This is a genomic window from Peribacillus sp. NPDC056705, from assembly GCF_043656335.1.
Genome location: NZ_JBHTYI010000007.1, coordinates 115,050 through 230,392, shown reverse-complemented (window position 1 = coordinate 230,392; position 115,343 = coordinate 115,050). Strand labels below are relative to the sequence as shown.

The window sequence follows — 115,343 nt, the reverse complement described above, 5'->3', positions numbered from 1 at the left end:
ATCGTAAGACCCATTATATACAGCCTCCTTCACTGTCTTATAAAGAGTCAAATTCTCTTTTTCACCTGCCGATTCCTCCTTACTAGCAAAACTAGTGGAGTTTCGCCTAAATTAGTACGATTAACAGGCAATGCGACAATTTATTCTATTTCGCGTGGGTAAACATGCCGAAAGCCCTTTTATACAATTGCCACCAGCTCGCATTTTCAATAGTTTCCTTCGCGACGATCGGAGATTCGACATACACCTTACCGTTTTTCTTCAATTCAAGCGTACCAATTTCATCCCCTTTTTTAATCGGGGCAGCCAAATCTTTATCAAGCGTGATTTTTTTTGTAAAGTCCTTTGCCGTTCCGTTTTTGGCTGTCAAAACTGAAATAGGTTCACTTGTGACCCCCACCACGGATTTTTTGTGTCCTTTACTTACCTTGGCTTCACCTAACACCTCGCCGCGTTTATAAATCGGGTATGTGATGTATTGTGAAAATGCATAATCTAACATCTTGGTGACCTGAGCATTTCGTTCTTTTGGAGAAACAGCTCCGAAAACGACGGCAATGACACGCATATTCCCTTTTTTAGCAGTCGCTGTCAAACAATACTTCGCTTCATTTGTGAATCCTGTCTTCAATCCATCGACCCCAGGGTAAAATTTCACTAATCTGTTCGTGTTGACAAGCCAGAACTTCTTTTCGGTATTTTCACGGAGATAATCTTCATATGTACCCGTGAACCTTGTTATCGTATCGTATTTCAATAACTCCTTTGCCATTATCGACATATCATGTGCCGAACTGTAATGATCTTTAACAGGAAGGCCTGTTGCGTTTTGGAACTTTGTATTTTTCAACCCGAGATCTTTCGCCTTTTTGTTCATTTTCCTAACAAACTCTTCTTCCGAACCAGCTAGACGTTCAGCCATCGCCACCGATGCATCATTCGCCGAACCAATCGAGATGCCCTTGAGCATTTGTTCTGTGGTCATTTCTTCACCTGGCTCGAGAAAGATCTGGGAACCGCCCATCGATGCTGCATACTCACTAGTCCTGATTTTCTCCTTCATGCTAAGTTCGCCTTTATCGATCGCTTCCATGATCAACAGCATCGTCATGATTTTCGTCATACTTGCCGGTGAAAGACGAGCGTCTGCATTTTTATCATAGAGAACAGTACCTGTATCCCGTTCAATCAAAATAGCGGATTTAGCATTTGCCGCTAATTCGACTCCTTTTTCTTCAGCTGCTTTTGTATGTGGGATGCTAAAACCCAATGCTACCAAAACGGTTAAAAATAGAGAAAGAATCCGCTTCATCTCCATACCCTCCAATCTTTATAGGTTTTATTTTTTCCATTAAACCCATTTTTATACAAATAAAGATGAATTTTGAAACATATACTGGATATAGGGCAACAAAGTGAACCAAATTAAAAGAGGATGCGCATGGGCATCCTCTTTTAACATTCAATGGAATAAACGTAAAAAGGCCGCTCAATAGCGGCCTTTTTACGTTTATTCCATGATCTCTTTATAGATCAATGTAGGTTTTTCTATTTTCTCTTTTGAAATCGCAATGCTTTCATACAATTTTTCTTTTACCTTTGAAACATCTTCAAAATTGCTGTAAATCGTCACTAGGGATTCACCTTTTGCCACGGTTTCCCCGATTTTTTTACGAAGTACCAGTCCGACTGCCAAATCAATCTCTGATTCCTTTGTTGCCCGCCCGGCGCCTAACAGCATGGCTGCCGTTCCTACCTCATCAGCGATGATTTCCGATACATAGCCGTCCTCTTTCGCTTCCAGCTCGAAAGTATGAGCAGCCTGCGGTAGTTTTTCCGGCTGATCCACAACCGAACCATCGCCTCCCTGCGCTTCTAGGAAAACCTTGAATGAGTTAAGTGCAGAACCATCCTTGATCGCATTTTCCAGCAATGTTCTTGCTTCTTCCAGCGAGCTTGCCTTTTTGGAAAGGTATACCATATGGCTTCCTAGTGTTAAAGAAAGTTCCGTTAAATCTTCCGGTCCCTCTCCTTTAAGCGTATCGATGGCTTCCTTCACTTCTAAAGCATTTCCGATTGCGTAACCCAACGGTTGGCTCATATCGGAAATGACGGCCATCGTGTTTCGTCCCACATTGTTTCCAATGCTAACCATTGCATGCGCCAACTCTTCGGAATCTTCGAGAGTTTTCATGAAAGCGCCCGCTCCCGTTTTAACATCAAGTACAATTGCATCAGCACCAGCGGCGATTTTCTTACTCATGATCGAGCCAGCAATCAAACCAATACTGTTAACGGTAGCCGTAACATCACGCAATGCATATAACTTTTTGTCGGCTGGAGTCAGGTTACCACTTTGTCCAATGACAGCTATCTTATTTTTATTAACAAGTCGAATGAACTCGTCATTTTCTATTTCGACATGAAATCCTTTTACAGACTCCAACTTATCGATCGTTCCGCCTGTATGACCAAGACCGCGTCCTGACATCTTTGCCACTGGAACACCTACAGCAGCAACCAATGGTCCAAGCACTAGAGTTGTGGTATCACCAACACCGCCTGTTGAATGTTTATCGACTTTAATTCCTTCAATCATAGATAAATCAATTTGATCTCCTGATTCGACCATCGCCATGGTTAGATCAGCACGTTCCTGCTCATTCATGCCTTTGAAATAAACTGCCATTGACCAAGCGCTCATTTGGTAATCCGGAATCGTGCCATCGGTAAACCCTTTGATGATGAACTGTATTTCTTCCGTAGTAAGAGCCTTTCCATCACGCTTTTTCTCGATTAAATCTACCATTCTCATATTAGAATCCCCACTTTTTCAAAGACACCGGATCTCTTTAGGTGTACTTGTATTTTTGTTCGTTTTATATGTCCTTAACGATATGCTTAACAAATTCAAGAAAACTGCTTTTCACTTTTTCAGTCGTTTCAATTACCTCTTCATGCGACAAAGGCTGATCAAGAATGCCTGCGGCCATATTTGTAAGGCATGAAATTCCAAGCACCTTCATACCACTATGCCTAGCCACGATAACTTCCGGAACTGTCGACATACCAACTGCATCCCCGCCAAGGATCCTTGCCATTTTCACTTCTGCCGGCGTCTCATATGTCGGTCCTGTATTTCCGATATAGACACCTTCTTTAATATCCAATCCTAGTGAAGCTGCTATTTTTTTTGCTTGCGTCCGAAGGCCTTTATTATAAGCCTCCGACATATCAGGGAATCTAGGGCCGAAGCGCTCTTCATTAGGACCAATCAATGGATTTGCCCCCATTAAATTAATATGATCCGTAATGAGCATCAAGTCACCTGGTTCATAGCTTTCATTTACGCTTCCGGCAGCATTCGTTACAATTAACTGCTCAACACCAAGTAGTTTCATTACACGTACAGGAAAAGTGACCTTCTCCATCGAATAGCCCTCATAAAAGTGGAAACGTCCTTGCATGGCTACAACTTTTTTGCCACTTAAATGTCCAATGACAAGCTGTCCAGCGTGTCCCTCCACAGTCGATACCGGGAATTCCGGAATTTCGTGGTATGGAATAGTTATCGGATTTTCAATTTCATCCGCCAATACTCCAAGCCCGGAACCAAGAATCAGTCCTATCTCCGGAGAGCCTTCAATTTTACTTTTTATAAATGAAGCAGCAATCTCTATTTTATTAAACATCTATTTACTCTCCCCTAAATTTAGATCGCCTAATATATTTTTTCCAAAGGCAGGCATTTTTACATCAAAATTAGCAGCGACCGTCGCCCCAATATCAGCAAATGTATCTCTTATCGGTAGTTCGGCACCTTCTGTAAATCGTTTGGAATAAACTAATAATGGGACATATTCACGTGTGTGATCGGTTCCTTCATGGACCGGATCATTCCCGTGATCGGCAGTGATGATCAATAGATCATCCTCTTTCAGTTTATCAAGGACTTCCGGCATCCGGGCATCGAATTCTTCCAATGCCTTTCCGTATCCCTCTGGATCGCGGCGGTGACCGTATAAAGCATCGAAGTCGACTAGATTAAGGAAACTTAACCCTTTGAAATCCTGTTCTACCGTTTGGATTAATTTATCCATTCCATCCATATTGGATACGGTCCTCAATGATTCAGTGACACCTTCCCCATCAAAGATATCAGAGATCTTCCCGATTGCGAGCACATCATATCCAGAATCTTTCAATTCATCCATTACAGTCCGGTTAAAAGGCTTCAACGCATAATCATGACGGTTAGGCGTTCTTTTGAAGTTGCCTGGTTCACCTGTGAACGGTCTGGCAATTACGCGTCCAACCTTGAACTCATCAGCCATTGTCATTTCACGGGCAATTTCACATATCTTGTATAATTCGTCTATTGGGACGATATCTTCATGTGCAGCAATCTGTAATACGGAATCAGCTGATGTATAAACGATCAGCGCACCCGTTTTCATATGTTCCTCGCCAAGCCTTTCAATGATTTCCGTGCCGCTTGCCGGGACGTTCCCAATAATTCCCCGACCCACCTTCGCCTCGAGTTCATTGACTAATAGTTCCGGGAAGCCATCTGGAAATACACGGAATGGAGTCGATATATTTAACCCCATGATTTCCCAATGTCCAGTCATCGTATCTTTTCCTGTAGAGGCTTCCTTCATTTTCGTATAGTATGCGAGAGGTTGCTGAGCTTTATCAATCCCCTTGATTTCACGGATATTGCCTAAACCCAATTTTGCGAGAGTCGGCATGTTCAATCCATTCATTCTTTCTGCGATATGGCCAAGTGTATCCGCCCCTTTATCGCCGAATAAATCTGCATCAGGCGCTTCGCCAATCCCAACTGAATCCATAACTACTACAAATATACGTTTAAATGCTGAATTTCCTTTCATGAGTCATTCCTCCTAAAATAGTAAATCACTTTTTATACTCTCTATAATACCCTTACTCTGCTCAGTTACTCTTCATTTAAATGAAATCGCGAGAACGTCAGAAGTCTGACCTCTCTACATTGTAAACGATTACCATGATGTAGACAAATAATATATTTCGGAATGAAACAAAGTGCCCCAAGATGCACATTGGAATTATTTGCAGCCCCTATAGCAGTCCGTACAAACGGAGAATAAGGCTGCTCCTTCAACTGCCCCGCAGTTAAATTCACAACCTTTTCTATCATTCTACTATTCTTTTAAGCTCGCGGATGGAATTTTGAATATACATCCTTGATCCGTACGTTCGTAATATGTGTATAAATTTGAGTTGTCGAAATATCCGCATGACCAAGCATTTCTTGGACGGCACGTAAATCAGCCCCGTTCATCAATAGATGTGTCGCGAACGAATGTCTTAGTGTATGCGGTGTAATTTCTTTTTCAATTTGTGCTGATTTTACAAGTTTTTTTAGAATCTTCCAAAATCCCTGCCTTGTCAGCCTGTTTCCATGATGATTCAAAAAAAGTGAATCTGTCCTGTGCTTGGGACTGGCCATTTTCCCCCGGGAACTTTCCATATAATGTTCTATCGCACCCAATGCAGTTTGTCCAATCGGAATGATCCTCTCTTTATTTCCTTTCCCTACGCAACGGACAAAACCCATCGATGCATGGACATCACTCACATCCATGGATATCAACTCACTGACACGCATACCCGTCGCATACATCAGTTCTAGCATCGCCTTATCACGTAAACCGAATTCATCCATTTTCTTCGGGGCATCCAATAGTGCTTCAACCTCTTCCATGCTTAATACCTTTGGAAGGCTTCGTTCCGGTTTTGGCGTTTCTATATGTATGGACGGATCCTGCCCGGTTACTTTTTCCCTTAGAAGAAATTGATGAAAAGACCGAATGGAAGCTATATGACGCGCCACCGTCTTCGACGATTTCCCTTGATCCTTCAAATGCACGAGAAAATGCAGGATGTTCACCCGCCGTGAATCATTCCAGGCTTCAATGGTTTCAACATCTTTCAGATAGCTCCAATATGATCTTAAGTCACGCTCATACGAGACGAGCGTATTTTTGGCAAGTCCCTTTTCAATGGTTAAAAAATGAATGAAATCCCTAATTTGATTCTCCATATTCATTACTCCCCGTTTAAATAAAACAACATTAAGCGTTCAAGCCATGCATCATCACCCGTATCAACAGCTTTCGATACTTTTACGGCCATGCCTTTCGGTTCATCATAACGATGATAACTTTGATATTCCTGATTTAACCATACCATTCCTATATAAAAAAGAACAGTGAAGCTAACAAAGAGAACCATCACTTTAGCCGTGTGCAAAACAAGCGATAATGATGTTTTCATCATCTTTCCCCTCCCATTCGATCCTTTGTATCAATCTATGCCCAACAGGACAAGTTTTATACGTGTTTCGGAAAGGAGAAAACAAAAACAGCTCTTCCTTGAGAAAATAGGTTTTTAAAATGCAGAAAACCTTCTCCATTAAATGGAAAAGGTCCGACTTCATTCACCTTAATTTTCTTCTTTGTCATGACATCGATGACAAATGCCATGAAAGGTTAATCTATGGTCTTTAATCTTGAAGTTCCAGTCGCGTTCCACGATGTCTTCTACGTCTTCAAGTAGGTCTTCCTGGATCTCATCTACCGCACCACATTCCACACAAACAAGATGATGATGGAAATGCGCAGCTCCTTCTTGTCTTAAATCATAACGGGAAACCCCGTCTCCAAAGTTAATTTTATCTACTATCTTCAATTCAGTCAGCAACTCTAGCGTACGGTAAACTGTTGCCAATCCAATTTCCGGCGACTTTTCTTTGACAAGGAGGTAAACGTCTTCTGCGCTTAAATGATCCTCTTCATGCTCAAGTAAAACGCGGACGGTCGCTTCTCGCTGAGGCGTTAATTTGTAGCTGGACGAGTGTAACTGCTTTTTTATCCTATCAATTCTGTTTTCTATTTCCATACCTAATATTCCCTCCCGCGCCGCTATCTTATCCATTATATCAAAAGAGGGAAAACTGTCAAAATAGATTTCTTGTTAATGATAAAAAAATTTGCGGGAACGGTAAATTTTCATTAATGACCCAATAAACTTACGACATTTTTCATTAAAGAAGGGGATAGGTACGCTTCAAACGCAGCAGCCGTAATCAAAAATAACCCCGACAAAACCAATGAGAAAATATACCGCGAAATTATCGGCTTCAGCGGTTCACGAACCTGCTTTAGGAAAATCCGGCTGATCATTTTCATTGATAGTGCGACGGCAAGGACGGTTATTACGATGAATATCGGTACGATGAATATATTTTGGGGCAGAATGGCGACAAACGATAATAAGAATCCGCTCCATCCCATTTGATTTACTAAAAAGCCGACTGTGAATCCAACAACCATCCCTTTTATAAATAACAAAACCAGGATGACAGGCAAACCGATGACCGATATTCCCAGAATCCAGATGACCCCGATATATTTTATATTATGCATAATACTTTGACTGAACATATCATGCGAAGATGCAAATTCACCCTTGGATACTTGTCCGAAAAATTGCGATAAATAATAGAACAAGTCTTCCTTTTGGGTAAAGCTCAAACTATTCACCAATATTGCCCCAAAAATGACACCCATCAAAAAAAGCACAGTGATAAAGACATATAATGAGGAATGTTCGTTAATATGTTTCATTACGGCATTTTGTACGACAGATTTTTTTTTCATCTTTCATCCTCCCAACTCCGCTTACTAGAATCTATGTTTTCACTCTCTCATTTATGCTAAGAAAACTTTCCCCATCAGCCAAACACTTTGAATCCAATTCGTGTTATAATTTTCCATATCAATAATATGGAGGCAGGATATGAAAGCTATATTAATGGATTTTCCCGAAAAAATTGAAACCCCGCGATTATATCTAAGACCTTGTCAACCTGGTGATGGCCTGGACCTTTACGAAGCCATTGTCCATTCTAAACCTGAATTGAAACAGTGGCTGCCGTTTGCACATCAAGATTTTTCGTTGGAAACTTCTGAACAGAACGTCCTTAAGTCCTTTGCGGACTTTATTTTAAAAGAGGATATCAGGCTCCATATTTATAGGAAAGAAGACGATCAATTCATTGGCTCCACTGGTCTGCACCGAATTAATTGGGATATCCCTAAATTCGAAATTGGCTATTGGATTGATACAAGATACAGTAAACTAGGCTACATAACGGAGGCAGTGGAAAGGTTAACCAAATTTGCCTTTTACCATTATGGGGCAAAACGAGTTGAAATCCGCTGTGACCCTAATAATATAGCCAGCAAACGGATTCCTGAGAGGCTGGGATATACCCTTGAAGGTATTTTGCGTAATGACTGCCTCAGTGCAGACGGCAAGGAAGTGCGGGACACCTCCATTTATGCAAAAACAACAACCTAAAAAAGTCCTGACAGATCTCATCTGTCAGGACTTTTTTAGGTTAATTCCTTTTTGACCTTTCCGTACTTTCCTCCGCCCCCCACTTCAAAAGAAAGCGTCCCTTTCCTGGCAGAATCGATGTAGCACGCCAATTTTTCAGGAACGATTTCCATGAGCTGTTCAAGCGTAACACCATGAAGGATATTCATCTCTGTTCCAAATGCCGCCAGCAGTTTTTCCATGGATTTAGGTCCGAGTCCTGGGATGAAATCGAGTGGCACTTGATGGATATACGGCGGCCTTTCCCTTCGGTTTCTTCCGTCCAGCCCGGAAATGGAGAGTTCTTTAATCCTGGACGATACCCCTTTAATAATGGATTTATTACCACACTCGGGACATTGTTCATCATCCCTCAATACCTGGTGTAAACACCCTGAACATACCGTTTGATGATACTTTCCCAATAAGGGGTTCAATCCATAATTAACGGCCACCTTACGATTCCCTTTTTCTTTAAGGGCTTTTGCCAGCTCATTGAAACTTGGTTCTTCAAGCAGGACTTTCTGATATTCACGGGCGATTTTCCCAAGCGAATGCGCATCGGAATTTGTCACGAATACATAGGAATCCAACTCCTCGATATCCTTGACCATTTCTGTATCTGAACTTAAACCAAGTTCGATGGCATCAATTAGCTTCGGATCGAATACTTCTGTCAGACTGGATCGCACCCCTTTTCCATATAAGCTTTTAAATGGGGTAAAAACATGTGCCGGAATAAACAGGCCGCCCAGTGACTTCACGATCTTTTGCAGCGTTCTTCCATCACAATAAATCCTTTGGGAGCTCAAGGTGATATTTTTAACATGTCCGCCCATCCATGAAGAGAATTCCTTCATCGCTTTTAAAGTGGGAAAATAGGCGAGGACATGGATCGGTCCATTACAATTCTGATCATAAATTTCAATCTCCGAGCCTGGAATGATGGTTGTATTCTTGTATTGAAGTCCGCCTTCAATCTTTTCCGTGATTTCGCCATCAAGAATCCCCGCTTCGATTTCTTCGATAATTTCAGGAGAATGGCAATCGATTATTCCGATTAGATCAAGGCCCTTCCTTTCACTTGCCACTTGCAGCACATTGCTGAAGGTTAACGTTTTAGCACCTGTTATTTTTACGGCCCTTCCGCTTCTCGTTCTGCCTATATGGATATGCAGGTCAGCGTAAAATTCTTTCATTTATGATGTCATCGCCCTTTTCAACTGCAGATACTGAACTGCATATGCCGTTTTGGCATCCTGGATTTTCCCTTCATCCATATAAGTTTGAGCTTCTTCCAACGTGAGTTCAAGCATCTCGACAAATTCATCTTCATCCAGCGGGGCCGCATTTTCCTTCTTTTTCAAATTGTGGGCCATATAAAGGTGGACCAATTCATCGGCGAAACCTGGGGATGTATAGAAGGATATGATGTGCTCCATTTTTTCGCATTCATAGCCTGTCTCCTCCTCCAGTTCCCGTTTAGCCGACAGAACCGGCTCTTCGCCTTTTTCCAGCTTTCCTGCAGGAATTTCCACCAAGCTCCTTTCCAGCGCTTTACGGTACTGCTCAACCATGATGATTTTATTGTCTGCCGTGAGAGCTATGATGGCAACCGCCCCCGGATGTTTGATTATTTCACGTTTACCCGTTTTCCCATCTGGAAGCTCTACATCATCCACTTGCAGGCTGATTACCTTTCCCGTAAAGACTTTTTTCGAAGACAGCGTTTTTTCTTCAAACTTTTTCATCCTGACCACTCCTTTGTTCTAATTGCAGCATGATTCCTCATACATTTTACCATAATAGAGATGGAGGGCGATTTAATGAAAGTTTACGTATTGGAAAAAAGCGTTACTTTATCTGGAAAGAGTTGGGAAATCCTTCAAAAACTAAAGCAATTACAAAATCAATATGTCTATATCAATGATTGGATTACCGACATACATGATCAGGAGCCGCCCACTCCTTTAAAACGGATCAAGTGAATTCTTTGAGTGAAATGGATTTCTCCTTTACAATGAAGTAAAGGGAGTGGATAACATGAAAAAACGCAGACTAGGAAATTCTGACTTGCTAGTTTCTGAAATCGGGCTTGGATGCATGTCATTGGGGACTGTTGAAAATCAGGCATCCGAAATCATACAGTCCGCTTTAGATGAAGGAATCAATTATTTTGATACGGCTGACTTATATGATTTCGGAATGAATGAAGAAATCGTCGGAAAGAATTTAAAATCAGTCCGCGATAAAGTATACATAGCCACCAAGGTCGGAAACCGCTGGAATGAAAATAAAGATTCCTGGAGCTGGGATCCATCTGGCGCCTATATTAAAACGGCAGTAAAAGATAGCCTAAAGCGATTGGGTACAGATTATATTGATCTTTATCAGTTACATGGCGGCACCATTTCAGACAATATCGGAGAAACGGTAGAAGCATTTGAAGATTTGAAAAAAGAAGGCTATATCCGACATTATGGCATTTCTTCGATTCGTCCGAATGTAATCAAGGAATTCACTGAAAAGTCTGAGCTTGATTCCGTGATGATGCAGTTTAATCTACTTGACCGCCGCCCAGAAGAGTGGCTGTCCCTTTTGGCCAACAAACAGATCAGCATTATCGCCCGTGGCCCCCTTGCCAAAGGGCTGCTCAGTGAAAAAATGCTTGAAAAGGCAAATGAGGATGGATACCTTGACTATAGCTATCACGAACTTAAAGATTTGCTTCCGCAAATAAAGGACAAACTTTCTGATAGGAAGTTGAATGAAACCGCACTTCAATATGTATTGTCACACCAAAGCGTCGCTACCGTTGTACCAGGAGCAAGTTCAGTACAGCAGCTCCGCGAGAACTGCCAGGCCGCTAACAGCCCTTCACTGTCCAAAACCGAGTTGGATATCTTGAAGCAGTTGACCAAAGCGAACAAATATGAAAGTCACCGGGAGTAAAAGAATAAAACTAAACTAAATGTTTCAAAGGAACGTCAGAACATCCTTTAGGCTGCACTATCTCCGTTTAACCAACGTGATAGACAGCCTTTTTCCGTTCCTTCATTTATTCGCCTTACTGCTTCTGTACCGCTTTCAAGTTCCTCTTCATTCCAATCCTTCCAAACCAATTTAACTTCATACCAACATTTTTAATTTTTTCATTGGACATCCCAAATTTAATGCTGTACAATTTAGTTGTGCACAACTAAAAATAAGAAGATAATGGAGAAAAAATGATGACAAAAACATTATTTACAACGTCTGTAACAGTTGATGGCGGAAGAGAAGGAACGGCAATTTCTGCTGACGGCAACTTCACGGTTGATATTGCGATGCCTGGTACACCTAGGGCTAAACAGATGCCTGAAGCATCTAATCCAGAACAGCTTTTTGCAGCTGGATATGCTGCATGTTTTGATAGTGCTTTGCAATCAGTTGGTAAAATTGAACGCGTTTCTTTCGATTCCAAAGTCACCGCAAACGTCAGTCTTTTGATGGGTGAGATGCATCAGTACAGCTTGGCTGTAACTTTGGCCGTGAAGGGATCCGGGGTCGACAAGGAGACATTCGAAACCCTTGTTCATAAAGCGCATCAAATGTGTCCTTATTCTAAAGCGATCAATGGCAATGTGGACGTCGCCTTTGAAATAAATGTAGATTGAAATCCACAAAAAGACGCTTGGGATCACCAAGCGTCTTTTCTTTGCTAAAATTCCTGTAATGTTTTCAATAATTGGAGCAGCGAAACTTTTAAATCCTCAACCACCTTCTTATCATCACCCGACATTGCCGAAATGCGATCTGGAATGAAACAGGCCTCTTCCTGTAAACCAAGTCCCTTTTCCGTCAACTTAATCATGACAGACCGTTCATCCTCAGACGAACGTTCACGGACAATCAAGCCATTCTGCTCCATTCGTTTCAACATGGGGGTAAGCGTTCCTGAGTCGAGGGCAAGGAGCTCCCCTAGTTTTTTTACTGTAAGTGTATCCTGTTCCCATAATAGAAGAAGAACAAGGTATTGAGGATATGTCACTTTGAGTTTATCAAGCAGCGGTTTATATTTCTTCGTCATTTCCCTTGAACTTGCATAAAGCAGGAAACATAATTGGTCTTCCAGTACTTTCTCTATTTTACTTTGCATCATATCACCAGCTAATTGTAGTCCATCCGATATGAAAGCATATCGAACTTATCTTTAATATAATCGTTATACATTATAAAATAAAGGAATATCAGCAAGGAATGGTCTTCCTGAACGGAAAAAGGGAGCCAGCTCTCTTAATAAACCGCTCCCTGTCCTTCATTTATAGTTCTTCCAGTTCAGATTGCTTTCACCCAATAGTTCTTCGAATGATTTATTCTTCTCCCGACGCTTTCTTTCTTCGCGTTTTTTTTCTTCTTCCGCTGCCCGTTTTTCTTGTTCAGCCTCATTAAGTTCCTTTTGCTTTTGACGAAGCTGGGACATGATATCTTGATTGATCATATCACCGAGTTTCAATGAAGATGATTCTTTATCTTGGTTTTTGCTTTGATTTTGATTTCGCTGCTGTTTCTTTTTCACCCTTAAAACCTCCTGGCCATTTATGAAATTATTATATCACGACTGCCGTTTTCCTCGTCATGGTTTTCAAACAGTGTTTTCCCATTTCCCACATGGTAAAATAAAGAAAATCAACTGAGGAGGACCTCCCATGAAGAAATGGTGGTTTACACTGGCTGGAATCCTATCGTATATCATCGGCGTCGGCATTTATTTTTCCAATCGGATCATGTACATGAAAAAGAAGGAAGATGATTTTATCCAGAATCGTGAAATCATGGCTAAACGCCTGATCACGGAGGATTTTGATAATCTGCCTAAAACGGAAATTTGGGTATCGTCACCATCCGGATATTCCTTGAAATGCTTGTTTATCGAACCGCATGATACTAATAAGTGGGTGGTCATTTCCCATGGTGTGACGGAGAACAAAGTCAATTCGATTAAGTACATGAATATTTTTCTTAAGCGGGGCTTCAATGCCATCATTTATGACCACCGCCGGCATGGGGATTCGGGGGGCAAGACGAGCAGTTATGGACATTATGAAAAATTCGACCTGAAGGCTGTAATCGATGAATTGAAAAGACGTAAAGGTCCTGACCTTCATATTGGCATTCATGGAGAATCCATGGGGGCTGTAACCCTGCTTTTATATGCCGGAATGCTTGAAGATGGTGCTGATTTTTACATTGCCGACTGTCCATTTTCAAATTTCGAGGATCAGATCAAACACCAGCTTAAACTTGTAGTCCCACTTCCCTCCTGGACCGTGTTTCCGCTTGGGCGTACGTTCATCAAACTCCGTGATGGATATTGGACCAATGAAGTGTCACCAATCGATTATATGAAAAATATCCGAAACCCCGTGCTCTTCATCCATAGTGAAAATGACAGTTTCATTCCCGCTTCCATGACAGCGGAATTATATGCAGCAAAAGAGGGCCCAAAGCAGCTGTACATCGCTAAAAAAGGGGCCCACGCTCAATCTTACAATGAAAATCCAAGAGAATATGAAGATCAAATCGATCAGTTTCTAAAACTTGTCTGAGAAGAAAAGAGAGGGAATCAAGATTCCCTCTTTGCTTCATTTAGATTTTATAAAAAAAGCTCATCCTCGGATTTAAGATTTGATTCGGACTTTTTAATTGAAAGCTGTTCGCTTCCGGAACAAAGTCTATTTTCATGACTTCATCAAGGAAAATCATTTTTGATTTCTCCACATATAGAGGAATCCCGTTCGTTTCCACTTTTTCGGTACCTTCTTCAGGTTCGTTTACCCACCATAGCGCGGTCACACCACTCACCACGCAGCCACAGCCATCAGTATCATATTTCAACTGTAAATATCCTTCTTGTTCCTGTACCTTATCGACTATTTTCTCAGCCGCTGTTTCCGTCCATTCAATATACATGATTGCACGCCTCCTGATGTCTTTCCTTTCCCCCATTATAAACGATAAAAACGCTTCTGTTAAAGAAACTGCCTGCTTCCTTTTGCAAGATCAGCCACACGAACACCGTGCTAGCAAATGCCGATTCTCTTACGCATCACGATGAAAATGAAAGGCTGTCCCTTGGAACGGCCTTTCCGCTCATCATTCCGTTATCCTTACATCCGCTATATCGGAGAGCCTGATATAGTGAACCTGCTGAAACCGATCAACGATATGAAGCTTTTGGGTGGGCTCATTATAATAATGGATCCTGCCGATTAACAGCTGATACCGGTTTCCTTCATAATGTGCAATCGTAACATCCTTTCTTTCCTCCATCGCTTCCCCCATTACAGCATTCATTTCTTCCAGTTGCTGCTCATCCAGGATGCGCTTCGTTTCATAGCCATCCTCCACCGCCCAATCCCGCAGCATCTTCACATGCTCCGGTAACATCATCGATGTCCATTTGATACGGCCGCGATCACGAATCATTCTTTTCCCTCCCTTCAAAAAGTCACCCCTACGCCTTATGCCCACCAAGCAGCCTGCTTCGGTAAACGGCTGTACCGGCTTCCGTATACGAAACCGCACGCAATAACGATTTGGCTCCATATTTATGGCGAATTCGATCAACTGTGTAACTCAATTCCCGCTTCTTCCAGCGCGAAGCATCGAATAAAGTCAACTGCATTTCGTTATCATCCACAATATTCGAGAGTCTGACCTCTATGCTCCGAACCGTTTTTTGCTTATAGTTCTCATGAAAAAGCTCCAGGCAAACTTTATATAACTCCATCGTGATGTTGGTCGGTTCGCTAATCGAACGCGAACGATGGAAACCCCCGCCAAACTCATCCTTGCTGTAACCAATGCTTAGGCTCACCGTTCTTCCTGCCTTGCGATGGGTGCGTGCCCTTCTTCCAACTTCTTCGCAAATTTCCAGCATGACCTGCTTCACCTCATGCTCCTCCTTATAATCCCGCAGCAGGATTTGGCTTTTGCCGAAGCTTACCTGCCCTTCGATGATCGCTGCCCCCATATCGGATAAATCTATTCCCCACGCATGGTGGTAAAGCTGATTGCCCATAATCCCAAACTTCGCTTCAAGTAATTCAAGATCATAATTGGCAAGCTGCCCAACCGTAAATATCCCCATTCCATGAAGGGTTTTTTCAACGCGCCTGCCGATCCCCCACATTTCACGAAGCGGGGAAATCGGCCAAAGTTTGCTTGGCACATCCTCATACTTCCATTCGGCAATCCCTTTATGTTTGGCATCCAAATCAAGGCAAAGCTTTGCCATAAGCATGTTCGGCCCAATTCCAATTGCACAAGGGAGCTGTAATTCGCGTTCGATTTCATCCTTTATCTTTTCAGCTATCATCCGGGCATCTCCCCATAAAGAAGCGGCACCATCGACTTTCACAAAACTTTCGTCCACACTATATACGTGAATCGCTTCTTTGGGCACATAACGGTTGAACAAGCGGGTAATTTCCGTCGAAACCCTTAAATAGGTCGCCATTTTAGGTTCAACGACGACAATCCTCGGATCATTCGGGATCTCAAACATCCGCGACCCTGTCTTGATGCCAAATTCCTTCTTCATTTTTGGAGAAGCCGCGAGCACAATGCTCCCTGTCCTCTTCAAATCACCAACCACCGCCAGATAACAATCAAGCGGGTCCAGACCAAGCATGACTGCTGAACAGCTTGCATAAAAACTTTTTATATCGATACACATAATTGATTGTTTCGGCATCGTCCCATAATCCATCATTTCTTCACCCTAATAAGAATATATGTTCGCTTTTATTATATTCATAACTTTAACCGAATATACGTTCTTATTCAATGGAAGTTTTCATACAAATTTCTACTTTTTATTGTAATTTCCTTGAAAAATATAAAAGACACTAAAAATGGATAAAATACCAAATTTAAACTCCATATCCAAATTGTTTTTTTTAAAGAGAATCAATTAGTAGCTTGAATATTTTTTAATGAATCCATATACTCAGTTTTTTGAAATTCGCACACCCTTTTCAACAGACTTTCGTCCATTTATCATTCAGTCTTACTACTCATTTTTTGTAATGAAACTGTAACCAAAAATATGTCTAATTGTCACAATGGTATTGTAGGATAATATTGTTAAGAATTATAGAGAGATAGATAGAGAGGAAATGAAAATTATGAAGAAATGGATCGCTTCAGCTGCTGTTGCATCTGCCATGATGCTAACCCCACTGCAAGCCTCTGCAAATATTGGAGATCAAACCCTCAGACCCGGAATGACACACAGCGATGTCAAACAACTACAACAACTTTTAAAAACCAAAGGATATTTCACATATACAGGTTCACTGACTACATATTACGGCACCTATTCTGAATCCGCAGTAAAAAAATTCCAAAAAGCCAAAGGGTTAACTGCCGATGGAATTGCCGGCCGAGGCACATTTAATGCGCTTGGTGTTTATAATGTCAATAATACAAGCCTGATAAGCTATTCAAAAACTTTAATAGGCAAACCTTACAAATGGGGCGGGACGACACCGACTGGATTCGACTGCTCAGGGTTCGTCTATTATGTATTCCAGAAATCACAAGGAATTACCTTACCGCGTACAACATCATTGCTCTATTCCAATACAGGTTTAAAAGTATCTTCACCAGCTAAGGGCGACCTTGTATTCTTTGATACTTCTTCTGGAAGAACAGGAGTATCCCATGTTGGAATCTATATCGGAAATGGTCAATTCATTAGTGCAACGTCTTCTAAAGGAATAGCCATCGCGGATATGGATAATTCTTATTGGAAACCAAAATATTTAGGTGCGAAAACTTTATAAGATCAGGACAAAATCTTATTCTTGTGAGCGAATCCCCATAAAACAACCGGACAGAATTCCAAAGTGATTCAGTCCGGTTGTTTTATTTTATATATAATATTTCATCCGTCAAATCTTCTACTGTCACCATGAATGAAGAGTCTAAGTTTGAACGATTCATCATTTCGATATTATAAACATGCTCTGATGGTAAATGGACGACTTCGAGAACCATGAATCGCTGACTTTCCGCTTTGCTGACATGATTGAGGGCAGCAGTGACCGCCCTTTGTTCGGCTAAGCTTTTTTCATCCGTCAAAACAAGAATCAGTTTCGCTTCCGCTTTCCCAGGGAATGATTTCTCCACCCCGCCCCGGTGCCACGGCTTCACTTTCATGCCGATTTCCAGGTCGGAATAATCGAGGTAATTACCATGTTGATCTTGAATATATGTATCATTGGTCACCCTATAATACGTCCCTTTAATCAAAATCCTTTTATCGTCAAGATCCGTAACGAAACCTTCTTCCCCCTTATCAATGACTTCATCCATGTTCCAATCAGGGGATTGGCAGCTGCCCAGAATAAAAGCAACGAATATAGAGATATAAAGGTTCACTATCATCTTCATACAAATCCCTCCTAATAGAAATAGACGGCTTCTCCCTGAAATAGTTACCAATTATTTATTTAATATAGACAACTTCGGTCATTTCCAAAAGGGGAATGTCATCGACATTCCCCTTTGCCTATTATTAGACCAACTTTCGCCTTTTCCGGTATCGAAAGTTTAGCCTACTTTTTAAAAAATGCTTTTTTCCCTAATGTTTCGGTGATCTTTGGAAACATGTTATACCATTTCCCAGCTAAATTCATCCAGCCAGGGAGATTGATTTCCCTCTTATTGGTCAGCATCGCCGCTACGATTTTGGCAGCGACATCTCCAGGCTTAAGCATGAATTTTTCAACATTCTTTAAGTATGTACCTGATTCATCCGCAATGTTAAAGAAATTCGTTTCTATGGGTCCAGGATTGACGGTGGTCACAAAAACATGATCGTCCATCAGCTCGAGCCGAAGTGCGTTTGAATAGCCAAGAACCGCGAACTTGGTCGAAGAGTACAATGTTGATTTAGGTGTGGCGATTTTACCGGCCTGAGAAGCTATGTTGATGATATGCCCCGCTTTTCTTAGCTTCATATACGGAAGAACCAGCTTTGTGCAGGCCATCAATCCAATGACGTTGACAGCAAACATTGCTTTCGTTTCATTTAACTCCGTATCCTGTGCTTCTTTAAACGTGCCGAAACCAGCATTGTTGACCAACACATCCACTTCTCCTATTTGCGCATGGATGTCATTAAATACATTTGTCACCTGATCAGTATCTGCAACATCAAGCTTATAGGCATATGCATCAATCCCATATTGGGTGATCAGTTCATTCTTTAGCTGCAGTAATTTATCCAGGCTTCTGGCCAAGAGGACGAGACGGGCCCCCTGCTTTGCACTTTGAATGGCAACTTCCTTGCCAATCCCTCCGGAAGCACCGGTAATAACAATGACTTTGCCTTGCAACTTATTCAAAAAAATGAGCCTCCTTGCGAACATTAAGCGATTGAATACAGAATGACCCCTGATTGGATTTCTGTTTCGACTTCACCCAAGTCTTCTAAATAATCCAACTGACCGACCGTTTCCGAAAGTGTCAGGCCCACTTCCTGAAGGTATACTTTCGGGAAAAGCTGCTGACAAACTTCAAAGGCCGATAAAGGCCGATCTTGAAGCATGTTTTTCACCTGCATGGCACGGTTATGCTGCCGCTCGAATCGATATTGAATCAAGTCGGCAACCGCATCTCCTTCCACTTCAGATCCATGTCCGGAGTAAACAGTGGAAATGGAAAGATCCAATAATTTCTGAAGTGATGCATTATATTGCAGTAAAGGACGAGGCCTCATGCCTCCGGGAAGTAAAGGTGGTTCCATTAATGGATTAGGTGAGATCTTGGCAAGCAAGTGATCGCCTGCAATCATGACACCGTCACTTTCCCGGTAAAAGGATAAATGGCTTTGAGCATGCCCAGGAGTCTCGATCACTTTCCAGCCTGGAAGACCAGGGAGCTCATCTCCCTCAGCCAAATATCCATGAAGCTTCCGTTCACTAAGGAAACTGATTTCGTTGCGGTTATGGGTCAGTTCATTTTTCAGCTCTTCTGCCACTCCGAACTTAGTGGCATAATCAAGGAAAAAACGATTATGGGTTTCAAGGAATTCATCACTGATAGTCAACCAGCGCTGATTATTTTTGTGTCCATAAACCGGGATTTCCTTTTCAAAGAAATCGAGTGCACCAGCATGATCAGGATGATGATGGGTTAAAATGATTTGTTCGATATCAGTCAGTTTCAGACCCAAATCCCCAAGCCCTTTAGTCAGGGCTTCCTTTGATCGTTTTGTTTTCACTCCCGTATCGATTAATGTTAAAGCATCCCCTTTAACTACATAAACATTCACATCACCCACTGCAAACGGCGTGGGCAAAGCAAGTTTTGCAATATCTCCATTCCAATTCGCCATTATCTTATCCACCTTAGAAAATTATATTTATATAAATCTTTTTATACGCTAAACAGGATTCCTAGTATACTTATCATGTATAATTACCATTTTACATGTATTTTAAATCACTGTCATTATTTTCACATAATTCATGTCTACTTTTTGTCGTCCTTGCATATATTATCATTGACAGAGTACTGATATATCCTTCATAATCACAAGTAATTAAAGACGGCGTGGCATTGATTAAGGCCAAGTAAATTTATGATGGCGTAAAGAGAGTGAAGCTCGGAATGTGCTGAAAGGCTTCACCGCCCCCTCATTATTGAACCTACCTTATGAGCCTTCAGGAAAACCTGACGTAATTCCCGCGTTAGAGGATTCAAGTGCAGCTTTTCTGGTTATTCGTTATGGAAAAGTTGAACAAAGGTGGTACCACGGAAGCTAGACCTTTCGTCCTTTATTGGATGAGGGGTCTTTTTGTTTTTCAAAAAAAGGCCGAAAATACAAAAGAAAAAGGAGCGGGAAATATGGAAAAAATCGCGTTTATCGGAGCTGGATCGATGGCAGAAGCAATCATTTCAGGGCTGGTGACCCAACAGGTGATCGAACCAGCAAATATTTTTGTAACAAATAAATCAAATGATGATCGGTTCGATTATTTAAAGAACCAATATGGTGTTACTGCCACAAGATCGCTGCAGCAATTAGTCCAGGATGCAAGCCTTGTCGTCCTGGCGGTGAAACCGAAAGATATTTTAGAAACGATGCAATCAATAAAAGAATACATCCGTGAAGAAATGCTGTTCATTTCCGTTGTTGCCGGGGTTCATACAACAAGCTTGGAAGGAATCGCCAACAAGCGGTTCTCGATCGTCCGTGCCATGCCTAATACATCGGCAGCTGTAGGAAAATCAGCAACCGCCCTTGCGGCTAACGGTCATACGAAGGACTCGCAATTACAAACGGCGATTACCCTTTTTGAAACGGTAGGTACGGTGGCAGTCGTAGACGAAACCCAGCTAGATGCGGTAACAGGCTTATCAGGCAGCGGCCCGGCTTATATTTATTACTTGGTAGAGGCATTGGAAAAATCGGCAGAAAAAATAGGTCTCGATTCCGAAACCGCCAAGCAATTGATTCTGCAGACACTGATGGGTGCGGCCGATATGTTACAGAAATCACCAAAAACGCCTGCCGTACTAAGAAAGGAAGTAACTTCACCAGGAGGAACGACTGAAGCAGGTCTGAAAGCACTTCAAGCACATCAAGTGGAAGAAGCATTCATTGCCTGTGTACAAGAAGCGACAGAGCAATCGAAGCGAATGGGCAATCAAATAAGTAAAGAACTAGCCAAATATGTAGTTTCGCAGTAAGACGCATGATGGTGATCAGCTGTTGCCTGGCCACTCCTACAGCAGTGGCCAGGCAACAGCCCTTCATAAAAGATCGGCACATCTTATGAAGGGTAACAGCGTTACTTTATAATCAGCATATCATTTTCATCGAAACTCCAATCCTTCGAATACGCAACCTCCCAATAGTAACCGTCGGGGTCTGAAAAATATCCGCTGTATCCTCCCCAAACAACATCCTGAGGTGATTTTTCAATTGTTCCCCCAGCCTTTCCAGCCTTCTTGATCACATCATCCACTTCTTCAACTGATTTAGCATTATAAGCTAGCGTAAGACCCGGGAACCCCTTTTTCTTAGGCGGTTCTTTCTCATTGATGTCTTTTACTAGCTCCTCTAAAGGATACAAAGCAAGTTTCGTTCCGGCATTATTAAAAAAAACGATTGCGGGTTCGTCCTCTTTAATCGATGTACGGAATCCCAATCCGTCCTGGTAAAACCTCAATGATTCAGTAATATCCCCGACACCTAAAGTGATAATGTTGATCCTGTTCATGCTAGTCCTCCTTTTTCCATGTTTTAAGGGTAAATTCGACATCTGGATCACTTTTCCCTTTATATCTTGATTGATTATCAGCCACACCATCACAAATGCTTCTTAAAGTTCCTAAAAATGCTCAACAATTGCATAAGGATCAATCCAAGGGGATTCCATCTTGAATTGCTCCTTATGCAAATTACGTAGGAATTTCACTTTCTTTGCCGAATGAATACATGTTTTGTCATCTGTAAAGGAATTCCCTAATACTTATCGAATTCAACAACCAAAAGGGGGAATCTCGATGAATACAAGTGCAGTTGCCCGGTTACTGAATGTTTCCCATAGTACGATTCAACGCTGGGTCACCCAATTGAACATGGAAGTAGAACGGAATCAGCTTGGCCACTACCAGTTTTCGGATGAAGACATTGCATTATTGAGAAAAATCCAAGATCAGCTGAACGAAGGCATCATTCTCCAAAAGGTCAGCATCTCAGAGAAAAAAATTAGAAAAGCAACCATCCAGAAACACTCCGAATCGGATAAAGAACATGATCAACTGCTAGAACGGGTCACCCGGCTTGAAAATGGGCTGAAAACAAAAGCGGACGATGTTGTATCCTATCAGCTTTTACAGCACAGAAGTGAAATGGAAGACATGCACAAACTCGTTAAGAAACTCGAAGCCCGTATCGAAGCGTTAGAAACACCAATGGGCCAGCCGTTTGATTATTTACTCGCGGCTGAAGAGGCTGCTGCCACTAAAAAGACAAAGAAAAGACCATTTATAAAAATGATTTTTGGAAACAGAAAGAATGATAGTTCATCATGGAGCACAGCCGACAGCGATTAACATCGATTATCATTCAAGATGGATCATGAGCACCCCACGATAGCCATTTTTCTCATGCCAGGCATTTCTTCAGTAATAGGACCTGATCTAATTAATCACCCCAAAAATAAATAAGGCCCGGCCAAGGTTTAAGTCTCACCTGGGTCGGGCCTTTTCTCAGCTTAAATCAACACTGCACGGTCATTGAGCATTTTTTCGCCTTTGATGCGCTGGAATTCGTTAAGCAGTTTTTCAACGGTAAGCTTCTGCTTTTCAGCACCTCTTGCTTCAAAAATGATTTGTCCTTTATCCATCATGATCAAGGAATTTCCAAGATCGATTGCCTGCTGCATATTGTGAGTCACCATCAATGTCGTTAGCTTGTTCTTTTCGACGATTTCCTTCGTCAGATTTGTAACAAGCTCTGCCCTGGAAGGATCGAGAGCGGCTGTATGTTCATCAAGAAGCAGGATTTTAGGATCAGTGAAGGTCGCCATCAACAATGATAATGCCTGGCGCTCCCCTCCTGATAATAATCCCACTTTTGCAGTCATCCGATTTTCCAGGCCTAAATGAAGGGTACCCAAACATTCTTTAAAAAGTTCTTTCCGTTTTTTTGTCACCCCGAAACCTAATCCTCTTCTATTGGTTCTGCCATAAGCGATCGCCATATTTTCTTCAATCGTCATATGTGGAGCCGTACCAAGCATGGGATCCTGAAAAACACGGCCAATCATTTTAGCACGGGCATGTTCTTCAATGGCCGATACATTTTCCCCATCAATGATGACTTCACCGGCGTCAGGGAGAATTTTGCCGGATATCATGTTCATCAGCGTCGATTTACCTGCCCCATTACTCCCGATGACTGTAATAAATTCGCCTTTTGCCATCTGCAGCTCCAGATTCCCAAGGGCTAGCTTTTCATCTGGTGTCCCTTCATTGAAGACCTTATAAATCTGATTTAACTGAAGCATATCCTTCTCCCCCTTTCGATAAAGTCCCACCATGGCGCATCTGTATTTCTTTGAGACGCCTTTTCTTTCGGCTTTTCTCTTTTTGTTTATCGGTAATTTTAGGAATGACAAGTGCCCCTACCACAATAAGTGCCGTAATTAATTTAACATCGCCTGTTTCAAGAAATTCTACGCGAAGTGCCAAAGTTACGACGATTCGGTAAATGATCGCTCCCCCAATGACCGCAAGGGTCGCACGTGCAATCGTTTTGGAGCCAAATAATGCTTCGCCAATTATAACGGATGCCAATCCGATGACGATGATTCCAATCCCCATGCCAATATCGCTAAACCCATTATATTGGGCAACCAAGGAACCCGAGAAAGCCACAAGTGCATTTCCAATCGCAAGGCCCAGGATCTTCATGTTTCCTGTATGGGCGGAAAAACTCTTGACCATCGCTTCATTATCACCCGTTGCGCGTAAAGCTAGACCGATTTCCGTTTTTAAAAAAGCTGACATCCCAGCTTGAATGATTAAAGCCACAATCAACATAACAATTAGTATAGCCCACGTTTTTGGCAAGCTATCACCAAGGCCCACAATCGATAAAAGACCATTCAACATATTGTCCATGCCAGTGCCAGCCCAGGCATTCTGGATATTCGTGATAATGGTCGTTTGAGAAAGCAACGGAATGTTGGATGCACCCATGATCCTTAAATTGATGGAATAGAGGGCAATCATCATTAAGATACCTGCCAGAAGTGGATTGATTTTCCCTTTCGTATGCAGGAATCCCGTTATTGTCCCAGCAATGAAACCTGCCACCATGGCACAAAACGTGGCCATGGCTGGCGAGAAACCGTTAACGATCATAATGGCGGCCACAGAGGCACCTGTCACAAAACTGCCTTCCACAGTCATATCCGGGAAGTCGAGAATCCTGAATGTTAAATAAACACCTAGTGCCATAATCGCATAAATCATTCCCGACTCAAAAGAGTTGAATAAAGCTGAGAACATTTTTTTTCTTCCTTCCCCGAACAAAAGCAGAGTTTATTTTACAAACTCAGCATCTGCTTTCCATTCTTCTTTTATTTCAACACCCATATCTTTTGCTGCCTTTTCATTGATGACCAATTTCAGTTTTTGTGGATATTGAACTGCGATATCTCCAGGCTTTTTGCCATCCTTCAAGATTTCAACCGCTTTTTGCCCCGCTTCATAACCAATATCATAGTAACTGAATCCATATGCTGCAAAACCACCAGCATTCACGGAATCAAGCTCACCAACAAACAATGGAATATCTTTATCATTTGCCACCGAAATGACCGATTCCAGTGCTGAAACAACGGTATTATCAGTAATGATATAGAAAGCATCGGCTTTTCCGATTAATGATTCCGTTGCCTGTTTAACCTCGGCTGAAGTGGACACGGATGCTTCAACGACTTTCAAGCCCGCTTTTTTCGCTTCCGCTTTCACGTTTTTTATTTGGACGACGGAGTTTTGCTCCCCTGTATTATAAACGGTCCCAATTGTCTTGGCGCCAAGTTCTTCTGCCAGGAATTTCATTGATTTGGCAATGGCTTCAGGATGGGAATCCGTCGTACCCGTCACATTTCCGCCTGGCTTATCCAAAGATGTAACGAGCTCCGCCGCTACAGGATCGGTAACCGATGTAAAAACGATTGGTATATCCTTTGTCGCATTCAAAGCGCTAAGAGCACTAGGAGTAGAATTGGCAAAGATTAAATCCACTTTATCCCCAACAAAGTTATTGGCGATCGTTTGACTATTATTTTGGTCACCCTGTGCAATTTGAAGATCATATTTGGCATTGATGTCACTATCCTTCAATGCCGCCTGAAATCCTTCATAAGCCTGGTCCAGGGAATCATGCTGAACGATTTGTGTTACTCCAATGTTGAAGGTATCCTTTTTGCTTTCATCCTTTGCCGTATCTTTTTCCTTGTCATTTCCACACCCAGCCAATAATAATCCTGCGACCAATGTCATAGCTGCAGTTGAATATAATTTCTTTTTCATATTTTCCCCCCGCTTTTTTCTTATTTAAGATTAGGTTTTTTCTAGCGACGTCAACTTTTTCGCTTTTATTTCCTAAATTATAATCGTTTAGTCCCAATTATTCCAATATATTTTTTAACTTTTTAGAATTTTTTGAGTTCTAGATATAAAACATAAAAAAAGCTGCTTTGAAAGGGATGGTAACTTTCAAAGCAGCTTTATGGAAAAATCAGTGTTCGACAACTTGGCTGACAATTTCGGTAACTGTAGTACGATCGATTTTTTCTTTGCCTTCTTTTAGGGCTTTCAATGTGGCCTTTGCCAATTCCAAGGGTATCTTACAGAATTGGATGATCTCTTTCGTTTCAATCTCTCCAATGTACACATCGGCTAATGCAAGATTATGTTCCGTATGGGCAAGCATCTCGTCGAAACCCCAGCCATCCGGATAAAAGTTCACACCGCGTTCTGCATCTTCCTCACGGTTACGCAGGATATTGACCGTTTGGAGTCCGCGTCCAAATGCGATGGCAAGTTCGCGGTCCGTTTCGGTTCCATCGTACCAGTTCCACATATCAGACAGCATGACCCCGACTAACCCTGCAACATAATATGTGTAATCATCGAGTTCCTCTTCATTATGGATTTGCCAGTCCATAGTAACCCATTTTGCCATGCCTTCGGCCATTTCCTTTGTCGATTCCAAGACTTTGTCTTTTGCACCGGAAGGACAAAATTCAATCCAGTCCGAAAGAAACAGGGTCACCTCGGGAAGATCATCCTTATATGGTTCAAATAACGATTGAAGATCTTCTTCCCTGAAATCCGCATCAAGCAACTCACTAAGAGCCTTTAAAAGGGAAACCTTAATATCTGCAGGAAGACCGGGGTGATCCTCGATCTCATCGATGGCGCGCATGCATAGGTACGCAGCTCCAATAGCCTCTTGCAATCCCTTTGGAAGATAGCTGATTGGAATGAAAAAAGTCCGGCTTGTTTTTAGGAGAAAATCCATTGCTTTAGTATGTAGGTCGCTTTTGTCAGTCATATTTACACTCCTTTAAATATCCAATGAACAATTGATTAATTATATCAAACATTGGCTTTGATTTCAGCTGCCCGATTCCCCTGAATACAAAGGAACTTTAATTGCCATTAGATCTTCACCCATAATCGTGTTTGCAAAGACCGCTTTGCTTTCCTCTTTTAGCCTCTCAGCATCCTCCGGAGTATACCGTGAGCTGATATGCGTAAGGATTAGATTCTTAGCTCCCGCTTTCAAAGCCGTTTCTGCAGCCTGAACGGTGGTCGAATGATAATAGGCTGATGCCATTTCGGATTCTTCCGCTGAAAATGTAGCTTCATGAACAAGGTAATCCGCCGATTCAGCAAGAATGAGCGCATTGCTGCACATTCTTGTATCACCAAGAATCGTGATGATCCGTCCTTTTTGCGGAGCACTGAGATAGTCCTTCCCATTTAAGACACGGCCATCATCGAGACGGACTGTTTGTCCATTTTTCAATGCTTTAAAAAGAGGCCCCGGCTTCACACCTTCAGAACGCAGCCGGTCGACCAGTAAGCTTCCTGGACGATCTTTTTCAACAATCCGGTAACCGATGCTGTAAATGCCATGATCAAGCGACATGGCCGTGACTGTGAATTGTTCGTCCTCAAACACTGCGCCTTCTTCAATTTCGATGATTTCCAAGGGATATTTTAAATGAGTTCCACTCACCTGTAAGCTCGTCTTAATAAATGCATCTATTCCTTGTGGACCATATACGGTCAATTTATCCACACCGCCCTGAAAAGATCTGCTGCTTAAAAATCCAGGCAGTCCGAAGATATGGTCACCATGTAAATGGGTGATGAAGATCTTTTCAACCTTTCGCGGCTTGACCGCGGTTTTTAATATTTGATGCTGTGTTGCTTCCCCACAATCGAATAACCAAACCGTCCCTCGTTCTTCCAATAATTGCAGGGCGATTGAAGTCACATTACGCGCTTTAGCCGGAACGCCGGCGCCTGTACCCAATAAAACGAAATCCACTCATACTACCTCCGTTGCAAATGCTTCTTTATGATTAACTATAGCATAACCAAAGCCCTGTTTCATTTATGACCCCTAAAAACCGAAACCAAATTAAACTTTTAATGAAATATGAGAAAAAATGCGCAAATTGATTGCTTTGAGGGAAAGCTAAACGTAAAATTAGAAATTGGTACACATACGGGAATTCCAACTTTATAGACAGATTTAACGGAAAGTTGAGGTTTTAACATGACAGAAAACAATAAACCCACAGCACTGATCATGATTTTTGGTGCTACCGGAGATTTAGCGAAAAGGAAATTGTTTCCTTCCATATATCGACTATTTCAAAAAGAGAAAATAAATAAGTTCGCAGTCGTTGGAGTAGCAAGGAGGCCATTGACGAATGAGGAGTTCCAAACAAGTGTCAAGGATTCCATACTTACTTTCGGACATGCAAAAGAAAAGGTCGACGAATTCATTTCCCATTTCCATTATCACTCCCATGATGTCTCCAGTTCGGAATCATATCTGCAGTTGAAGGACATTGCCGAAAAATTGGACGGACAATATCAATTAGAAGGAAACCGGATCTTCTATTTGGCGATGGCACCCGAGTTTTTCGGAACGATTGCCGAACAGATTAAAGCTCAAGGCCTGACCGACACGAATGGATATAAGCGCCTTGTCATAGAAAAGCCGTTTGGACACAGTTTCGAAACAGCACAAAAATTGAATGGGCAGATTCGAACGGCATTCGCTGAAGATGAAATCTACCGTATCGATCATTATTTAGGCAAAGAAATGGTACAAAATATTGAGGTCATACGTTTTTCAAATGCCCTATTCGAGCCGCTTTGGAATAACAGATATATATCCAATATCCAGGTTACTTCAAGCGAAACACTTGGCGTTGAAGAACGTGGACGTTACTATGAAACCAGCGGTGCCCTAAGGGATATGGTCCAAAATCATCTGCTCCAAATGGTGGCCTTGCTTGCCATGGAACCCCCGATCGCTTTGACGACAGAAGAGATTCGAAGCGAAAAAGTGCGGGCATTGCGCTCACTTCGACCAATGAAAGTGGACGAAGTCGATCAATACTTCGTCCGTGGCCAATATGGTGAAGGAACGATAGACGGTCAAACACTTCCGGCCTACCGCAATGAACATAATGTAGATCCCGAATCCAACACTGAGACCTATGTGGCGGGTAAATTGATGATTGATAACTTCCGTTGGGCCGGTGTTCCTTTTTATATCCGTACCGGTAAGAGGATGGATGTCAAATCAACGAATATCGTCGTTCAATTTAAAGATATCCCAATGAATCTGTATTATAAAACGGAAGAAACGCTGAACCCGAATCTTCTCGTTATCCATATCCAGCCTGACGAAGGGATCACACTGTACTTAAATGTTAAGAAATCCGGGACGACATCCAATACAAAGCCAGTAAAACTGACCGTCTCCAACAAAGGGATTGAACACATCAATTCTCCTGAGGCATATGAAAAGCTATTGTTTGACAGCATGCGCGGGGATGCTACCAACTTTACGCACTGGGACGAGGTAGCCCTATCATGGAAGTTCGTCGATACCATTTCCAATGCATGGGAAAATACTAAGGACGAGTCTTTCCCTAACTATGAAGCGGGATCCACAGGTCCGCTGGCATCCGATGAACTCCTGGAAGAAGACGGACATATTTGGTGGGAAATCAAGAATAACGAAAATGATGCTGACTGAAATGAAGAAGGGATGCAGATTTGAACCTGCATCCCTTCTTCATTCATGAAACACTTTTCCTCAGCAATTTATTCCGGATAATATCAAACATTTCCTTGGGCTTAGACATTTCTTCCTCTATTTCCGAATTAAGCCAAAAGGAAACACCAGATTCTAAGGCAATGAAAAATAAAAAAATGGCTACAGCCCACCAGATGATGAACATAAGTCTCCGCTCCTTCTCTCTTCTTTCTGCCTACTGTATCCTACGGTCCGACCAACTCTTTCAATGTTTATATTCCTTTTTCCGCAGGTGTTTAAACCTAAAAAGCAAGGATGAATGACATACATCATACTACATTTTCCCTAAAAAAGGTAAAACAATTGGAACTATTTACAATTAGTTCATTTTTACCATTTTTATCCTCATGGAAAAAGAATGCTAAATCCTTGCTTAGGTTACACTAGAAAAGGTGCCAGAGGACAGCACCACTAACTTCGGTGTGGAGGGATTAAACTTATGGACATTCGTGAAGGATTAATTCCAACAGCGTTGGGCACAGCCGTGACAGCTGCGGGTTATGCAATGAAGCAGACCCGGGGCTCAAACAAAATGGTTGCTAATACGGTTTTTGGTTTCGGTTTGGCACATGTTGTATTAGGGGTCATCGACCTTGTAGAGCATCGGAGATAGCAAAAAAAGAGGGCGCATGGAAGCGCCCTTTTTTTCTGTGCATCCGAGGTCCTTAACATGATGAATATTACAACCAAAAAAAGCCAGTATAAAAGGGGATCCCCTTTTATACTGGCTTGAACTTTTTATTTTTCCATCCATTCGGTATGGAACGTTCCTTCTTTATCAATACGTTGATAAGTATGGGCTCCAAAATAGTCACGCTGAGCTTGAATCAGGTTAGCTGGCAGCGTTTCTGTGCGATAGCTGTCGAAATAGGCAAGTGCTGATGACAAGCAAGGAACCGGAATTCCGTTCATCACAGCCGTTGACACTACCTCACGTAAAGCTCCTTGATAGCTTTCGACGATCCCTTGGAAGTATGGATCTAAAAGAAGATTGTTCAAGTTCGCTTCACGATCGTACGCCTCCTTGATTTTTTGGAGGAATTGTGCACGAATGATACAGCCGCCACGGAAAATCATCGCTATTTCCCCATATTGCAAGTTCCAGTCATTTTCTTCTGATGCTGCTTTCATTTGTGCAAATCCTTGTGCATATGAACAGATTTTGCTCATATAAAGTGCTTTACGGATATTTTCTATCAAAGCCTTTTTGTCGCCTGTAAATGATTCGGCTTTTGGACCACGAAGGATTTTACTCGCTTCAACACGCTCGTCCTTGATTGCTGAAATAAACCGGGCAAACACCGATTCCGTAATGATTGGAAGCGGAACGCCAAGATCAAGCGCACTTTGACTTGTCCATTTCCCCGTACCTTTTTGGCCAGCTTTATCTAAAATGACATCGACCATCGGCTTACCGGTTTCCTCATCATATTTTTTGAAAATATCAGCAGTAATTTCAATTAAATAGCTGTCAAGTTCCCCTTGATTCCATTCAGTAAAGACTTCATGAAATTCTTCGGCAGATAATCCAAGGAGATTTTTCAAAAGGAAATATGATTCGGAAATCAACTGCATGTCCCCGTATTCAATACCATTATGTACCATTTTAACATAATGACCTGCTCCATCCGGTCCGATATACGTACAGCAAGCATCACCGTCGACCTTAGCTGAAATATCCTTCAAGATCGGTGCAACAAGTTCATATGCTTCTTTTTGACCTCCAGGCATGATGGATGGACCTGTTAGAGCTCCTTCTTCCCCTCCTGAGACGCCTGTACCGATGAAATGGATGCCAAGCTTGCTTAATTCCTCATTGCGGCGCTGAGTGTCCTTGAAGAAGGTATTCCCTCCATCAATAACGATATCACCTTTTTCAAGTAACGGTTTTAATTGCTCGATCGTTGCATCTGTTGCCGCCCCGGCTTTAACCATCAATAAAATTTTGCGTGGCGTTTCCAAAGAATTGACGAATTCTTCAAGTGTATAAGCGGCTGTTACGTTTTTGCCTTCCGCTTCCTTCATCATTTCGTCCGTTTTTGATCCTGAGCGATTATACACGGAAATTGAATATCCCCTGCTTTCAATATTAAATGCAAGGTTCTTGCCCATTACGGCTAGTCCGATAACGCCAATCTGTTGTTTTGTCATGCTTCATCTTTCCCTTCTCTATATCTTTACACAGCTTGTACGCTATTCTTTGTTAAAAGAAGGATCATTCCTCCTGGATTGCCCAAAGAAATCTTTGCTGAAGCTAGTGTCTGTTCCAATTGAACGGTTTTTCAAGGGTAATCCCTTTTTAATAATATTTTCTCCGTACTTATTTTGCAAGTGTTCCATCGCTTCATACAGAGGTTCTTTTTCTGCATCCTCTTGAAAGGAGAAAATATCCAGTTGCTTGAAGGCCGACTCTTTTTCGATGACATCATAGGCCGTGACACCAAGAAGCCTGATTCCTTCCCCATTCCAATTTTTCATAAAGAGATCGATAGCTCCATCCAAAATATCCTTTTTTTCAAAAACTGGATTAGGGACCGTTCTGCTTCTCGTTATTGTGCGGCGGTCTTTGTAACGGATCGTCACACCTATTTTTTGACCAAGCAGGCGTTTATTTCTCAAACGGGCTGCAACCTTCCCGGATAGCTTATCCAGTACACCGATCAGTTCTTTTTGATTGGTGGAGTCATGCGGAAGAGTTGTAGAGTTTCCAATGCTCTTATGCTCAAAAATCGCTTCGGGATCCACTGCCCTTTGGTCGATTCCATTAGCCCTATCTTTCAAACGGATGCCATTGATCCCCAGAAGCTGTTTAAGTTGACTATCATTGGCGTGTGCAAGGTCCCAGATCGTCATTATCCCGATAGTTCGAAGCTTTTCCGAGGTTTTATCCCCGATGCCATGCATTTGGCCAACTTGTAAAGGCCAGAGCTTTTCCGAAATGTCCCGTTTCCTTAACACAGTGATTCCCATTGGCTTCTTCATATCAGAAGCAGTTTTGGCCAAAAATTTATTAGGGGCAATCCCGATGCTGCAAGGGAGATCCATCGTATTAAAAATTCTTTCCTGAATGCTATTGGCTATATCTAAAGGGGATCCCAATTCGGCGCATTCACTAATATCCAGATACCCCTCATCTATCGAAACCGGTTCAACCATCTCTGTATATTGTCTTAAAACATCAAAAATAGCCAGTGATGCCTTTCGATAACGCTCGAAATTCGGTTTCTGAATGACTAATTGAGGACATAGTTTTTTCGCCTGCCAAATGGGCATGGTCGTTTTAACCCCGAACTTCCTCGCCTCATAGCTGCAGGTGACGATTATGCCCCTTCTCTCTTCAACATTGCCTGCAATGGCAAGCGGTTTGCCTTTTAATGAAACATCATATGACATTTCCACTGAAGCATAGAAACTATTCATGTCTACATGGAGAATGACCCTGCCATTTTTGGGATACATGTCCTTCATGTTTGACCGTCACATCCTTGTAAAATTAAAAAGATAATAGGCCCAATAAAAAATCACTTCTATTAAGGTACCCCTATTTATCTTTGGTAACCACGTTGAAAGATGCTTCCACTCCAAGAAAAACAGCCATCATGTCATTGATGACTGTTCATATATTCCTTCAATACTGTTAACACCTTGGCAAATATATACGAGTTTTTGCTGATCAATGATCGTAATCAAAAGGCAACCCCTTGAATATATTCGGTAAAAATCAAGATTTCACGTCACCCTGGCCAATAGTTTGATGGAGGATATCCGTCTTTATTGCAATCCACCTTTGGCCATCATAGCCTGGGCTGATTTACCTGGTTGCAGGAAATCCGGAAAGCAAGGCATCAGGTCTTGCGATGGAATCACGAATTCATTAGGCACGGCATATTCCACGCCCTCTGCAAGAAGTCCGATAACCTTTTTACTCAGGAAACTCTCCTCCATCCCCCTGTCATATTTTGGGTGATTATTCCCCTGATACTTCTTTGATGATAGTGACAACCATTTCAGCTAGCTTCGTTAATTCCTCAACTGGGATTCTTTCATTCGTAGTATGGATATCTTCATAGCCCACTGCGAGATTGACAGTAGGGATGCCAAAGCCTGCAATGACATTCGCATCGCTTCCTCCGCCGCTTTTAACAAGCTCGCAAGGACGGCCGATTTTCTCTGCTGCCTTTCTTGCGATTTCGACTACATGATCACCAGCACCATATTTAAAACCAGGATACATCACGTTAACTTCAACTTCAGCACGTCCGCCCATTTCAATGGCTGCAGTCTCGAATGCCTCTTTCATTTTCGCTACCTGTATTTCCATTTTTTCAGGAATCAAAGATCTTGCTTCTGCAAGGATTTCAACATGGTCACAAACAATATTGGTTTGCTGTCCGCCCTGGAAACGTCCGATATTGGCTGTCGTTTCCTCGTCGATTCTGCCCAATGGCATTCTAGAGATTGCTTTGGCAGCGATCGTAATGGCCGAAACGCCTTTCTCAGGAGCGACACCAGCATGTGCAGTCTTGCCTAAAATGGTTGCAGATACTTTCGCCTGAGTAGGTGCAGCAACAACCACATTTCCCACTTTTCCATCACTATCAAGTGCAAAACCGAATTTAGCCGTTACAAGGGAGCGATCCAATGCCTTTGCCCCAACCAAGCCAGATTCTTCACCTACTGTAATGATGAATTCAATTGTACCATGTTCGATATTCTGTTCTTTCAACACTTTAAGCGTTTCTAACATGACCGCTAATCCAGCTTTGTCATCCGCACCTAAAATGGTCGTTCCGTCTGACACTATGTATCCATCCTTGATGGAAGGCTTGATTCCATTACCCGGTACAACCGTATCCATATGGGATGTGAAATAAATGGTATCCACGCCTTCTTTCATTCCTTTTAAAGTACATACTAAATTCCCTGCACCATGACCGGTAACTGCTGTTGTATCATCTTCAAAAACCTCTACACCCAGTGCCCCGAATTTTTCTTTCAGCACTTTGGCGATGGCTGCTTCATTTTTCGTTTCGGAATCAATCTGCACCAATTCCATAAATTCATTAACTAAACGTTCTTCATTTATCATAAAATAAAACCTCCAAAAAAGTTTTCCTCTTTAATTATACTTCTAAAAGCGGCGCCCCGGCAAATAAAGTGAAAAGGAAGAACCCAGAATGGCATGCTGGTCATTTCCCTGCCAAAATGTGAATGATGCTTATAAATGGTTTTCTTTTAAATGATATCTTCCCCAGTATGGAAAGGAGCCCAAAACAGATAGTTTGGGCTCCTTTCAATGTTGGATCGGATCACAACGGAATATTTCCGTGTTTTTTCCATGGTCGGTTTTCTTTTTTGTTGCGCAGCATATCAAGAGATTGAATGATCTTAATCCTGGTTTCACGGGGATCAATTACATCATCCACCATTCCAAGACTTGCGGCAACATATGGATTGGCGAACTTCTCACGGTATTCTTCAATTTTAGCTGCACGTGTCGCTTCCGGATCTTGGCTATTTTGAATTTCACGGGCAAAAATGATATTTGCCGCTCCAGCTGATCCCATTACAGCGATTTCAGCATTTGGCCATGCAAACGTCAGATCCGCACCGATGGATTTACTATTAAGAGCCACGTAAGCTCCTCCGTACGCTTTACGCAGAATGATCGTCAATTTTGGTACTGTTGCTTCCGAATAAGCATATAGCAGCTTTGCACCATGGCGAATGATCCCGCCATGTTCTTGTTTAACGCCCGGGAAAAACCCTGAAACGTCTTCAAATGTAATTAGCGGAATGTTGAACGAGTCACAGAAACGAATAAAACGGGCAGCCTTATCTGATGAATCAATATCAAGTCCCCCAGCCAACACCTTTGGCTGGTTACAGACAAGCCCCACTGATTTCCCTTTGATACGCGCCAAGCCGACCACTATGTTTTTCGCAAAGCCCTCTTGAACTTCCATAAAGGAATCCTCATCGACAACCTGCTCCAATACTTTCCGAACATCATATGGACGAATCCCTTCATAAGGGACTACATCCGTTAAGTCCGGACGGTAGTCATCTCCTTCGTCGGCTTCCAAAACAGGCGGCTTCTCTTCATTGTTTTGTGGAAGATAACTCAGGAGACGTCTAACGTCCGCCAATACTTGCTCCTCAGATGCTCCCTTGAAATGGGCATTCCCGCTTATGGTATTATGTACTGCCGCTCCACCCAATCCTTCAGATGAAATCTTTTCCCCTGTAACCGTTTCAATGACTTTAGGACCTGTTATGAACATTTGGCTCGTTTTTTCAACCATGAAGACAAAGTCTGTTATGGCTGGGGAATATACGGCTCCACCTGCACAAGGTCCCATAATAACCGAAATCTGTGGTATGACCCCTGAATAAATGGAATTCCGGTAAAAAATTTGGCCATATCCGTCAAGCGAAACCACGCCTTCTTGAATACGCGCCCCACCAGAATCGTTTAAACCTATGAAAGGGGCTCCATTCTCCGCTGCCAAATCCATAACATTGGCAATTTTCAGAGCATGCATTTCACCGAGTGCCCCGCCAAAAACAGTAAAATCCTGTGAAAACAGATAAATATCACGGCCGTTGACCTTTCCGTAACCGGTGACAACCCCTTCTCCTGGCCCTTCTTCCTTTTCCATGCCAAAATTGGTATTACGGTGTTTGATAAAAGGATTAAGCTCTATGAAAGTACCCGGATCAACTAAAAGTTCAATTCTTTCCCTTGCAGTAAGTTTGCCCTTTTCATGCTGCTTATCGATTCTTTCTTCACCGCCGCCCATTTCCACTTTGCGGCGTCTGTCATATAGGTCATTGATCGTATCGTATATGTCTGTCATTCCTGCTCCTCCTTTGATACTGCTTGTTCACAAAGCTCATATAATACACCCGCGGTAGACTTGGGATGAACGAAAGCAACATCCGCATTGTGTGCTCCCTTTCTTGATGAATCATCAATCATCCGCAATCCAGATTCTTTGATTTCTTTTATTCTCTCTTCGATGTCATCGACGCCAAGTGCCACATGATGAATCCCTTCACCGCGTTTTTCGATGAATTTGGCGATTGGGCTTGCCGGTGACAACGCTTCCAACAACTCCAAACGGGTATTGCCTGCCAGGATGAAGGCCACTTTCACTCCTTGACTCCCAACTGTCTCGATTCCTTCAAGTTTCAATTTCAACGTTTCCGTGTAAAGTGGCAAGGTCTCCTCCAGTGACTTGACGGCAATACCTATATGATCGATATTTTTAATCATCATAAAACCCCCATGCTATGTATTATTGGATGACTCCATTAGAATACTACTAATCTTGCATTAAAGCCTTTCAAGATTCGGAATAATATGAACATTATACTTTTACTTGTTTCTACTAAATGTTCAAGTTAAAATAAAATCAATTAAACTGTTTTAAGGGAGAGAGCATATGGGAAACAAGAAAATCAGAAAAATCGTCGTGTATTTAATGCTTATCTCAATGTTATTAACGAGCTTATTATCAGGTATCGCATTTCTTTTGTAATAGAAACCGTTGGGAGGGGAGCAAAGCTTCCCTCTCTTTATTTTATCGCTCCATTTTTCTTTGCCAACGTTTCGAAATCCTCGTTCGATATGGTGATCAAAACTTTAGTGCCGATGGGGACTTTTTCGTACAAACGCTCTACATCGGATTTATGCATCCGTACACAGCCATTTGAAATGTATTTACCAATTGATGATGGCTTATTCGTACCATGAATGCCGTAAATCCTCCCATCGGTATTTCGTGCATCGAATCCAATCCACCGCGACCCCAGAGGGTTCCTGGGATCGCCGCCAGGAATATTTTTTTTCCGGTAATATGGATTGACTGCTTTTACCTTGACCGTGAAAATCCCTTCGGGTGTAAGTTCCTGGCTCTTTCCCGTACCGACCGGCAGAATCTCCTTGACCTCATTATCATCAATGAACGCCAATTTATTGTTAGCTTTATTGATGATGATAAACGGATCGCCAGGCTTAACCGATTGAGGTTGGGCCTGTACCTGCAACGGCCACAAAAGTAGCATAAGCAACAAAGAAAGAATCCATTTCATGTTGTATCATTCCTTCACTTTTTTGCTTAGTTTAAGCCAAGTGCCTCTTTTTCATTCGGTTGCCGTTCAGCTTGGGTAGTCCCTTGAAGGAATGCTTCAACAATAAATAACGCTCCATTTCCTTCATGAGCTGCAGTAATGCGGCCCTGGATTCGAACTCTTCCCTTGTCTGCGGCAGTGCCATTCCCCTAAAATGAATCTCCATTTCTTCAAGCTTCTTCAGATAAAGAATGGCCGTATTTTGTGGGTGGACATTTTCTGCCAAATCTTCTATAAAATCAGCCACTATTCCGCTTTGCTTGACCACCAATGGAATATTCGTGACAAGGGGCAGAATTCGCTCAATTATTTCAAATTGCTTTTCACGCATTTTGAAATAATGGTAATACAGGTCTTCTTCCCTTAAAAAATGATTTTCCACGTCCCTGAAGGCAAGGCTTTTGGCTTGATTAAGAAGATTGGCCGTTTCGGTGATTTCCTTACCATCCCATGTGTGATCATTATCCCTTAAATAGCGGACAATTCCCATCAAGATCGCACTAAAGTTCGTTTCGATGCTTTCCTGGTAGGTCAACAGTTTGTCATCGACACTGGGCATGTACAGATTCATGACAAGCGCCACTCCAACTCCAACCGCGATTAATATCGTTTCATTGATCAGCAGGGAAAAAGTGATGTCACCCGCCCCGTATAGATGCATGATGATGACGCTGCTCGTCACAATCCCCTCATTAATCTTCAAGGCAACAGCCGTTGGAATGAAAATCAAGAGAATCAAACCTATTATCAGCGGATGGAATGCGATGAAATGAAAGAATAGGGATGCATAGGCCATTGCGATCAAACAAGCTAAAAACCGGTGCCAGGAGGCATACACCGACTTCTTTTTTGTAACTTGAATGCATAAGATCGCAATGATTCCCGCAGCAGAGAAATATTCGAGATTAAGCATTTGTGCAATAATAATTGCCAGGGTGGCCCCCAAAGCAGTTTTAATCGTCCTGTACCCGATTTTAAACATTGTTATGTATCACCTGGCTCTTTCTCTATCTATTATAATACTATCAGGAAATCAGATATTTTTACAGTCCTTTGCGAGTTAAATTTCCATTTTTTCTAAATGCATTCACACAAAAATACATTATAGGAAAAAAATAAAAAAGGTAACCTAAACGTTACCTTTTTTACAATTATATACTATTTTCTTCAGCTTATAAAACTTTTTCCAAGAAGTCTTTTGCACGCTGGCTTTTCGGATTGGAAAAGAATTCTTCCGGAGCACTTTCCTCGACAAGCAGACCCCCATCCAGGAATAGTACACGATCGGCCACTTCCCTGGCAAATCCCATTTCATGCGTTACGATCAGCATGGTCATCCCCGTATGTGCCAGTGACTTCATAACCTCGAGCACTTCTTTTACCATCTCGGGATCAAGCGCTGAAGTCGGTTCATCGAAAAGGATTACTTCCGGGTTCATTGCCAATGCCCGCGCAATCGCGACCCTTTGTTTTTGCCCGCCTGACAGACGATTCGGATAAGTCGATTCTTTATCGGACAAACCTACTTTATTCAAGAGTTCACGAGCTTGTTTTACAGCCTCGGCCTTTGATAGTTTTTTCACCTTCATAGGTGCATATGTCAGATTCTCCAGTACGGTTTTATGCGGAAATAAATGAAAATGTTGAAATACCATCCCGACATTTTCACGCACTTTCATGATATTGGTCTTTTTTTCAGTGATGATTTGATCTTTAAACCTGATTTGACCATCAGTTGGAGTTTCAAGCATATTGATGCAGCGTAAGAAAGTTGATTTTCCCGAACCGGACGGGCCGATGATTGCTAACACTTCTCCCTGCCCTATCTCGGTGCTGATTCCTTTTAATACTTCGAGCTTACCATAGTTTTTTTTGAGTCCATCAATTTTAATCACTGCGTCTCATTCTCCTTTCAATCACTTTGCCTAAGATGGTGAGAACCATGACCATCACATAATAAATGAGACCGGCAAATAATATCGGCTCGAAGAATTTATATGTCTCACCGCCGACAATATAAGAACGGCGCATGATATCCCCTAATCCAATAATTGTGACAACGGCTGATTCCTTGGTTAAGGAAATCAATTCGTTCACAAGCGATGGCAGGATATTCTTGATGGCCTGCGGAAGGATAATATTTAGCATCATACCTGAATAGGGAACCCCAAGTGCAAGCGATGCCTCTCGTTGGCCTTTATCGACAGCTAAAATGCCTCCCCTGATAATTTCAGAGATGTATGCCGCTGAATTTAGCCCGAATGCTAAAAATGCTGCTTGGAACGCTTCGATTTGAATCCCTAATATTTGTGGTGAACCAAAATAAATCAGCATTAATTGCAGCACCAAAGGTGTACCGCGAAAAATGGATGTATAAAAGTCTGCAATCCAATTTAAGGGCTTAATTCTGCTGATTTTAAGTATAGATAGTAATATTCCCAAAACAAATCCGATTACTGCCGCTACCGCTACAACCTTTAATGTTGTCGGTATCCCCTCCAGGATATATGGAAGGGAAGGCATAATCCTTTCAAATTCCAGATTCACTCCATTCATCCTCTCTTATGAAGGCCTTTATATTAGGTCCTTCCTCCTGCTTCATTTTATTAACAATAAAGCGCGGAAAAACGTTCAGAAGGCATACTCAAACTCTTCTGAACGCTTTTCATCTCTCTGTATTATTCAGTTTCACTGCCACCGAACCATTTTAATATTAACTTTTCCATTTCACCGTTCTCTAACATTTTTTTCAACTCGGCATTGAATTCTTCAGTTAACTTGCTTCCCTTTTGGAAAGCGATTGCCGAACCAGCATCTTGTTCACCGGACTCGATCAAATGCCCCACCAAATCTTTATTATCATTCAAGTAGCCTTTTGCAACAGTATCTTCCATGATTACGGCATCAAAACGTCCTGTTGACATTTCTTGAACAACCTCAGGTATACGATTCCGTTTTTCAATTTTCATCCCGATATCTTGGGATTTATTCAAGTCATTTGCCAATGTCTCCTGAATGGATGCAAGCTGTACGCCTACGGTTTTCCCTTTTAAATCTTCAACAGTTTTGATTTTGCTGTCCTTTGTCGTGATGATCATGTTTTTAGCTGTATAGTAAATATCACTGAAATCGACTGATTGCTCACGTTTTTCAGTTGGAGTCATTCCAGAGATAACGAAATCGACCGATTTATTTTCCAGAGCAGGCACAAGACTATTAAAGTCAATGTCCTTCACTTCAACCTCATAACCTAATTTTTTTCCGATTGCTTTAGCGATATCGATGTCAAATCCTTTAATTTCATCACTTTTAGATGTTTCAACATATTCAAATGGCGGATAATCCGCAGATGTTCCCATTACCAGGACCTTTTTGCCGTCTGTACCTGCTGTGTCCTTATCTTCTTTCCCCGATGTTCCGCATGCTGCTAAAATACCTACTAATAAAACAGAAGTAAGCAACAATGCTAACTGCTTTTTCAACTTCATTATTATTCCTCCAAAATGATATTTTCAATTCTCTTGTTATTGAATTTGGTTTAGTTAAAATTTGAATAACTAATATTCATACACTAATGTGTATTTTAACACACTCTTATAATTATTCAATAACGTAAATAATAGATTTATTTTTCAGAATATTACTATAATTTCATTTCTAAATAGCTCCAAAGGGAATATACCGGCATCCTTATCTTTCTTCTTTCCTAAATGCCCCTGACTTATGCAAAATCATGAATAAAAAAATCCGCCGAAAGTGCGGTTTTCAGATTGTATTCAAACTTCAAGAAAAGCGAGTTTGACTACGGTTTGTTTCTAAAAAAAACATTCAAGTTGATTTCAGAAATCCGCTCCCTTTCCGCCGACTGTCTGCCAAGCCTCCTCGCGCAAGCGCCTGCGAGGTCTCGGCTAGACAGTTATTCGGCAGGAGTGTCGCATATATCTTCAATCCAATAAGGATTTCATCCCCTATAAAAAAGGAAACATTCATAAAGGATAGCCAAGTCTTCTTTTTATAATCATGGTTCGGGATGAGACTACTTCCGAACCCCTTTTTGTCGTCAAAACTAAAACCCGCCGATTGGCGGGTTTTTTAGATATGGCTATGGGCTTACACTTCTTCGCAATATTGATCGAAGTAGTCTTGTAATTTTTCTACTACAGACATCGGGTGGTGCCCTTCAATCTCATGACGCTCTATCATGGTGATGATTTTTCCATCCTTCAGCAATGCAAATGATGGGGATGACGGCGGATACCCTTCGAAATAATCACGGGCTTTTTCCGTCGCCTCTTTATCTTGCCCAGCAAAAACGGTTACAAGCTGATCTGGGCGTTTATCATTATGGATTGCATGAGCAGCTGCAGGTCTAGCAATTCCCCCAGCGCAGCCACAAACGGAGTTTACCATGACAAGTGTCGTTCCTTTTTGCGCAAATACTTCCACTACTTCCTCGGGAGTAGTCAATTCTGTATATCCAGCAGTCTTTATCTCATCGCGAGCCTGTTTGACTACGTCGTTCATTAAAAAATTAAAATCCATATTCATGGCATTTGCTCCTTCCAAGTTTTCTCTTCAATCCTATCATAACAATTGCCACTTCTTGATTCAATAAATTTACCTGTTAAAACCGCATAAACCGTTTAGAACGAAAAAGAAGCGAGAACCATGTGCGAAACAACTAGGCATACAAAAGGATGGGGCATGCCAGGAGACATTCCACGGTGCCCCATCCTATTTCTTTTTTAATTTGATTTAAATGTTTCTGTAAAAGATCCAAAGGCCTGCTTAACAGCAGCGGTGACCGTTTTATTCCCTGACATCACTTGATTCTCGAGTATAGGGAGAAGACCTTTGACGGTTTCATTTTTATAAAACATCGTTTTAAGCTGGTGATCAATCAATGAATAAAGCCATTCCTTAGATTGCATTCTTCTCCGTTCTTGAAAAACACCCGATTCTTTGGTCATATCGGAAAATTCATTCAAAACATCCCAAAGCTCAGGGATACCTTTACCGGTGATGGCGGAACAAGCATATGCCTTTCCTGCCCATCCCTTTGTTGCAGGCTGAAGGAAGTGCAAGATTCTGCTATATTCGGATTTCGTCCTAATCGCCAGCGGAATATTCTCTCCGTCGGCTTTATTGACCACAATTCCGTCCACAAGTTCCAGAATCCCCTTTTTCATCCCTTGTAATTCATCTCCGGCACCTGTTAGGACAAGGAGCATGAAAAAGTCGACCATACTACGTACTATAGCTTCACTCTGACCGACACCGACAGTTTCTATCAGTATCACATCAAATCCTGCCGCTTCACAAAGCAACATCGTTTCCCTCGTTTTGCGGTGAACTCCGCCTAGAGTGCCTTCGGATGGTGAAGGTCTTATGAAGGCATGAGGGTTTCTTGCCAGTTCCTCCATCCTTGTCTTATCACCTAATATACTTCCGCCATTGATCGAAGAGCTTGGGTCGACAGCTAGAACGGCAACCTTATGGCCCCTGTCACATAAGTAAGTTCCGAACGTCTCGATGAAGGTACTTTTTCCGGCACCGGGCACTCCGGAAATCCCGATGCGAATCGAGTTCCCTGTATGGGGAAGGATGGCATGCAATAATTCCTGTGCATGATCCAAGTGGTGTGATGCATTGCTTTCAACCAATGTAATCCCTTTAGCTAGCTTGGCCCTGTCCCCTTTTATGATTCCCTCTTTAAGTTCAAGGACCGGTATGTTTACATTTTGTTTTTTGACGAATTTGCTTTTTGAAGGCTTGTTTTGGCTGGCTGCTAATTCCACACCTGGCTTTAATGAAGAAGCAAAACCTTCCTGATTGTTAAGATCGACCCATTCCGGCTTCTTGTCTTCACTCATTATTGGGCCACTTCCTCATATCCGAGGCGATTGTATATTTCCTGAAGCACTTTCTTCGCTGCCTGTGGTATGACCGTACCAGGTCCAAAAATGGCTGTAGCCCCATTTTCCATTAGGTAATCATAATCCTGTGCAGGGATGACGCCGCCTACGATCACTATTATGTCCTCACGGCCCAAGTTCTTCAGTTCCGTCATAAGCTGCGGCAACAAAGTTTTATGGCCGGCAGCAAGCGAACTCATTCCGACTACATGCACATCATTTTCCACGGCTTGGATGGCTGTTTCTTCCGGTGTTTGAAATAATGGACCGATATCGACATCATAGCCTAAATCCGCAAACCCCGTTCCTACTACTTTAGCTCCACGATCATGACCGTCCTGACCCATTTTAGCCATTAACAAACGCGGCCTTCTTCCTTCATTTTCAAGGAACTCTTCCGTCATGCGGACGACTTCCTCAATTTCCGCTTCTTTTGAGTAGGCCGAGCTATATACGCCGCTGATAGAACGGATCGTTGCTTTGTGACGTCCAGCAACCTCTTCGATCGCATCGGATATTTCACCTAATGAAGCCCGTACTCTTGCAGCTTGCACAGCCAGTTCTAGAAGGTTACCTTCGCCAGTTCTGGCAGCCATGGATAGCGCTTGAAGAGCTTCATCCACCTTTGCCTGATCACGTTTCGCTTTTAATTCGCTCAAACGCTTAAGCTGACTTTCACGGACTACCGTATTATCAATCTCCAGTATTTCAATAGGATCCTCTTTTTTCAAACGATACTTATTGACGCCCACGATCGTTTCAACTTGAGAATCGATTTTAGCCTGACGCTTTGCAGCTGCTTCCTCGATCCTCATTTTTGGAAGGCCGGTTTCAATTGCCTTCGCCATTCCACCCAGTCCTTCGATTTCTTCTATGTGAGCCCAAGCCCGGTCGATTAATTCATTAGTGAGCGATTCTACATAGTATGAACCCGCCCATGGATCGATTACTTTTGTGATCCCGGTTTCCTCCTGCAGATATAACTGTGTGTTACGGGCAATGCGTGCCGAGAAATCAGTTGGCAAGGCAATGGCCTCATCCAATGCGTTCGTATGCAGGGACTGTGTATGCCCAAGTGCAGCCGCATGCGCTTCAATAAGGGTCCTAGCGACATTGTTAAACGGATCCTGCTCGGAGAGGCTCCAGCCTGAGGTTTGGGAATGCGTCCTCAATGCCATCGCTTTATTATTTTTCGGTTCGAATTGTTTCATCAGTTTTGACCAAATGAAACGAGCTGCCCTCATTTTTGCCACTTCCATGAAATAGTTCATTCCTATGGCCCAAAAGAATGAAAGGCGTGGTGCAAATTTATCGATATCAATACCTGCTTTCATTCCGGTACGTGCATACTCAAGCCCATCCGCCAACGTATAGGCAAGTTCGATATCAGCCGGCGCCCCCGCTTCTTGCAGGTGATAGCCGGAGATGGAAATGGAATTGAACTTGGGCATATATTTGGATGTATACTCAAATATATCAGCTATGATTTTCATGGACATTTCCGGTGGATAGATATACGTATTCCGAACCATGTATTCCTTTAAGATGTCATTTTGAATCGTGCCTGAAAGCTTATCCTGCGTTACGCCTTGTTCTTCAGCCGTCACGATATAAAATGCAAGAATGGGTAATACAGCACCGTTCATCGTCATTGACACGGACATCTGATCAAGCGGAATGCCGTCGAACAGGATTTTCATGTCAAGAATGGAATCAATGGCAACTCCCGCCTTCCCCACATCACCGACAACGCGTGGATGATCGGAGTCATAACCACGGTGTGTAGCTAAATCAAAAGCAACTGAGAGCCCTTTTTGCCCCATCGCCAGATTACGCCTGTAAAACGCATTGGATTCCTCGGCAGTCGAAAAACCTGCATACTGACGTACCGTCCAAGGACGATTGACATACATTGAAGGATAGGGCCCTCTTGTAAAAGGAGCGATGCCTGGCACACTCTCCATATGCTCCAAATCGCGATTATCTTCCTCAACATAAAGTGGTTTGATTTTTATTTGTTCATTGGTTTCAAACAGAAGATCCTCCATGTTTTTTTCAACTGCTTTTTCGGCTTCCTTTTTCCATGCTTCCACCGTACCTTTAATCTCAGGCTTAGCAGGATTTATAGCAGAAAAATTCGGTCTTTTCATTTTAGTTCACCCCAAGGTTCTGCAATAATTCCGATAAAATGGATATTGCATTTGTTTTAACATGGACAAAATCTTTGACTCCGGCTTCATTTAGCGTGATCTCCAATTCTTCTTTTTGCTTGCCGGCACAATAAATAGCGATTTCAGGGAATTGCTTTTTAATTTCTTTAATGGTGGCTGGTGCTAATTCCGAATAGTCAGCATCACTGCCGCAAACACAATAGATAGGGAGCTTGGTCGCAGCTACATAATTGACTGCTTCCTCCACGGTTTGACACCCCTCACTGCCGTTCGTTTCAATACCACCTGCAGCAGCAAGACTTTTAACGAAATCTGCACGAGGTTTAAAGGATTTGAGATTTTTCAAATTAATCAAACCAATAGTTGGAGCCGTTCCACTTATTTCTTTATACTTTTCACTGCGTAGTCTTATCTGTTCGAACTGAATGGATACCCGATTCAAGTCAAGTGGGGTAATGCCAACCGGCTTCTCAACGTTCATATATGACACATGGTTATTCCGTGTCGGGGTTTTAATCTTATCAGCGGGATTCGGATAGACATTCGTTCCGATGATGCTTTCTTTTCTGAAAGCCGCATTTTGGACTCTTCCTTGGTAAACTTCAGCTATTTCTTTCTGAAGGGTGCCTTGTTTAATTAGCTCAAGTATCCCTCCAGCTGCATCGATTTCAAGGAATTTCGCCCAAGCCTTTTCAGCCAATTCATCCGTTAGTTGCTCAACATACCATGAACCGCCAGCAGGATCGACCACTGTTGTTATATTTGTTTCTTCTTTTAAAATCAAGTGAGTGTTACGGGCAATTCTTTCTGAAAAATCATCGGTTTCACCAGTTGCATGTGTGAATGGATGAATTTGAAGGTATTGAATGCCTCCAATAGCTGCAGCGAAAGCTTGATTTGTGGTCCGAAGAATATTGACATGCTGATCATAAAGCGTTTCTGTCAACTCGGAAGTAACGGCATGTATCGCCATTTTAAAATGATCCGATGCCGTTTCGAAAGCTTCTGCAAGTCCTGCCCAAAGCCTTCTGGCAGCCCGCAGTTTAGCGATGGACATGAAGTAATTTGAATCCAAAGCAAAAGAGAATACTATTTTTTCGGAAACCGAAGCAATGGAAAGCCCTTGTTTTTGACCTGCCAATAGAAATTGGACGGCAGCCGCTAATCCATAAGCTATTTCTTGTACGGCATTAGCTCCCCCATTATGGTAGACTGCCGTATTAATCAAAATTGTTTTTAAATCCCTGCCTACACTCTGATAATCTTGGATCGTCTTCAGCCAGTCTGCAAAATAGTTATCCGTATCTTCTGGCAGCTGACCGCAAATGAGCCATTCTGCAATGGGATCTTCAGCAATAACGCCTGTCAATTGGGTATTTTGTGCTTCGGCTACCGCCTTGAATTGAGGGAATAATCCTTTTTGTTTCCCCTTTAAGTCAATGAAAACCGGAATTCCTTTTAATGGGATATCCTTAAACAATTTTTCTGCCCTTGCGCCCTCGGCAAGCAATCGTGCAGGGTATGCCACGACATTTTGACCGCGTTTGAATGAAGCCTTCATCTTTTCATTTGCTTCTTCAGCCGTGATACCGCTTACAGGTTGAACGACAAGCCAAGGTTTTTCGTGATATCCCGTTGGGGAAGTTCCTCGGGTGAAAGGGAAAAATCCTGGTAATTCAGCTACTTTTTCCGTTGAATCCCCCGTTTCTGTATAGAGCGGTGATAAAGTGATGCCCTCATATGTATTCGTTTTTAATTTTTCTACACTTTTCCCTTTTAAACTTGTTTCCGCAGCTTCTTTCCACTCTTCAAAAGAAGGCTTAGGAAAGGTTATGTTTTTTACATCTTTCAGTTCCATCTGTAATCGCTTTCTTATCCTCTGCCGCATCATAAGCCCTGTCCTTTCATTGGGAGAACGAACGCTCAGTCAGTTTTGGATAAGAAAACCACCCTCCCGTCAATTTGTTCTGGATTATACTAACATTCTACCATAATTTTCTTTAAATTTAAGACAATAGAAATTAGAAAATCGGTTATTAGGGAAACCACTAGCCTATTTCATCTTTTTTAAATCAAGTACAGCCGCTGACCTGTATTAGAACAGCCCTTAATAAAATAATAGCAAAAATAAAATTTTTGTCGATGTTTTTCTACGGAAAAGAGAAATGACAGGGTCTAAACTTTGGCGAATCAATAACTGCTGGATTAAAAGATGGTCAGGAACCACCCTCGTCACCATAGTCATTGTTTCCATCAAATTTTTTTAAAAAAGGTGATTGGAACGGGTGTGCACGACTCCAGCAGGAATAGCGCGTCCAAGGAGAGACCCCATAGGCGCCAAGATTGCCGAGGGCAACCCGCCCGGGAAATCGAGTGCGGAGTTCCAATTAACGTGAAAATTGTACCAATCAAAAAAAACTGTAGGCAAAATCGATTTTCATCGAGTTTGCCTACAGTATGAAGGTACAACCTTCCGGTCATCATTTTAGTATATGGAAGTGTTATCTTTGGAAATCTTTTCGATGATTTCTTTAACCCTTGCAAGGAATCGTCCGCATACCAGTCCGTCCAAAACACGATGATCAAGTGATAAACAGAGATTCACCATATCTCGTACTGCAATCATATCATTTATGACCACTGGACGTTTTACAATCGTTTCAACTTGTAAAATGGCCGCCTGTGGATAATTGATGATTCCCATGGACTGGACAGAACCGAATGAGCCAGTGTTATTAACAGTGAACGTACCACCTTGCATATCCTCCGCTTTTAACTTACCCGCCTTCACTTTGGATGCAAGTTCCTGTATCTCCCTTGCTATACCTTTGATTGATTTTTCATCGGCATTTTTAATGACCGGTACAAATAAGGCATCTTCGGTTGCAACGGCTATGGATATATTGATTTCTTTCTTTTGTATGATATTTTCGCCTGCCCACATCGAATTGAGCTCTGGAAATTCCGTAAGAGCTTGAGCAACCGCTTTGACGAAAAAGGCAAAGTACGTTAAATTATAGCCTTCTTTTTGTTTAAACTCGGATTTAAGATTATCACGCAACTTCACCATATTGCTTGCATCAACTTCCACCATCGTCCAAGCATGCGGAATTTCGTGTTTACTTTTCAACATATTGGATGCAATTGCCTTACGGATGCCGGTAACAGGTATTTCCTTGTCCCCAGCCGCAGTCGGCATGTTAGGTACTGGACTGGTTTGACGTTTAACTTGAGGTGCGTTCTCCACAGGAGCCGAATCGGATATGGCGGAAGGCTCATCCGCCTTAGGAAGATTCCCTGATTCAACAAGTTTCAGTAAATCTTTACGGGTGATCCGTCCCTCATTTCCCGTCCCTTTAACTTTCGAAAGATCGATTCCATGCTCCTGGGAAAGTTTTAACACAGCTGGCGAATAGCGAGCTTTCCTTGATGGTTCGGCCGACGCTTGCTGCACATCTCTTTTAGCAGGTGCATCAACAATTTCCTCACTATGAGAAACTTGCCCAGCATTTCCGTTATCCGTCTTTGCCGCTTCAACTTCAATCGAGCAAATGACTTCGCCGACTGCCAATGTTTGATTCTCATCTGCTTTCAATTCCTTGATGATGCCGGTGAAGGAAGAAGGAACCTCAGCATTTACTTTATCCGTCATCACTTCAGCTAGCGGGTCGTATTTAGTGACATGATCCCCGGGCTTCACAAGCCATTTACTGATGGTCCCCTCTGTGACACTTTCGCCTAGTTGAGGCATCTTCATTAATTCCATAGCCATAATTCGTTCCTCCTTCTTAACAGTCATTAATACTCGGCCAATTCCCTCATTGCTTTTTCCACTTTATCAGGATTGACCATAAATTGTTTTTCCATCGTAGGCGCATATGGCATGGCAGGTACATCAGGTCCGGCCAACCGCTTTACAGGGGCATCCAAATCAAAAAGGCAATGCTCGGCAATGATGGCTGCAACCTCACTCATGATGCTTCCTTCTTTATTATCTTCCGTAACCAGTAATACTTTCCCCGTTTTAGAAGCTGCTTCTATGATAGCATCCTTATCCAAAGGGTAGACCGTACGCAAGTCAAGAACATGTGCAGAAATTCCATCTGCAGCTAATTTTTCTGCTGCCTGAAGGGCAAAATGCACACAAAGTCCATAGGAAATGACAGTAATGTCTTCCCCTTCCCTTTTCACATCCGCCTTACCGATGGGAAGGACATAATCTTCAGTCGGTACCTCACCCTTGATCAAGCGGTATGCGCGTTTATGTTCAAAGAAAAGCACTGGGTCTTCATCGCGAATGGCAGCTTTAAGCAACCCCTTTACATCATACGGAGTGGAAGGCATCACAATTTTCAAGCCCGGCTGATTGGCAAAAATCGCTTCAACCGATTGTGAATGGTAAAGAGCTCCATGAATTCCTCCTCCATACGGAGCACGGATTACCATAGGACAGCTCCAGTCATTATTAGAACGGTATCTAATTTTGGCTGCCTCTGAAACTATTTGGTTAATGGCAGGCATGATGAAATCAGCAAATTGCATCTCAGCTATCGGCCGCAGCCCATACATGGCGGCTCCAATTCCCACTCCTGCAATTGCAGATTCAGCGAGCGGGGTATCGATGACCCTTGCTTCACCGAATTGGTCGTACAAACCATTAGTGGCTTTAAAGACCCCACCTTTTTTTCCTACATCCTCTCCCAATACGAATACACGGGAATCGCGTTCCATCTCTTCCCTCATTGCCATTGTCACGGCATCTATATAAGAAATCACTGGCATTCTATTACCCCCTTACTTTTGTGCATACACATGATTCATAGCACTTTCAGCCTTCGGATATGGAGCATTTTCAGCATAATCGGTTGCTTCATTTACTATCTTCATGACTTCATCATTCATTTGTTTCTCAAGGTCATCATCCATGATTCCCACTTCTTTTAAATACGCTCCAAATGTCATTATCGAATCCTTCGTTTTGGCTTCGGCCACTTCGTCCGCAGTCCGGTAGCTTCGGTCATCATCATCACTTGAATGAGGCGTGAGCCTGTATGAAACGGTTTCTACAAGTGTAGGTCCTTCTCCCCTTCGTGCACGGTCAGCCGCTTCTTTCACCGCTGCATACACTTCCAATGGATCATTGCCATCCACCGTTATTCCAGGCATCCCATAGCCAATCGCCCTGTCGGAAACATTTTCACACGATAGCTGTTTCTCTATAGGAACGGAAATCGCATATTTATTATTTTCACACATGAAAATGACCGGTAGCTTGTGCACACCTGCAAAGTTGGCCCCTTCATGAAAATCTCCCTGATTGGATGAACCTTCCCCAAACGTTACGAATGTCACCAAATCCTTACCTTCCATCTTCCCTGCAAGTGCAATTCCAACAGCATGCGGGACCTGTGTCGTTACAGGCGATGAACCAGTGACGATCCTATTTTTCTTTTGACCAAAATGACCAGGCATTTGGCGCCCGCCGGAATTGGGATCTTCCTCTTTCGCGAAACCTGAAAGCATCAAGTCTTTTGCTGTCATTCCGAAGGTAAGAACTACACCCACATCCCGATAATAAGGCAGTACATAATCCTTTTGCCGATCCAGCGCAAACGCAGCCCCAACCTGTGCAGCTTCTTGCCCCTGGCAGGAAATCACGAAGGGAATTTTCCCGGATCGGTTTAAAAGCCACATGCGCTCATCAATTCTGCGGGACAAAAGCATTGTCCGATACATATCTAAAACCGTTTCCTCATTTAAGCCTAATTGTTCATGACGTTTTTCTACCATCATAAAACCTCCTGACCTTATTCTTTATGAATGAATGGCACGTCCATCGACAGCAAGTGCCGCCTCTCCGATTGCTTCAGAAAGACTTGGGTGCGGATGAATTGTCTTGCCTATTTCCCAAGGTGTCGCATCAAGCACTTTTGCAAGTCCGGCTTCTGAAATCATATCCGTAACATGTGGTCCGATCATATGAACGCCCAGTATATCATCCGTTCTCTTATCGGCGATGATTTTGACAAAGCCATCCGCTTCCCCGAATACAAGGGCCTTACCAACTGCACGGAATGGGAACTTCCCAATTTTAAGGTCATAGCCTTCTTTGTTTGCCTGTTCTTCCGTCAAACCGACACTTGCAGCTTCAGGGCTTGAATACACACATTTTGAAATGAGCGAATAATCCAGCCGTTCCGGTTTTTGGCCTGCGATATGTTCAACGGCCGTAATGCCTTCATGGGAGGCAACGTGAGCCAACTGGAGACCGCCAATACAATCACCGATTGCATAGATATGTGATTCCTTCGTTTGGAAGAAGTCATTGGTTTCAATAAAGCCTTTTTCTTTCACAATTTCCGTATTTTCAAGGCCGATCCCTTCAACATTAGCTGATCTGCCTACGGAAACCAGCATTTTTTCAGCTGTGAACTCCTCCACCGAACCCTTGACTTCTGCAGAAATGGTAACTGAATCATCCGTTTTTAGGGTATCAGGCAATACCTTCGCACCTATAACGAATTTGACGCCTTTTTTCTTTAAGAGAAGAAGCATTTCACTGGAAATATCATGGTCCTCAGTCGGGATGATTCTATCTGCATATTCCAGCACTGTCACTTCCACACCAAAATCATTGAGCATCGAAGCCCATTCAATGCCGATAACTCCACCGCCTACAATAATCATTGATTTTGGCAGGCTCTGAAGCTTTAGAGCTTCATCCGATGTAAGCACCAATTCCCCATCAATAGCTAAACCGGGGAGTGTCTTCGGACGCGAACCGGTAGCAATGATGACATTCTGAGGAATGAGCATTTCATTTTCACTGCCATTATTCATTTCCACGGAAATTGTCCCAGGCATCGGTGAAAATATAGAAGGACCAAGTATACGCCCTAACCCTTCATAAACCGTTATCTTTCCTTGTTTCATCAAGTGCTGAACACCTTTATAGAGTTGATCGACCACTTTATTCTTTCTTTCCTGCACCTTAAGGAAGTCTACCTTTACATCCCCGGTAACTATACCGAATTCCTCACTTTTCACTGCAGTCTGATAAACTTCCGCACTCCTTAAAAGTGCTTTCGAAGGGATACAGCCTTTATGTAGACACGTTCCGCCGAGCTTGCCTTTCTCCACGACAGCCGTTTTCAATCCTAATTGAGCAGCCCTTATTGCCGCCACATACCCGCCAGTTCCTCCTCCGAGGATAACGAGGTCAAAATCTTCAGCCAAAACCACTCCTCCTCACAAATACATACTATTTGTCACCATTTTTACTTGGCATATGTTTATTACGTTATCCATGTTGAAAATTCCTGTGTTTAATTAAAAAAACACAGGAATCTATATCTTGTGAAACTACAATCATTTTCTTCCATTCAAGATATGTTTTTCATTTTGCAAGAATTGGCTCCTTGAATTCCTCATGCGAGCAATTCGCTCCTCTGCCATCCTATCCGCTGCTTTATATGTTGGGATTTGATCGCGATTTGCTATCTCGATGACTCTTTCAATTGTATCATAAACCGTTTCCACTTTCTTAAGGGCTCTTTCCCGATTATATCCTAAAAGCTCATCGGCCACGTTTATGACTCCACCTGCATTAATTACATAATCAGGTGCATATATAATACCTTTTTCATGAATTTGATCGCCATGAACAGGTTCCTTTAATTGATTATTGGCCGCACCAGCAATGACCTTCGCCTTGATTTGATTGATTGTATGATCATTTATGACAGCCCCTAATGCACATGGTGCATAGATATCACAGTCGACTCCATAAATTTCGTCAGGATCAACTGCAGTCGCCCCAAAGGATTCAACCGCACGGGCCACGCTTTCTTTATTGATATCCGTAACGATCAGCTGGGCGCCCTCCTCATGAAGGTGACGGCATAAGTTATAAGAAACATTCCCGACGCCTTGGACCGCAATCACCCTGCCTTCTAAAGAATCAGTTCCGAATGCCTCTTTCGCAGCAGCTTTCATACCGCGATATACCCCATAGGCTGTTACAGGGGAAGGATTCCCCGAAGAACCGAATGCAGGGGAAATCCCAGTGACAAAATCCGTCTCCTCATGAATGAGGTCCATATCCTCAACCGTTGTACCTACATCTTCCGCTGTTATATAACGCCCATTCAGCCCTTGTATATACCTTCCGAAGGCACGGAACATTTCTTCATTTTTATCCTTACGGGGATCGCCGATGATGACAGTTTTTCCCCCGCCTAAATTCAAGCCGGCAGCTGCGTTCTTATATGTCATTCCTCTTGAAAGCCTTAAGGCATCTTCAATGGCATCTTCTTCAGATGCATACGTCCACATCCTTGTGCCTCCAAGCGCAGGCCCTAACGTCGTATCATGAATGGCAATAATCGCTTTTAAACCCGATTGTTTATCCTGACAGAATAACAATTGCTCGTAATCATACTTTTCAAGATATTTAAAAATTTCCATAAAGGAATCCTCCCTAGATGTTTTAATACATATCAGATGAGAACACTGAATTACTCCTCATTCTTACTTGTTACTACGTTCATTTAAAATAAAATCCGCTACTAGCATGATATTTTCCCACTGGGGAATGGTTCCCGTGAAAGAACCATTCACTTTTAAATATGCAAATAACATGCCAATTAAATACATAATGCGAGCCTTTTTATCCAAATAAAGGAGATGCTGGTTAATATGTTGGGCAACTATAGCCTATAACAAATTCAAAAAAATTTCATGTTAGAAGTGGAGTCTCGCTTAAATTAAAATAAATCAGAAAATTCCACGCAGTTTTTTTCATAGTACGCAATTATTTGCGTGCAAAAATTTTCACAGTTTTAGTTTTTCAATTTTGTAATATAGATTTCTAACTGAAATCCCCAGCGCTTTTGCCGTAAGTGTTTTATTTCCCTTGTGGGTATGGAACGCCTGCTGAATGATTTCGGCTTCATACTGGTCTATTATCTCCGAGAGCGGTTTCCCCGATACGTAGCCAGAATGCTTCAATAATAATTTCTCCTGTTTTACTGGAATCTCTTCGATAAAATCCGGAATATGTTGTATATCAATGACCGTCTCGTTCAATTTCATGAAAATGATTGCCCGTCCCAAGATGTTTTCCAGTTCCCTGACATTACCCGGCCAGTTGTAAATTTGCATTTTATGTATAGCTGCTGCTGTAATTCCCTCTATGCTCCGTCCATACTCCTGATTGATTTTATTAATCAAATGCTCCGCCAATTCTCTCAAATCTTCTTTTCTCTTTCTTAATGGTGCAATGAAAATAGGCATGCGGTTCAGCCTGAAATACAAGTCTTCCCTGAATGATCCGTTTGCGATGGCCTGTTCAAGATTGATATTCGTAGCGGCTATTACCCGGACATTGATGGGGATTGGCTTCGTCCCCCCCACTCTGATGATTTCCTTTTCTTGTAATACCCGAAGTAATTTAGCTTGGATGTTGGCTGGCAATTCACCAATTTCGTCCAAAAAGATACTCCCTTGATTTGCCTCTTCAAAAAAACCGACCTTCCCCCCCCTGCTGGCCCCAGTAAAGGCTCCTTCATCATAACCGAACAGTTCACTTTCAAGTAATGATTCCGAGATGGCTGCACAATTTACCCGTACGAATTTATTGAATTTCCTATCGCTCGCATTATGTATGGCATGTGCAAATAACTCTTTGCCGGTCCCTGATTCCCCTCTTAATAAGACAGTAGCAGGTGTTCTTGCCGATAATTTCGCCTGTTCAATGGGAAGCTTCATCTCTTCGGAAGCCCCAATTATATCATCAAAGGAATATTTAGCCTGCAATGTCCGGATAATCTGTCTTGCCCGATTCAGTTCGTGGGTCAAAGCTTGAATTTCCGATACATCATGAATGACGCCAACGCTCCCTTTCAGGCACCCATCCACAATGATTGGAGCAACATTTACGATCACTTCCTTATGTTTTGGGCCGACACGCATATTGACACCCCGAACAGGCTTTTTTGTCTGAAGCACTTTCATATGCATACTTTCACCTTCGTAAATATCGATGGAAGCCGGCTTACCGATAACTTGGGTCTTTGTTAAGCCGGTGATTCTTGTATATGCCGGATTGATCAAAAGCCCCCTGCCTTGTTCATCCACAACAGATATGGCTTCATCACTGGATTGAATGATCGCCTGGAGCATCGTCTGTATCTCTTTTAAATCAGTGATCTGCTCTGCCAATTGTACAGCTTCTGTTTTATTCCTAAACATGGAAAAAGCCCCTATGATTTCTTTATCGGCATTCACAAGAGGGATCCTTGTCGTTATGAGTTCCATCCCATTGCTAAGGGTGATTTCCTGATTTACTTCTTTTTGGTTCGTTTGCATAACTGACAGCAAGCCAGTAGAAGGGATGAAATCTTTAATATGTCTGCCAATCACATCTTCACGCTTTGTGTCAGATGCACGTTCCGCACTATCATTGAACATGATGATGAATCCTTCATGATCAATCACCACCATTCCTTCACTGGTCGTATTAAGAATCAAGTCCATTTTTGCCGAGGCATTCTCCAATTTACTTATTAATCGATTTTTCTCTTCAAACAGCTTAGTCATAATGAGGGCAACACTTCCAGGAATGAGAATCGTTTGTTCGCCCATGTCCCTTTTTATCTTTTTATAGACAGATGGGTCTCCGGTCGTATCAAAAATGATGTCCAAATCCCGCTCCAATCCCACTCTCCAATCAGTCACTGTAGGAATCCTTCGTTCATTTGCTGCAAGCATCCCTTCAGCAGATTCATTCGTATCAGCCATACAAACAATGGAGAATACTTCACTTTCCGAGAGGAGTTTCAACACGGTTGTCCCTCCCACTCCTCCCCCTACTATCATGACCTTTTGCATGAGCCATCCCCCTTAAGATATAATTACCCCTTTTAATAGATCGTTCCCTGCAATTTTTTTCATACTCCCAACCATTTTACCATATTGGCTCCCTTTAAAAACAGCCACCATCTCCCAGTCATTATCTTGATTCCCGGAACTTGACAAATAATTTATATCCTTTATCATTTTTTTAAGACGGAATTTTCGGAAGGGATTTGACCGCATGAAACGTTTAATCGCTTTTTTGATTCTTTTTATACCTGGTGCCTTTGCTGCCTATGGCATAAAAATAATGAGGGACATGGTATTCGGTATTTTACAGCCTCCCTATCCATTCCTTTGGCTGCAATTTTTAATAGGACTGCTCATAACGATTGGCGGAATAGCCTTTATCGCCGGCTTCATCCTTCATCGAGACCGAAAACAAAATAAGGTCCAAAGCAGGTTCACTAAATTTTAAACGTAAATAGAAGGTGCCATATCTCATATGGCACCTTCTTTTTTTATCTTGATTTCAATCCTTCTCTGATTCGTACGGCTTCCTCGGGAAAATCCGTAATGATGCCGCTGCACCCCAGTTTGAATAACCGCTTCATCTCTGCTTCTTTATTAATGGTATATGGCCGTACAAGAACACCCATACTCATCGATGCTTGAATTAGTGCATCAGGGGCAACCCTGATATTTGGGTGGATCGCACTACCGCCTATTGCCTTGGCATATATCCACGGCATGTATAGACCATCCCTATAAAGCGGTGCAGTTTCCAATTCAGGTGCCAATTGGTGGCAATTGACCAAACTGCAATGATTGAATGAAGAAAGGATTACCCTTTCCTCCATTTCGTAAGTACGGATGAGCCGGATGACTTTCTCTTCTAAGCCTGGATACAGAAAAAGAGTATTTTTCAATTCAATATTGCAAAAAAGCTGATTATCATAAAGCCAAATAAATAGTTCTTCAAGCGTCGGAATCTTTTCTTTTCCCAATTTACCCTTATGGGTTGCAGAAGCATTAAGTTTTTTTAACTCCAGCAAGGTCCGCTCTTTTACATACCCCGAGGCATTCGTTGTACGATCGAGCTTTTCATCGTGAATGATGACCACTTCCCCATCTTTGGAGAGCTGGACATCCGTTTCAATTCCGTCCGCCCCGACACGGGCAGCTTCTTTGAACGCCGCCATCGTATTTTCCGGATGTGTACCTGCAGAGCCTCGATGCGCAAAGATTAAGGTCATGATGAAACGCCGCCTCTCTCAATAATTGTTATATCCCAATTTATGAACAGAAACAGCAAATTATTTTCATCTAGATCAATCCTTCAATCAAAATGCAGGTGATTATTTTCTGCATAGAATGTTCCTTTCGTCAGAACACCCAATTTCTTTTCCAAGCTTTTGATTTGCAAGCGGATATCCGGGAAGGGCATTTGACCAATCGTAATTTCCCCTTCACCTTTTGATTCAGGCATGTCCATGATTGACTTCCGTTTTTCGTCCAATTGATATTTGAGGCATCTCCCTCTCGAATTGATTTTTTGTTTGTTCGTATTGAAAACTTTGCTCACCCAATCTTCCCGGAGAAATTTCATATACATCCTGCTTTTCCTTCATTGATTCAAGTTCCATTATTTTTGATTTATATAAAAGCAAAATCTCATTCAATTCTTCTTTAAAAGATCACGGTTAAATCCCTTCACTTTTATTAACGTTTTCCGTTCCATTCGATTCCCGATTAATTTCCCCTTCTTTTCAACCGTGAAGATATTTTCGGCTTTCAGGAAACTCCCGCTGGTTTTCTGTCCGATCTTTTAACCACTGCTACCTACTTCGTCTAAAATGATCTGTACCGCTTTTTCGACCAAACAAAAACGCCTTTTATTTATGGGATTTCCTTTAAAATCCAATAAATAAAAGGCGTTTAATTTTTTAAACCGGCGTAAAAATTTTGAAGTTGCCGATTAGAAAAAATCAAGAAGCAACTTCTTCCTGTCCTTTGCCTCCAGAACGGAGAGTTCCTATTTATATTTAGCGGCTCTAGCCTTTATATGTTCAATTGTTACCCTGAATCCTTACAACCGGTTTTTCCCTACCCCTGTCAAGAAGCTTTATGTTCGAGGCGCAGCTTATCGGCAACCATGGCAATGAATTCGGAATTTGTAGGTTTTGCCTTAGTCATGCTTACGGTATATCCGAAAAGAGATGATATGGATTCTATATTTCCACGGCTCCAGGCCACTTCAATCGCATGCCGGATAGCACGTTCGACACGGCTGGCCGTAGTATTGTATTTTTTTGCGATATCCGGATATAAAACTTTGGTGATAGAACCCAATAGTTCAATATCATTATATACCATCGATATCGCTTCCCTTAAATACAAATAGCCCTTAATATGTGCAGGCACTCCAATCTCGTGAATGATGCTTGTGATGCTGGCATCGAGGTTCTTCGGCTTGGATTCATTTTGGGGACGATAGCTAAATTGACTATGATTTTTTAAAACCGCCTGCCCTTTACCGCTTACCTGACGTATGTGATTGGCCAGATTTTCCATATCGAATGGTTTCAGGATGAAGTAAGACGCACCCAAATCAACAGCTTTTTTCGTTACATCTTCTTGACCAAATGCAGTAAGCATAATCACATTAGGCATAGCACCCCGTTTTACTTCACGAAGTTTTTCAAGTACACCTAACCCATCCAAATGAGGCATGATAATATCGAGGATCAATATATCCGGATCAACGCTTTCAAGCATCCCCAGGCAATCTTGACCGTTATGTGCCACCCCAATTACTTCCATGTCTTCCTGTGCAGAAATGTATTCATCCAGAAGGCCAACAAGTTCTCTATTATCATCTACAACGCACACCTTAATTTTTTTCACGCTTGATTTCCTCCTCAACTACAATTGGTCTTTTTTTCTATATGACTAAATTCTATTGTAATTGAACTTTTCGACAATGGAAACTAAATTCCTTTTATTTTTGAAAAAATATAAGGAATTCAATATTATTCTCCGGATATCTCTTGTTTTCGACTTCGTTTGCTATTCGAATAAAGCGATTGTCGAAAAATCTTCATATCGTTATCATTTTATCACATCGTTTCAAAAAAACCTCTATTTTTTAAAGAAATCAAATTTAATTCCTACCCAAAACCTCTGCTAACCATAACTTTCCATTAAAAAGGGGCATCCAAAAGGATACCCGGATTCTTAGCTTGCCTTTTCAAAATTATTTTTGTCGTATATATTTATACCGGCTTCGTTTAACATCCATTCGATATGGACTCCATACCCACTTGTAGGATCATTAACGAATACATGTGTGACTGCACCGATTAATTTCCCATTTTGTATGATAGGACTGCCGCTCATACCTTGAACGATCCCACCTGTTTTTTGCAGCAATTCTTTATCCGTCACTTTTATGACCATACCTTTAATTGCAGGAAACTTCTGTGGTATGGAACTGACGATTTCGACATCGAATTCCTCCACTTTAGAACCGTCCACCACTGTAAGGATTTTTGCTGGTCCTTCCTTTACCTCATGGGAAAGGGTGATGGGGAGTGGCTTGTCGTTAATTCCATTTTTATAATCTTGATTTAATTTCCCAAAAATTCCAAAGGGGCTATTGCGATTGATATTTCCTATTTTTTCTTTATTAGAAGAAAAGCGTGCCAATTTTTCTCCGGGATCACCATTGCTTCCTTTTTCGATGGATGTGACCGTCGATTGAACAATCTGTCCGTCCTTAACAACAATCGGCTTTTTTGTGTCCATATCGGATATGACATGTCCCAACGCCCCATATTTTTTTGAATCCGGGTGATAAAACGTCATCGTTCCGATACCAGCTGCCGAATCACGGATATACAAACCCAATTTGTAAGTTCCTTCATTCTTATCTTTTAGAGGTAATAGGGTACTGTGGAGCACTTCATTATCACGGTTAATGACAAGATTCAACGCCTCACCCTTTTCACCTGCCTGCTGAACAAAAGGGGTTACATCCCCCATCTTCTTTATCGTCTGACCATTGATTTCTGTAATAATATCACCGATTTCAATTTTCGCTTTTTCTCCCGGTGATTTTTTCCCCTGCGCAGTATCAATAAGATGATGACCTACTACGAGCACCCCAAGAGTATTAAGCTTTACTCCAATGGATTGGCCACCAGGCATGACCTTAAAATCTTTTAACACCCTGATGTCGACCTTTTTGGCAGGCAAGCCTGCTACATCCAGTAACACTTCATTCGTACCCGGTTTCTCAGCACCAAGTGTAATCGAGGCTTGTTCATCATGAAGCGAAATTCCATCACTGGATCTCGAAGTTTTTGCAGAAACAGGCAATGACTTGGAAATACTATATTGACTTCCTTCAAATAGTACAAGATGATTTGGAATTAAAAAATATTCACGAGATGGCTGGTATAACCCTAATGTTAATAGCGAAACAAGGAGAATTCCACCGATGATTCTGTTTATCCATATAAATTTCAATCCATTCACTCTCCTCGCTCTCTGAAACTTAATGGCTACACCTTTAATTTAGCCCTCATGACAGTCATTTATAACAGGTGCAAAAAATAAAAGCTATCCGTTTTTGGATAGCTTTACAATGAATGCTTATGATTAGTTTAATTAATCTACTTACCGGCCCTTTATGATGTTATCTTCAGCCTTTTGGCAAGCTGGATTAATTCATTGGCATGTTGTTTAGTCAAATCCGTTATCTCTACTCCTGAAATCATCCTGCCAATTTCTTTTATTTTTTCAGTTTCAATTAACGGCTTTACCGAGGTATTCGTGCGTCCGGCCCTTACATTTTTCGCTATGAAAAGGTGAGTATCCGCCATAGCTGCCACCTGTGGCAAATGGGATATGCACAGTACTTGTGATCCAGTTGCCACTTTATAGATCTTTTCTGCAATGGATTGCGCAACCCGTCCGCTCACACCTGTGTCCACTTCATCAAAGATAATGGACGTTATGCCTTGGTGCTTGGAGAATATGCTTTTCAATGCAAGCATGATCCTCGACAGTTCACCACCAGATGCGATTTTAGATAGAGGTTTTAATGGTTCACCTGGATTGGTGGAAATATAAAATTCCATTGAATCCAGCCCTGACTGATTGATGCCCCTATCTGACAATTCATCGAAAGTATAGGCCGTTTGAAGGAAATGTGGTTCGAAAATTGTCTTTTCCATGTATAAATCTTTTAATTCCTGATGAATCTTTTTTGTTAGCTGCTGAGCGAATTTCTGGCGAAGTTCAGACAGGTTCTTTGCTTCGACAATTAAATCTGCCTTGATGGATTTCATTTCCTTTTCAAGCTTCGCTATATGGGTTTCCCTATTTTGAAGTTTTTCGACTTCTTCTTCAATAGCGGCCCCATATTCCAGGATTTCCTCGATTGTCCGCCCGTATTTACGCTTTAATTGATTTATTTCATTAAGGCGACTTTCAATGAACTCGACCCGTTCTGTATCATAATCCAAAGAGTCTAATTGGTCACGGATGTTAGACACGGCCTCTTCAAGCAGGAAGTAGCTATTTGAAACGGTTTCAGAGCTGTTCTTTAAACCTTCATCAAGCCCTGCCGCTTCCTCCAAATTATTCATGGCTACGGAAAGCCAATCAATTGCATGCTGCTCACCATTTAAAGCATTATAACTGGTTTGCAGCGCTTCATGGATTTTTTCAAAATTATTAATTTTCTTCCGCTCTTCCATCAATTCCTCATCTTCGCGTAATTTCAAATCAGCTTTTTGGATTTCGTCGAATTGAAATTGGATCAAATCAAGGCGGTGGACCATTTGCTGTTCATTTTGGCTCAAACCATTCAATTGTTTAGAAGCGGTTTCATAACGTTTATATAGCTTTTGGTATTCAGTGAGTGCAGATGCGATCTTTTCACCGCCGAATTGATCGAGCAGTGGAAGATGGAGTCGTTCGTCCATTAATTCCTGATGTTCATGCTGGCCATGGATATCTATCAACGTCCGTCCTATCTCACGTAAGATGGCAATCGTTACAAGCTTTCCGTTTACCCTGCAAACGCTTTTGCCGCTCAGTGAGATATCCCTTCGAAGTATCGCCATCCCATCATTCATATCGATGCCAAACTCTTCCGCTTTGGCAAAGACGGGGTGTTTTTCATCTTCAATTTGGAATAATCCTTCTATTTCAGCCTTCGACTCACCATGCCGAATGAACTCTGCAGAACCACGTCCCCCCACCAAAAGATGAACGGCATCTATTATGATTGACTTCCCTGCCCCTGTTTCTCCTGTCAAGACCGTCAAGCCTTTCTCAAATGAAACGGACAGGCTGTCTATGATCGCAAAATTCCTAATCGATAATTCTGTTAACAAACTAGGTCACCTCACAACATTATTAGAGCATGTCCAAGAATTTGCCGGAAATGATCTTTGCATCTTCCTCAGAACGGCAGATAATTAAACAAGTATCGTCGCCGCCGATCGTTCCGAGTATTTCTTGCCAATTTAAATTATCAATCAATGCACAGATTGCCTGGGCATTACCTGGAAGCATCTTCATAACCAGCAAATTATTGGCTGAGTCAATGCGCACAAATGCATCGACAAGGATTCTCTTTAATTTTTGAAGTGGATTGAAACGTTGGTCGGCCGGCAGACTGTATTTATATCTTCCATCCGTTAAAGGCACTTTTACAAGGTGAAGCTCTTTAATATCCCTAGAAACAGTGGCTTGAGTTACATTGTATCCAGCTAATTTCAATTCTTCAACTAACTCATCCTGGGTTTCGATATCATTATTCGTTATAATGTCCCTTATTTTTATATGTCGTTGTCCTTTATTCATAAGTAGAAGCACCTCTTCTCAACTGTTGCTCATTTAATGGTAATGGTTCACTTTCATTTCTTACTTAAGCAGTCTGTCCCAATATGGGATTGCTTCAATCATCAGTACGTGCAAATAGGCCGCTTTTGAAAGTGGCTAATATTAATGTTATCGGATTTTTATGCAATTGTACAACTTTTTTCTCTAAAAATGAATATAAGTCTATTATTTGTACTTACCTATTTTATGTATCCATCGATAAATGATTCAAGTACATGACGCACAATGTATAGTTAAAAAGCTCCTTTAGCCAACCATTCAGCCAAAGGAGCCCATACAAAGTTCTAGCTATTCTTTTTTAAATTGGGCATGGGCCTCTCCAACGATGTCATCAACCGTTTTCGAAAGCAATATCGTTCCAACTTCCTTTGAGCCTTGCCAGTGTAAATGAAGTAAGAATTCAATATTCCCATCACCGCCGGTAATCGGCGAGAAGGAAGCATCCTTAATATCATAGCCTTCCTTTATAGAAAAAGAAATGATCTTATCCAACACTTGTTTATGGATTTTGGGATCACGAACAATCCCCTTTTTCCCCACTTGATCCTTCCCAGCTTCGAATTGCGGTTTAACCAAGGCAACGACATCACTATTCGGGACGAGCAAGGTCTTTAGCACCGGTAAAATTAACGTAAGCGAGATGAAAGAAACATCAATGCTTGCAAAGTTTGGCATCTCCCCATCGAGATCGGCGGGTGTAACATAACGGAAATTGGTCCGTTCCATTACTTTTACCCGCTCATCCTGTCTAAGCTTCCAGGCAAGCTGATTATAGCCGACATCAAGCGCATAAGACATTATGGCGCCATTTTGCAAAGCACAATCCGTGAACCCACCAGTTGATGAACCTATATCAAGCAGTATTTTTCCATTCACTTGTAAATCGAATTCCCTTAATGCCTTCTCAAGTTTTAGACCGCCTCTTGAAACATAAGGCATGACTTTTCCTTTGATCGTAAATTCGAGATCGACCGGTACTTTTTCCCCCGGTTTTTCGTACCTTTCTTCATTCGCGTAGACAAGACCTGCCATAACCATACGCTTCGCTTTTTCACGTGTATCGGCCAGGCCTTGTTCTACAAGTAATACATCTACTCTTTCTTTCATCACTTTCATATTGTCAGGCCCTTTTTTCTTTTTTGGGTGTTATCATTTTAATCTTTTTGATGGCTGTCTCAGTCGTTAAACCGATTTCTTCAAGAAGTTCATCGACACTTCCATGTTCAATGAAATAATCAGGTATTCCCATTCGATCTATAATTGCCCCATAAAATCCTTGATCATGGGCATATTCAAGTACAGAACTACCAAAACCACCTTGAAGTACAGCTTCTTCTATTGTCAAGATTGGCATTTTTTCACCCAGGAGACTGCTTAACATGTTCTCATCCAAAGGCTTAATGAACCGGGCATTGATCACCTTAACTGAATAATCGTCTTTCTCCAGCAGTTCTGCCGCTTCAAGAGCCATGGGAATCGTTGTTCCGAACGTTAAGATCGCAGCATCCGTTCCTTCTTTAAGAACTTCCCACGAACCGATTGGAATCTGCTTTAATTCGGTATCCATCACAACTCCCCAACCATTCCCACGAGGGAAACGCATAGCAATCGGACCATCATTATAGTTTAAGGCTGTATTGACCATATGCTGGCCTTCGTTTTCATCTTTAGGCATCATCAACACCATATTCGGAACATGGCGTAAGAAAGCAATATCGAAAACGCCTTGATGCGTTTCACCATCGGAACCGACCAATCCGGCACGATCGATCCCTATGAATACGTTCAAATTTTGACGGCAGATATCATGAACGACCTGGTCATAAGCTCTTTGCAGGAAGGTTGAATAAATAGCCAGGAAAGGTTTCATTTTTTGCGTTGCCAATCCTGCAGCAAAAGTTGCAGCATGCTGCTCGGCAATCCCTACATCATAGAAACGCTCTGGGAACTCTTGAGAAAAGCCCACCAACTTCGATCCTACGGGCATTGCAGGTGTAATCGCGACAATCCGCTCATCGTCACGAGCCAGCCTGCTGACAGTATCACTTACAAGAGCGCTCCAAGCAGGACCTTTACTAGGGGATTTCACGAAATCGCCAGTCTCGATCTTATATGGACCTGTCCCATGCCAGTTCCCTGTTGTATCCAATTCGGCAGGTGAATATCCTTTGCCCTTTTTGGTGATGACATGCAACAGTACAGGTCCCTTCGTTTTCTTGGCATATCTTAAATTCTCCAGCAATTCTTCATAATTATGACCATCTACCGGTCCAAGGTATGTGAAACCAAGCTCTTCGAAAAAGATTCCTGAGACCAATAAGTACTTCATGCTATCCTTCAAGCGTTCAGCTGTAGCTGCAAGTTTACCACCGACTGCAGGTATTTTTTTCAAAAGCAGCTCCAATTCATCTTTTGCCCAGTTATATTTACCTGCTGTCCGCAATCTTCCCAATATCGTGTGTAAAGCACCTACGTTAGGGGCTATGGACATTTCATTATCATTCAGGATAACGATCATGTCCTTTTTTTCATCACCGATATGGTTCAACGCTTCAAGCGCCATTCCGCCTGTTAGTGCACCGTCCCCGATTACAGGCAGAATAAAACTGCTTTCACCTTTGATATCACGGGCAGCCGCCATTCCCATTGCAGCTGAAAGGGAAGTCGAACTGTGACCTGTTTCCCAAACATCATGGGGGCTTTCAATCATTTTCGGAAAACCGCAAAGACCTTTATATTTCTTTAAGGTGTCGAACTCTCCTGCTCTGCCAGTCAGGATTTTATGGACATAGGATTGATGTCCGACATCCCATAAAATTTTATCATTCGGACTGTCGAATTCTTTATGCAAGGCTATAGTCAACTCGACGACACCTAAATTGGGCCCAATATGCCCACCCGTCACCGATAATTTTTCCACAAGAAATTTACGTACTTCCACACTTAACTCAACAAGTTCTTCATTATTCATCTTCTTCAAAAAAGAAGGGTCTTTTATAGATAGAAGATCCAAACAGGACCACTCACTTTCTGTAATTTTCGGTTGTAAGCATAAACAAAGCCTCATTAAAGAGGAATGGATGACTAGACCGAAAAATTGGTTTTAAGTTAAAAAATAGCCGCCAACACCCAGGTGATTTCGGCGGCTTATCATACCTATTTTATCACGTATCTCAATAAAAAAATTCATTTTGATTTTCACATATTTTTGCACAATGAGTATACCATAAAACCTCAATTGATAACAAATTTAGCCACAATCAATGATTACGGTTCGCTATTAAATCAGTTAGATCGTTCAACAAACCTGTTTGTAAGGTTGTTTTTCCTAAAGCGGCATGGGCAAGTTCTATATGATGTTCCAACTTTTCCTTTGCCCCTTGAAGCGTAAGTAAAGATGGATATGTACTTTTATGATTCCCCACATCACTGCCAACCGGCTTGCCGATCAACTCGACCGTCCCTTCAATATCCAGGATATCATCGCGAATTTGAAAAGCAAGCCCCAGGTGGTATGCAAAGTCACGTAAATGCAGTTGCTGTTCTTCATTCGCCCCGGCTAATATAGCACCGGAAAGGATGCTTGCAGTCAATAACTTCCCTGTTTTATGTTCATGTATATACTCCAATTCCTGAAGGGTCAACTGTTTATTTTCACCTTCCATATCCGCAACTTGACCTCCAACCATTCCTTCGGCTCCGGCAGAATTCGCAATTTCACTTACCAGGTTCAGCTTCATTTCAGCCGTCACCTCGGGATCGATCATATCCGTCACCAATTGAAAGCTATATGTAAGAAGCGCATCACCTGCCAGTATTGCTACCGCTTCACCGAACACTTTATGGTTCGTCGGTTTTCCGCGGCGGAGATCATCATCATCCATCGCCGGAAGATCATCATGAATCAAAGAATATGTATGAATCATTTCAATGGCAGCCGCTGCAGGAATCCCCATCCTCAAGTTTTTTCCAAAGGCCTCCAGAACGGCAAAGACCAATAACGGGCGAATCCGTTTACCTCCTGCCTCCAGTGAATAGACCATGGCTTCTTTGACCACTGCCGGAGCTTTAAGTTTATTGACATATTCCACGATTTCCCGTTCTATAATCGCCTTATATTCTTTAGAAAACATTTCAAAGGACTCTGTACCCATGTCATTCTTCCTCCTGTACAGCGAAGTTTTCAAGTTCCCCATCTTCGCGTAAAATTTGAGTCAACTGATCTTCAACAGCCTTAAGCTTTGAATGGCAAAGCCTTGATAAATCCATTCCTTGTTTATATATGGAGATGGCTTCTTCCAACGGTACATCGCCTTCTTCCAATTGCTCTACAATTTTTTCGAGATTCTCCATCGCTTCTTCAAATGTAGCTTCCTGTTTTTTTGTCATGGTTCAATCCGCTCCTTTATTTCTTTAATTTCACATTCAAGTGTTCCATCTTTTATCGAAACCGCTATCTTATCCCCTTTGGATACTTGCTGTGTACTTTTCACCAATGTCTCATCCTCAGCAAAAACCAATCCATAACCCCGTTCCATGATTTTTAGTGGACTTAGGGCAGATAAAGTGGCAGTTATATGGACGAACTGCTGTGATTTTTGCCGATAGATGGCTTCCATGGCCCTACGTAAAACCTTTGCATGCTGCTGTAATTCATCTTTCGCATTTTGCACCGCTTGTTCAGGATGCTGTTTTTTCAGAATATCGTTCAGCTGATTCAGCTCATCTCTCTTTTTCATGAAATACCGGGTGCTGGTCCTTCCTAGCCTGTCCATCGTCTTGTCGAGCTGTTCCAGCTTCTGTTCATACATTTTATGTGGATAACGGAAGGCATAAGACCTCTCCATCCTGGTCAACCGGGTTCGTTCAAAATTCACCGCTTCTTGAATGGAGCGGGTCAATCGGTTCTTGCGGTTCATCAGGCGTTCGAGTATTTCATTCAAGTGAGGAACCGCTAACTCTGCTGCACCAGTCGGTGTAGGTGCACGCATATCGGCGACAAAATCAGCAATTGTAAAGTCGGTTTCGTGACCGACAGCAGAAATTACCGGTATATCGGAATCATAAATCGATTCAGCCACAATCTCCTCATTAAACGCCCATAGTTCCTCGATCGATCCGCCGCCCCTTCCGACAATGAGAACATCGCTTTCCGCCCTTGCGTTAGCCATGGAAATTGCCTTGGCAATCGATTTAGCTGCATTATTCCCTTGTACAAGGGCTGGATAAACGATGATCCTGGCAATTGGATATCTCCGCTTGATGGTTATCAGGATATCCCTTAATGCCGCTCCGGTCGGCGATGTTATGACACCTACAGACTTAGGGTACTGCGGGATCGGCTTCTTGTGTTCGGCCAAAAACAAACCTGCCGCCTCCAGCTTTTTCTTCAGCTGTTCATAGGCAAGATACAAATCCCCCACACCATCAGGGGCCATGCTTTTCACATAAAGCTGATACTGTCCCCCTGCTTCATATAATGATATATCACCCTTAACAAGTACCTTCATGCCATTTTCGGGCAGGAATTTCATCCCTTTATTATTGGCGGCAAACATAACGGAGAGGAGTCGGGCTTTCTCATCCTTTAAAGTAAAATACATATGTCCGCTTGTATGTTGTTTGAAATTCGAAATTTCACCTTTTATGTATACATTTTGCAAATGGGGGTCGGCATCGAACTTCCTTTTGATGTACTTCGTTAAAGCCGACACACTCAAATATTGTTGGTTGCTCATATCATGTCTCCTTCCGATGGAAATCGGATATAAAGAAAACCGCTATAGATTACACTTGAAACTTGATCAATCCATGAATGGAAAAAAGCGGTCTCCCGTTATTATAAAACAAGAGGTCCGCTTCTTTAAAATAATTTAACGTTTTTTCAGCTTTTTATTGCTTGCTCGTACTGTTCATGTGCTTTTTGAGCAGATTTGACCGTATTCTTCATAAGCATGGTAATCGTCATTGGACCAACGCCTTTAGGAACAGGTGTAATGTATGAAGCCTTATTTTTCACTTCATCAAACGCCACATCACCGCAAAGCTTCCCTTCATCATTCCTGTTCATTCCGACGTCAATGACGACTGCGCCTTCTTTAATATGGTCACTCGTAATCGTGTCCCTCTTTCCGACTGCTGCCACAACGACATCGGCTTGCTTTGTATAATAGGCAAGATCCTTTGTCCGTGAATGACAGTATGTAACGGTTGCATTTGCATTTAAAAATAATTGTCCAGCTGGTTTTCCGACGATATTACTTCTCCCTACGATGACAACATGCTTACCTTCAAGGTCATAGTCGATATACTCAAGCATCACCATGACGCCGTATGGAGTACAAGGTAAAAAGGCATCTTGCCCCGTCATCATCCGCCCAATATTAATCGGGTGGAATCCATCAACATCCTTTTCAGGCGAAATCGCTTCAATGATCGCTTTTTCCTGAATATGTCCAGGCAATGGCAGCTGCACCAATATACCATGAATGCTGTCATCCTGGTTTAATTCAGCAATGCTCTGAATTAATTCCTCCTGCGATAGCTCCTCAGGCTTTTTAATCAATACAGAATGCATGCCCAAATCCTCACAGGCCTTTTGCTTATTGCGCACATAAGTTTGTGATGCTTGATTGTCACCCACCAGGATTACAGCCAAACCCGGAACGATATTTTTTTCACGTAATTGTTGAACTTCCTTACTGATGTCCTGCCTAACTGACTCTGCAATTTCTTTACCATTAATGATTTGAGCTGACATGTGTTTATTCCTCCCAAGTTAATTTTGCTAAAGAAATTGCTGCGAGAATCCTTGTTCAAGGCTGCAACTTTAGCTGCCGCTTTTCACCTTTACCTTGGATAAAACGGCATTTACAAAGCTGCTCGATTGATCATCACCGAATTTCTTAGCAATTTCAATAGCTTCATTCATTGCAACACTTACAGGAACATCTTCACTGTGAACCATTTCATAAACCGCGATCCGCAGTAAATTCCGATCAATGTTCGCCAGTCTTTCCAACGTCCAATTCTCTAAATTGTCCCTGATCATTCCATCAATTTGTTCTCGATTTTCCGATATCCCCATTACTAATTTCCTGAAATATTCATCAGTTGGAGCACCATCCAATACGCTTTCCATTGCTTCTTCTGCATTCGAGTTGGCAATATCTATCTGATATAGTGCTTGAAGGGATTTTTCACGGGCTTCTCTTCTTTTCATAATCTTACTCCTTTAACATCTACTATTATATATGAAAATGCTAGAACAAACGAACATTAAATAACATTTTTTCAAAAATATTAAGATTTTCGCTATTTTTTTAAAAAAATCAAGCTAAATCCCACTAAATTCAAGGCCAAAAGGGTTCAATATCTTGAATCAAGATAACATCTCAAGATTACTTTCCAATTAAACGGCCAACACAGTCCCATACTTTTTGAAAGTGTCAAAAAGCTCATGCCTAGCTTTCATGCTCATATTTCACCTTTTACACTCTAACAGAAATCACCCTTGAATTAAAGGGAAACTTCCAGACACCGCTTTATTATGTTCATTTAAATTTAATATTATAAGCAGGCTCCAAATTAGGGGTATCACGGAGTATACATTCAAAAAAACAAAAACCCGGCTTTTTGCCGGGTTTTTGCAGGTGTGAATCGAATGAACACTTACACTTCTTGTTCGTAATCCGCTTCTTGCTTAGCGTTTTCAAACGCAATGCCCACTACATGAATGTTCACTTCGCCAGCGTCGATGGCGGTCATATTCAACAAAGCTTCACGAATGTTATCTTGCACTTCCTGAGCAACTTTCGGAATTGAAACACCAAACTTCATGACACAATAAAGTTCGACTTTGATGGATTCTCCCGTTAAGTCCACTTTAACACCTTTACCGTGGTTCTTTTTACCAAGCTTTTCAACAACACCCGTAGCGAAATTCCCGCGCATATGTGCAACACCTTCAACTTCAGATGCAGCGATACCCGCAATCACCTCTATTACCTCAGGCGCAATCTCCACTTTGCCCAGCCCACTATTATAATCATTCATTTCCAGTAATTGGCCTTCCATTTCACTCATTCAAAAGCACCTCCTGTCTTCCTTTACATTATGAGTTCATTACATCATATATTTCAAGGAATTTGGTATTAAATTCCCCGGAAACAAATTGTTCATGTTGAAGTAACTTAATATGGAAAGGAATTGTGGTACTGATCCCTTCAATGACAAACTCACCTAAGGCGCGTTTCATCTTCTCGATCGCCTCTTCTCTAGTCGATGCATGGACGATCAATTTAGCGATCATGGAATCGTAATACGGCGGTATCGAGTACCCAGGGTATGCCGCGGAATCCACACGAACTCCGTAGCCGCCTGGCGGTAAATACATTTGAATCTTACCTGCGGAAGGCATGAAATTCTTTTCTGGATTTTCCGCATTTATCCGGCATTCGATAGACCATCCGTTAAAAGTGACATCTTCTTGTGAAAGCGATAGTTTATTACCTGAAGCAACTTTGATCTGTTCTTTAATCAAATCCACGCCCGTTACCATTTCCGTAACTGGGTGTTCAACCTGGATACGTGTATTCATTTCCATAAAGTAGTATTTTCTATTCACATAGTCATAAATAAATTCTACTGTTCCGGCACCTGAATAATTAACGGCAAGTGCAGCCGTCACTGCCGCCTGCCCCATTTCCGCACGTGTTTCACCATCCAACGCTGGTGACGGGGTTTCTTCAACAAGTTTTTGCAAACGTCGTTGGACCGTACAATCACGCTCACCTAAATGGATGGCGTTGCCATGATTATCTGCCATGACCTGTATTTCAACGTGACGGAAGTCCTCGATGAACTTTTCAATATACACGCCAGGATTCCCAAATGCCGTAGCGGCTTCCTGTTGCGTAATGTTAATGCCCTTGATAAGATCTTCTTCCGTCCTCGCAACGCGGATACCTTTACCGCCTCCGCCGGCAGTAGCTTTGATGATGACTGGATAGCCCATTTCATTAGCTAGGGCTACACCCTCATCCGTATCTTTAATTATTCCTTTAGAACCTGGCACGATCGGTACACCAGCTTTGCGCATGGTTTCCCTTGCTACGTCCTTTGTTCCCATTTTATTGATAGCTTCGGGGCTAGGACCGATGAAAATGATATTGCATTCACGGCATAGCTCAGCAAAGTCGGCATTTTCAGCTAGGAATCCATATCCTGGATGAATTGCATCAGATCCCGTTTTCTTGGCTGTGCTGATAATGTTCGTTGTATTCAAATAACTGTCTTTTGATAATTTAGGACCGATACAATATGCTTCATCCGCAATTTGAACATGTAATGCTTCTTTATCTGCTTCTGAATAGACTGCAACAGTCTCGATTCCTAATTCCTTGCATGCCCGGATGATTCGGACAGCAATTTCCCCGCGATTGGCAATTAATACCTTTTTAATCATTTAGAAACAGCTCCTCATTCCGGCTTTACTAAAAATAACGGTTGACCATATTCTACAAGCTGCCCTTCTTTTACAAGGACTTCAACGATTTCACCGCTTACTTCAGCTTCGATTTCATTGAAAAGTTTCATGGCTTCCACGATGCAGACGATGGAATCCCCCGTTACTTTATCACCTGTTTTTACGTATGCAGGTGAATCCGGTGCAGGAGATTGGTAGAATGTCCCTACCATCGGAGAAGTGATTTTATGTAAATTTTCCTGTTCGCTGACTGCAGCGGCAGGTTTTGCTGGTTCAACAGCTTTCGTCACTGCAGGAGCAGGGGCCGCTGCGGGCTTGACCTCTACAGCTGCATTGGCTTGAACAACATCTGGAGCAGCTACTGATTGTAATACTGTACCCGCTTCAGTTTTTTTCAATTTAAGTTTCGTTCCTTCATTTTCAAAAACGAATTCATTGATATTTGATTGATCGACTAGCTTAATAATTTCACGAATTTCTTGCACTTTCATTTTGTGGCACCCCTTGTCTAATTTAGTATGAATTTGTGAGGCAATAATATTTTATGTAACCATACCCTTAGCTTATCCTACTTTGTCCAATACTGCACAAAGTAGCCGCTTTCTTTATGAGAATGCGAATAAACTGAATACAAACCTCATCTGTATTATAACAGATATTTCACTTTCTCAAAATATTGTTTCCCTAAGAAAATTGAAAAGTTTATGACCAGCTTCTAACATCATACAATATTAGCTTATACAAATTCAATGATAGATTAGTTGTAACTTATTATCCATACTTCTATCTTACACCTTTATTATAATATTGTGAATATTTTTCAACTGGGGCACCTTAACGCCTTCTCTTGAATTTTCCCTTTAATTCCTAAAAAATCAGCAACAATATCCATTTTTATTACTTTTCTAGAATATTACGGATGGTCATTTTCACCATTTTTATTTGAGTTCCTTATGCCAATTGACATAAAAAAACTTTTCCTCTAAAGTTTCCAGATTGTAAGATAGTTTAAAAAAAAATCATAATAAAAAAGCCTCCTTTTTTTACTAAGGGGGCTTTCAAAATTTTAGGAAGTTGAACTGTTCTGTATCAGCATTTTTTTCTGTATGTGTGTTTACTTTTCCGGTTGGAAATCGACAACAACATTTTGTGCATCGCTCACTTCTTTCCTTACAAGGCGGATAATGTTATTGGCCTCTGTTTTCGTTTGTTTATCGGCCTTGACACTCACCTTTACATCCGTACCGTCCACCCGGACCAGTGCGGCATTGTAATCCATGGCAACTATTAAGTTTTCGATGATATTTTCTTTTACTTTCGTTTCACTTAATTGTTCGATTTTTGCATAAGCCTCGTCTCTTTCTTCAGCTGATAGTTCTGTGTTGCCCATCTTTGCAGTCAATTCTTCATTCAGCTTCGCCCGTTCATCTTCGATCTGCATCCTTAACGATTCGAACTCATCTCCAGATGCAATGGTTACAGAGGAACCTTCTGTATTTTTGGTCGTTTCTTTTTCACTTTTATTTTCCCCTTTTGTATCCGCTTTGTTCTCTGTTTTAGTTTCTGCTTTATTTTCTTGTTGCTCTGTTGCCGTCATATCGGCGGCATTTTCTTCAGGAGCGGTTAGATAATAGACTGAAAGCACAACGACCAAACTTAGCATAGTCAATAACCAAACGGTTTGTTTTTTTAATAACATGTAGATTTTCCCCCTTATTTTTTAGGCATGACAGAAACCCTGTGACTCGGTACATCAAGTGAGCGTGTGACAGCCTCGATGATCCACTTCTTTATTTGAATGTTTTCGGCCCCTTTAGCGACAACCAGGACTCCTCGTACACTAGGTTTTTTCGTTTCCGAAATGATCGGTCCTTCTTTTTCACCGCTCTTGACCAAAACTAGCTGTTCATCAACAGATGTGTCTTCGACCGTCCTTTTTCCGCCTTCCTGGTCGGTTTCTTCAGTGACTTGTTTTTGGGTGACTTTGTTTCTTTCATATACTTTTTTCTCGGATGCATCGACGTAGATCACGACTTTTACATCCTGGACGCCTGCGATGGATTCAAGCGCTTCCTTCATTTCATTTTGAAGATATATTTCATAGTCTTTTGTTGTCTTGAATTCTGATTTCTTCTGGCCGAATGTTTCAACATCCCCCTCATCATCCTGCTGTTTATCATTATTGAATACAGTCTTCACTTCAGGTGTTTGTCCAGTCTGGTTGGTGGTTAACAAATTCCCGGCCATCATGATTCCCGCTCCCAAAAGGACAACTATTAGAGCATAGACATACAGGGAAGGTTTTTTTTCCTTAGGCTCTTTTTGGTCAGGGTCTTTATTTAATAGTTTTTGCAGCCAGGATAATGGACCTTTGTCTTTGTTCAATACTCAGTCACTTCCTTTCCCCGGCAATTTCAATGATTTCTTCATCAACAGACCAACTTGTTGCCAGAAACCTTTTGACAGCATCCAGATTGGCATCATTCGAAGTGGATGGGCCATCTGCATTGATATCAACCTTCGCTACTGCCTCTATCTCCGAGTTTTCTTTCCCTTCTGCCTTTTCCAATGAGATGGTTATGTTCTGCAGATCATCAACACCCGGTTCTTCCTCATTCTTGACCCCTACATCAATTGAACTAATCTTCATGTTATAATCCACCATCAGCTCCTCTTCCACTTCTGCCTGTAAGTCAACAGCCATTTGTTTTAAAATATATGCACCCTGGGTAGCTTGTATTTCTTTTTTCTTCATTTCTGTCAAATTTCCTAAATCTTTTTTTTCCTGATCCTCAAATTCACTAGTAGCGGCAGTGAGAATATCGTCGAAATCCATATTGAATAATCCCAATATAGGAGTGATGATGATTGCAATCAGTAAAAGTCCGATGACCATTTTTGCATACTTCTGTAAAGCTGAATTGGGAAGAAGCATATCAATCACAGTAGCCAGCAATACAAAAATGATGATGTTGGATACCCAGCCAGCTAAAAAACTCACCAAGCCCTCCTCCTTTCTAACGAACCATCAGGGTAATGTTTCCAGAGGCGATTATGACCGTGACACTTAAAAAAAACATGAGTGAGACAATGGCCAATGCAGCGAAAATATAAATCATGCTTTTACTTATAATGTCAAGGCATTTTATTACAGGTCCTCCGCCCAGCGGCTGTAAAAGACTCGCTGCCAATTTATATACAAAAGAAATCATCAAGATTTTTATGGCGGGAAATGTGGTAATGAGCAAGAGAATGATGACGCCTGACAAGCCAACAGTATTTTTCAAAAGAACGGAGGCACTGATGACCGTATCCGTTGCATCGGTAAACATGCGCCCTATTACCGGTATAAAGTTACCTGTCACGAATTTGGCTGTCCTGATGGTCACTCCGTCTGCTACAGCTGACGATGCTCCCTGAACGGAGATCACACCAAGGAATATGGTCATGAATGCTCCGAGGATACCGATGGCAAAATTACGGAGAAGTTGTGCCATCTGAGTCACTTTGTAATGTTCGGTCAGCGTGCTGACTATGCTTAAAATCGCTGCAAAGAATAATAACGGAAGGACGACAAACTGGATCAAGATGCCGCTTGTATTCATCAAAAACATCAATACCGGATGAAAGAATGCTGCCGAAACAAGTCCGCCTGAAGCAGCTATCAATGCCAAGAGTAAGGGGATGAGCGCCATTAAAAAGGAAATCATCAAATCTATCGTATCTTTTGTATATTCCATCGCCACATGAAAACTGTTAAGTGCCAAAATGATCAGCACCATATAAACGATTGCATAAGCGACCTTACTTACGGAGCTTTGCTCGAACGCATTCTGCAAAGACTGGAGGAACATGCTGAAAACGGTTAATAAAATGAGTGATCCCAGCAGCTTTCCATTCACGAGCAGTTCATGAAAGATGAATTTTGTCATTCCCTTTATCCATTGGTCAAAGGAAAATTTCTTATCGCCGCTGACAAAATCCATAAAGCTCCCTTTCTGGCTTTCCGGTAAGAATCCTCCATATTCCGTAACGATGTCATCCCAATATTGTTTGAGCTCATCGACACCCAGCCTTTCTATTTGGGCTTGTACCAGTTCGGACTGCATGATCGGCTCTTGATCGATTTCGCCATTTTCTGGATTTTCGGCAGCTTGTCCAATAGATGCATGCAAAAAAAAGAGTAAAACGAATAGAATGGATAAGTAAGGCATCCGCTGCTTCATACATTCACCTCATTGACTAGTAGGAATAATCCGTTAACTTGGGAGCATCTGTAAAATCGTTTCGATAATGACCGTCAAAATCGGAATCGCCATGGCAAGAATCAAGATTTTTCCGCTCAATTCTATTTTGGAAGCTAGCGAGCCTTGCCCCGCATCTTTTGTAATTTGAGAAGCGAATTCTGCAATATAGGCAATTCCGATTATTTTTAAGATGGTCTCTAGATACACGGTATTTACATTCGCATTAACTGCAATTTTTTCTAACATTAAAATGATTTCGTATATTTTGTCAGCTAAAAAAAGAAAGATGGAGCACCCTGCAAAAACGACTAGCAGGAATGCGAAATTTGGTTTTTGCTCTTTGACGATCAGTGCCAAAAAGGTGGCAACTAGGGCAATGGCCACGATTTTTATGATTTCAATCGCGAATCCCTCCCTTACTGAAATAGAAATACAGATTTAATTTTTTGAAATAAATCCTCTACAACAGAAGCAACCATGAATAAAATATAGATAAATCCGAAAAGTGTCACCCACTGGGCATATTCCTTCTTCCCAACCTGATCGAGTATCGTGTGAAGAAATGCCACAACTAGCCCCACACCCGCTATTTTAAATATGATGTCCACATCAATGCCCATTTCCATTCCCCCCACATATTCCTACATCAGCAAGATGATCAATAATAGCCCTGTTAAAAAACCAAGACTTTTCATCATTTTTTCATATTTCCCCTGGCGGTCGAGTGCATCGCTCTCTTCCCGTTCCAAGTGTGCCATCGTTAGCATGATTTGCTTTTGCTGATGATATTTATCGCTTTTTCCAAGCGTCTCCCCAAACTGTGAAAGAATCTCGAATTCTCCCTGTTGTAAAGCAAGGGATTGCCATATTTTCTTTAAACTATCATCCCATGCTTCTTTGACGGTGGTCTCACCTGACTCGAGTCGATTTGCAAATGTATCGAAAAAGATGGATAAAGGTTTGGCCATCTGTTTAGAAAGTTTCCTTGCCGCTTCTTTCAAGGGTGTATGACCATACATGATTTCAGCTTCAAGCGATTGCATGGCGACTTTCAGTTGTCTTAGTTGACGAGGCCTCATACTTAATTTTTTCGAAGCTTCGAAACCTGCCCATGTAGTTGCAATAATAATTATCGCTGCTCCTATTATCTTAAACATGCGGGTTCACACCTTCTCCCAAGAAAATGGGAACCCCCGCTGCATCAAGGACTTTGTAGCTCCGCTTACCGGATTTACTTCTCTGTAATTCTATAAAACGTTCAAAGATGTTTTGCTTTAATATTTCAGCGATAAAAGGTCGCTTCTTAACCTCATCCAGTGTATGGCCATGTGTGGTTATCATGAGTTTAATGCCTGCATTCACCGCTTCCAGCACAGCCTGTGTATCTGCTGCACGACCTATTTCATCCACGATCAATACATCCGGGGACATTGAACGGATCATCATCATCATCCCTTCCGCTTTAGGACATCCATCGAGCACATCAACCCTTGTTCCAAATTTGAGCTGCGGCACTCCATGAACACATCCGGCAATTTCCGAGCGCTCGTCCACAATCCCCACCTTTTGAGAGGCGATGCCGCGTTTTTCATTACCACTGGATATCATTCTTGCAATATCACGTAATATGGTCGTTTTTCCCGTTTGCGGAGCACCGATCAACATAGTATGCTGCCATTCTTCGTCATACAAATATGAAGTGAGTGGTTCAGCTGCACCTATTTTTTCACGCGCAACCCGAATATTGAATGAGGATATATCCCTGATCGCTTTGACCGACCCATTTTCAAGGATCACCTTTCCAGCAAGCCCCACCCGATGTCCGCCCGCTATGGTTATATAACCTCGCTTTAATTCTTCCTCAAGTGTATATAACGAAAATTGACCTATTTGATTCAATAATTGATCTGCATCCAGATGGGTCACTTCATAGGAAAAGAAGTATGGTTTCCCTCCCACGATGACCTCAAGCGGCCTTCCAACCCGAATTCGCAGCTCTTCCATCCTATCGATCATCATCGGTGTCATACCCCGGAGTTGCTCGTTTAATTTTTTCGGTAAAAAAGAAAGAATCGTTTCCATTTTGACAATCCTCCTGTATACACCACTTTCAATAAAATATATGCCGACAAGCCCATTATGATGACAGGCTATTAAAGAAACAGACCGATTATTGATTTTTTAATCTTCCGAGATCAAAAAAAAAAACAAAAAAAAAGACCGAGAAATAATCTCGGTCTACAGTCTGTAGACAAATTCGAAGAAAACGAGTTTGCCTAAGTTTTTTATGGCTGTACAATTTGGACGTTGATTTCCACTCCAGGCACTCGTTTTCCGCGGGCGGTCCGGGAGCCTCCTCGGCGCCTTTGCGCCTGTGGGGGTCTCCCTTGGACACACTTTTCCCGCAGGAGTCTCGTACCTTCCGTTCTCAATCAACTTTGGTTTAACATTAAGATAGACCCCTTCCTACAGTCTTTTTAAAATAGGCGGATGAAAAAACTTGAGGTGATAAGGATTCTTTTTTAAACATGATTCTATTCAGCGAGATCAGCTTGAAATGATTACTTTAAACCAAATAAATGGTGCCAGCTTGTAAAATGGAGATTAAAGAGGGCTATCATGTGTACAAATCATCCTAATCCATTTGTGCGACTCGTTCATTTTTATCACAGTGTACAGAAAGTAAGGACCATCAGAAAGTGGTGACACTCCATATTTGGCAAGAATAAATGGAAGAAGCAGATCATCTGCGTCATCATGGAGTCCAATCCAATAAAAAATCAAAAAGGTTTCGGAATAAGAACATTCCGAAACCTTTTTGTCTACAAACGGAGGCCGAGAAATTAATCTCGGCCTCCTTTCATTTATGCACGTGATACGTAAGATCCTTCATTAGTGTTGATCAATAATTTGTCACCTTGGTTGATGAAGAATGGAACTTGAACCGAAAGGCCCGTCTCAAGTACGGCTGATTTCGTGCCGCCTGAAGATGTATCTCCTTTAATTCCCGGCTCAGTCTCCGCCACTTCAAGTTCCACTGTGTTTGGAAGCTCGACCCCAAGTGTTTCCGATTGGAAAGTCATGATATGTACTTCCATATTTTCCTTAAGGAATTTAAGTTCACGTTCAATGCTTGAAGCAGGCAGTTCGATTTGGTCATACGTTTCGTTATCCATGAATACATGGCTATCTCCACTTGCATAAAGGTACTGCATCTTGCGGTTTTCAATATGTGCTTTAGCGACTTTTTCACCAGCACGGAATGTTTTCTCCTGGATTGAACCCGTACGAAGGTTACGAAGTTTAGAACGTACAAAAGCTGCACCTTTCCCAGGTTTAACATGTTGGAACTCGATAACCTGCCAAATTCCATTATCTACTTCAATTGTAACACCCGTGCGAAAATCGTTTACAGAAATCATAAATTTGTCCTCCTACATGTACATGTTTACAGAATGATTAACTCTTTGGTTGAATGAGTAAGTGCTTCGTTACCTTCAATTGTAACGATTGTATCATCTTCAATCCGCACTCCGCCTACACCCGGTAAGTAAATGCCCGGTTCAACGGTTACAGCCATACCTGGTTCTAAAATGATATCAGACCTTAAGGATAATGCTGGACCTTCATGAACTTCAAGACCGATTCCATGTCCGGTCGAATGACCAAAATACTGCCCATATCCCTTTTCTTCAATTAGATTACGAGTTAGTGCATCCGCTTCCCTGCCAGTCATACCAGGTTTGATCCCAGCCATTCCCCGCAGTTGAGCTTCCAAAACAATGTCATAAATATTAATAAGTTCTTCACTTGGCTTGCCAACTGCTAATGTCCGAGTGATGTCAGACACATATCCGTTATAGTATGCCCCGTAATCCAATGTGACAAAATCGCCCTTTTCGATGATTTTATCCGTAGCCACTCCATGCGGAAGTGCGGACCTTATGCCGGATGCTACAATGATATCGAAGGAAGAAGAGGTTGCCCCTTGTTTCCTCATAAAGAATTCAAGCTCATTGGATACATCCAGTTCCGAGATCCCTGGACGCAGGAAATCCAGGATATGTGTAAACGCAGCATCAGCAATAGCAGCCGCTTCCTTTAATATCTTAATCTCTGATGAAGTCTTTATCAAGCGTAAATTCTCAATGACACCTGACACCGGCGAAAGTTGACCATCAATGGCCGCCTCGTATGCCTTATATGTAGCATAAGTCAGGTGCTCTTGCTCAAAGCCCAGCTTGCCGATATTCATCGCTTTAGCCTGCTTGCCCACTTCTTCGATGATGGTTCCTTTATGTTGAACGATCTCATAATCCGGTGCCTGCTTGCCCGCTTGTTCCACGTATCGGAAATCAGTGATGAATTTAGCTTCTTTTTGGGAAATAAGGACAACGCCTGCACTTCCCGTAAAATTGGTCATGAATCGGCGGTTATATGTACTGGTGATCAAAAAACCATCAATGCCCACCTTTTCCATTGAGGCCCTTAAGCGCATTAGTTTATTCATTTAATTTCTCCCCTTTGCAATCTTTGTGATCGCCTGCAACGCCAATTCATATCCGTGTATCCCCAAGCCGACAATCTGTCCCGCCGATACCGCCGCGGTCACTGATTCATGCCGAAAGCTTTCACGGGCATGTATGTTCGAAATATGCACTTCCACAACAGGAACATCAATTCCGGCTATTGCATCACGAATCGCATAGCTATAATGAGTAAAAGCTCCAGGATTAATAATAATCCCGTCGATCCCATAATCCTCTGACCAATGTAGCTTGTCGATAATCGCTCCTTCATGGTTTGTTTGAAAAGAGGTTAATTCCACATTTAACCCTTGAGCTTGCTGCATCAATTGTGCTTCCACATCCGCAAGCGTCGAGGATCCATAATGCGCAGGTTCCCGCTTCCCCAAGCGATTTAAATTCGGACCATTGATTAGTAAAATTTTTGTCATCATCAAACACCTGCTCATGTTAAAAGAATGCTTTCCAAGAACATTCTATCATAATTACAAATTGTCTTACTACTTTTTTACAACCAATAAGCAATCAGCTTTCCGACTGCTTCTCGGCTTTGTTTTTTTGGCGCATATATTCCTGATGATCGTATGATATAGAAAACCCTATAAAAAGTCCGTATATAATAAAAATGCAGACACTTGTTATAACCGTATTTACTGACATTTTAGAAAAGGTTGGCAAATCGACGAACATCGGTTTTAGGACAAATACCAGCAAAGCCCAGCAAACCACTCCTAAAATAATACCCGTAAAAGTACTCTTCATCCTTTTAAAAAGACTATAGTATAAAAAAGCGATCCCCACGGATAGAATCCCGAATAAAATTATGGTCATTACCGTACCGAGCCACTGATTGATCCAGGTCATGTTGGACCATGAAGTTAGTATGAATTTTGGGCTGAAATCCATAAAATTAAAATAATGGGCACAGATACCGATAAAACTGGCTAAAGCCCCCCCAACAAAACCGACAGCAAGTACATTGTAGATTAACATGCTTTGATATCCCTGTTGAATTTGTCCATTTTCATTAGAAGACATATCAATCACCTCCGCTACGTAGTATGCCCTTTGTTAATTAGAACTATTTTTTTTTGTTCTTAGGAAGGAGAATCACTAGAGGTTTTGTGATTTATTCTGTATGATTAAATCATAAATAATCTACTTTTTTCAGAGGAAAATACCCATCCTCTGTGGAAGTTTATAATGTACACAGGATACTACCTTCCTGTGATTTAACATTCATAAAGTAATCGCAGGGTTAAAGCTTCCATTCAATTTTATTGGAACGCCTTTAAACCCTTGTGATGCTTGATAATAAACATGTTAGCACCCTTGAGAGAGCTACGTGAATAACTATTAGGTTGGTGTAGAAATGTCTGAGGTTCAAAAACCCGTTTATGGAGGGCAGGCTGTAGTGGAAGGCGTCATGTTCGGTGGCAAACATCACACAGTCACTGCGGTACGCCGCAAAGATTCAACGATTGTATATTATCATCTTCCGCGTGAATCGAAACCTGTTGTCAACCGCTTAAAAAAAATACCGTTTCTACGCGGTATCGTATCACTGATTCAGTCAAGTGCCACCGGCTCGAAACATCTAAACTTTTCAACTGAACAGTATGAAGAAGAAGACGGGGAAAAGCAGGAAGAAAAGAAAAAAGAAACGAAGGAATCTTCTAAAATAAGTGTTTGGCTGGGAGTTGCCGTAATCGGTGTTCTTTCCTTCCTATTCGGGAAGTTGCTTTTCACTTTGATTCCAGTCTTTCTTGCCGAATTGACAAGACCCATATTCAGCGGCCATATGGCCCAGGTTTTAATGGAAAGCTTGTTCAAGTTGATATTATTGCTGGTATACATTTACGTAGTATCCATGACGCCTTTGATCAAGCGTGTCTTTCAGTATCACGGGGCAGAGCATAAGGTGATCAATTGCTTTGAAAGCGGAAAAGAATTGACCGTAGCAAATGTGCAGGCAAGTTCACGCCTTCATTATCGCTGCGGCAGCAGCTTCATTCTATTTACAGTCATTGTAGGAATGTTCGTCTATATGCTCGTTCCGACCGATCCATTATGGCTCCGTGTCGTGGATCGAGTATTGCTAATCCCCGTCGTGCTTGGCATAGCCTTCGAGGTACTGCAGTTGACCAACAAAGTACGGGATATTCCCTTTCTTCGTTACCTTGGCTATCCCGGCCTTTGGCTTCAGTTATTGACAACCAAAGCCCCTACCGATGATCAAGTCGAAGTCGCATTAGCATCCTTTCAAGAACTGTTAAGGATGGAAAAAGAAACAGAAAAAAGTTTAGAATCCGATGTCATTGTGTAAAACATCTATACACATTTTGAATATGGAAAATCATATACTAACTATGGGGATGCTCTTTACTTTTTTTCAAATATTTTACATTAATGATGTTTAAAATAAGCTCAAAATGCTTATGATGCTCTTAAGGAGGTGTCTTTGTTGAAACGTTTCATATCTTTCATGATATACGGAATCATCGCCCTCGGAGTCCTCGGACTAATGAGCCGACTATTTAATGACCCGATTGGCTTTTTTAGAAACATTCTCATAATAGCCATTGTCGCAGGGATTATTTATATGATTTATACCGGATTAACAAAGGGAAAACCAGTTAAGAAAGAGCAGCAAGCATTCCGAAAGGCTGCCCGCCAATCGAAAAAAAGGCTAAAAAACCGAACTTCGAAAAAAGATAATGTGGCTAGCTTCTCTGCAGCAAAATCATCAAAGAAAATAAAATGGAGAAAGAAAACGGATAGTCACTTAACCGTCATCGAAGGGAAAAAGAATAAAAAGAAAAATCGGGCTTCTTTTTAAGAGCCCGATTTTTTATTTACAATCAATAAGTCCATTTTTTAAGGAATTCTCTCGTGCACTGCCTGCCCAGATTCATCAATTCCCCCTTCTTTTCATCATTCAGATTGAAATCCATTGCAGAAATTTCCTTCATCGGGATAAATACAATATTATGGACGTGTTTCTTGGAAATATATCGTGCATCATGGGCATCTTTCATCGTTTTAAATAATGCGGAGAACAATTCAACCGCATTATCGACCTCATGCGGTTTCCATATCTCATCGACACTTAGCCGCAAACCGATGACTGGCCTTTCCTTTCTTACATGATCGGAATTGAATAGCCACATTGGAAAATTGCTTAACACACCTCCATCTACAAAAAGGAACTTGCGTTTTCCGACATCAATTTTGACTGGCTCAAAAAAATAAGGAATGCTACAACTCATTCTTACTGCCTTTGCCACTGGAAAAGTGCTCGGATCAATGCCATAGTTCGGTAAATCATCAGGCAGTACCACCAATTTCCCATTTGTAATGTCAGAGCTTATGATTCTGAGGGATTTCGGTCGAATATCCTTAAAGGTGACTACATTCCTTTCGGCAAGTTTACCGGCGACCCATGTCTCCAGTGCGTTGCCTTTATAAAGGCCAAGTTTCCAGTATAGAAGGACCCATTTGGCAAACGGGATAGGCAAAATACCACGCCTTTTGTCCAGCAGGGCGCTTAAATCTATATCAAGAAAAAGCTTTTCCATTTCTTCACCTGTGTACCCAGCTGCTACGAAAGCTGCTATTATGGATCCTGCACTTGTACCGGCTGTTCGATGGAATATAAATCCCCGTTCTTCTAATTCCTGCAGGGCTCCCACTAAACCATAGCCTTTAATCCCGCCTCCGGAAAAAACGCCGTCAATAATCATAGCTGCCCTCCCCTAATCCGGTCTTTACATTTCTAAGCAGGATTAGAGCGATTTATGACAGTTTTTAATAGAAAATTGCCTTGATTCAGGTAAAATACTGAATTTCCGCTTTAGGGAAGAATTCCGCGATATACGCACGAATGGTCGTTTCCAGTTCTGCGGCTTCTTCTTTTTGATAAACATATTTACCAATTCCATATCGGCCCCATTTATATTTACGCTTTGTTTCGTCCAGTTCCAATTTTGTTTTCGGGTAGTTTTTTTGAATCACTTTTTTTGCTGGGCCAGTAAACCGATGCTGAATTAATTCGAAGGTCAAGTCAGGGATATCCACCCCATTCAAAGCCTCACTCAACCGTTCGAATAATTCATGGTAGCCCTCCTTCCATGCTTCATGACGATATATTGGAGCTACGATAAAACCGAGGGGATATCCTGCCCCTGCCACTTTACGTGCCGCTTCCATCCTTTCTTCGAAGCTCGAAGTTCCGGGCTCGAAATTCTTTATCACATAACGTGAATTTATACTGAAGCGAAATCTTGTTTTTCCATTATGTTCAGCATCCAACAGATGGTCGACATGATGAAATTTAGTTACGAATCTTAGAACCCCATATTCACTTTTCCCAAAATATTCTATGGCCCTTTTTAACGAATGTGTCAAATGGTCAATTCCGACGATGTCCGATGTACAGGCTGCCTCAAAACGGGTAATTTCGGGCTTTCTCTCATTTATATATTTTTCGGCTGCTTCGAAAATCTCTTCAAGATTCACATATGTCCTAATATATGGTTTTGATCCGAGTGTCGTCTGTAAATAACAATAGTGACAATGCCCCATACACCCTGTAGCAAGAGGTATGGCATATTCAGCAGATGGCTTTGAGGAATCGAATTTCAATGTTTTTCTGATTCCTACCACAAGCGTCGATTTGGCGACACGATATTTTTGCAGATCATTTTCTCCAGGTAGATCCCTAATTTGGTTATGCGATGTGGTCTCACGGATTTCAATGTTCAAATCTTCAAATTTCTTTTTTAATTCCCGGCCAAGCGGGTATTCCAGTGCCCTTGGCTCAATATATACTAACTGTGGCATAAATGGTTTCATTTCGATCTCCATTCTTTTATCGATTTGTTCATATTTTCAATCGAACTACACAATCTAATTCATAAGGATAGTTTTTCTTTATTCTGTTAGCCTCATGATTGTTTATACTTGGAAATTTAAAATGAAGGAGATGCGATATGGTTAATAAACGAGACTTCTTGACAAATGGAACGGGGAAACAAGCGATCACCGTCCAAACAGATAATAAATATCCAAATCCAAGGAATATACCTGGAGACTCGGTCGATGAATTTTCGGTATTGAAAGATGGCAACCAATATCTAGCTGAAAAGGAAATAGGGCAGCAAAATGAAAATGGTTGATTGAACGCAAAAAGAAGACCGAATTTACGAGGATTCGGTCTTCTTTTGCTATGTAACTGAACAGGCTGTTACTTGAAAAAGCCGTTAAGATAGCTTTGCAGCATACTTAACGACTTCCCTTTCATCAGCTTATAGCCCGCATTTCAATTGCGCTCCGCAATTCGTGCAAGTATTGCATCCGCCCATTTCCTGGACTTCACCTTTACGGCAGACCGGGCAAGTGTTACCCACTTCCGATCCAATTGTAACATTCGTCGAACGCAGTTCATTTATCGTATCGACCAAAACAACTTTCTTCTTAACTTCCACATCTGTCAATTCATCCATTTCAAGCTGCTCGTCCATTTGGTTTTCTTCCGCTTTGAGCGTAAGGACCTGACTGTCACGGCTTCCGTCCACATATACAGTACCGCCTTTTGCTCCGCCTTTATATAGACGTTCATATACTTTTTCAACTTGTTCGACCGTATATCCTTTTGGCGCATTGACTGTCTTACTGATCGAACTGTCAATCCAGCGCTGAATGATGCATTGAACATCAGCATGCGCTTCCGGTGCCAATTCCATAGCGGAAATGAACCATTTTGGAAGCTCTTCTGTATCGGCTTCCGGATGACGTTCCAAGTATTCCTGTACAATGTCAGCCTTCACCTCTATGAATTTACCCAGACGGCCGCTGCGGAAATACGTGAAAGAGAAATATGGTTCAAGACCTGTTGATACCCCAACCATCGTTCCTGTGCTTCCTGTAGGGGCCACTGTCAATAAATGAGAGTTACGGATGCCATGTGCAGCAACACTTTCCCTGATATCTTCCGGCATTTTTTCCATAAACCCAGTTTGGGTGAAACGTGTTCTAAGCTCATTGGTTTCTTCGTCCGTTGACCCGATCAGGAACGGGAAACTGCCTTTTTCTTGAGCAAGTTCCACGGAAGCCCTGTAAGCAGTAGTCGCAATCGTTTCAAACACCTTGTCAACCAGGATATTTCCTTCTTCAGAACCATATTCCGTTTCACAGTAAATCAACAGGTCATGCAGACCCATTACACCAAGTCCAACCCGTCGCTCGCCCAGTGCCTGTTTTTTGTTTTCATCCAAGAAATAAGGAGTTGCATCAATGACATTGTCCTGCATACGCACACCGACTTCGACGGTTTGCTTAAGTTTCTCGAAATTAACCGTTTTGCTATCTTTATCAGCCATTTCAGCCAAATTGACTGCCGCAAGGTTACATACTGAATACGGGGCCAATGGCTGTTCGCCACAAGGGTTCGTGGCAACGACCTGCTGACCGTATGCTTTGGCATTCGTCATTTCATTAGCATTATCGATAAAGAAAATTCCTGGTTCAGCAGAATATGTCGCACAAATGTTTATTAAGTTCCAAAGCTCTTTAGCTTGGATTTTACGGTAAACACGGACTTTATGACCCATTTTTTCCCATTCACGAACATCACCGACATTATGCCATTCTTCATTGTAAATGGCCATTTCTTCGGCATTATAGCTCTCTACATCAGGAAAACGCAATTCGTATTCCGCATCTTGTTCCGCAGCTTCCATAAATTCCTTAGTCAGGCAAATAGAGATATTGGCTCCAGTCAGAAAATCCGAATTATGGACACTGTACGTTCCACCTGTACGGATCTTTTCTTCTGCATCCCTAATGATTTTCTCACTGAACCCACCTTGGCCAGGAATCTCCTTATAATTGATGATCCCTTGATACATAGCCGTTTCCTGTTCCGTATGCGGCGTGAATTTCAATTTATCCGTCGCATATTTCTTGATGGCTTCATCTTTAGTGTTTTCGACTAGGTAACGCAGAATCCTTGGATTTTGCATTTTGGAAATGATGAACTCCGCAATATCAGGATGCCAATCAGCAAGCATGATCATTTGCGCGCCGCGTCTGCTGCCGCCCTGTTCAACAAGATGCGTCAGTTTCGCAATATCGTCAAGCCATGATACTGAACCCGAGGATTTTCCATTCACCCCTTTTGCCAGAGTGTTTCTTGGACGCAGTGTCGATCCGTTCGTACCCACTCCGCCGCCGCGGCTCATGATCTCCATCACTTGTTTCCTATGTTCTGAGATCCCTTCACGTGAATCCGGTACGAATGGCATTACATAGCAGTTGAAATAAGTAACGTCCGTATTGGAACCTGCACCGTATAATACTCGTCCTGCCGGGACAAAATTAAGGTTCTTTAATTCTTCATAGAATTTATTGAACCATTCCGTTCTTTTTTCTTCCGTGGTTTCCACTGATGCCAAGCCCGTTGCATTACGTTTCGCAATTTGTTCATAGTATATTTCAAGCGGCTTTTCGATTATATCCAACGGACGGTTAACAATTCCTGTCTCCACTTCTTCCGGATTATCCAATACGCCACGGAATTCTTCATCTACCAATACCTTGGCTTTTTTGGTTTCCCAATCAATTTCAACGATGTAACCGAGACCCCTTGCCGGGAATTTCGGATCTTCCTTAATCGTCAACACGACGAAATCGCCTGCCGAGAGTGTGATTTTTTCAGTATCCTTAAAAGAATAGCGGTCAAGCATGACTAGACGGGACACTCCCTTATGCGCCATTTTCATATCAGCAGTTACAGGGTGAACCTGGGGAAATAAAGAAATATCCTTATTCAACCTTTCTAGATCAACCTTTAAAGCTTCTTTTATTACAACCGACATAATTCCCTCTCCTTTATATGTTTCAAGATCCGTTCTTGCTGCCGCAAAAATCCTTATGTAGCCTTACATGTCCGTTTCGCTTAACAAGTACCCTAAATTTATCATAGCGAAACTCAAAAATCAATATATAGTGTCGCATTAAATATTTCAACTACTATATATTGTGTTTGTTTTGAATGACTTTTAATTTTGTCAAACGATAAATCAATTAATATAGTTAGCAAAAGGGAGGAAAATGTCGATTTACGATAATTTTTCATCAGATTTCAATTAATTTGGACCTTGCTTTTTCCCCATCCCTTTTAGGGCTTATCCCTGCAAGGGATACCTTATTTGGTCAAAAAATCTGAAAAAACTTTTTTCTTTTATCACTCTTATTATCCCACTTCTTCTATCTCATGAAATTCCATTCATCGCTTTCATATTTACTTTCTGCAATGGCATTCACTTCCTGCAATTGCTTTTCGGTTAGGACGTATGGCTCTAAATCGATCGAAAGTCCTTCGGCAAAACCTTTTTCAAAAGCTTCTTTCGCTTCAGGGATGGTAACCTTTCTTCCAGCAATATCATTTATGGCCACAGCTTTATTTTTTAAGTTTTTTTGCATTCTCTCTTTAACCCTGTCATTTGAGAATTTAAATACGCTAAAAAGCTTATCATCATCAAGATCAAGCAAAATGGACCCATGCTGAAGGATGACGCCTTTTTGCCTGGTTTGAGCGCTGCCAGCGACCTTCCTGCCCTCGACGACCAGTTCATACCAGCTTGGAGCATCAAAACAGACGGAAGACCTGGGCGATTTTAAAGCCTCTTTTTCCTGATTGGTTCGAGGCACGGCAAAATAAGCATCCAATCCCAGATTCCTGAACCCCATTAATATTCCTTCAGAAATGACACGATATGCTTCAGTAACGGTAGTTGGCATTCCCGGATAGGATTCTGGAACGATTACGCTATAAGTCAATTCATGCTCGTGCAGTACCGCTCGTCCTCCTGTTGGCCTGCGAACAAAACCAAGGCCCTGCCTTTTGACCTCTTCCAAATCAATTTCCGCTTCAGCCTTTTGAAAATAACCAATCGACAATGTTGCTGGATCCCAGCCGTAAAAGCGTATGATTGGCGGAATTTCACCTTTGCTTTGCCAGTTTAACAGTGCTTCGTCCAAAGCCATATTAAAACCCGGTGAACAATACCCCGAATCTATAAAACCCCATTTTTCTTTAGTCATCCTTACCCCTCGTTTCAATAGACTGTTTTTCAATCCCCCACAAAAAACTCACATGTAGTAGTTTAACAGACTTTAACACTCTAAAAAAGAACGTGCTATCAAGTCGATGAAGAATTTGATGAAAATTCTTTTTGATTATTGGGTAAAGCAATTATATAATAAGGATTGTCTGTATTCGTTAAGGTAGAAGGGAGTTTTTATGTTTGGAAATATTATATACACTGCTCATCATCTTGGGAGTGGTTATTGCGTATTCACTTTTTAATTGGTACCGCCAGCGTAAAATCGTTAAAACATTAACACAGGACGAATTTATCGCTAACTACAGAAAAGTGCAGCTAATCGATGTGCGGGAACCGAATGATTTCGATAATGGTCATATCTTAGGCGCAAGAAACATCCCTATGACTCAAATGAAAACCCGCTTGGTCGAAATTAGGCCGGACAAGCCTGTATATTTGTACGCTCAGAGCGAAATCATCAGCGGAAGAGCTGCAGCCATGCTATACAAAAAGGGCTACAGGGAACTTTTTCACCTAAAGGGCGGTTTCAAGATGTGGACCGGGAAAATCAAAGCAAAGAAATAAGACCCATATCCGCATGGGCTCTTTTAAATTAAAAAGACTTCTTGTGCATCATACGGGCTTTAGGGAATGAAAGTTAACTGTTGAACTTTAATGAACTCTTACATAAACATGAAAAAATCCCCGCCGGCAGGGCAGGGATTTTTTTTCGTGCAAGCTATCAGTCTATGCTTGATAACGCAGAACAGGTTTTCTTGCAGCAAGAGTTTCGTCAAGCCGCTTTATAACGGTTGTATGCGGAGCTTCCTGAACGATTTCCGGGGTTTCTTCCGCTTCCTTGGCAATCTGGATCATCGCATCGATGAACGCATCCAGCGTTTCTTTCGACTCGGTTTCAGTCGGTTCTATCATCATTCCTTCTTCTACGTTCAACGGGAAGTAAATGGTCGGAGGATGATAACCGAAATCCAGCAATCTTTTGGCTATATCGAGAGTCCTTACCCCTAATTTCTTTTGACGGCGTCCGCTTAATACGAATTCATGCTTACAATGACGATTATATGGTAAGTCAAAAAATGGTTCCAACCTACGCATCATATAATTGGCATTGATGACCGCATTCTCGGTGACGGCTTTAAGACCATCAGGCCCCATTGACCGAATATACGTATATGCCCTCACGTTTATCCCGAAATTACCATAATAAGGTTTTACCCTGCCGATGGATTGCGGACGATCATAATCAAGAACGAATTGCTCACCTTGTTTGACCACAAGCGGTTTAGGCAAGTAAGGAATCAAGTCCGACTTCACCCCTACAGGACCAGAACCCGGGCCGCCGCCGCCATGCGGGCCTGTGAATGTTTTATGGAGATTTAAGTGAACCACATCAAAGCCCATATCACCCGGTCGTGCTTTTGATAGAACTGCATTCAGGTTGGCTCCATCATAATAAAGCTTCCCACCTGCGTCATGGACAAGTTGGGCCATTTCCAAAATATTTTCTTCAAACAATCCCAATGTATTGGGGTTCGTCAGCATCAAGGCCGCGGTATCCGGTCCGACAACACGCTTTAAATCCTCAAGGTCGACTAACCCATTTTCATCCGACTTCACTGTAATCGTTTCAAGCCCGGCAACAGTTGCAGAGGCAGGATTCGTACCGTGTGCAGAATCAGGTACAATCACTTTAGTCCGTTCTGTATCGCCATTCGCTTCGTGAAAAGCGCGAATCATCATCAATCCAGTCCATTCACCGTGAGCACCTGCTGCAGGCTGTAATGTCACTTGGTCCATCCCGGTGATTTCCGTTAAGTGTTCCTGCAAATCAAATAATAGTCCCAATGCTCCCTGAACAGTAGCCGGATCCTGATATGGATGGATATGGGCAAAACCGTTGAAGCGCGCCACATTTTCATTTATTTTCGGATTATATTTCATCGTGCATGAACCCAGCGGATAAAAACCCGAATCCACCCCATGATTCCGCTTGGAAAGTGCTGTATAATGACGCATGATATCAAGTTCGGACACCTCAGGAAGTTCTGCCTCTTCTTCACGGATGTAGTCGGCAGGAAGGATTTCTTCGAGCGAAATAGTTGCAACATCCATTTCTGGCAGACTGTATCCGATTCGGCCGGAAGTACTGATTTCAAAAATGAGTGATTGATCTTGATTATTCATGTTGATCCCCCAATTCCTGCGCAAGTGCATCAATTTCTTCTTTAGTTCTAAGTTCAGTTACCGCGACCAGCATATGATCTTTCAGCTCAGGATAAACCGTCCCTAAATCGAAGCCGCCGATCATCCCTTTTTCAAAAAGGTTTTTATTGATTTCTGAAAACGAAGCAGGCAGTTTAATGACAAATTCATTAAATGAAGGACCGTCGAATATCACTTCCACCCCTTTTGCCATAATTGTTTTTTTCGCATAATGCGCTTTTTGAATATTTTGCACAGCCATTTCTTTGACACCCTTTTTCCCAAGCGCGGTCATTGCGACAGAAGCTGCCAAGGCATTCAAAGCTTGATTGGAACAAATGTTGGATGTGGCTTTGTCACGGCGGATGTGCTGTTCACGAGCTTGAAGGGTCAGTACAAACCCCCTTTTACCATTTTCATCCACCGTTTGACCGACGAGTCGGCCCGGAACTTTCCGAACAAGTTTATTAGTAACGGCAAAATAGCCACAATGAGGTCCCCCAAATGCCGCTGGAATGCCGAATGGCTGGGCATCCCCCGTTACGATATCTGCACCGAGTGCTCCAGGGGATGTCAAAGCTCCCAATGCAAGCGGGTTACTGGAAACGATAAACATGGACTTGACACCATGAATGATTTCCTCCATTTCTTTCAATGGCTCGATGCGGCCAAAAAAGTTCGGATATTGCACGATCACTCCTGCAATGTCATCATTCGCCAATTCCCTTAAAGCAGCTAAATCCGTCACACCGTCTTTATAAGGAATTTCGACCACTTCCACCCGTTGCCCTTTCGCATATGTCTTCACAACTTCCCTTGATTCAGGATGAACGGTTCCTGAAATGAGAATCTTCTTGCGCCGCGTCTGGCCTGAAGCAAGCATGGCTGCTTCGGCTAGCGCCGTCCCGCCATCATACATGGAGGAGTTAGCTACATCCATTCCCGTCAATTCGCATATCATCGTTTGATATTCGAAGATCGCCTGAAGCTCACCCTGTGAAATTTCTGGCTGATACGGTGTATAAGCCGTATAAAACTCAGAACGGGATAAAACATGATCGACGATGACCGGTGCGTAATGATCATAGACACCCGCACCAAGGAAGGAAGCATAGTTTTTAAGGTCCGCATTCTTGGCAGCTAGCCTTGATAATTCTTTCATTAATGCAGGTTCCGATTTAGCAGGCTTAATATAGTATTCTCCTTGAAAACGAACGCTTTCAGGGATATCATTGAAAAGTTCTTGAGCAGAAGATACCCCTATCACTTCCAGCATTTCTTGTTTATCTTGCTCTGTCATGGGTAAATAACGATGTTTCATCTAATGACCATTCCCCTCTATTTACGTGGTTTTTTATAAAAAGGTGTTTGTATGATAACGGCTTTCAAACGCTTGGAACGGATTTCCACTTCGACTTCCGCATCCAGTACCGAAAATTCCTTATCGATAATTACCAATCCCACGTTTTTCTTCAATGTGGGTGATTGGGTACCGGTCGTGACCTCACCAATGACTTTATCACCGCTGTAGATCTTATACCCATGACGCGGAATGCCACGGTCAATCATTTCAATTCCCACAAGCTTGCGGGGAGCTCCATTCTCCTTTTGCTCAGCAAGAACGGCTTTCCCGAAAAAATCCACTTCCTTATCCACTTTCACTGCAAAACCAATACCGGCTTCTATCGGGGTGATGTCCGCTGAAAGCTCCTGCCCATACAGCGGCAGCTTCGCTTCAAAACGCAGGGTATCACGAGCACCTAAACCAATCGGCTGAACCCCCTCTTCCTTTCCGGCTTCCATAATCGCCTTCCAAAGGGCAGGACCATTTTCACTGTCACTATATATCTCAAAACCATCTTCACCAGTGTATCCAGTACGGGATACCAACGTGGAGATACCGTTAATCAGGACATTTTCCTTGAACTTGAAAAATCCAATTTCACTTAAGTCAGTATTTCCCGATAGTTTTTGTAATATCTTTTCTGCAGATGGTCCTTGAAGTGCCAGCTGTGTATAGTCACTCGATACATTCGTAATTTGGACATCTTCCGTTAAATTAGCTTGAAGCCAATTGAAATCTTTTTCTGTATTCGCTGCATTGACCACAAGCAGATAGTCGTCCTCTGCCCTTTTATACACGATAAGATCATCAACCGTGCCTCCGTTTTCATAACACATGGCGGTATATTGGGCACCGCCCTGCTGCAGCTTTGATATATCATTAGTCAGCATCTTCTGTAAAAAGGAAAGGCTTCCAGGACCCTTAACATCGACTTCCCCCATATGGGAAACATCGAATAACCCCGCTTTTGTACGTACGGCTTCATGTTCGTCCTTAATACCCGAAAATTGGACAGGAAGTTCCCAGCCGCCAAAATCGATCGTTTTACCTCCGTATTCACGATAAACCTCAAATAGTGGTGTTCTTTTTAAATTGGTCAAAAAATGACCCCCTTCAGATTTTTTTAAAAAATTGATTGGCTTCATTATCAAAAGCTTCTTGTCATTTCGCATCAGGTATATCCTGATTCATGATGTGAAAAAAGCACAAAAAAGGACAGAGAAAGCCCATTTGAGCTTTTTCTCTGTCCTGAAACCTGAAAGTTTACCTATGTAATAGGTTTTCCCCTTTGGTGGCCGTCCCAAAACGGGCGGCGCTCTCCAGAGTTGCGTCCAATAAGAGTTCTTTTGCCTGAGAGATTCACTGCTAAGTTTGCTCCTTCGGCGCTACATCCGTAGTCTCTCCCCTTATCTTCACCCGCATATGAATGTTTCGCCAATGAAAGGAAGCGAAATAGCCCCAAGCATCGGTAAAACCTTTGAGCATCATGGAATGCATTCTCTGCCAATTCTCCTAAAACTTCAGAAACCGTTTGAGTGTCTCCTTCAGTAATCTTGGATAAATTAAGAGCCTATAGCCCATACTAAGAAAACGCGAACTGCAAAATAGATGTACAAAGATTCTTTGTAGCGTTTGGAAATTGAATTTTCTAAATATACTTATATCCTACCCTAAGAAACTTATCTCTGCAATATCTTTTGAAGAGAAATATTTTTCTTACTTCACATACGAAATGTTCGGGTTTTGACCCTTTATTAAGGAAATTATGATTTAAGAGGGAGTTATTTCTATGAAAATCAATATATCCTTCAATTCTGAATGGAATGACGAGCTTCTGCAAAAAATGGAAAATGACGGTCCATGGGGAAATTGGGAGCTTTATAAGTTGGCGGTTCAAATGGAGGAAAATCTTATCATCCCTGATTTTGAAGGTTTACAGGCGCCCAAGCACCTTCCGCAGTTAACCCCGCTTCCCCATCAATTGGAAGCAGCGAAGCAAGTGGTGGAAAAGATGAATGGAAAGGCCATTTTAGCTGATGAGGTGGGGCTCGGAAAAACAATTGAAGCAGGCTTGATCCTAAAAGAGTATATGATTAGGGGCCTTGTAAAAAAAGTATTGATCCTTGTTCCAGCCTCCCTTGTCACACAATGGGCTTTTGAATTGAATACCAAGTTTCATATACCTGCAGTCGTTCAGAGAAAAAGTTATGTTTGGGAATCCTGTGATGTAGTCATTTCATCCATCGATACAGCGAAACGCGCTCCACATCGAGATATCATTTTCACTCAGGAATATGACTTCATCATTATTGATGAGGCTCATAAACTTAAAAATAATAAGACGAAGAACTATGAATTCGTCCAAAATCTGAAAAAGAAATTTTGTTTACTCCTGACAGCCACTCCGATTCAAAATAAAGTCGAGGAGATTTTTCACCTCGTTTCGTTATTGAAACCGGGCCACTTGGGAAATGCTTCGCTCTTTTCGGAAAAGTATAAAGGGAAAGGCCGCAACATCATTGAAGATGAACACCTAAAGGAACTGGTCAATACTGTCATGATTCGAAACCGGCGGGCCGATACTGGCATTGAATGGACAAAACGGCATGTGGAAACCATCACCATTGAATTTTCTCCAACGGAACAGGCATTGTATGATGCTGTTTCCAAATTCAAGCCTATTTCGGATGGATCAAAAGGAAGCGCCTTTTCGGCTCTCACCCTCCAAAGGGAAGCATGCAGCAGCAGAGAGGCGGTCTTTTATACTTTAAAGAATATGAAAGAAAAATATGATCAGCCTTCCCCTGACTTTTTGGCAAAGCTTGATGATTTATTTTCTAAGGTGAATGAAACAGTTCAAAACTCCAAGGCTGAAAAAGCTTTGGAACTGATCAAGAAAATTGATGACAAAGTGATTATCTTTACCGAATACCGGGCGACTCAGCTATATCTCCAATGGTACCTTCAGCAGAATGGAATTTCTTCGGTTCCTTTCCGAGGCGGTTTTAAGCGCGGAAAGAAAGACTGGATGAGAGAATTATTCCAAAAGAATATACAGGTATTAATTGCAACAGAAGCTGGCGGGGAAGGGATAAACCTTCAGTTTTGCCATCACTTGATTAATTTTGACCTGCCATGGAACCCCATGAGGCTCGAACAGAGAATTGGACGGATTCACCGCCTTGGTCAGGAAGAAGATGTAATGATTTATAACTTTGCCACGAAAAATACAGTAGAAGAACATATTCTGAAGTTACTATACGAAAAAATAAATTTATTTGAAAAAGTAATTGGAGAATTGGATGATATTCTAACCAAACTGGATATTAACAACATTGAAGAATATTTAATCGATGTGGTCGGCGAGTCCAAAACAGAGGGCGAAATGAAGATCAAGATGGATAATTTTTCATCATTAATCCAATTCGCCCAATCCATGAAGGAAGGTGAGGTTCATGCAGCAACGGGAAATTCATGATTTTTTAAAAACTTACTTTAAGGCCAACGATTGTGAAATACTGGATAATGCGCCGGCCCACCTTACAGTCCAATTGACGATTGAAATGGATAAAGAATTGATGAATAGACCCTTTTATTGGCATTATCTAGAAAAAACAGGTGGCGTTCCGAACCCAGCACAGATGACTTTCATTACCGATCCAGAACAGGCTCCAGCCGATTTAAAGGGAGAAATGATTCATTTTGGCTCCCCACGCCTACATCAGATTATTCAATCAACCAAAAAGCTGGCAGGGTATACTAGACTTTTTGAGGATGCTCCTCCACCAAAGGGCGGCGGAAATAATCCTTTGTTTCCTTGGCTGACCCTGAATGTGAAAATATCCTATCAATGCGACCGTAAAAAAGATACTTTCATGTCGATCGGATTGAATTTAATCTCGGGTGAAATCATGGAAGGGTTTCACCATCGGGTTTTACCTGTAAAGGTCACCCCAAAAATACCGGATTACTCCTTTACGCTTTCACCTTTAATCATGCCCAAGAGTGGATTGGCAAGACTGGATACATACATCAGGACCAGTTTCGAGGATGATGACCATTCCTGGGCGGAGGAAGCAATGCTGCGCTGGCAGAATGATTTGAATTTATTGGAGCATTTTTACAAGGATATGGACGAAAAAAGTGAGAGTTATTATACCGAGAAAGAAGCACTAAAAGCCCAATATGAACCCAACATCAGAATATCCATCATAAACGGAGGATTATTCTACCTGTCAGATAGGGCATTGGGATAAGTATAGAACGAAAAGAAACAGATGTCCTAAGTTCGGGACATCTGTTTCATTTTTTGATATTTTTCCTTACGAACATCGACAAAGCAAAAGGGACAATGCCAAACCAATGGGACATACCATGATTTTTATCCTCTTTTCTGTGACGGCGCTTTTCTTTTCGTTCTTTTTTCGTCAGATTAAAATACTCGACAAGCTGCTGCGTCAGATATTTTATATAAGCGTTTGTAGACATTTAAAATCATCACCCTATGCAAAGTATGCCCGGTTTACGCTCCTTTTATTCCTTCGCTTGTACCCTGAACACGTGAACCTGTCGCGTTCCATTTAAAAAAAGTGTTGATTTTCGTATTACACAGCCTGCTTTTCCAACCATTCCTTCACTTGCCCAGCTTCTTTATCGTATTGAATGATGACCCTCCCCTCGCGATCATTTTTGGTCGTGGAAGAAAACTCGATATATACGTAAGGACCTTCTTGTTTCATCAAGGAATACCGCACCACACCATTGGGATATGAAATTTCCCCCTGGATGATTTTTGGAATCTCTTCGCCCCAATCTGCCGTCACATCCTTGATGGCTAGATGGACAAGGTGGTCGGCCACAAGCGATTCTTCCACTTCTTTATAAAACTTTTTATCAATGATAAACTGGTCTATCATTAGTATCGTGAACATGATGAAAACACTCGCTACAATCATGACCATCGGGAAAACGACTCCTTTCTGATTATTCATCGACTTTCGCAACATTCCTAATGAATGGGTGAAATCTTCGACTGAAAGTAGTCCCTGCTTTATCCGTTATATTTATTACAATGGCGCCGCCATCCTTCTCAACCTGAAATTCAGAAATGTTCTGCAAGATGACCTCATGCCCCATTCCATTCACTCGTCTTCGGACCTTATCTTCATATTGTTCATACGATGATAATTGCTCACCTGAAAGCAAATATAATTTATTTCCCATTACATCCTGAACTTTGGAACTTCGGACCTCCTGCTTCATTTGCATGGTAAAGACCTCCCACTCTTTAGGATGCAATTTATCAACGAATCCCATTTGGGTGTGAATGATAGAAAAAAGCTGTAGAACAAAAAGGGACGTCGTCATTAAAATCATTAAAGAAAAAAGCATTTCGATCATCGTAAAGCCATCATTTTTTCGCAGCATCACAAATGGATTCCAGATTACCCGATTCATCTTCATAACGTACACACCCTTCAATCATTCCCGGGAAATCCCCATGGTCCTTCCAAACCAATTCATAGGATCTTTTTTTATAAATGATCTCCTGACCAACTGCTTCTATCTCCCCATCCATGAACGCCGTCAATCTTTCATATAATAAATGGTGGGCTTCTGTCCTTACGGCAATATCTTTCCGATCCATCAATAACACTTCAAGAATTGGCAAAATGGCAAGGACCAGGAATATACAAACGGCAAAAGCGGCTATCAGCTCAAGGTAGACGTAACCTTTACAATTTCTCAATCCTGAACCTCCCTTTACCGATATTGAGGATCAGCTTGTACTTTACCCCAAAGTGCCACTTAAAAACTTTATATCCTTAGGTATGCTTCTCTCTAGGACGACCCCTTCCTTATATGACGAAACGGTATAAACCTTTTGGGTATTATCAATATGGAGGTAAATCAAGCTCTCATGACTGATGGCATACTGTTGTGCATAGAAAAGATCCTCATGGAATTGAGAAAGGAATAGCCTATTTTCCATTCCTTTTGTGAAGCTAGGATATAGATTAGGACCGATGGAGATCAGGATTATCCCGAGAACCTCAGCTAGGTTTTTTCCATATAGCAATTCATATACACTTGCCCTTTTATTCCTGGCAGTCATTTTGCAAGGTAAAGCACAGTCCCCTTTACATGGAAGACATAGCAATTCAACCAGCCGCTGTGCTGTCACGCCAATCAAACTCTGTTCAACCTCAAGCAAGCTGACACCAAATTCCAGTAACCTGGAGATGGCGCCCTGGGCGTCCCTTGTATGCATGGTTGTAAGTACCAAATGACCGGTCAATGCGGCACGCACTGCGATCTTGGCGGTTTCTGCATCCCTGACTTCCCCGACCATGATCACGTCTGGGTCATGCCTCAGAACAGCTTTTAGACCGACAGAATACGTAATGCCCGCCTTTTCATTAATTTGGACTTGCAATACCTTTTCGGATACATTTTCAATGGGATCTTCAAGTGTAATAATATTTCGATTGATCATCTCATTGGCATGGTGAAGCAGGGAATATAGTGTCGTGGTTTTTCCACTGCCAGTCGGGCCGGTAAATATGAGCATGCCATGGGAATGCTTCAGGAGCGCAATCAATTTTTGAACGGTGCTTGGAAATAAGGATAACTGTTCTAGAGGAAGGATATTCTGTTGGGGTATTAAGCGGATGACCAAACTTTCGAGATGGGCAGTGGGTAAAGTGGAAAGGCGGAGTCCGACCACCTGGTTGGCCAGATTGATGGTGATGGCACCACTTTGGGGCCTCCTTTTCTCCCCTATATCCATCGAGGCAAGGAACTTCAAATGAGCGATCAGCCTCTCTGCTTCAAAGAATGATAAAGTTTCCTTTGGAACAAGCTTATTGTCTATCCTGAATTGGATGAGAGGTCCCTCCCTTCGAAAAAAAATGTGGATATCCGATGCCGATTCCTGGACAGCACGGGTCAGTATTTTTTCTGCGGTCTTTTCAATCGATATCAATTCATTCATCACCTCCTATGATTCTTGTTGTATGGATTCGACAATCCACGACAAATTCCTGCTTCAAAAAAAAAAAAAAAATTCCCGAAAAAATCGAGAATCATCTCACATGCTCATTTTCAAATCAAGACTTTTGGAAACCAAATTTCTTAATGCGTCTACATTATGACCAATCACCAGTTTTTGCCCGTCCATGAGAATGGGCCTTCTTAATAACTTCGGTTCTTTTGTTAATAATTGGATTGCATCGGAAAGCATCATTTCGTCCATATTAATTTGTAAGTCTTTGTATGCTTCACTTCTTGTTGCTAAGACTTCATCAAGCCCTTCCGATGTCAATTCAAGAATTCTTTTTAACTCTGCTACAGTTGGAGTCTCTCTGAATAAATGTCGCTCATCGAAGGAAACATGATTGGCCTTTAACCATTTTTTTGTTTTGCGGCAAGAGGTACAACTTGGATACGAAAAGAAAGTTAACTGTGCCATACTAATCACTCCCCGTTCACAATTTGTATACATTATTAATCTATGTAACAATTGTATAACATTTGCACAATTATTGTATAGATATTTGTTTATTAATCCGCTTTATTTGTGAACATTTTATAAATTAAAGGGAGTTTGCTCTTTCTCTTATTCCATTTTTTTCTGCCTGCATTATAATGGACATAGTTAAACTATGGAATAGCAGGAGGAAGTAATGGAACAAACGTTAAAAATAACAAACGTGTTAGCTGATCCCACCAGATATAATATATATCAGTATATTGTGAATAAGCATGGTGATGTATCGGTACAGCAAATCGCCGATTCTTTTAACATCCATCCAAATGTTGCCCGTTTGCATTTGTCAAAACTGGAGGATATCGATATGTTGACCTCTGATGCCCGAAAGACCGGGAAAGGGGGTCGTCCCAGCAGACTTTATCGATTATCCGATAAAGTCATTCAGCTAAATTTTCCATATAGGAACTATCAGCTGCTTTCAAAGATTGCCATCAAGACGATGATGACATTAGGGGAACAAGGAAAACAGGCACTTTATGAAACGGGAAAAGTATTCGGGGAGGAATTGATCAATCAGCAACTAGCCTTGACATCGATCGATGGACTTGGTTTTGGGGAAAAGGTCAATATGCTTAAAAATGCGGCTACCCTCGCAGGATTATCTCCTGAAATACAAGCAAGCGAAGAAGAAAATAAAATATACTTCCGTATCTTCAATTGCCCGTTTAAGGAAGTGGCTGAAGTGGAGCCAAGAACAATCTGCTCCATGCACAATTCATTTTTGGAAGGTATGTTCGAAGCCTTGTTTGAGAATGTCAATATTGTGGAATTAGAAAATATGATGTCCAATTGTGCAACATGCTCATACCAGGCTTCGGTTCTCACATAGAAACAAAAGGCATCCTTTACATTACCTTACAATTTCATTTATAATTATTTTGAATGTACACGTCTAGACATAAGGAGGGATTCGGGTGGAACGCATGTTCAGAGTATGTGGATTTTGGACAGGAATTATGGCAATTTTCTTTTATCTTGGCCATATGCATCAAACGTCTTTGCTTTTCTTTGCACAAACGATCTTTTTTGTACTTTTAAGTTATTTGAAATTATCTGAGCGCATGTATATTTATGTTTTCGGCGCCTATCTTACCGTTTTCTTTGCAGGATTTTCCTACTGGAGCGTATTTATGATGACTCCGGGTACCGCGCATTAAGAACAAGCAATATTACATAACCCATGAATTTTGATTCATGGGTTTTTACTTGTCATCATTCAGGAAAGATCCTCACATCTTCTGCTATATTCTTTGTTTGGAGCAGCACTTTGAAATGTTCACTAAATCCCCCTGGAACGATTAGCCCCCGAATTGCACGATTACGCTTTGCCGTTTTCGAGAATGGATCAGTTCCTTGATGGTCCTTCAATTCCTCCAATATCCCTGCTTTAAGCAAGAAATCATTTTGAAGAAATAGCCCCTGATTGGAAAGTTCCTTTCTTTTTCCAATCTCGAGTAATGTGTCAAAATGGATATGTGTCGTCAAATCCATATCACCAGGATACATAAGCGCTTCTTTAATCATTTGATGCTGATGATAGCCCCTCAAGCTCCCTTGAAGATGAGCTGGCTCCTTCCATTCCCTTTCGGTATAGCCATAATCAATCGTAAGGAGAATACCCGATTCGATACAGGAAACGATCTTCTCATATTCAAGGACCATTTTTAGCGGAACTTCATATCGTTGTTTTTCATTTAAGGTGATAGTTCGTTCTGTAAGGTAAGATAGAATCTCAGGATTGTCCAAAGGTTCCCTCTCTTCCACCAATTCGCCTTCCTTTTCAGTGACGAATAACTCTACCAGGGCTCCGTTATACTTTTCAATGACATGTACAGGCAGCGCGTCGAAAAGTTCATTTGAAAAGACGATTCCATTTACATTCGTCCATTTTTCTAAACTGGGGGCAGAAACTGCCTGTTTGAACATCCCTATACGTTCTTGCTGAACCTTTCTATGAAATGGACTGCCATCCACAAGGATATAAGTCAGAGAGTCCCATATCTCCGGTTCCATTTCTTTTATGAAAACAAGGATGTCATAAGCCAGTTTACCATCCCCTGCGCCGACCTCGATGATTCTTGGTGAAACTCCGCACCTTTTTATCAAATAAACGAACCACCTGGCCAGTGATCTCCCAAATGCATCCCCAACATTGCCAGACGTATAAAAATCCCCTCTTGAGCCAATTTTCTCTTTTGCGCGTGCATAGTAGCCTATATTTGGCGTATATAAAACAGCATCCATATAGTCATGATAGGAAATCCTTTTTTGGGGGCTTCCTGCAATCAATTCCTTCAAGTGGTTTTTCAACACAATAGCCTCCGTCTCCATGATCTTCCACCATATTGAAAATTAAACTTTCCTTTTTCTTAATAAAACACAAGAATAATTTTTTTTATCGACCATACACGAAAACAAATTTTAGGTTCACAAAATGTTCAATTTTTCATCTCACAGTTCTTAAGGGTGCCACCATAAAAAAATGAATGCTTCTGGCAAATATTAATATATGCAACTTACCTCAGAGCAGGATCAGAAGAGTCATCCACACTAGGAAGACACCAGAAATTTTCTACAAGCCTTTTAAAGGTGAATGTCATAACGTTTTTTTATTCAGTATAGTTGCGGAAATGACCCATTTCAATATTTTTACATTATAAAATGTTAAAAATAAAACAGGTGCCATATGGCACCTGCAAAAGTCATTATCTCAAAAAGGGATTAGTATTCTTTTCATCCATAATGGTCGTGACAGGCCCATGCCCAGGAAAAACGATAGCATCATCAGAAAGTGTCAGCAGCTTCGTTTCAATGCTATTTAACAGCACTGCCTCGCTTCCGCCTATTAGATCGGTTCTGCCAACGCTTCCCTGGAACAAGACGTCCCCTGAAAAGAGGAAACGTTCTTCCTTCACATAATACGAAACGCTCCCTGGTGAGTGTCCGGGAGTTTCGAATACTTCGAAAGTGAATCCTCCAATAGTAAGCTCCTGCTCATTTGCCAGGATGTGATCGGCAGGCTTCATTCGCATCGGACTTTCTGGAAACCAGTTTTGAGAACCATTCAATGCGGGATCAAGCAGCCACTTGGCCTCTTTTTCATGAATATATGCAGGTATCCCATAATGATCCCGAATAGCATCAAGAGCACCGATATGGTCAAAATGTGCATGTGTCAATAAAATCGCCAAAGGCTTTAAATTTTTTGTTTGTATGTACTGTATGATTTTCTGTGGCTCTTCACCCGGATCGAAAATGATGCAATCCTGTCCATCGGAGACTACATAACAATTCGTTTGCAGCGGGCCTAAAGGGATTTGTTTCCATTTCATTTCCATCAACTCCAATATTATTTTCTATCTTCATCTTACACTAATTATCCTGCTAATGTTAATCCAGTTTACTCAAGTCATAGAAGTGTCACCTATTAAACCTCGACAAATAATTGAAAAAATATTAAGATATTAACAAATGCAATCTTTTCTACATATTTTTGGTAGTTGCTTTATTCTCTGGGTATATTATTAGGGATTAGGTATTCATTACGGAAAAAGGGGGTTTTGACATGATATTAATGGTTGTTTTCGGACTTGTGGCTATATTAGCAGTAGCAGCTGTGTTTACCTCATTAAAAAAGAGAAACTTCTTAGGATTCATTTTTGCAGCCGGCAGTGCAGTCGTGTTTGGCTGGTTCACTGTCATGACTATCATCAACAGCGGTTTTCCTGTTGCCCATTGAAGAAAAAAGCTCGCCATCCGGCGAGCTTTTGTTTTTTAGGTCATCATGTTTGTTTGAACAATCTTTGTATTTGATGGGTTTTCATATCAATGATTTTTTCAAATTGATATCCATATAAGCAGAAGTTGCCATCAAGCGAACAGCTTAATGGTTCATTTTCCATGTCCTTCATCAATTCTTCTTGTGTGCCTTTTTCCCAATTTAATTTAGTTAAGGTAAACCTTCCCTCATATTGGTCCGCATCTTTTGATTCATTAGGAATGAAGGTTATGAATTCCTTGTTTTTTTCAATGAAATCATAGGATGGGATCACCCAATCTGAAAAGCTTTTCAATAGCGGCACGGAAAAAGAGTGGATCGGCTTGTTTGTAGAATCATAAAATGCATATGTACCCCGATCTTTTTTTTCTGTCTCCACTTGAATCGTCATCAGCGCTTGTTTTATCTTTTTAAAGTGAATGACATCGAGCATAATACTGTCCGCTCCATCCTTATTAAGCGCTTTTCTTTCCAGGGGAGCCGTCAAAGCAGGTTCTTCCTTGTCCCAATCCAGAAACATCAATTCATTTTCACTTGCCCATTGAGCAAAGGGCTGCGGAAAGTCCAGAGTTTCCATAGTTTGTTCATCTGGATTCAACACATAACTGCTGTATGTCCAATCTTCATAAAAACTCGATACAAACAACTGGCCATCTTTAAATGAATTCCACTCATAAGCTAATTCATAGGCTGGGATCGCCACGGAATACAATGGATTTCCCGTTTTATCGAGTATTGTGATTGATGCTTTATCCGAAGAGGTGAAGGACGATAACAAAATATGCGTACCAGACGGACTGATCGATACTTCAGAAAACGCAAAAGCCGGCTGATAGAAAACGGAAGTATCATTCGTCTCCAAATTCCATGTCATCAACTGGGATAATTCATTACCATCCCGCTTCACAGAATATAAAATGGTTTTAGAATCCAGCCATCCAAAAATGGCTTCGATTTTTTCCGTTTCTGCAGTCGGGACCTTCAAATTGCTTACTGAAATTTCCATGTTGGATTGGGAATGTTCTTTTTCCGTAACATTTACGGGTTTACTAAGGTCCTTGGAAGGCTCACAAGCCGAGATAAGAAGGATAGTGGAGATAAATAATGGGATGAAACACAACATCTTACAAATGGAAAGCCGCATACAAAGTGCTGCTTTGGATACTTTAATCTCCACACACCTCCCACTTCAAAACTAAAACGCCTGGCATATGTGAGCGAGACATTAGAAAGAGAGTAAGGACTGACCAATCGAATCCTTACTCTCTTTCATTATAAAGTAAAAAAGAGAAAATGTGGCGGATAATGACCTTATATTTTTTTGGAAGTATATTCCTTAGGAGAATGCATCACATATATAGGCCTGCCATCAAAATCTTGACAGAATCTTCATATATACCAGGCAAATGGGATAGCGGAAGCGGATTGATGCCCTTTCCCAGTTCGATTGTGAATCCACCCCGTTTAAATTCCTGAATGAACCAATCTTTATACCCGGCATGGCTGTCAACATATTGTACGGCCCGATATCCGCTGCGCTCCTCAAACTCCCTCGCAACATTCGCTGCCTGTTCGGGCTCATGGCCCTCATATCCCCAATAGAATTCTTTTCCCTGGGTGTGAAGTGCAAGCACTCTTTCAAAATTCCGTCTTATTGCCAGCTCCTTCATGGCCAATGCTTCTGGTTCTGATAGCGCGGTCTCTCCTGGAAAATCCCTCGGGGCAGGAGCTTTTGGAATCTTTCTGCGCTTTTCAATCTCCCAATTGGCAGGATATTGATTATTCAGGTCTACACCGCGGATATTGGCTTTCCAAGCATAAAAAGCAGGATTACCATTATTTATTTTTAAAACATCAACCTTCCCCTCTGCCGCCTCCTTCCCCTTTAGGACAAGCTCGACTCCATCCGGATTCACCATTGGAACCATCGAAATGGTCATATCCCGATAGAAGGGCATACAATCCATTTCACATAGTGTACGATCATTCGTTACCGCCAGCAGAAAATCATTCAGCCATTTCATCAAAACTGCCGTAGTGATCCATTCATTAGCATGGAATGAACCGTTATAATGTATGACCTTTTCACCTTGACCGATTCTTACCTCAAGTAGTTCTTTTCCCAACACACTCCTCCCGATCGATTCAACCTTAATAAAGGGGTAATGAAAAGATAGAATATCGAGATCGTCAAGAAGTGATTGATATCCATAAGGCTTGTCGGTGACAATCATGGGATTCATCACCCGGACGGGTACGGAAAAAGGTTTTTGTCCATCTTGATTCAACAATATTATCCCATCGATGGGCAGGTGATATTGTAAAGCGATTTCGGCAAAATCAATATCTAACCGGGACTCTTCCTGAACAATGTACCCAGGTATCTGTACTTCCCTGCCATTTGGCAAAACCCCGCCAGTAATTGCGGGATTGGCATCCTCAATCAAAACCCGAGGAATTTGGAACAATTGACTGTAATATGCCAAATCATCCCCGCTTCTGCTCACAACTTTCATTCAGCCTCCGCTCCTTTCATTGTTTTATCTTTATGAAGCGAAAACAGAAAGATGTTCAGGAAGTCTAACGTGTTTCATAATTGTAGTGCTACTGATTCTCCCGAAAAACAAAAAAACCTGGATTGTGCCAGGTTTCCTTTATCAACGTTGCTCGTAAAATCGGAGTAAATCCCCATAAATGATTTTGTCGGAGTACTCAAGCTCCTGCTTTGCCTTATCCAAATACTTTTCACATGAATCCTTTGCTGTCGCGGCTCCGGTCTTTTTATCATAACAGGTATCCATCGTATAGAGATGATCCTTTGTGATGAAACTGCTATCGCGAAGAACGGTGAATTCCAATTTTCCTTCAGAAAAAAGATCTTTGCCGAATTCAATATAATCATCATTTTCAATCCCCAATAAATGAAGGAGAGTAGGCCTTACATCAATTTGGCCGGAAACGGTGGAAATCATTTTCCCCTCCTGCCCAGGGATATGTATGATGAGCGGGACACGCTGAAGTTGGATGGATTCGAAAGGCGTGATTTCCTTCCCAAGGAACTGGCTCATGGCAGAGTTGTGATTTTCCGAAATTCCATAATGGTCACCATATAGTACAATAATGGAATCCTCATATAATCCATCACGTTTCAAATCACCGATAAATTGTTCCAAGGCTTCGTCGGTATATCGTACAGTCGGAAAATACTGATTCAAAGTTTTGGAATTCGAATCATATGGTTCCAATGTCCGGTCTTCTTCATTCAAAGTGAATGGAAAATGATTGGTTAACGTTATGAACTTGGCATAAAAAGGCTCAGGCATCCGCTTCAAGTGAGAGATTGATTGCTTGAAGAACGATTTATCATTCAAACCCCAATTGGTGGAATTCCCTTCAGAGACTTTGTATTCATCACTATCATAAAACCGTTGGTACCCAAGAGAAGCGTACATTATGTCACGATTCCAAAAGCTTTTATTATTGGCATGGAAGGTAGCCGTATTGTAACCTTTTTCCGTTAAGATTTCGGGGGTGGCTTTGTATTCATTTTGGGCATGAGTGAAAAATACGGCACCCCTACCTAAAGGATAGAGGGAATTCTCAATAATGAATTCTGAATCGGATGTTTTCCCCTGGCCAGTTTGGTGATAAAAGTTATTGAAATAATAGCTCTCTTTAATGAATTGGTTCAGAAAAGGAGTGATTTCTTCACCGTTGACAGTTTTATTGATGACAAAGCTTTGAGTGGATTCCATTGATACTACGATCACATTTTTGCCTTTTGCCAGACCATAAAGGACATCATTAACCTCTTTTTGATTCGCACGGACATAATTTTCAATTTCCGACAATTCACTGCCATCCGCAAGGGCCCGCTGAGCAGATGATTTCGTCTGTAATATTGCATCATATAGATGATAATGATACGTACCGATATTCTTAACGAGGATTTCGCGGTCAAACGTTCTTGTCAGGAGTTCGGGACGCGCCGCTTCCGCTAAAGCCAAGTTAAAGAATGTCACTCCCAAAGCCATTAACAAAAAGAATTTACGGTCCTGGGGATTGTATCGACATTCATGGAATGTTTTTGGTCTGTATTTCAGCAGAAGCATCAAGACCAGAATATCGGCAAAATACAAAAGGTCACTTGGATTGATCAATTCATGTACACTGCTTCCAAGATCGTTCATATTGCTCGTTTGAAAAAGAACGGGAATGGTTAAAAAGTCATTGAAAAAGCGAAAAAAAACAAGGTTGGCAAAAAGGACGAAGGTGATGAAAAAACTCATGATCAATAAGTATGCTGTCCTTTTATTTTCTTTTAAAAAAATATTCACGCCAAGAGTAAGCAAGAGGAAACTGACAGGATTGATGAATAGTATGAACTCTTGGATCCAATTATCAATATCTATCTCAAAACTTGTTTTATAAGCAATATATGTTTTAAGCCAAAGTGAAATCAATACGACCCAAAACAATGAATATCCCTGTTTTTTGACCCTTTTCAATCCTGGTCCCTCCTCATCGAAAAAGCGCTGGAGCCATGATGCAGAGCGCCTCAATCATGGGTCATGGTTCTCCCCTATGCAAAAGCAGGAACGATTGCCCCCGCCCTCAAAAGGGAGGAATTTTTTGAAGATTCCATCTTTTTTTCTTATAGCCCTGTTTTCAACAGGACAGCAAGGGATCACGTATTCAGTTGGCTTTTAATGAGCCAGGCTGCACCTATTACCCCTGCATCATTGCCCAGTGTGGCCAGGCTGATTTTCGTTGATTTACTAACCCGTTTAAATGCATACTTTCCGAAGGCAGAACGGACAGGATCAAGCAAAATGTCTCCCGCTTGCGAAACGCCCCCACCAATGACGATTTTATCTGGATTCATGACATTCCCAACATGTGAAAGTGCAAGCCCCAAGTAATTGGCTACCTTATTTACCACAGCTTTGGACAAAGGATCACCTGCTGCAGCGCATTGGAATAACAGTTTGGAAGTAACCGCATTTCCCTCTTCGACTTTCTGCTGAAGCATTGACTGTTCATCGGCGTTATTCAAGGCCTCTAAAGCCATACGGACGATTCCCGTTGCCGAAGCAACCGTTTCCAAACAACCAGTCTTTCCGCAATTGCATGGTGAGCCTCCGTCCGTTACAACCGTTATATGACCTATTTCTCCCGCAGCCCCACTGGTACCATGGACAATTTGCCCATTATGGATGATTCCGCCGCCTACACCCGTTCCTAAAGTTACACAAACGAGGTCTTTGGCGCCATTACCGGCACCTTTCCACATTTCGCCCAAAGCTGCCATATTCGCATCATTATCGATCACAGCCGGAAGAGATGTCTCCACCTCCATTAAATCTTTTAGAGGATAGTCCTTCCAGCCTAGATTGACGGCTTCATATATGGAACCGTTAACAAATTTAACGGGTCCGGGAGCACCCATCCCTATCCCTACTATCTTACTCTTCGGTTCATTAAGTTCCGCGAGCTTCGCATCAATTGCTTTGGCTATGTTAATCGTGATGAATTTTCCCTTTTCGGAGATGTCCGTGCCGATTTCCCATTTATGAATAATCTCTCCGTATAAATTGATCAGAGCCAGTTTGGTAGTTGTACCGCCTAAATCCACACCCATCAGCCACTTTTCCATCATTCTCACCTTTTTTATCAATTTTTTTTCTGTTTTTCCCTTTCAAGAGACAATTGCTGCCTAATTAAAAGAATCGCCATTTGATAATCTTTCGTATCCATCATCTGCATACGGTGGATTTCCCTTATTTCGGCTTCCATCAGTTCAAGCTCGGCTAAGCGATCACCAATATAAATAAATGTACCAAATCTTTTCAAGTATTGTTGAAGATCATAATATGTTTTCATAGTAAACCTCTTTACTCTTTTCTATAGGAAAGTATATCGAATCAGCCTCTTTGTAACAAGCGCCCATTTCCCCCTTTGATAATTTCCCCCATCCCCCTCATACATGTCCAATTGTATTCATATGATGAAATATCAAGAAAGTGGACTCTTTCGATTTGATTTAACAGCTTAATGTTTTTAATGCATTCATCACGTCGTGAAAACGGAGGGGAAAAATGAAAGTACAATTGAAGTATACCGTCTTTTTGGTTTTAACCACCATTTTTGTCATCCTTTATTTATCGAATCATAAACAGACAGAGGAAACCATCATTTTTTTTCCCATCGATTCCTCGCTCCATTTTGAATATGCCTCCACCCATCTGACACCGAAGGGTACCGGGGATTCCACCTATACCATCACTTGGAGGGTGGAGTCTACTTTGGACCAGCATGCTTACTTACGCCAGGACGTATCGCTTTTATACAAAAATGGAAAACTGGCAGGAGCTTTAAAAAATTGGCGCCAAAATAAACAAGAACTCTCTCAAAAAGCAAAATCTAAAGAATCCGAGAGCGGGCGTTATGAAGCGGTAACGTTTCATTATGCCGAAGTTCATCCGAGTGACACAATTTTCACCAGTGCCCAGCAGCTCAGTAAAGATAAACTGTATACAGTAACGACACCGGTTTTTCAATTTTTCCACCGTCCCCTTTCAAAAGAACAGGTTCAGTGGAAAAAAACGCTGGACGGCTTGACAGATCAAACGGTTCGAAATGGTTTGGAGAAAGCTGGTCAAGCTTTTCAGGTTAATCTGGAACAATACAATGTCATCTCTTTAACAGATCTGCCCTCAAAGAAAAATCAATGGCTTGCTGCCTTTCCCCAATTCAAACGGGAGGAAATCGTGGGAAAACTATGGGAAGGACTTTACAAAAATTATGTGTTGGGAATAAAAAAGGAGGATGGATCCACTGTGACTCCACAAGGTAGCACCACCCCCCTATTGCTTATGGCGAAGAATCATAGTGAAATACTTGTCTTGTTTACCCTGAAAGACGGTACCCCAATCATGTTGCGTCAAAAGTTGTTATAGTTGCTTTTCAATTTCCGCCAGAAGTTTAGTGTATGACTTATTATCCGGGGCAAGCTCAATGGCCTTATCAGCTTGCTCCTTAGCTTGATCGAATGATTCGAGATTCATGTAGACTAAGGCAAGGTTGTAATGGGCTTCATGCAAATCAGGATTACTTTCAATCGCTTTTTCATAATAATCCCTTGCTTTGTATATGTCCTTTTTATCAAAAGATAAATTTCCCAGCATAAAAAGCGATAGTGGTGCTTCAGGATTTGCATTCACATAATTGAATAGCATCTCTTCCGCTTTGTCCTCTTCATCATCATCTATATACTTTTGGGCCATTATGGCCATGGTATTATCATCTATAGCTGCACTTTCCTGATGATTGAAACCAAATTGCAGCAGGGCATAGGTCAGTATTACCGTGCCTATCAGAAAAGCCAGCTGCCGAAAGATATTCTTGGATTTCGGCAGGTGGACCACTCCAGCAGCCAGGAACCCTCCGATCAAACCTCCGATATGCCCTGCATTATCAATTCCCGAAACGGTGAAACCATATATTAAGTTAATGATGATCAACACAATCACCGATGAGCCCATCGAGCGCATGAATAATTTCGGATAGACGATGCCAAAGTACAGAAGTGCCCCAAAACAGCCAAAAATGGCTCCGCTCGCACCTGCGGATAGATTCGGGGTCATGATGAAGCTTCCTAAAGTTCCAGCGAAACCAGCGAATATATAGATGATAAGGAACCTGGCATTCCCATAAATCCTTTCAACTTCAGCACCGATTAAATACAATGAAAATGTATTCATCAGTAAATGAATGAACCCAATATGGACGATCATCGGTGTAAAGAACCGCCACCATTCCCCTTGTATGATATAAGGGGAAAATTTAGCACCAAACTCGATCAAAGTTTTGGAATTGGTGCTGCCCCCATTAAACTCCATCAAGATGAATACAGCTATTTGTATCGCCATGAATATATATGTAAAGAATGGCTTATTGGCATTTTGAAATACCTTTTGCTCTGCCTTAGCCTTTTTGACTGACTCCGAGATGGCGGCCTTCTTTACTGCGAGGACCTTTTCCTCATCTATTTCATTTTCTTCAGGAATTTGAATTGAAAGTGGCTTTTTCAAAACAAGTTCAAGGTTTCGCAACGAATCATGAAAGTTTTCACTCGTTAGAAGGAACGTGTTAACATTCGATTTTTTAAAGGAAGCCACCCGTGAGCTAAATTCATGATCATCCACCGGGGCGAATTCACTAACATAGATACTTAATATGTTTATGGGCTTCTTGTATAATTTCCTTCTGATCCTTTCCCCATTCTGCAATGTTCGTTCGATATCGCGTTTCAGCCAATTAGCCCAATCCAAATCATGTCGAATGAGTCTTATGACTGGAAACTCCTTATTCTTATCGCTCTCAAGCCAAATCTCCTGATGGTTTTCCGTGACAGTGATCATTCGATAATCATAATGGGCAGACAACTCCCTTATGGTTTCCCAAAACAAATAATCCTCTTTAAATCCCAATGCCTTCCCCACTTTCCAATGAAACTTAAGCTTTTAAAATTCCTGTTTCTTTAATTAAAACTATAGACGAAAACATGTAAAAAGTAAAAAAGGAGACTGTTAAATTCCACTCCACCCTATCTTTATAAATAAAAAAGGAACCCCTGATCAGGTTCCTTTTTAAGATGCCGGCATCCTCATTTAGTCTGAGTGAACATGCTTTGCATCATTTTATCCCTGAACATTGGCATATCCAGGGATTTAGTCACTAGAAATCTTCTCAGTATGCCGTTGGACAGCGCAACATTTATCAGGCGGTACCGGTTTTGGTAACCAGCATAAACAACTAAACCTACCAAGAAGATTTGAATAATTAATCGAAGCATAACAATCCCTCCTATCAATAGTTTGATACAGGACAGGATTTTTATGAGCTAAAAGTGATAATTAATAAACTTCTTCTTAATGGGCATACGTGCGTATAACCCTGGATGGGGTAATGAGTTTGCCGACCGCTATATCATGTACCTCTATCGGGAGTTCATCCATTAATTGAAGCTCGTATGTAAGGGCCAATGTATTTCCCCGGTAATAGGATAGGAAACGGTCATAATAGCCCCCTCCAAAGCCTAGGCGATACCCTTCCTTGGTAAAAGCAAGACCGGGTACGATCAATGCATCCAAATCCTCTTTGCGAGCCTTGGCTGTATCAGCCACAGGTTCTAGCAATCCGTAATAAACAGACTCCAGCTGATTGAAGGACGAGATTTTTTTGAATTCCATTGTCTTTTTTTCAGGATCACATTTTGGTACAGCCACTTCTTTTCCTTCATTCCATGCTTGTTCGATGATCCGTACCGTTGGAACTTCAGGCGGGATGGAGATGGTGATGCCAATTGTTTCAGCTCTTTTCCATTCCTCCAGTGAAAATAGGTTTTCAGCGATTCTGTTCGATAGTTCCTCATGTTCTTCTTTAGTCAGCTCCATTAAACGGGACCTGACTTCTTGACGGAGCTTATTCTTTTTTTCTCTCATCTCTTCCGACTCCTTTAGTCTACTTCTATCATTATCTCATAATATTTGTTCATTTTCGAAAATACCGTGTCGGAAATTGCCGAATCATTAGTGCTTTCTGAAAATATTCACTAAAGGGAAGTGAGATAGAAGGAATTAAAAAAATGAATAAAAAAAAACAACAGGAAAAATCCTGTTGCTTACTTTGTTTCACGGTGAGTCGTGCTGCGTTTTTCTCTT

At 41.7% G+C, this 115,343-nt stretch carries 122 protein-coding genes and 2 riboswitches (2 of these 124 cut by a window edge); of the genes, 22 read left to right on the top strand and 100 right to left on the bottom strand.

Annotation, left to right across the window (positions count from 1 at the left end; translation table 11 throughout):
* The 9 genes from spoIIAA to spoIIM all read right to left on the bottom strand — a co-directional run.
* Nucleotides 1-14 carry the 5' end (the start) of an anti-sigma F factor antagonist gene (gene spoIIAA, locus ACFRAK_RS12375; RefSeq protein WP_394571790.1) on the bottom strand. 337 nt of this gene lie to the left of the window's left edge, so 14 of the gene's 351 nt are visible here — the first part of the coding sequence; the start codon lies at nt 12-14; its stop codon lies beyond the left edge, outside the window.
* A gap of 131 nt (nt 15-145) precedes the next feature.
* Entirely contained in the window at nt 146-1,312 is a 1,167-nt protein-coding gene (locus ACFRAK_RS12370) for a D-alanyl-D-alanine carboxypeptidase family protein (RefSeq protein WP_387597759.1), read from the bottom strand.
* A gap of 198 nt (nt 1,313-1,510) precedes the next feature.
* A complete protein-coding gene (locus ACFRAK_RS12365) occupies nt 1,511-2,815 on the bottom strand; it encodes a pyrimidine-nucleoside phosphorylase (protein WP_394571789.1) in 1,305 nt (434 codons plus the stop codon).
* A 64-nt stretch (nt 2,816-2,879) separates the two neighbouring features.
* Complete coding sequence (locus ACFRAK_RS12360) at nt 2,880-3,692, bottom strand: purine-nucleoside phosphorylase (RefSeq protein ID WP_260284612.1); 813 nt, start codon at nt 3,690-3,692, stop codon at nt 2,880-2,882.
* Entirely contained in the window at nt 3,693-4,895 is a 1,203-nt protein-coding gene (gene deoB / locus ACFRAK_RS12355) for a phosphopentomutase (RefSeq protein ID WP_387597762.1), read from the bottom strand.
* 299 nt (nt 4,896-5,194) lie between these two features.
* A complete protein-coding gene (gene xerD, locus ACFRAK_RS12350) occupies nt 5,195-6,088 on the bottom strand; it encodes a site-specific tyrosine recombinase XerD (protein WP_387597765.1) in 894 nt (297 codons plus the stop codon).
* Between the two features lie 5 nt (nt 6,089-6,093).
* Nucleotides 6,094-6,324, bottom strand: coding sequence for a YqzK family protein (locus tag ACFRAK_RS12345; RefSeq protein ID WP_370662551.1), 231 nt, complete (start codon nt 6,322-6,324; stop codon nt 6,094-6,096).
* Nucleotides 6,325-6,489: 165 nt separating this feature from the next.
* Nucleotides 6,490-6,939 carry a ferric iron uptake transcriptional regulator gene (gene fur / locus ACFRAK_RS12340; protein ID WP_034311309.1) on the bottom strand — a complete coding sequence of 150 codons (450 nt, stop codon included), beginning with the start codon at nt 6,937-6,939 and terminating at the stop codon, nt 6,490-6,492.
* Nucleotides 6,940-7,058: 119 nt separating this feature from the next.
* Nucleotides 7,059-7,706 (bottom strand): stage II sporulation protein M, encoded by a 648-nt coding sequence (gene spoIIM, locus ACFRAK_RS12335; RefSeq protein ID WP_192205404.1) that lies wholly within the window; start codon nt 7,704-7,706, stop codon nt 7,059-7,061.
* A 139-nt stretch (nt 7,707-7,845) separates the two neighbouring features.
* On the opposite strand from spoIIM, the gene ACFRAK_RS12330 reads away from it, so the two are divergent.
* Entirely contained in the window at nt 7,846-8,409 is a 564-nt protein-coding gene (locus ACFRAK_RS12330) for a GNAT family N-acetyltransferase (RefSeq protein ID WP_260284615.1), read from the top strand.
* Between the two features lie 35 nt (nt 8,410-8,444).
* On the opposite strand, the gene ACFRAK_RS12325 is transcribed toward ACFRAK_RS12330, so the two are convergent.
* Together ACFRAK_RS12325 and ACFRAK_RS12320 are read right to left on the bottom strand one after the other, a co-directional pair.
* Nucleotides 8,445-9,626: an endonuclease Q family protein gene (locus tag ACFRAK_RS12325; protein ID WP_394571788.1), complete on the bottom strand. Its 1,182-nt coding sequence runs from the start codon at nt 9,624-9,626 to the stop codon at nt 8,445-8,447.
* Nucleotides 9,627-10,178, bottom strand: a complete 552-nt coding sequence (locus ACFRAK_RS12320; protein WP_387597774.1) for an NUDIX hydrolase — start codon at nt 10,176-10,178, stop codon at nt 9,627-9,629.
* Between the two features lie 75 nt (nt 10,179-10,253).
* Between ACFRAK_RS12320 and mciZ the strand changes: the two genes are divergently transcribed.
* Both mciZ and ACFRAK_RS12310 read left to right on the top strand, forming a co-directional pair.
* On the top strand, nt 10,254-10,415 hold the full coding sequence (mciZ, locus tag ACFRAK_RS12315) for a Z-ring formation inhibitor MciZ (RefSeq protein WP_387597776.1): 162 nt from the start codon (nt 10,254-10,256) through the stop codon (nt 10,413-10,415).
* Nucleotides 10,416-10,470: 55 nt separating this feature from the next.
* On the top strand, nt 10,471-11,379 hold the full coding sequence (locus ACFRAK_RS12310) for an aldo/keto reductase (RefSeq protein WP_387597778.1): 909 nt from the start codon (nt 10,471-10,473) through the stop codon (nt 11,377-11,379).
* Between the two features lie 47 nt (nt 11,380-11,426).
* On the opposite strand, the gene ACFRAK_RS12305 is transcribed toward ACFRAK_RS12310, so the two are convergent.
* The gene (locus ACFRAK_RS12305; protein WP_394571787.1) at nt 11,427-11,549 is read right to left on the bottom strand and encodes a hypothetical protein; all 123 of its coding nucleotides are present in this window, start codon (nt 11,547-11,549) and stop codon (nt 11,427-11,429) included.
* Nucleotides 11,550-11,657: 108 nt separating this feature from the next.
* Between ACFRAK_RS12305 and ACFRAK_RS12300 the strand changes: the two genes are divergently transcribed.
* A complete protein-coding gene (locus ACFRAK_RS12300; RefSeq protein ID WP_387598210.1) occupies nt 11,658-12,083 on the top strand; it encodes an Ohr family peroxiredoxin in 426 nt (141 codons plus the stop codon).
* Nucleotides 12,084-12,127: 44 nt separating this feature from the next.
* On the opposite strand, the gene ACFRAK_RS12295 is transcribed toward ACFRAK_RS12300, so the two are convergent.
* Both ACFRAK_RS12295 and ACFRAK_RS12290 read right to left on the bottom strand, forming a co-directional pair.
* Nucleotides 12,128-12,565: a MarR family winged helix-turn-helix transcriptional regulator gene (locus ACFRAK_RS12295; RefSeq protein ID WP_394571786.1), complete on the bottom strand. Its 438-nt coding sequence runs from the start codon at nt 12,563-12,565 to the stop codon at nt 12,128-12,130.
* A 159-nt stretch (nt 12,566-12,724) separates the two neighbouring features.
* A complete protein-coding gene (locus ACFRAK_RS12290) occupies nt 12,725-12,985 on the bottom strand; it encodes a YqkE family protein (protein WP_192205412.1) in 261 nt (86 codons plus the stop codon).
* A 130-nt stretch (nt 12,986-13,115) separates the two neighbouring features.
* Here ACFRAK_RS12290 and ACFRAK_RS12285 point away from each other — a divergent pair, with 130 nt between their 5' ends.
* Nucleotides 13,116-14,015 (top strand): alpha/beta hydrolase, encoded by a 900-nt coding sequence (locus ACFRAK_RS12285; protein WP_387597786.1) that lies wholly within the window; start codon nt 13,116-13,118, stop codon nt 14,013-14,015.
* A 40-nt stretch (nt 14,016-14,055) separates the two neighbouring features.
* Here ACFRAK_RS12285 and ACFRAK_RS12280 read toward each other — a convergent pair whose 3' ends face one another.
* The 3 genes from ACFRAK_RS12280 to ACFRAK_RS12270 all read right to left on the bottom strand — a co-directional run bounded on the left by ACFRAK_RS12280 (nt 14,056) and on the right by ACFRAK_RS12270 (nt 16,183).
* A complete protein-coding gene (locus tag ACFRAK_RS12280) occupies nt 14,056-14,379 on the bottom strand; it encodes an iron-sulfur cluster biosynthesis family protein (protein ID WP_349728021.1) in 324 nt (107 codons plus the stop codon).
* Between the two features lie 183 nt (nt 14,380-14,562).
* Complete coding sequence (locus ACFRAK_RS12275) at nt 14,563-14,895, bottom strand: YolD-like family protein (RefSeq protein WP_387597790.1); 333 nt, start codon at nt 14,893-14,895, stop codon at nt 14,563-14,565.
* Between the two features lie 28 nt (nt 14,896-14,923).
* Nucleotides 14,924-16,183, bottom strand: a complete 1,260-nt coding sequence (locus tag ACFRAK_RS12270; RefSeq protein WP_387597793.1) for a Y-family DNA polymerase — start codon at nt 16,181-16,183, stop codon at nt 14,924-14,926.
* 415 nt (nt 16,184-16,598) lie between these two features.
* Here ACFRAK_RS12270 and ACFRAK_RS12265 point away from each other — a divergent pair, with 415 nt between their 5' ends.
* Nucleotides 16,599-17,258 (top strand): C40 family peptidase, encoded by a 660-nt coding sequence (locus ACFRAK_RS12265; protein ID WP_387597796.1) that lies wholly within the window; start codon nt 16,599-16,601, stop codon nt 17,256-17,258.
* Between the two features lie 82 nt (nt 17,259-17,340).
* On the opposite strand, the gene ACFRAK_RS12260 is transcribed toward ACFRAK_RS12265, so the two are convergent.
* The 3 genes from ACFRAK_RS12260 to ACFRAK_RS12250 form a co-directional block, all read right to left on the bottom strand.
* Nucleotides 17,341-17,868, bottom strand: coding sequence for a hypothetical protein (locus ACFRAK_RS12260; protein ID WP_387597799.1), 528 nt, complete (start codon nt 17,866-17,868; stop codon nt 17,341-17,343).
* Between the two features lie 164 nt (nt 17,869-18,032).
* Nucleotides 18,033-18,848: an SDR family NAD(P)-dependent oxidoreductase gene (locus ACFRAK_RS12255; RefSeq protein ID WP_192205418.1), complete on the bottom strand. Its 816-nt coding sequence runs from the start codon at nt 18,846-18,848 to the stop codon at nt 18,033-18,035.
* The gene (locus ACFRAK_RS12250; RefSeq protein WP_387597803.1) at nt 18,848-19,816 is read right to left on the bottom strand and encodes an MBL fold metallo-hydrolase; all 969 of its coding nucleotides are present in this window, start codon (nt 19,814-19,816) and stop codon (nt 18,848-18,850) included. The genes ACFRAK_RS12255 and ACFRAK_RS12250 overlap by 1 nt, the downstream gene beginning before the upstream one ends.
* A 512-nt stretch (nt 19,817-20,328) precedes the next feature.
* On the opposite strand from ACFRAK_RS12250, the gene proC reads away from it, so the two are divergent.
* On the top strand, nt 20,329-21,174 hold the full coding sequence (proC, locus tag ACFRAK_RS12245) for a pyrroline-5-carboxylate reductase (protein WP_260284633.1): 846 nt from the start codon (nt 20,329-20,331) through the stop codon (nt 21,172-21,174).
* Nucleotides 21,175-21,275: 101 nt separating this feature from the next.
* Here proC and ACFRAK_RS12240 read toward each other — a convergent pair whose 3' ends face one another.
* Nucleotides 21,276-21,707 (bottom strand): VOC family protein, encoded by a 432-nt coding sequence (locus ACFRAK_RS12240; RefSeq protein ID WP_394571785.1) that lies wholly within the window; start codon nt 21,705-21,707, stop codon nt 21,276-21,278.
* Nucleotides 21,708-21,993: 286 nt separating this feature from the next.
* Here ACFRAK_RS12240 and ACFRAK_RS12235 point away from each other — a divergent pair, with 286 nt between their 5' ends.
* Nucleotides 21,994-22,545, top strand: a complete 552-nt coding sequence (locus tag ACFRAK_RS12235; RefSeq protein ID WP_260284635.1) for a MerR family transcriptional regulator — start codon at nt 21,994-21,996, stop codon at nt 22,543-22,545.
* A gap of 161 nt (nt 22,546-22,706) precedes the next feature.
* Here ACFRAK_RS12235 and ACFRAK_RS12230 read toward each other — a convergent pair whose 3' ends face one another.
* The 5 genes from ACFRAK_RS12230 to rnz form a co-directional block, all read right to left on the bottom strand.
* Nucleotides 22,707-23,501, bottom strand: coding sequence for an ABC transporter ATP-binding protein (locus tag ACFRAK_RS12230; RefSeq protein WP_192205423.1), 795 nt, complete (start codon nt 23,499-23,501; stop codon nt 22,707-22,709).
* Nucleotides 23,476-24,507, bottom strand: a complete 1,032-nt coding sequence (locus ACFRAK_RS12225; protein WP_387597810.1) for an ABC transporter permease — start codon at nt 24,505-24,507, stop codon at nt 23,476-23,478. The genes ACFRAK_RS12230 and ACFRAK_RS12225 overlap by 26 nt, the downstream gene beginning before the upstream one ends.
* A gap of 33 nt (nt 24,508-24,540) precedes the next feature.
* Nucleotides 24,541-25,536: an ABC transporter substrate-binding protein gene (locus tag ACFRAK_RS12220; protein ID WP_076365486.1), complete on the bottom strand. Its 996-nt coding sequence runs from the start codon at nt 25,534-25,536 to the stop codon at nt 24,541-24,543.
* A gap of 208 nt (nt 25,537-25,744) precedes the next feature.
* The gene (locus ACFRAK_RS12215) at nt 25,745-26,563 is read right to left on the bottom strand and encodes a phytoene/squalene synthase family protein (RefSeq protein ID WP_260284638.1); all 819 of its coding nucleotides are present in this window, start codon (nt 26,561-26,563) and stop codon (nt 25,745-25,747) included.
* Nucleotides 26,564-26,626: 63 nt separating this feature from the next.
* Entirely contained in the window at nt 26,627-27,568 is a 942-nt protein-coding gene (gene rnz / locus ACFRAK_RS12210) for a ribonuclease Z (protein ID WP_387597814.1), read from the bottom strand.
* 231 nt (nt 27,569-27,799) lie between these two features.
* Here rnz and zwf point away from each other — a divergent pair, with 231 nt between their 5' ends.
* Entirely contained in the window at nt 27,800-29,299 is a 1,500-nt protein-coding gene (gene zwf, locus ACFRAK_RS12205) for a glucose-6-phosphate dehydrogenase (RefSeq protein WP_387705969.1), read from the top strand.
* A gap of 43 nt (nt 29,300-29,342) precedes the next feature.
* Here the strand turns inward: zwf and ACFRAK_RS12200 are convergent, their stop codons facing one another.
* Nucleotides 29,343-29,504 (bottom strand): hypothetical protein, encoded by a 162-nt coding sequence (locus tag ACFRAK_RS12200; protein ID WP_179890982.1) that lies wholly within the window; start codon nt 29,502-29,504, stop codon nt 29,343-29,345.
* Nucleotides 29,505-29,798: 294 nt separating this feature from the next.
* Between ACFRAK_RS12200 and ACFRAK_RS12195 the strand changes: the two genes are divergently transcribed.
* Nucleotides 29,799-29,972, top strand: coding sequence for a hypothetical protein (locus tag ACFRAK_RS12195; protein WP_034308217.1), 174 nt, complete (start codon nt 29,799-29,801; stop codon nt 29,970-29,972).
* A 125-nt stretch (nt 29,973-30,097) separates the two neighbouring features.
* Here the strand turns inward: ACFRAK_RS12195 and gndA are convergent, their stop codons facing one another.
* From gndA to mce, 6 genes are all read right to left on the bottom strand, one after another.
* Complete coding sequence (gene gndA / locus ACFRAK_RS12190) at nt 30,098-31,510, bottom strand: NADP-dependent phosphogluconate dehydrogenase (protein WP_260284642.1); 1,413 nt, start codon at nt 31,508-31,510, stop codon at nt 30,098-30,100.
* A 42-nt stretch (nt 31,511-31,552) separates the two neighbouring features.
* Complete coding sequence (locus tag ACFRAK_RS12185; protein WP_394571784.1) at nt 31,553-32,827, bottom strand: DNA polymerase IV; 1,275 nt, start codon at nt 32,825-32,827, stop codon at nt 31,553-31,555.
* Between the two features lie 303 nt (nt 32,828-33,130).
* Nucleotides 33,131-33,304, bottom strand: a complete 174-nt coding sequence (locus ACFRAK_RS12180) for a hypothetical protein (RefSeq protein ID WP_387597825.1) — start codon at nt 33,302-33,304, stop codon at nt 33,131-33,133.
* Between the two features lie 22 nt (nt 33,305-33,326).
* Nucleotides 33,327-34,448 carry a tripeptidase T gene (locus ACFRAK_RS12175; protein WP_387597827.1) on the bottom strand — a complete coding sequence of 374 codons (1,122 nt, stop codon included), beginning with the start codon at nt 34,446-34,448 and terminating at the stop codon, nt 33,327-33,329.
* A 220-nt stretch (nt 34,449-34,668) separates the two neighbouring features.
* Nucleotides 34,669-36,219: an acyl-CoA carboxylase subunit beta gene (locus ACFRAK_RS12170; RefSeq protein ID WP_192205433.1), complete on the bottom strand. Its 1,551-nt coding sequence runs from the start codon at nt 36,217-36,219 to the stop codon at nt 34,669-34,671.
* Nucleotides 36,216-36,641, bottom strand: a complete 426-nt coding sequence (gene mce, locus ACFRAK_RS12165; RefSeq protein WP_260284645.1) for a methylmalonyl-CoA epimerase — start codon at nt 36,639-36,641, stop codon at nt 36,216-36,218. Before mce ends, ACFRAK_RS12170 begins: the two co-directional genes overlap by 4 nt.
* Nucleotides 36,642-36,807: 166 nt before the next feature.
* Between mce and prli42 the strand changes: the two genes are divergently transcribed.
* Nucleotides 36,808-36,903 carry a stressosome-associated protein Prli42 gene (prli42, locus tag ACFRAK_RS12160; protein WP_155726463.1) on the top strand — a complete coding sequence of 32 codons (96 nt, stop codon included), beginning with the start codon at nt 36,808-36,810 and terminating at the stop codon, nt 36,901-36,903.
* Nucleotides 36,904-36,940: 37 nt separating this feature from the next.
* Here prli42 and ACFRAK_RS12155 read toward each other — a convergent pair whose 3' ends face one another.
* From ACFRAK_RS12155 to ACFRAK_RS12085, 15 genes are all read right to left on the bottom strand, one after another.
* Nucleotides 36,941-37,456 (bottom strand): L,D-transpeptidase, encoded by a 516-nt coding sequence (locus tag ACFRAK_RS12155; RefSeq protein ID WP_192205435.1) that lies wholly within the window; start codon nt 37,454-37,456, stop codon nt 36,941-36,943.
* A gap of 31 nt (nt 37,457-37,487) precedes the next feature.
* Nucleotides 37,488-38,477: an aromatic acid exporter family protein gene (locus ACFRAK_RS12150; RefSeq protein WP_387597832.1), complete on the bottom strand. Its 990-nt coding sequence runs from the start codon at nt 38,475-38,477 to the stop codon at nt 37,488-37,490.
* A gap of 190 nt (nt 38,478-38,667) precedes the next feature.
* Nucleotides 38,668-39,390: an amino acid ABC transporter ATP-binding protein gene (locus ACFRAK_RS12145; RefSeq protein WP_192205437.1), complete on the bottom strand. Its 723-nt coding sequence runs from the start codon at nt 39,388-39,390 to the stop codon at nt 38,668-38,670.
* On the bottom strand, nt 39,383-40,042 hold the full coding sequence (locus ACFRAK_RS12140; RefSeq protein WP_207439437.1) for an amino acid ABC transporter permease: 660 nt from the start codon (nt 40,040-40,042) through the stop codon (nt 39,383-39,385). The genes ACFRAK_RS12145 and ACFRAK_RS12140 overlap by 8 nt, the downstream gene beginning before the upstream one ends.
* 131 nt (nt 40,043-40,173) lie before the next feature.
* Nucleotides 40,174-40,977: a transporter substrate-binding domain-containing protein gene (locus ACFRAK_RS12135; RefSeq protein WP_483878285.1), complete on the bottom strand. Its 804-nt coding sequence runs from the start codon at nt 40,975-40,977 to the stop codon at nt 40,174-40,176.
* A gap of 628 nt (nt 40,978-41,605) precedes the next feature.
* Complete coding sequence (locus ACFRAK_RS12130) at nt 41,606-42,043, bottom strand: BrxA/BrxB family bacilliredoxin (protein WP_394571782.1); 438 nt, start codon at nt 42,041-42,043, stop codon at nt 41,606-41,608.
* Between the two features lie 197 nt (nt 42,044-42,240).
* Complete coding sequence (gene meaB / locus ACFRAK_RS12125) at nt 42,241-43,368, bottom strand: methylmalonyl Co-A mutase-associated GTPase MeaB (RefSeq protein ID WP_394571781.1); 1,128 nt, start codon at nt 43,366-43,368, stop codon at nt 42,241-42,243.
* On the bottom strand, nt 43,368-45,560 hold the full coding sequence (gene scpA / locus ACFRAK_RS12120; protein WP_260284651.1) for a methylmalonyl-CoA mutase: 2,193 nt from the start codon (nt 45,558-45,560) through the stop codon (nt 43,368-43,370). The genes meaB and scpA overlap by 1 nt, the downstream gene beginning before the upstream one ends.
* 1 nt (nt 45,561) lies before the next feature.
* Complete coding sequence (locus ACFRAK_RS12115) at nt 45,562-47,439, bottom strand: methylmalonyl-CoA mutase family protein (RefSeq protein WP_387597843.1); 1,878 nt, start codon at nt 47,437-47,439, stop codon at nt 45,562-45,564.
* 627 nt (nt 47,440-48,066) lie between these two features.
* Nucleotides 48,067-49,353, bottom strand: a complete 1,287-nt coding sequence (locus tag ACFRAK_RS12110) for a dihydrolipoamide acetyltransferase family protein (RefSeq protein ID WP_387597846.1) — start codon at nt 49,351-49,353, stop codon at nt 48,067-48,069.
* A 26-nt stretch (nt 49,354-49,379) separates the two neighbouring features.
* Entirely contained in the window at nt 49,380-50,363 is a 984-nt protein-coding gene (locus tag ACFRAK_RS12105; RefSeq protein ID WP_101222514.1) for an alpha-ketoacid dehydrogenase subunit beta, read from the bottom strand.
* A 12-nt stretch (nt 50,364-50,375) separates the two neighbouring features.
* Nucleotides 50,376-51,371, bottom strand: coding sequence for a thiamine pyrophosphate-dependent dehydrogenase E1 component subunit alpha (locus ACFRAK_RS12100; RefSeq protein ID WP_048679300.1), 996 nt, complete (start codon nt 51,369-51,371; stop codon nt 50,376-50,378).
* Nucleotides 51,372-51,395: 24 nt separating this feature from the next.
* Entirely contained in the window at nt 51,396-52,817 is a 1,422-nt protein-coding gene (gene lpdA, locus ACFRAK_RS12095; RefSeq protein WP_394571780.1) for a dihydrolipoyl dehydrogenase, read from the bottom strand.
* Nucleotides 52,818-52,949: 132 nt separating this feature from the next.
* Nucleotides 52,950-54,047 carry a branched-chain amino acid dehydrogenase gene (bcd, locus tag ACFRAK_RS12090; protein ID WP_394571779.1) on the bottom strand — a complete coding sequence of 366 codons (1,098 nt, stop codon included), beginning with the start codon at nt 54,045-54,047 and terminating at the stop codon, nt 52,950-52,952.
* A gap of 366 nt (nt 54,048-54,413) precedes the next feature.
* Nucleotides 54,414-56,471: a sigma 54-interacting transcriptional regulator gene (locus ACFRAK_RS12085; RefSeq protein WP_394571778.1), complete on the bottom strand. Its 2,058-nt coding sequence runs from the start codon at nt 56,469-56,471 to the stop codon at nt 54,414-54,416.
* A gap of 205 nt (nt 56,472-56,676) precedes the next feature.
* Here ACFRAK_RS12085 and ACFRAK_RS12080 point away from each other — a divergent pair, with 205 nt between their 5' ends.
* Nucleotides 56,677-56,913, top strand: a complete 237-nt coding sequence (locus ACFRAK_RS12080) for a DUF2627 domain-containing protein (RefSeq protein WP_192205447.1) — start codon at nt 56,677-56,679, stop codon at nt 56,911-56,913.
* A gap of 43 nt (nt 56,914-56,956) precedes the next feature.
* Here ACFRAK_RS12080 and ACFRAK_RS12075 read toward each other — a convergent pair whose 3' ends face one another.
* The 28 genes from ACFRAK_RS12075 to ACFRAK_RS11940 form a co-directional block, all read right to left on the bottom strand.
* Entirely contained in the window at nt 56,957-57,691 is a 735-nt protein-coding gene (locus tag ACFRAK_RS12075) for a glycerophosphodiester phosphodiesterase (protein WP_394571777.1), read from the bottom strand.
* An 83-nt stretch (nt 57,692-57,774) separates the two neighbouring features.
* Nucleotides 57,775-58,044 carry a hypothetical protein gene (locus ACFRAK_RS12070; RefSeq protein WP_394571776.1) on the bottom strand — a complete coding sequence of 90 codons (270 nt, stop codon included), beginning with the start codon at nt 58,042-58,044 and terminating at the stop codon, nt 57,775-57,777.
* Nucleotides 58,045-58,550: 506 nt separating this feature from the next.
* Nucleotides 58,551-59,342: a sporulation transcription factor Spo0A gene (spo0A, locus tag ACFRAK_RS12065; RefSeq protein ID WP_192205450.1), complete on the bottom strand. Its 792-nt coding sequence runs from the start codon at nt 59,340-59,342 to the stop codon at nt 58,551-58,553.
* A 330-nt stretch (nt 59,343-59,672) separates the two neighbouring features.
* On the bottom strand, nt 59,673-60,965 hold the full coding sequence (gene spoIVB / locus ACFRAK_RS12060) for a SpoIVB peptidase (RefSeq protein ID WP_260284659.1): 1,293 nt from the start codon (nt 60,963-60,965) through the stop codon (nt 59,673-59,675).
* 161 nt (nt 60,966-61,126) lie between these two features.
* Nucleotides 61,127-62,842, bottom strand: a complete 1,716-nt coding sequence (gene recN, locus ACFRAK_RS12055) for a DNA repair protein RecN (protein WP_387597862.1) — start codon at nt 62,840-62,842, stop codon at nt 61,127-61,129.
* Nucleotides 62,843-62,864: 22 nt separating this feature from the next.
* The gene (ahrC, locus tag ACFRAK_RS12050; protein ID WP_034308279.1) at nt 62,865-63,314 is read right to left on the bottom strand and encodes a transcriptional regulator AhrC/ArgR; all 450 of its coding nucleotides are present in this window, start codon (nt 63,312-63,314) and stop codon (nt 62,865-62,867) included.
* Between the two features lie 327 nt (nt 63,315-63,641).
* Complete coding sequence (locus tag ACFRAK_RS12045; protein ID WP_387597865.1) at nt 63,642-64,469, bottom strand: TlyA family RNA methyltransferase; 828 nt, start codon at nt 64,467-64,469, stop codon at nt 63,642-63,644.
* Nucleotides 64,470-64,473: 4 nt separating this feature from the next.
* Complete coding sequence (gene dxs, locus ACFRAK_RS12040; protein ID WP_387597868.1) at nt 64,474-66,366, bottom strand: 1-deoxy-D-xylulose-5-phosphate synthase; 1,893 nt, start codon at nt 66,364-66,366, stop codon at nt 64,474-64,476.
* Nucleotides 66,367-66,613: 247 nt separating this feature from the next.
* Nucleotides 66,614-67,507, bottom strand: coding sequence for a polyprenyl synthetase family protein (locus tag ACFRAK_RS12035; protein WP_387597871.1), 894 nt, complete (start codon nt 67,505-67,507; stop codon nt 66,614-66,616).
* 1 nt (nt 67,508) lies between these two features.
* The gene (locus ACFRAK_RS12030) at nt 67,509-67,742 is read right to left on the bottom strand and encodes an exodeoxyribonuclease VII small subunit (RefSeq protein WP_034308286.1); all 234 of its coding nucleotides are present in this window, start codon (nt 67,740-67,742) and stop codon (nt 67,509-67,511) included.
* Complete coding sequence (gene xseA, locus ACFRAK_RS12025; protein WP_260284664.1) at nt 67,739-69,091, bottom strand: exodeoxyribonuclease VII large subunit; 1,353 nt, start codon at nt 69,089-69,091, stop codon at nt 67,739-67,741. Before xseA ends, ACFRAK_RS12030 begins: the two co-directional genes overlap by 4 nt.
* 146 nt (nt 69,092-69,237) lie before the next feature.
* Nucleotides 69,238-70,113 (bottom strand): bifunctional methylenetetrahydrofolate dehydrogenase/methenyltetrahydrofolate cyclohydrolase FolD, encoded by an 876-nt coding sequence (folD, locus tag ACFRAK_RS12020; protein WP_387705954.1) that lies wholly within the window; start codon nt 70,111-70,113, stop codon nt 69,238-69,240.
* A 69-nt stretch (nt 70,114-70,182) separates the two neighbouring features.
* Nucleotides 70,183-70,575: a transcription antitermination factor NusB gene (nusB, locus tag ACFRAK_RS12015; RefSeq protein ID WP_387597877.1), complete on the bottom strand. Its 393-nt coding sequence runs from the start codon at nt 70,573-70,575 to the stop codon at nt 70,183-70,185.
* A gap of 449 nt (nt 70,576-71,024) precedes the next feature.
* On the bottom strand, nt 71,025-71,429 hold the full coding sequence (locus ACFRAK_RS12010) for an Asp23/Gls24 family envelope stress response protein (RefSeq protein WP_222620245.1): 405 nt from the start codon (nt 71,427-71,429) through the stop codon (nt 71,025-71,027).
* A gap of 37 nt (nt 71,430-71,466) precedes the next feature.
* On the bottom strand, nt 71,467-72,819 hold the full coding sequence (gene accC / locus ACFRAK_RS12005; RefSeq protein WP_260284667.1) for an acetyl-CoA carboxylase biotin carboxylase subunit: 1,353 nt from the start codon (nt 72,817-72,819) through the stop codon (nt 71,467-71,469).
* Between the two features lie 14 nt (nt 72,820-72,833).
* Nucleotides 72,834-73,331 carry an acetyl-CoA carboxylase biotin carboxyl carrier protein gene (gene accB / locus ACFRAK_RS12000; RefSeq protein WP_260284668.1) on the bottom strand — a complete coding sequence of 166 codons (498 nt, stop codon included), beginning with the start codon at nt 73,329-73,331 and terminating at the stop codon, nt 72,834-72,836.
* A 623-nt stretch (nt 73,332-73,954) separates the two neighbouring features.
* On the bottom strand, nt 73,955-74,539 hold the full coding sequence (locus ACFRAK_RS11995; protein WP_192205459.1) for a SpoIIIAH-like family protein: 585 nt from the start codon (nt 74,537-74,539) through the stop codon (nt 73,955-73,957).
* 14 nt (nt 74,540-74,553) lie between these two features.
* Nucleotides 74,554-75,225: a stage III sporulation protein AG gene (gene spoIIIAG / locus ACFRAK_RS11990; RefSeq protein WP_063233088.1), complete on the bottom strand. Its 672-nt coding sequence runs from the start codon at nt 75,223-75,225 to the stop codon at nt 74,554-74,556.
* Nucleotides 75,226-75,232: 7 nt separating this feature from the next.
* A complete protein-coding gene (spoIIIAF, locus tag ACFRAK_RS11985) occupies nt 75,233-75,841 on the bottom strand; it encodes a stage III sporulation protein AF (RefSeq protein ID WP_387597883.1) in 609 nt (202 codons plus the stop codon).
* Nucleotides 75,842-75,857: 16 nt separating this feature from the next.
* On the bottom strand, nt 75,858-77,066 hold the full coding sequence (gene spoIIIAE, locus ACFRAK_RS11980; protein ID WP_192205462.1) for a stage III sporulation protein AE: 1,209 nt from the start codon (nt 77,064-77,066) through the stop codon (nt 75,858-75,860).
* A gap of 33 nt (nt 77,067-77,099) precedes the next feature.
* Nucleotides 77,100-77,489: a stage III sporulation protein AD gene (spoIIIAD, locus tag ACFRAK_RS11975; RefSeq protein ID WP_228467710.1), complete on the bottom strand. Its 390-nt coding sequence runs from the start codon at nt 77,487-77,489 to the stop codon at nt 77,100-77,102.
* A gap of 14 nt (nt 77,490-77,503) precedes the next feature.
* Nucleotides 77,504-77,707: a stage III sporulation protein AC gene (gene spoIIIAC / locus ACFRAK_RS11970; RefSeq protein WP_034308319.1), complete on the bottom strand. Its 204-nt coding sequence runs from the start codon at nt 77,705-77,707 to the stop codon at nt 77,504-77,506.
* 21 nt (nt 77,708-77,728) lie between these two features.
* Nucleotides 77,729-78,244, bottom strand: a complete 516-nt coding sequence (spoIIIAB, locus tag ACFRAK_RS11965; protein ID WP_387707628.1) for a stage III sporulation protein SpoIIIAB — start codon at nt 78,242-78,244, stop codon at nt 77,729-77,731.
* Nucleotides 78,237-79,169, bottom strand: a complete 933-nt coding sequence (gene spoIIIAA / locus ACFRAK_RS11960; protein ID WP_387597888.1) for a stage III sporulation protein AA — start codon at nt 79,167-79,169, stop codon at nt 78,237-78,239. Before spoIIIAA ends, spoIIIAB begins: the two co-directional genes overlap by 8 nt.
* Nucleotides 79,170-79,951: 782 nt before the next feature.
* The gene (efp, locus tag ACFRAK_RS11955; protein ID WP_192205468.1) at nt 79,952-80,509 is read right to left on the bottom strand and encodes an elongation factor P; all 558 of its coding nucleotides are present in this window, start codon (nt 80,507-80,509) and stop codon (nt 79,952-79,954) included.
* 26 nt (nt 80,510-80,535) lie between these two features.
* Nucleotides 80,536-81,597: a M24 family metallopeptidase gene (locus ACFRAK_RS11950; protein ID WP_098369833.1), complete on the bottom strand. Its 1,062-nt coding sequence runs from the start codon at nt 81,595-81,597 to the stop codon at nt 80,536-80,538.
* Nucleotides 81,598-82,044 carry a type II 3-dehydroquinate dehydratase gene (gene aroQ / locus ACFRAK_RS11945; RefSeq protein WP_260284837.1) on the bottom strand — a complete coding sequence of 149 codons (447 nt, stop codon included), beginning with the start codon at nt 82,042-82,044 and terminating at the stop codon, nt 81,598-81,600.
* A gap of 94 nt (nt 82,045-82,138) precedes the next feature.
* Nucleotides 82,139-82,651, bottom strand: a complete 513-nt coding sequence (locus ACFRAK_RS11940) for a YqhR family membrane protein (RefSeq protein ID WP_387597892.1) — start codon at nt 82,649-82,651, stop codon at nt 82,139-82,141.
* A gap of 334 nt (nt 82,652-82,985) precedes the next feature.
* Here ACFRAK_RS11940 and ACFRAK_RS11935 point away from each other — a divergent pair, with 334 nt between their 5' ends.
* Both ACFRAK_RS11935 and ACFRAK_RS11930 read left to right on the top strand, forming a co-directional pair.
* Nucleotides 82,986-83,939, top strand: coding sequence for a DUF1385 domain-containing protein (locus ACFRAK_RS11935; protein WP_387597895.1), 954 nt, complete (start codon nt 82,986-82,988; stop codon nt 83,937-83,939).
* A gap of 138 nt (nt 83,940-84,077) precedes the next feature.
* Nucleotides 84,078-84,452: an SA1362 family protein gene (locus ACFRAK_RS11930; protein WP_081395494.1), complete on the top strand. Its 375-nt coding sequence runs from the start codon at nt 84,078-84,080 to the stop codon at nt 84,450-84,452.
* A gap of 22 nt (nt 84,453-84,474) precedes the next feature.
* Here the strand turns inward: ACFRAK_RS11930 and ACFRAK_RS11925 are convergent, their stop codons facing one another.
* A complete protein-coding gene (locus tag ACFRAK_RS11925; protein WP_387707858.1) occupies nt 84,475-85,356 on the bottom strand; it encodes a patatin-like phospholipase family protein in 882 nt (293 codons plus the stop codon).
* A gap of 85 nt (nt 85,357-85,441) precedes the next feature.
* Complete coding sequence (gene splB, locus ACFRAK_RS11920) at nt 85,442-86,467, bottom strand: spore photoproduct lyase (protein WP_387597902.1); 1,026 nt, start codon at nt 86,465-86,467, stop codon at nt 85,442-85,444.
* Nucleotides 86,468-86,604: 137 nt separating this feature from the next.
* Between splB and ACFRAK_RS11915 the strand changes: the two genes are divergently transcribed.
* Nucleotides 86,605-86,790: a hypothetical protein gene (locus tag ACFRAK_RS11915; protein WP_192205479.1), complete on the top strand. Its 186-nt coding sequence runs from the start codon at nt 86,605-86,607 to the stop codon at nt 86,788-86,790.
* 129 nt (nt 86,791-86,919) lie between these two features.
* Here the strand turns inward: ACFRAK_RS11915 and ACFRAK_RS11910 are convergent, their stop codons facing one another.
* Together ACFRAK_RS11910 and ACFRAK_RS11905 are read right to left on the bottom strand one after the other, a co-directional pair.
* The gene (locus ACFRAK_RS11910; protein WP_394571775.1) at nt 86,920-89,490 is read right to left on the bottom strand and encodes a vitamin B12-dependent ribonucleotide reductase; all 2,571 of its coding nucleotides are present in this window, start codon (nt 89,488-89,490) and stop codon (nt 86,920-86,922) included.
* A gap of 391 nt (nt 89,491-89,881) precedes the next feature.
* Entirely contained in the window at nt 89,882-90,718 is an 837-nt protein-coding gene (locus tag ACFRAK_RS11905) for a lipoate--protein ligase family protein (RefSeq protein ID WP_387597909.1), read from the bottom strand.
* Nucleotides 90,719-90,921: 203 nt separating this feature from the next.
* Here ACFRAK_RS11905 and ACFRAK_RS11900 point away from each other — a divergent pair, with 203 nt between their 5' ends.
* A complete protein-coding gene (locus tag ACFRAK_RS11900) occupies nt 90,922-91,305 on the top strand; it encodes a rhodanese-like domain-containing protein (RefSeq protein ID WP_076365383.1) in 384 nt (127 codons plus the stop codon).
* Nucleotides 91,306-91,467: 162 nt separating this feature from the next.
* Here ACFRAK_RS11900 and gcvPB read toward each other — a convergent pair whose 3' ends face one another.
* The 3 genes from gcvPB to gcvT are packed head-to-tail and all read right to left on the bottom strand — an operon-like array spanning nt 91,468 to nt 95,388.
* Nucleotides 91,468-92,925 (bottom strand): aminomethyl-transferring glycine dehydrogenase subunit GcvPB, encoded by a 1,458-nt coding sequence (gene gcvPB / locus ACFRAK_RS11895; protein ID WP_260284680.1) that lies wholly within the window; start codon nt 92,923-92,925, stop codon nt 91,468-91,470.
* Nucleotides 92,918-94,264: an aminomethyl-transferring glycine dehydrogenase subunit GcvPA gene (gene gcvPA, locus ACFRAK_RS11890; protein ID WP_394571774.1), complete on the bottom strand. Its 1,347-nt coding sequence runs from the start codon at nt 94,262-94,264 to the stop codon at nt 92,918-92,920. Before gcvPA ends, gcvPB begins: the two co-directional genes overlap by 8 nt.
* A 17-nt stretch (nt 94,265-94,281) precedes the next feature.
* Complete coding sequence (gene gcvT, locus ACFRAK_RS11885) at nt 94,282-95,388, bottom strand: glycine cleavage system aminomethyltransferase GcvT (protein ID WP_394571773.1); 1,107 nt, start codon at nt 95,386-95,388, stop codon at nt 94,282-94,284.
* A gap of 141 nt (nt 95,389-95,529) precedes the next feature.
* A riboswitch (glycine riboswitch) is annotated at nt 95,530-95,613 on the bottom strand.
* A gap of 3 nt (nt 95,614-95,616) precedes the next feature.
* A riboswitch (glycine riboswitch) is annotated at nt 95,617-95,704 on the bottom strand.
* A gap of 373 nt (nt 95,705-96,077) precedes the next feature.
* On the opposite strand from gcvT, the gene ACFRAK_RS11880 reads away from it, so the two are divergent.
* Together ACFRAK_RS11880 and ACFRAK_RS11875 are read left to right on the top strand one after the other, a co-directional pair.
* Complete coding sequence (locus tag ACFRAK_RS11880) at nt 96,078-97,766, top strand: DEAD/DEAH box helicase (RefSeq protein WP_387597918.1); 1,689 nt, start codon at nt 96,078-96,080, stop codon at nt 97,764-97,766.
* Complete coding sequence (locus tag ACFRAK_RS11875; protein WP_387597920.1) at nt 97,744-98,544, top strand: YqhG family protein; 801 nt, start codon at nt 97,744-97,746, stop codon at nt 98,542-98,544. Before ACFRAK_RS11880 ends, ACFRAK_RS11875 begins: the two co-directional genes overlap by 23 nt.
* 46 nt (nt 98,545-98,590) lie before the next feature.
* Here ACFRAK_RS11875 and ACFRAK_RS11870 read toward each other — a convergent pair whose 3' ends face one another.
* From ACFRAK_RS11870 to ACFRAK_RS11845, 6 genes are all read right to left on the bottom strand, one after another.
* Nucleotides 98,591-98,776 carry a YqzE family protein gene (locus ACFRAK_RS11870; RefSeq protein WP_063233067.1) on the bottom strand — a complete coding sequence of 62 codons (186 nt, stop codon included), beginning with the start codon at nt 98,774-98,776 and terminating at the stop codon, nt 98,591-98,593.
* Nucleotides 98,777-98,892: 116 nt separating this feature from the next.
* Nucleotides 98,893-99,279 (bottom strand): competence type IV pilus minor pilin ComGG, encoded by a 387-nt coding sequence (gene comGG, locus ACFRAK_RS11865; protein WP_192205490.1) that lies wholly within the window; start codon nt 99,277-99,279, stop codon nt 98,893-98,895.
* Nucleotides 99,272-99,751 carry a competence type IV pilus minor pilin ComGF gene (comGF, locus tag ACFRAK_RS11860; protein WP_387597924.1) on the bottom strand — a complete coding sequence of 160 codons (480 nt, stop codon included), beginning with the start codon at nt 99,749-99,751 and terminating at the stop codon, nt 99,272-99,274. The genes comGG and comGF overlap by 8 nt, the downstream gene beginning before the upstream one ends.
* Nucleotides 99,699-100,037, bottom strand: a complete 339-nt coding sequence (locus ACFRAK_RS11855) for a hypothetical protein (protein ID WP_387597927.1) — start codon at nt 100,035-100,037, stop codon at nt 99,699-99,701. Before ACFRAK_RS11855 ends, comGF begins: the two co-directional genes overlap by 53 nt.
* A gap of 42 nt (nt 100,038-100,079) precedes the next feature.
* Nucleotides 100,080-101,273, bottom strand: coding sequence for a competence type IV pilus ATPase ComGA (gene comGA / locus ACFRAK_RS11850; protein WP_394571795.1), 1,194 nt, complete (start codon nt 101,271-101,273; stop codon nt 100,080-100,082).
* A gap of 105 nt (nt 101,274-101,378) precedes the next feature.
* Nucleotides 101,379-101,759, bottom strand: coding sequence for a Spx/MgsR family RNA polymerase-binding regulatory protein (locus ACFRAK_RS11845; RefSeq protein WP_387705457.1), 381 nt, complete (start codon nt 101,757-101,759; stop codon nt 101,379-101,381).
* Nucleotides 101,760-101,973: 214 nt separating this feature from the next.
* Here ACFRAK_RS11845 and ACFRAK_RS11840 point away from each other — a divergent pair, with 214 nt between their 5' ends.
* A complete protein-coding gene (locus ACFRAK_RS11840; protein ID WP_260284690.1) occupies nt 101,974-102,669 on the top strand; it encodes a helix-turn-helix transcriptional regulator in 696 nt (231 codons plus the stop codon).
* Between the two features lie 85 nt (nt 102,670-102,754).
* Entirely contained in the window at nt 102,755-102,997 is a 243-nt protein-coding gene (locus tag ACFRAK_RS11835) for a DUF2626 domain-containing protein (RefSeq protein ID WP_076365317.1), read from the top strand.
* A gap of 55 nt (nt 102,998-103,052) precedes the next feature.
* Here the strand turns inward: ACFRAK_RS11835 and ACFRAK_RS11830 are convergent, their stop codons facing one another.
* Nucleotides 103,053-104,171: a class I SAM-dependent methyltransferase gene (locus ACFRAK_RS11830; RefSeq protein WP_394571772.1), complete on the bottom strand. Its 1,119-nt coding sequence runs from the start codon at nt 104,169-104,171 to the stop codon at nt 103,053-103,055.
* A gap of 374 nt (nt 104,172-104,545) precedes the next feature.
* A complete protein-coding gene (locus ACFRAK_RS11825; RefSeq protein WP_394571771.1) occupies nt 104,546-105,172 on the bottom strand; it encodes an MBL fold metallo-hydrolase in 627 nt (208 codons plus the stop codon).
* Between the two features lie 233 nt (nt 105,173-105,405).
* Here ACFRAK_RS11825 and ACFRAK_RS11820 point away from each other — a divergent pair, with 233 nt between their 5' ends.
* The gene (locus ACFRAK_RS11820) at nt 105,406-105,579 is read left to right on the top strand and encodes a DUF2759 domain-containing protein (protein WP_192205506.1); all 174 of its coding nucleotides are present in this window, start codon (nt 105,406-105,408) and stop codon (nt 105,577-105,579) included.
* Nucleotides 105,580-105,622: 43 nt separating this feature from the next.
* Here the strand turns inward: ACFRAK_RS11820 and ACFRAK_RS11815 are convergent, their stop codons facing one another.
* From ACFRAK_RS11815 to ACFRAK_RS11795, 5 genes are all read right to left on the bottom strand, one after another.
* On the bottom strand, nt 105,623-106,795 hold the full coding sequence (locus ACFRAK_RS11815) for a YqgU-like beta propeller domain-containing protein (protein WP_387705464.1): 1,173 nt from the start codon (nt 106,793-106,795) through the stop codon (nt 105,623-105,625).
* A 172-nt stretch (nt 106,796-106,967) separates the two neighbouring features.
* On the bottom strand, nt 106,968-108,134 hold the full coding sequence (locus ACFRAK_RS11810; RefSeq protein ID WP_260284693.1) for a M14 family metallopeptidase: 1,167 nt from the start codon (nt 108,132-108,134) through the stop codon (nt 106,968-106,970).
* A 141-nt stretch (nt 108,135-108,275) separates the two neighbouring features.
* Nucleotides 108,276-110,126 carry an LTA synthase family protein gene (locus ACFRAK_RS11805; RefSeq protein ID WP_394571770.1) on the bottom strand — a complete coding sequence of 617 codons (1,851 nt, stop codon included), beginning with the start codon at nt 110,124-110,126 and terminating at the stop codon, nt 108,276-108,278.
* A 179-nt stretch (nt 110,127-110,305) separates the two neighbouring features.
* A complete protein-coding gene (locus tag ACFRAK_RS11800; RefSeq protein WP_387705467.1) occupies nt 110,306-111,277 on the bottom strand; it encodes an ROK family glucokinase in 972 nt (323 codons plus the stop codon).
* Between the two features lie 14 nt (nt 111,278-111,291).
* Entirely contained in the window at nt 111,292-111,501 is a 210-nt protein-coding gene (locus ACFRAK_RS11795; RefSeq protein WP_076365307.1) for a YqgQ family protein, read from the bottom strand.
* Nucleotides 111,502-111,716: 215 nt separating this feature from the next.
* Between ACFRAK_RS11795 and ACFRAK_RS11790 the strand changes: the two genes are divergently transcribed.
* Nucleotides 111,717-112,577: a hypothetical protein gene (locus tag ACFRAK_RS11790; protein WP_387705469.1), complete on the top strand. Its 861-nt coding sequence runs from the start codon at nt 111,717-111,719 to the stop codon at nt 112,575-112,577.
* Here the strand turns inward: ACFRAK_RS11790 and ACFRAK_RS11785 are convergent.
* From ACFRAK_RS11785 to rpmG, 4 genes are all read right to left on the bottom strand, one after another.
* Nucleotides 112,572-114,110 carry a rhomboid family intramembrane serine protease gene (locus ACFRAK_RS11785; RefSeq protein ID WP_394571769.1) on the bottom strand — a complete coding sequence of 513 codons (1,539 nt, stop codon included), beginning with the start codon at nt 114,108-114,110 and terminating at the stop codon, nt 112,572-112,574. The genes ACFRAK_RS11790 and ACFRAK_RS11785 overlap by 6 nt on opposite strands.
* 176 nt (nt 114,111-114,286) lie before the next feature.
* Entirely contained in the window at nt 114,287-114,475 is a 189-nt protein-coding gene (locus ACFRAK_RS11780) for a hypothetical protein (protein ID WP_063233052.1), read from the bottom strand.
* Between the two features lie 76 nt (nt 114,476-114,551).
* Complete coding sequence (locus ACFRAK_RS11775) at nt 114,552-115,124, bottom strand: 5-formyltetrahydrofolate cyclo-ligase (protein WP_387705471.1); 573 nt, start codon at nt 115,122-115,124, stop codon at nt 114,552-114,554.
* 179 nt (nt 115,125-115,303) lie between these two features.
* Nucleotides 115,304-115,343, bottom strand: the final stretch of a protein-coding gene (rpmG, locus tag ACFRAK_RS11770) for a 50S ribosomal protein L33 (protein ID WP_028391797.1). Its footprint extends 110 nt past the window's final position; the window shows 40 of its 150 coding nt (coding positions 111-150); its start codon lies beyond the right edge, outside the window — the gene reads right to left on this strand; its stop codon occupies nt 115,304-115,306.

Coding starts and splice junctions, on each gene's coding strand:
- ACFRAK_RS12180 (WP_387597825.1), bottom strand. CDS start 33,304: ATGGAGGAGAGTTTCCTGAGTAAAAAGGTTATCGGACTTCTTGCAGAG.
- spoIIIAB (WP_387707628.1), bottom strand. CDS start 78,244: ATGTTTAAGATAATAGGAGCAGCGATAATTATTATTGCAACTACATGG.
- comGF (WP_387597924.1), bottom strand. CDS start 99,751: ATGAAGATGAATCGGGTAATCTGGAATCCATTTGTGATGCTGCGAAAA.
- ACFRAK_RS12085 (WP_394571778.1), bottom strand. CDS start 56,471: ATGCAAAAGGTCATGATAGTAGGGGGAGGAGTGGGAGGGACAACCGTG.
- deoB (WP_387597762.1), bottom strand. CDS start 4,895: ATGAAAGGAAATTCAGCATTTAAACGTATATTTGTAGTAGTTATGGAT.
- comGG (WP_192205490.1), bottom strand. CDS start 99,279: ATGAATAATCAGAAAGGAGTCGTTTTCCCGATGGTCATGATTGTAGCG.
- ACFRAK_RS11825 (WP_394571771.1), bottom strand. CDS start 105,172: ATGAAATGGAAACAAATCCCTTTAGGCCCGCTGCAAACGAATTGTTAT.
- ACFRAK_RS12195 (WP_034308217.1), top strand. CDS start 29,799: ATGGACATTCGTGAAGGATTAATTCCAACAGCGTTGGGCACAGCCGTG.
- ACFRAK_RS11775 (WP_387705471.1), bottom strand. CDS start 115,124: ATGAGAGAAAAAAAGAATAAGCTCCGTCAAGAAGTCAGGTCCCGTTTA.
- ACFRAK_RS12285 (WP_387597786.1), top strand. CDS start 13,116: ATGAAGAAATGGTGGTTTACACTGGCTGGAATCCTATCGTATATCATC.
- ACFRAK_RS12100 (WP_048679300.1), bottom strand. CDS start 51,371: ATGGTAGAAAAACGTCATGAACAATTAGGCTTAAATGAGGAAACGGTT.
- ACFRAK_RS12225 (WP_387597810.1), bottom strand. CDS start 24,507: ATGTTCTCAGCTTTATTCAACTCTTTTGAGTCGGGAATGATTTATGCG.
- splB (WP_387597902.1), bottom strand. CDS start 86,467: ATGAAACCATTTATGCCACAGTTAGTATATATTGAGCCAAGGGCACTG.
- accB (WP_260284668.1), bottom strand. CDS start 73,331: ATGAAAGTGCAAGAAATTCGTGAAATTATTAAGCTAGTCGATCAATCA.
- bcd (WP_394571779.1), bottom strand. CDS start 54,047: ATGGAAATTTTTAAATATCTTGAAAAGTATGATTACGAGCAATTGTTA.
- ACFRAK_RS12130 (WP_394571782.1), bottom strand. CDS start 42,043: ATGAATATGGATTTTAATTTTTTAATGAACGACGTAGTCAAACAGGCT.
- ACFRAK_RS11915 (WP_192205479.1), top strand. CDS start 86,605: ATGGTTAATAAACGAGACTTCTTGACAAATGGAACGGGGAAACAAGCG.
- ACFRAK_RS12365 (WP_394571789.1), bottom strand. CDS start 2,815: ATGAGAATGGTAGATTTAATCGAGAAAAAGCGTGATGGAAAGGCTCTT.
- ACFRAK_RS11935 (WP_387597895.1), top strand. CDS start 82,986: ATGTCTGAGGTTCAAAAACCCGTTTATGGAGGGCAGGCTGTAGTGGAA.
- ACFRAK_RS12345 (WP_370662551.1), bottom strand. CDS start 6,324: ATGATGAAAACATCATTATCGCTTGTTTTGCACACGGCTAAAGTGATG.
- ACFRAK_RS11870 (WP_063233067.1), bottom strand. CDS start 98,776: ATGTCTACAAACGCTTATATAAAATATCTGACGCAGCAGCTTGTCGAG.
- ACFRAK_RS11910 (WP_394571775.1), bottom strand. CDS start 89,490: ATGTCGGTTGTAATAAAAGAAGCTTTAAAGGTTGATCTAGAAAGGTTG.
- ACFRAK_RS12260 (WP_387597799.1), bottom strand. CDS start 17,868: ATGAAGATGATAGTGAACCTTTATATCTCTATATTCGTTGCTTTTATT.
- ahrC (WP_034308279.1), bottom strand. CDS start 63,314: ATGAATAAAGGACAACGACATATAAAAATAAGGGACATTATAACGAAT.
- scpA (WP_260284651.1), bottom strand. CDS start 45,560: ATGAAAAGACCGAATTTTTCTGCTATAAATCCTGCTAAGCCTGAGATT.
- ACFRAK_RS12045 (WP_387597865.1), bottom strand. CDS start 64,469: ATGAAAGTGATGAAAGAAAGAGTAGATGTATTACTTGTAGAACAAGGC.
- ACFRAK_RS12250 (WP_387597803.1), bottom strand. CDS start 19,816: ATGGCGAATTGGAATGGAGATATTGCAAAACTTGCTTTGCCCACGCCG.
- ACFRAK_RS12030 (WP_034308286.1), bottom strand. CDS start 67,742: ATGACAAAAAAACAGGAAGCTACATTTGAAGAAGCGATGGAGAATCTC.
- spoIIIAC (WP_034308319.1), bottom strand. CDS start 77,707: ATGGGCATTGATGTGGACATCATATTTAAAATAGCGGGTGTGGGGCTA.
- ACFRAK_RS11995 (WP_192205459.1), bottom strand. CDS start 74,539: ATGTTATTAAAAAAACAAACCGTTTGGTTATTGACTATGCTAAGTTTG.
- ACFRAK_RS12370 (WP_387597759.1), bottom strand. CDS start 1,312: ATGAAGCGGATTCTTTCTCTATTTTTAACCGTTTTGGTAGCATTGGGT.
- spoIIIAE (WP_192205462.1), bottom strand. CDS start 77,066: ATGAAGCAGCGGATGCCTTACTTATCCATTCTATTCGTTTTACTCTTT.
- ACFRAK_RS12295 (WP_394571786.1), bottom strand. CDS start 12,565: ATGCAAAGTAAAATAGAGAAAGTACTGGAAGACCAATTATGTTTCCTG.
- ACFRAK_RS12330 (WP_260284615.1), top strand. CDS start 7,846: ATGAAAGCTATATTAATGGATTTTCCCGAAAAAATTGAAACCCCGCGA.
- ACFRAK_RS12325 (WP_394571788.1), bottom strand. CDS start 9,626: ATGAAAGAATTTTACGCTGACCTGCATATCCATATAGGCAGAACGAGA.
- ACFRAK_RS11925 (WP_387707858.1), bottom strand. CDS start 85,356: ATGATTATTGACGGCGTTTTTTCCGGAGGCGGGATTAAAGGCTATGGT.
- meaB (WP_394571781.1), bottom strand. CDS start 43,368: ATGAGTGAAGACAAGAAGCCGGAATGGGTCGATCTTAACAATCAGGAA.
- xerD (WP_387597765.1), bottom strand. CDS start 6,088: ATGGAGAATCAAATTAGGGATTTCATTCATTTTTTAACCATTGAAAAG.
- ACFRAK_RS12175 (WP_387597827.1), bottom strand. CDS start 34,448: ATGATAAATGAAGAACGTTTAGTTAATGAATTTATGGAATTGGTGCAG.
- ACFRAK_RS11940 (WP_387597892.1), bottom strand. CDS start 82,651: ATGTCTTCTAATGAAAATGGACAAATTCAACAGGGATATCAAAGCATG.
- ACFRAK_RS11820 (WP_192205506.1), top strand. CDS start 105,406: ATGATATTAATGGTTGTTTTCGGACTTGTGGCTATATTAGCAGTAGCA.
- ACFRAK_RS12255 (WP_192205418.1), bottom strand. CDS start 18,848: ATGTTCGCAAGGAGGCTCATTTTTTTGAATAAGTTGCAAGGCAAAGTC.
- ACFRAK_RS12235 (WP_260284635.1), top strand. CDS start 21,994: ATGAATACAAGTGCAGTTGCCCGGTTACTGAATGTTTCCCATAGTACG.
- ACFRAK_RS12300 (WP_387598210.1), top strand. CDS start 11,658: ATGACAAAAACATTATTTACAACGTCTGTAACAGTTGATGGCGGAAGA.
- ACFRAK_RS11875 (WP_387597920.1), top strand. CDS start 97,744: ATGCAGCAACGGGAAATTCATGATTTTTTAAAAACTTACTTTAAGGCC.
- ACFRAK_RS12110 (WP_387597846.1), bottom strand. CDS start 49,353: ATGGCTATGGAATTAATGAAGATGCCTCAACTAGGCGAAAGTGTCACA.
- ACFRAK_RS12265 (WP_387597796.1), top strand. CDS start 16,599: ATGAAGAAATGGATCGCTTCAGCTGCTGTTGCATCTGCCATGATGCTA.
- ACFRAK_RS12230 (WP_192205423.1), bottom strand. CDS start 23,501: ATGCTTCAGTTAAATCAGATTTATAAGGTCTTCAATGAAGGGACACCA.
- ACFRAK_RS11950 (WP_098369833.1), bottom strand. CDS start 81,597: ATGAATAAACTAATGCGCTTAAGGGCCTCAATGGAAAAGGTGGGCATT.
- mce (WP_260284645.1), bottom strand. CDS start 36,641: ATGATGATTAAAAATATCGATCATATAGGTATTGCCGTCAAGTCACTG.
- ACFRAK_RS11830 (WP_394571772.1), bottom strand. CDS start 104,171: ATGGAGACGGAGGCTATTGTGTTGAAAAACCACTTGAAGGAATTGATT.
- ACFRAK_RS12310 (WP_387597778.1), top strand. CDS start 10,471: ATGAAAAAACGCAGACTAGGAAATTCTGACTTGCTAGTTTCTGAAATC.
- ACFRAK_RS11840 (WP_260284690.1), top strand. CDS start 101,974: ATGGAACAAACGTTAAAAATAACAAACGTGTTAGCTGATCCCACCAGA.
- aroQ (WP_260284837.1), bottom strand. CDS start 82,044: ATGACAAAAATTTTACTAATCAATGGTCCGAATTTAAATCGCTTGGGG.
- ACFRAK_RS12240 (WP_394571785.1), bottom strand. CDS start 21,707: ATGAACAGGATCAACATTATCACTTTAGGTGTCGGGGATATTACTGAA.
- ACFRAK_RS12075 (WP_394571777.1), bottom strand. CDS start 57,691: ATGACCTTAATCTTTGCGCATCGAGGCTCTGCAGGTACACATCCGGAA.
- ACFRAK_RS12185 (WP_394571784.1), bottom strand. CDS start 32,827: ATGAAGGACATGTATCCCAAAAATGGCAGGGTCATTCTCCATGTAGAC.
- ACFRAK_RS12035 (WP_387597871.1), bottom strand. CDS start 67,507: ATGGGTACAGAGTCCTTTGAAATGTTTTCTAAAGAATATAAGGCGATT.
- ACFRAK_RS12280 (WP_349728021.1), bottom strand. CDS start 14,379: ATGTATATTGAATGGACGGAAACAGCGGCTGAGAAAATAGTCGATAAG.
- ACFRAK_RS12320 (WP_387597774.1), bottom strand. CDS start 10,178: ATGAAAAAGTTTGAAGAAAAAACGCTGTCTTCGAAAAAAGTCTTTACG.
- ACFRAK_RS11800 (WP_387705467.1), bottom strand. CDS start 111,277: ATGATGGAAAAGTGGCTGATGGGTGTGGATTTAGGCGGTACAACTACC.
- ACFRAK_RS11790 (WP_387705469.1), top strand. CDS start 111,717: ATGAAAGTACAATTGAAGTATACCGTCTTTTTGGTTTTAACCACCATT.
- ACFRAK_RS12220 (WP_076365486.1), bottom strand. CDS start 25,536: ATGAAAAAGAAATTATATTCAACTGCAGCTATGACATTGGTCGCAGGA.
- proC (WP_260284633.1), top strand. CDS start 20,329: ATGGAAAAAATCGCGTTTATCGGAGCTGGATCGATGGCAGAAGCAATC.
- ACFRAK_RS11795 (WP_076365307.1), bottom strand. CDS start 111,501: ATGAAAACATATTATGATCTTCAACAATACTTGAAAAGATTTGGTACA.
- prli42 (WP_155726463.1), top strand. CDS start 36,808: ATGGGAAACAAGAAAATCAGAAAAATCGTCGTGTATTTAATGCTTATC.
- nusB (WP_387597877.1), bottom strand. CDS start 70,575: ATGAAAAGAAGAGAAGCCCGTGAAAAATCCCTTCAAGCACTATATCAG.
- spoIIIAA (WP_387597888.1), bottom strand. CDS start 79,169: ATGGAAACGATTCTTTCTTTTTTACCGAAAAAATTAAACGAGCAACTC.
- ACFRAK_RS12115 (WP_387597843.1), bottom strand. CDS start 47,439: ATGGAACTGAAAGATGTAAAAAACATAACCTTTCCTAAGCCTTCTTTT.
- ACFRAK_RS11845 (WP_387705457.1), bottom strand. CDS start 101,759: ATGGCACAGTTAACTTTCTTTTCGTATCCAAGTTGTACCTCTTGCCGC.
- zwf (WP_387705969.1), top strand. CDS start 27,800: ATGACAGAAAACAATAAACCCACAGCACTGATCATGATTTTTGGTGCT.
- gcvPA (WP_394571774.1), bottom strand. CDS start 94,264: ATGAAACATCGTTATTTACCCATGACAGAGCAAGATAAACAAGAAATG.
- ACFRAK_RS12070 (WP_394571776.1), bottom strand. CDS start 58,044: ATGAAATTTCTCCGGGAAGATTGGGTGAGCAAAGTTTTCAATACGAAC.
- ACFRAK_RS11905 (WP_387597909.1), bottom strand. CDS start 90,718: ATGACTAAAGAAAAATGGGGTTTTATAGATTCGGGGTATTGTTCACCG.
- efp (WP_192205468.1), bottom strand. CDS start 80,509: ATGATTTCTGTAAACGATTTTCGCACGGGTGTTACAATTGAAGTAGAT.
- ACFRAK_RS12360 (WP_260284612.1), bottom strand. CDS start 3,692: ATGTTTAATAAAATAGAGATTGCTGCTTCATTTATAAAAAGTAAAATT.
- ACFRAK_RS11810 (WP_260284693.1), bottom strand. CDS start 108,134: ATGAAAGTTGTGAGCAGAAGCGGGGATGATTTGGCATATTACAGTCAA.
- folD (WP_387705954.1), bottom strand. CDS start 70,113: ATGTCAGCTCAAATCATTAATGGTAAAGAAATTGCAGAGTCAGTTAGG.
- ACFRAK_RS12200 (WP_179890982.1), bottom strand. CDS start 29,504: ATGTTCATCATCTGGTGGGCTGTAGCCATTTTTTTATTTTTCATTGCC.
- ACFRAK_RS11880 (WP_387597918.1), top strand. CDS start 96,078: ATGAAAATCAATATATCCTTCAATTCTGAATGGAATGACGAGCTTCTG.
- mciZ (WP_387597776.1), top strand. CDS start 10,254: ATGAAAGTTTACGTATTGGAAAAAAGCGTTACTTTATCTGGAAAGAGT.
- xseA (WP_260284664.1), bottom strand. CDS start 69,091: ATGAGCAACCAACAATATTTGAGTGTGTCGGCTTTAACGAAGTACATC.
- ACFRAK_RS12150 (WP_387597832.1), bottom strand. CDS start 38,477: ATGTTTAAAATCGGGTACAGGACGATTAAAACTGCTTTGGGGGCCACC.
- ACFRAK_RS12155 (WP_192205435.1), bottom strand. CDS start 37,456: ATGAAATGGATTCTTTCTTTGTTGCTTATGCTACTTTTGTGGCCGTTG.
- ACFRAK_RS12080 (WP_192205447.1), top strand. CDS start 56,677: ATGAAACGTTTAATCGCTTTTTTGATTCTTTTTATACCTGGTGCCTTT.
- spoIIM (WP_192205404.1), bottom strand. CDS start 7,706: ATGAAAAAAAAATCTGTCGTACAAAATGCCGTAATGAAACATATTAAC.
- ACFRAK_RS12215 (WP_260284638.1), bottom strand. CDS start 26,563: ATGACTGACAAAAGCGACCTACATACTAAAGCAATGGATTTTCTCCTA.
- ACFRAK_RS12275 (WP_387597790.1), bottom strand. CDS start 14,895: ATGATTCGTGATCGCGGCCGTATCAAATGGACATCGATGATGTTACCG.
- ACFRAK_RS12010 (WP_222620245.1), bottom strand. CDS start 71,429: ATGGAAGGCCAATTACTGGAAATGAATGATTATAATAGTGGGCTGGGC.
- ACFRAK_RS12170 (WP_192205433.1), bottom strand. CDS start 36,219: ATGACAGACATATACGATACGATCAATGACCTATATGACAGACGCCGC.
- accC (WP_260284667.1), bottom strand. CDS start 72,819: ATGATTAAAAAGGTATTAATTGCCAATCGCGGGGAAATTGCTGTCCGA.
- ACFRAK_RS12270 (WP_387597793.1), bottom strand. CDS start 16,183: ATGATGGATTATGGGACGATGCCGAAACAATCAATTATGTGTATCGAT.
- ACFRAK_RS11780 (WP_063233052.1), bottom strand. CDS start 114,475: ATGCTTCGATTAATTATTCAAATCTTCTTGGTAGGTTTAGTTGTTTAT.
- gcvPB (WP_260284680.1), bottom strand. CDS start 92,925: ATGAATAATCAAGATCAATCACTCATTTTTGAAATCAGTACTTCCGGC.
- gndA (WP_260284642.1), bottom strand. CDS start 31,510: ATGACAAAACAACAGATTGGCGTTATCGGACTAGCCGTAATGGGCAAG.
- ACFRAK_RS12105 (WP_101222514.1), bottom strand. CDS start 50,363: ATGCCAGTGATTTCTTATATAGATGCCGTGACAATGGCAATGAGGGAA.